Below are 111,473 nucleotides of genomic sequence, written 5' to 3'. Positions count from 1 at the left end.
GGGTGCGATCAAGGGCTGCCCGACATCCCCAGCTGCAGGTCCACCACCTTCCAGCGCAGGCCCTGCGGCTCCAGCACGACCTTCATCGGCGGCTGGCCGGGGCCGCGATCGACATCGATCACGAAGCGGTCCAGCGCTTCGAAATGATGCTCGGCATGCTTCAGCGGTCGCGCCGGCTCGGTCGGGCCGAAGGCATCGCCGCCCTGCAGTTCATTGCGGCCGCGCTTCCACAGCACGTGGCCCTGCAGCATCGCGCCGATACCGGTCGGGGTCACCATGGTGTCCACCGCGGCACCGCCTAGCTGGTCGCCCAACCCATACAGCAGGGCACCGAAGGGACTGGCCGCCACATCCGGGCCGGCCTGGCGCACCAGGTAGTCGTTGAGCTGCGCCCGCAGGCTGCTGCGCACGCGCGGGAAATCCACATAGCGCTCCAGGCGTGCGGTGTCGCGCTGTTCAATGGCCTGGGACAGCCCGCGCACGGTCATGTAGGGGCCACCGAACCACCAGGCGGCCAAGGCCAGGACCAGCAGCACAACGAGTACAGTGAGTTTCTTCATGCCGCACAGACTGCCGCAACCGCAGCGGCATGGGGTGAAGACTCAATGACTGGGTGATCCGCGCCCATCACCGAAGGCGTTCACCAGCTGCTGGCGTTCGGCTGCGGTCAGTGTCTCAAGCCGCGTCGCCAGCACTTCGTCCAGGCTGACGGTGCGGGTGGTGCCGAGGATGCCGCTGGCCACGCCGGGATGGCCCAGGGCGTAGGCAAACGCGGTCTGGGCGGGGCGCTGGCTGCGGATGGTAGCGATGGCGTGGCGCATCCGGCGTGCACTGTGCATCAGTGCGCGGCTGCTTGGCTTGAGCCAGGCTCTGGCCAGGTACCAGGCGTCGGCCGGGCGCGGCAGGCGGGCGCGTGACGGCAGCAGATGGCCCTGCGCCAGCACGGTGCCGGCGAGCACGCCGATGCCCGCCGCGTGCAACTGGTCTATCAGCGGTTCACGGTCCTGCTGCAGGGCGTTGTAGTCCAGAAGCACCACATCGAACAGCATGGGATGGTCGATCATCCAGCACAGGGTCGACGCCGTGTGCGTATTGATGCCGGTGTGCCGGATCAGCCCGCGTTCGCGCAGCCGCTGCAGTGCGGCCAGCAGGTCATCGTTGATGTCGTGCTGGCTGGCACCGTGCAGCTGGTAGATATCGAGGTAATCCAGGCCGAGGTTGCGCAGCGAGGCTTCGCAGCTGGCGGTGATGGCGGCGGGCGAGAAATTGCGCTGCTCGGCGCCGCTGATGCCGGCCTGGCCGGTCAGCGTGCCGCCCTTGCTGGAGATCACCAGCGACTCGCGCGGGTATCGCTTCAGCAACGGGCGCAGGATGCGGCCCAGCCGCGGCTCGGCGTGGAAACCGGAGTAGTTGTGACCGGTGTCCAACAGGTTGACGCCCTGTGCCAGTGCATGCTCGACCACGTGCGCGGCCGACTGTTCCGGGAACCGGCGATGCCCCCAGAAGCCGGAACAGCCCAGGCCCACCGGCGAAACCGCCAGCCCGGTGCGGCCCAGCGTGCGGCGTTGGTGCGCCAACGGCATCAGAATTCCAGGTCCAGCGCCGCGCACAGATAGTCGACGAACGGGCCCAGCGCTGCCAGATCCCTGCCGAGCGTGGAAAGCAGGCGAGGGCCGGTCATGGTGGCGTCGTCCAGCGAGCGCCACATCACCCAGTTGCGATGCTTGAGGTCGTCGATGAACTCGAAATCGGCCGGGAAGCCGCGCGGAGGCCGCACCAGTTTTTCGCTCTCCTCGAAGTCGAAGCGCTTGCGCAGCGCGGGAGCATGCGCGGCCGCCTTCCAGCTGCCCGGGTTGTCGAGGATGAAATGGCGCACGCGGCGCTGGGTCTCCGGTTCTGGATGCCACAGGCCGGCACCGACGAAGCTCTCGCCGGGCTGCAGGTGCACGTAGAACGAAGGCGCGGCCACTTCGCGGCGGCGCTCATGGAACAGGCGCGCACCCTGCCAGGTCTTGTACGGCGATTTGTCGTTGGAGAAGCGCGCGTCGCGGTGGATGCGGAACAGCGAGCCACCGACGCCACGGGTATCGGCGCGGAAGTGGTCGCTGACCTCGGCCAGCGCCGGCTGCAGGTCACCCAGCAGGCGCAGGAACGGCTGCCGCACGTGTTCTTCATACTGCTGGCGGTGATCGTTGAACCATGCCTTTTCGTTATGCCGCGCCAGGCTGCGCAGGAACTTGAAGCTGGCGTCCGAGAAATAGGTACTCACAAGGTCTCCTGCAGCTGCTGGCCCCAGTCGCGCAGCGATTGCAGCAGGGCCTGGCGCCGCGCATCGTCGGGCGCTTCGGCGGCCAGTGCATCGAGCTGCTGCTGGTACTGGGGCAGATTGAGTTCGCCCAGGCCGCCGTCTCCGAGCAGGCGCTGGCGGCGGTAATCCTGCCAGCGCTGGCGTTCAGGCGGCGCGAGGCTGTCGGGATGATTGCGCGCGCGGTAGCGGAACAGCAGTTCGGGCAGGCGCGGGTCGCGGAAGCGGCCTTCCAGCGCGGCCAGCTGTTCCGGCGCTGTGGTGCGGGCCAGCGCCAGCAGCGGCTTGTCGCCATTGCCGAGGAAGCCGTCGTACAGCGAGGCATCGACGTCGGCCACGGTGGCCGCACGGGGCTGGTTGTAGACTTGGCGCGCCTTCTCGGCCAGCTGCGGGGCGAACGCGCGCAGGCGCTCGACCTTGGCCTCGATCGCGGCCACGTCCAGGCCGAGTCGCGCGTGGTCATCGGCGCGCAGGTGGTTCCAGGCGATCAGTGCTGGCACCTTGTTCAGATGCACTTCCTTCAGTGGCACCCGCGCCGCGCCTTCGGGCAGTTCGCTGGCGCGCATGTACAGGCGCTGTGCGATCACCTCGGCCGGCAGTGCCAGCAGGTCGTCGATGTCGCCATCCAGGTCGAACACGATCACGCGGTTGCTGATGGTGGGATGCACGGCCAAGGGCAGCACCGGCGCCGCGCACAGGCGACTGGCGGGGTAGCGCATGGAAATGTGCAGCACGGGTTTCATCGCGGTCACGTCCAGCAGGCTGCCGACGAAGCGCTTGTCGCGCAGCTTCAGCGCGTACTCCCACAGCCGCGGCTGCGACTGCTTGAACAGGCGTGCCATGCCGATGGTGGCGCGCACGTCGGACAGCGCTTCGTGCGCGTCGCCTTCGCGCACGTTGTTGGCCTCGGCCAGGTGCTCGAGCTTGAACGAGGTGGCGCCGTCCTCGCGCAGCGGCCACTGGATGCCGTCCGGACGCATCGCGCGCATGAGTCGCAGCATGTCCAGCAGGTCCCAGCGCGAATTGCCGTTGCGCCACTCGCGTTCGTAGGGGTCATGGAAGTTACGGAACAGGCCGTAGCGGACGAATTCATCGTCGAAGCGCAGGGTGTTGTAGCCCAATGCGCAGGTGCCGGGACGCGACAGCTGCTCGTTGATGCGGTCGAAGGCTTCGGCCTCGCTGATGCCCTCGGCCAGGGCCTGCTGCGGGGTGATGCCGGTGACCAGGGTGGCCATCGGCGAGGGCAGCAGGTCGTCGGCCGGGCGCACGAAGAAACTGACCGGGGTATCGATCTCGTTGAGGTCGGCGTCGGTACGGATGGCGGCGTACTGGGAGATGCGCGTGCGTCGCGGGTCCTGGCCGAAGGTTTCCAGATCGTAGAACAGGAAGCTGTCAGCCATCAGTGCGCGCCCTCCAGGATCGGCAGCTGCGCGTGGATCTGCGCTTCCAGTGCCGTCCAGTCGATGTTGTCCAGTGAGTGGTGACCTGCAGTGGCCGCCGCCAGCATCTCGCGCTGCAGTTCGGTGCGGCGCAGCGCCTCGGCGTAGGGCGTGTGCAGGAAAGTGACCATCGTGTAATGCGGTACGAAGCGGGTCGGCCAGCGCCGCTGCAGTTCCTGCTCCAGGTCGCGCTGCAGAAGGAACGCAGGATCGGCCACGCGGTCGCGCATCTCCAGGTAGTTCTCCAGCGCCATCTGCTGGATGGCACGTGCATTCGGCTTGCGCTCGGCTTCGAAGGCTTCGAACGCGCCTTCCAGGTCGTCCGCTTCCATCAGATGACGGGCCAGAGACACGCAATCCTCGAATGCGCAGTTCATGCCCTGGCCGTGGAACGGCACCATCGCATGCGCAGCATCGCCGATCAGTACGGCGCGGCCCTGCTGATGCCATCGGTCCAGGGTGAGCGTGCCGAGCAGGCCCGGCGGGTGTTGTTCCCAGTCCGCGCGCAGGTTCGGGATCAACGGCAAGGTGTCGGCGAACTCCCGCGCGAACAGCGCCTCGGCCTGTACGCCGGTGTTGACCGTGGCGAAGCTGGGCTCGCCCTGGTTGGGCAGGAACAGGGTGACGGTGAAGGTGCCTTCGTGGTTGGGCAGGGCGATGCACATGTAGTGGCCGCGCGGCCAGATGTGCAGTGCGTTGCGCTCGATGCGGAAGTTGCCATCTGCGGCCGGCGGGATCTCCAGCTCCTTGTAGGAGTGGTCGAGGAAGGCGATGTCCTCGCCCAGCGGCGCACGGCGGTTCATCGCCGCGCGCAGCGCCGAGCCGGCGCCGTCCGCACCGATCAGGGTGTCGAAGCGGATGTCGTGCGGGCTGTCGTCGCGATCATCGATGAAGCGCGCGTAGCCGGCATCGAAATCGACGGTGTGCAGGCGGCGATGGAAGTGCACGGTGGCGCCGGCCTGTTCGGCCAGTTCCAGCAGCGTGGTGTTCAGGTCGCTGCGGTGGATCGACCAGATCACTTCGCTGTCATCACGGCCATAGCGCTGCAGCTGCGGTTCGCCTTCGCGCGGGTGCACCATGCGGCCGCGCATCATCACCGCGCGCGCCATCACCTCGTCTTCCACGCCGGCCTGGCGCAGCGCATTGCGCCCACGCTCGGCCAGCGCCAGGTTGATCGAGCGGCCGCTCTCGTAGTCGGCCACGCGCGGATCGCCGCGGCGCTCGTACAGGGTGATGCGCCAGCCCTGGCGTGACAGCAGGATGGCCAGCAGGGACCCGGCAAGGCCGGCACCGATAATGCTCAACGAGCGGGAAGCGTGTGCGATCAACGAACTGTCCAGCAGTAGGGGAAGGGACCGGCTTAGAGGCCGGCCCAGGCTTCCACTTCCTCGACGAAGTGGTGCACGTCCAGGTAGCGGTTGTAGAGCGGGGTGGGCGAAATACGGATCACGTCGGGTTCGCGCCAATCGCCGAGCACGCCGATGCCGCGCAGGTGTTCGAACAGTGCGCGGCCACGTTCGCGGCCCCCGATCACGCGCAGCGACAACTGGCAGCCGCGACGCTGCGGGTCGGCCGGGGTGATGATGTCCAGCACCTGCGGCAGGCGCGCGCGTACGAGTGCTTCGAGCATGCCGGTGAGTGCCAGCGATTTGCTGCGCAGCGCCTCCATGCCGGCACGCTCGAACAGCTCCAGCGAGGCACGCAGCGGTGCCAGGCCGAGGATCGGCGGGTTGCTCAGCTGCCAGCCTTCGGCGCCGATGGCCGGGGTGAACTGTGGTGCCATCTGGAAGCGGGTGGACTCTTCATGGCCCCACCAGCCGGCGAAACGCGGAAGGCTGGTGTCACGATGGTGGCGCTCGTGCACGAAGGCGCCGGCAACCGCGCCAGGGCCGCTGTTGAGGTACTTGTAGTGGCACCACACGGCGAAGTCGGGTGCGATGTCATGCAGGCGCAGCGGCAGGTTGCCGACCGAGTGCGCCAGGTCGAAGCCGATGCGTGCGCCCTGCAGGCGGGCAGCACGGGTGATCGCATCGAGGTCGAAAGCCTGGCCGGTGCGGTACTGCACGCCCGGCCACAGCACCAACGCCAGGCGCGGGCCGTGTTCGGCAATGGCGTGCTCGATCGCGGCCAGTGAGATCGTGCCGTTGGCTTCGTCCGGCTGCACTTCCACCAGGCACTCGGCCGGGTCGAAACCATGGAAGCGGATCTGTGCTTCCACCGCATGACGGTCGGTCGGGAATGCACCGGCCTCCATCAGGATCACCGGGCGCTCGGCCGTTGGCCGGTAGAAGCTGACCATCATCAGGTGCAGGTTCACGCTCAGCGTGTTCATCGCCACCACTTCGCTGGGCAATGCTCCGACCACGCGGGCCAGCTGCGCGCTCACCAGACGGTGGTAGGACAGCCACTGCGTCGGGCCGGTGAAGTGGCCTTCCACGGCCAGCTCGCCCCACTGCTTCATCACTTCCTGCACGGCCGCCTGTGCGCCACGCGGCTGCAGCCCCAGCGAGTTGCCGACGAAGTAGGTCTGCTCGCCGCCACCATGGCGCGGAATCAGGAATTCATTGCGCAGCGGGCGCAGCGGATCGGCGGCGTCCAGGGCGATGGCGTGGGTGCGGCTGAGCAGGTCGGACATGGTCGGGCAACAGGCTGCAACGGGACCGCCAGTGTAGCGCTTGGCGGCGTGCCTGCCGCCGAACCTGTAGAGCCGAGCATGGGCTCGGCTCTACAGGGGCAGGTGCTCAGCCCGCCGCAGGCACCGGCAGCGGATCCACGTGCCCGCACTGGCTGCAGGTACGCAGCTCCAGGCTGGCGTGGTAACGCGCGAACACCTTGGGCAGATCGGTTTCGATGTTCTGCAGCGGGAAGTACTCTTCGTGCAGCTTGTGGTTGCAGTGTTCGCAATGCCAGATCACACCGTCCATCTCATGCGGCAGGCGCTTGCGCTCGACCACCAGGCCGATGCCACCGGGCGGACGCCGCGGCGAGTGCGGCACCTTTGCCGGCAGCAGGAAGATCTCGCCGGCGCGGATCGGAATGTCGCGCACCGCGCCGTCTTCCTGCACCTTCAGCACCATCTCGCCTTCGAGCTGGTAGAACCACTCCGGGCCTTCGTCGTAGTGGAAGTCGGTACGCGAGTTCGGCCCGCCCACCACCATCACGATGAAGTCGCCGTTGTCGATCATCTTGTTGCCCACCGGTGGCTTCAGCAGGTGGCGGTTTTCTTCGATCCAGGCGTGCAGGTTGATCGGCGAAGCGAGCATGGTGGTCATCCGTAAGGGATCAGTCGCGCTTGCCCTTGCGCGGAATGTAGGACAGGGCCTTTTCATACGCCGGCTGCAGCTCTTCCTGCGAACCGACGTCAATGCCCATCTCGCGCACGCGTCCGTCCTTCAGGCTGTAGACCCAGCCATGCACCATCAGCTTCTGGCCGCGGGCCCAGGCGTCCTGCACGATGGTCGAGCGGCACAGGTTGGCAACCTGCTCGATCACGTTCAGTTCGCACAGGCGAGCGTGCTTGAGCTCATCGGTCTCGATCGCATCGAGGATGCCGGTGTGCTTCTGCATCACGTCGCCCACATGGCGCAGCCAGTTGTCGGCCAGGCCGACGCGGGTGTTGTGCAGGCAGGCATGCACACCGCCGCAGCCGTAGTGGCCGACGATCAGGATGTGCTTCACCTTCAGCTGGTCCACCGCGTACTGCACCACGCTCAGGCAGTTCAGGTCGGTGTGGGCGACCACGTTGGCGACGTTGCGGTGCACGAACACTTCACCCGGGGCCATGCCGATGATCTGGTTGGCCGGCACGCGCGAATCGGAGCAGCCGATCCACAGGTATTCCGGGTGCTGCTGCTTGGCCAGCTGGTGGAAGAACTCGGGGTCTTCCTTCTCGATGCGGTCGGCCCAGTCGCGGTTGTTCTGCAGCAGCTTGTGGATGTCTTTCATGTACGGGTCCCTGGCGTCGGGTGGGGGCGCGCCGCAGCCATCCGGCTGCGTCGTCGCGGGAATCTGGGGCGTTCAGTCGCTGCGGGCGGCCTGTTCGCGGTGCCAGCGCATCCACTGCGCCAACTCGGTGGAAGAGGGGGTGCCGAGCTGTTCCAGTTCGGCGATCACGGCGCGCTGGTTGGCGTCGGGATGGTTCTGGCTCAGCTTGAGCTTGAGCTGCACCTGCTCGACCTGGAAGCGGAAGCCGACGATGGCGCGCAGCTCCGGGCCGTGTTCGGCACGCGTGGCATCGAACTGCCAGGCCTGGCCGACACTGGCTTCGAAACGGTCGCTGATCGTACCGACCAGTTCGGCCAGCGCATCAGTGTCGTCGAAGGTCTGCAGCTGGCCACGCAGTTCGGCGGCGGCGTAGTTCCAGGTCGGCACCCGCGCCGCAGGTTCCTTGTCCGGGTACCAGCTGGCCGAGACATAGCCGTGCGGGCCGTCGACCAGCACCTTGGCCGCGCCGCTGTGGCGCGACTGCGGGTTGGCGCGGGCCCAGTGGCCGCGCAGTTCGATCTGTTCGCCGTCACGCCGGTACAGTACCGGCATCCGGGTCAGCTCCGGCAGGCCATCGCTGCCGGGGGTGAGCACGGTGACGAATGGATCGCGCGCCAGCAGGCGGTCCAGCCAGAGCAGGTCGGTCTCGGCGAAGGCGCGCGGGGTGAACATGCTGGGTTCAGGCGCGCCCGCCCAGCGACTGGATCATGCGGCCACGCAGGCCCTCGTCGCTGTCGGCCTGCGGCGGCTGCACTTCGTGCAGGCTGAAGCCGCGCACCAGCGCGTCTTCTTCGTCCAGGCCGTCGTACTCGACGAACTCGGCGTCGAACAGCTGCGAACGGGCGGTGTCTTCGCTGTCATAGCTCAGCGTGTTGCCATCGCTGTCGAGCACTTCGGCGGTGCCGGCCGGGCGCACGCGCAGGCGCGCCCAGATCAGGGTGTTGCCGAGGCTGGCCAGCCACCAGCTGTCGCGCGAGGCGGTGATGTCATTCATGGATGTGTTACCAGAGCGAGGCCAGCCAGAGCAGGGCGGCCATGCCCAGTCCGGCCAGCAAGGTCAGCAGCGATACCCAGGCCGGCGTCGCCAGCCCGGACAGCGAGCGGTCCGGCTGATTGCGATAGTCGCGGCGCAGCAACCAGGCCAGGGCATCGGGCTTGAGGAAGGCGCCGCTGCCGAAGCGCTCGGCGAGCGCCGGATGGCGGTCGCGCACATGCACCAGGGTCAGCGGCCAGAAGATCACGAAGGCACTGAACCCGGCCACTGCAACGCCGACGAAACAGAGGGCGAAGAACAGGGTCATGGGGCAGTACCTCCGTGGTCGTGTGGGGCTTAGAAGTCCGCGCTGCCGGGGGCGCGCGGGTAGGGGATCGCATCGCGGATGTTGGACAGCCCGCAGACGTAGACCACCAGGCGCTCGAAGCCCAGGCCGAAGCCGGCGTGCGGCACCGAACCATAGCGGCGGAAATCGCGGTACCAGCTGTAGTGCTCGCGATCCAGGCCGAACTGGGCCATGCGCGCATCCAGCACGTCCAGGCGCTCTTCGCGCTGGCTGCCGCCGATGATCTCGCCGATGCCCGGGGCCAGCACGTCCATCGCGGCGACGGTCTTGCCGTCGTCGTTCAGGCGCATGTAGAAGGCCTTGATGTGCTCCGGATAGTTGGTCACCACCACCGGGCGGCCGACGTGTTCCTCGGTCAGCCAGCGCTCGTGCTCGGTCTGCAGGTCCAGGCCCCATTCGACCGGGAAGTCGAACTTCCTGCCGGACTTCTGCAGCAGGGTGACCGCATCGGTGTAGTCGATGCGCTCGAACGGCGCGTTGATGAAGTCTTCCAGCTTGGTGATCGCGTTCTTGTCCACGCGCTCGGCGATGAAGGCCAGGTCGTCGCTGCGCTCGTTCAGCACCGCGCGGAACAGGTACTTCAGGAACTCTTCGGCCAGGCGTGCGTCTTCAGCCAGGTCGGCGAAGGCGATTTCCGGCTCGATCATCCAGAATTCCGCCAGGTGGCGGGTGGTGTGGCTGTTCTCGGCGCGGAAGGTCGGGCCGAAGGTGTAGACCTTGCTCAGCGCCAGGCAGTAGGCCTCGACGTTCAGCTGGCCGGACACGGTCAGGAAGGTTTCCTTGCCGAAGAAGTCGCGGCTGAAATCGATCGCGCCCTTCTCGTCACGCGGCAGATTCACCATGTCCAGGGTGGACACGCGGAACATCTGGCCGGCGCCTTCGGCGTCGGAGGTGGTGATGATCGGGGTGCTGATCCAGTTGAAGCCGTTCTCGTGGAAGAAACGGTGCACGGCCTGGGCCAGGCAGTTGCGGATGCGGGTGACCGCGCCGAACAGGTTGGTGCGCGGGCGCAGGTGTGCCACTTCGCGCAGGAACTCAGGCGACATCGGCTTGGGCTGGATCGGGTAGGTGAGCGGGTCTTCGACCCAGCCGACCACTTCCAGTGCGCTGGCCTGGATCTCGAACGACTGGCCCTTGCCCTGCGACTTCACCAGGGTGCCGGTGGCAATGACCGAGCAGCCGCTGGTCAGGCGCTTGATCTCGTCGAAGTTGGCCAAGCTGTCGCCGGCCACGACCTGGATCGGGGCGAAGCAGGAGCCGTCGCTCACATTCACGAAAGCCAGATTCGCTGAACCGCGCACCGTGCGCACCCATCCGCGTACCGTGACTTCGCCGCCTTCCGGGATCTTCCCGGCAAGCGCATGTTCAACGCTGACCACCGTCATGACTTGAATCCTCTGCTGATCGACTCGATCTGTGAACACGGGAGTTTACCGGTTGCAGCGTTCTGCTTGCGAGGCATTTTTCGCGGCAACGGCTCCTTATAATGTCCCCGTACCTCTGGAGTAGCCCCATGGCCGTCAGCCTGACCCCCATTGCCTTCGAGCGCGTGCAGCGCTTCGTCGCCCAGACCCCCGGCGCGCTGGGCCTGCGTTTCGGCGTGACCAAGACCGGTTGCTCCGGCTGGGGTCACATCACCGACCTGGCCCGCGACGAGCGCGAGGGCGATACCGTGTTCGACCAGGACGGCGTGAAGATCTACGTCGACGCCAAGAGCCTGGCGCTGGTGGACGGCACCGTGATCGACTTCGGCAAGCACGGCCTGAGCGAGACGTTCACGTTCAGCAACCCGAACGCCACCGCCGAGTGTGGCTGCGGTGAAAGCTTCACCACCGACGCCGACAAGGCCTGACGGCCGGCCGCCGGGCATGGCCCTGCGCTGCCAAGGCGTGCTCTGGTAGGTGCCGACCTTGGCCGGCACGCTGGGCTCGGCAGGGACCCCACGGATGGAACGACCGCTTTTCACCTATCACCCCAACGCCTACGCCCTCTCCTTCGACGAGGTCGAAGGAATCTGTGACTGCTGCGGTCAGGCGCGGATGCTTCGTTACCGGGGGCCGTTCTACACGCACCTGCGGCCGGAGTATCTGTGCCCGTGGTGTATTGCCGACGGCAGGGCGGCGGCCAGTTGCGAGGGTGAATTCACCGGCTGGAGCGATATTGAAGGGGTTTCGCCGGATCCGGCCGACCCGCCGCCGACCATCGCCCGTGAGCTGCTGCTGGAGATCTGCGAGCGCACCCCGGGCTATTCGTCCTGGCAGCAATCGGTCTGGTTGAGCCATTGCGAACGGCCCTGCGCCTTCCTCGGCTTCGCCGGCAGCGAAGACCTGCTGCCCATCCTCGACCAGGTCCGGCCCGATGTGGCGGCGGTCAATCCACGCGACGCCGACTGGGTGCTGGCGCACCTGAGCCGGGACGGGATGATGGTCGGCTGCCTGTTCCAGTGCCTGGAATGCGGCCAGCATCGCCTTCACGTCGACCTGGGATAGCTCCCGGCGGAGTCATGGATCGCCCGGGGCCCGGTAGCAGCCAACCTTGGTTGGCACCGGGTGCTCCCCCCGGTTCAGGTTGCCTCGTGGCCCGCTGGTTGCCCGGCCACCCCATCTGCGCCATAATGCGCGGCTTCCTGCCTACCCGGCGGGAACCCTTGCCCCACCGCGGTCTCAACGGCGGGGGGCTGTCCGGCCGCGAGGCCACATCCGAAAGGTAGAAAAAACATGAGTCGTCATTACGAAATCGTGTTCATGGTCCACCCGGACCAGAGCGAGCAGGTCCCGGCCATGATCGAGCGCTACAAGTCGCTGGTCGAGAACGGCAACGGCACCATCCACCGTCTGGAAGACTGGGGTCGCCGCCAGCTGGCGTACCCGATCCAGAACCTGGTGAAGGCCCACTACGTGCTGATGAACATCGAAGCCGACCAGGCCGTTCTGAACGAACTGACCGAGAGCTTCCGCTTCAACGACGCCGTGCTGCGCAACCTGGTCATCAAGCGTGACGAGGCTGACACCGAGCAGTCGCTGATCATGAAGAGCAAGGACGAGAAGGGTGACAAGCCGGAGCGCGGTGAGCGCCGTCGTCGTGACGACGAAGAAGGCGAGTCCACCACCACCGCTGACAACGAAGCCGGCGACGACGCCGCTTCTGCCGCCTAAGGAGCCTTCCCATGTCCAAGTTCTTCCGTCGCCGCAAGTTCTGCAAGTTCACGGCTGAAGGTGTGAAGGAGATCGACTACAAGGATCTCAACACCCTGCGCCAGTACCTGACCGAGAACGGCAAGATCGTGCCGAGCCGCGTCACCGGTACCAAGTCGAAGTACCAGCGCCAGCTGGCGACCGCCGTCAAGCGCGCTCGCTTCCTGGCCCTGATCCCGTACACCGACAACCACGACGTCTGATGCCCGGCGGGGCGGCCCGGTGCCGCCCCCGCTGTGCCAGCTATTCGGACAGCCTTTGTTGCGGGGCATCGCCTCGCTAACGAATAACTCATCTGGAGCAATACCATGCAGCTGATCCTCCTGCAGAAAGTCACCAACCTCGGCAACCTGGGCGACCTGGTCGACGTGAAGCCGGGCTACGGCCGTAACTTCCTCGTGCCGCAGGGCAAGGCCGTGCCGGCCACCGAGAGCAACAAGGCCGAGTTCGAAGCCAAGCGCGCCGAGTACGAAGCCAAGGCCCAGGCCATCCACGCCGAAGCTGACGCCCGCAAGGCCAAGCTGGACGGCGCGAGCGTGACCATCCCGGCCAACGCTTCGACCGAAGGCAAGCTGTACGGCTCGGTCGGCGCCCGCGAAATCGCCGATGCCTTCACCGCTGCCGGCCTGCCGGTCAGCAAGAGCGAAGTCATCCTGGGCGAAGGCGCCTTCCGCAACATCGGCGAGTACGACGTGCTGATCCACCTGCACGCCGACGTCGAGACCACCGTCAAGGTTGTCGTCGTCGCCGAAGCCTGATCCCACGCCGCAAGGCCTGGCATCACCGCAGAACGGGCGCCCGCAAGGGTGCCCGTTTTGTTTTATGGCTCCGTTTCGTGGTGTCGGGCCACCTCTGGCCGACGGGGTGGGGCTGGACAATGTTCCACGCCCATTCGTAGAACACGGCCACATCGGTATACTCAGGGCGTCACACCCGTTCCACGGGCATCGATCCCAACAGGATCAATGGCTTGGAGGGTAAACGCAGGCCGCTTGCCGGCCCCAGTCCGGAACCCCTATGCGTCTTTCCACGATCAAGCTGTCCGGCTTCAAGTCGTTCGTCGATCCGACCACCCTGCACCTGCCGACCAACATGACCGGCGTGGTGGGGCCCAATGGTTGCGGCAAGTCGAACATCATCGACGCCGTGCGCTGGGTCATGGGCGAGAGCTCGGCCAGCCGCCTGCGTGGCGACTCGCTGACCGACGTGATCTTCTCCGGGTCCAACGCGCGCAAGCCGGTCTCGCAGGCCACGGTCGAGCTGATCTTCGACAACTCCGACCACACGATCTCGGGCGAGTACGCCTCGTTCAACGAAATCTCGGTCAAGCGCACGGTCAGCCGCGACGGCACCAGCAATTACTACCTCAACGGCACCAAGTGCCGCCGCCGCGACATCACCGATCTGTTCCTCGGCACCGGCCTGGGCCCGCGCAGCTACTCGATCATCGAGCAGGGCATGATCAGCCAGATCATCGAGGCACGCCCGGAAGACCTGCGCGTCTACCTGGAAGAGGCGGCCGGCATCTCCAAATACAAGGAGCGCCGCAAGGAAACCGAGACCCGCATCCGCCACACCCGCGAGAACCTGGACCGGCTGGGCGACCTGCGCGACGAGATCAGCAAGCAGCTGGAGCACCTCAAGCGCCAGGCCAAGCAGGCCGAGCAGTACCAGGCGCTGCAGGAAGAGCGCCGGGTCAAGGATGCCGAATGGAAGGCGCTGGAATTCCGTGGCCTCGACGGGCGCCTGTCGAAGCTGCGCGAAGGGCTGTCGCAGGAAGAAACCAGGTTGCAACAGCTGATCGCTGACCAGCGTGATGCCGAGGCCCGCATCGAGACCTCGCGGGTACGCCGCGAAGAGGCCGCCGATGCGCTCAACACCGCGCAGGCGGCGGTCTACCAGGTCGGCAGCACGCTGGCGCGCCTGGAACAGCAGATCCAGCACCAGCGCGAGCTGTCGCAGCGCCTGCACAAGGCGCGCGATGAAACCCAGCAGGCGCTGGCTGAACTGGGCCAGCACATCAGCGGCGACGAGGCCAAACTGAGGGTGCTGCGCGAGGCGGTGGAGGCCGCCACTCCGCAGCTGGAAGCACTGCAGGAAGAAAACGAGATCAAGCAGGAAAGCCTGCGTGAGGCTGAAGAGCGGCTGGCCAGCTGGCAGCAGCGCTGGGAACAGCACACCTCGCAGAGTTCGGAAGCCTCGCGCGCCGGCGATGTCGAGCGCACGCGCGTGGACTACCTGGACAAGCAGATCCTCGACGCCGACCGGCGTCGCGAGGCCCTGGCCGCCGAACGCGCCGGCCTGGACGTGGATGCGCTGGAAGAAGCCTTCGAGCAGCTGCACCTGCAGCACGACACGCAGAAGACCGCGCTGGATGAATTGAGCGAAGACGTCGAGCTGCGCAAGCAGGGCGTGGCGGCCGTGCAGGAGCAGCAGCGGAATGGCCAGAACGAACTGGCCGAACTGCGCAAGCAGGTCAACGGCCTGCGTGGCCGCCTGGCCTCGCTGGAAACCCTGCAGCAGGCCGCGCTGGGCCAGGAGCAGGGCGCTGCCGTGGCCTGGCTGAAGGCGCGTGGGCTGGACTCGGCGGCACGTGTCGGCGAACGCCTGGATGTCGATGCCGGTTGGGAAAACGCGGTGGAAAGCGCGCTGGGCCAGTTGATCGAAGGCGTGCTGGTCGATGACCCGGCCAGCCTGGTCGACGCGCTGGGCGAACTGGGCGAGGGCCACATTGCACTGGTCGCCAACGATGGCGCGGACCTGAAGGTCGCGCCGACCTCGCTGGCTGCACGCGTGCGTGGCCCGGCAGCGATCCGGCGCCTGCTGGCGCACCTGCACGGTGCCAGGGATCTGGCCGAAGCCAAGGCGCTGCAGGCCAGCCTTCCGGAAGGCGATTCGATCATCACCCAAAGTGGCGAGCGCCTGGGTCAGGGCTGGCTGCGCGTATCGCGTTCCGGTGCGGCCCAGCAGGGCGCGCTGCTGCGCGAACGTGAGATCAACGAACTGCGTGAGCAGATCGAGCAGCTGCAGGACCGCGAGGCCGAGCTGGAGGAACAGCTGGCAGGCTTCCGTGAGCAGTTGCAGGCCGCCGAACAGCAGCGCGAAGACGCGCAGCGTGCGCTGTACCAGGCCCATCGCGCGGTCTCTGAACTGGCCGGCCAGCTGCAGGGCCAGCAGGGCAAGGTGGAGGCCGCGCGCACGCGCATCGACCGCATCGAAGGTGAGCTGAAGCAGCTGCAGGACACGCTGGAAGCCAACAACGAGCAGGCGCGTGAGGCGCGCTCGCGGTTGGAGAACGCGGTCAGCAGCATGGGCGACCTGGAATCGACCCGGCAGCGGCTGGAGGGCGAGCGCCGCCAGCTGACCGAGGCCCGCGACCTGGCGCGCGACGCTGCACGTGCGGTGCGCGAGCGGTCGCACTCGCTGGCCCTGACCCTGGAATCGCAGCGGGCGCAGCTGGCCTCACTGAGCCAGGCACTGGAGCGCATGGGTACCCAGCGCGGGCAGTTGGATTCGCGCCTGGGCGAACTGCATTCGCAGCTGGATGAAGGTGATTCGCCGGTCGAAGCGCTGCAGGCCGAACATCAGAATGCACTGGAAGAGCGCGTGCGCGCCGATCGCGTGCTGACCGAGGCGCGCACGTTGCTGGACGGCATCGATGCCGAACTGCGCAACTACGAACAGACCCGCCACCAGCGCGACGAACAGGCGCTGGCCCAGCGCGAACGCATTTCGCAGCGCAAGCTGGACCAGCAGGCGCTGGTGCTCAGCGCGGAGACCCTGCAGGGGGCGGTGGAGAAGGCCGGTTTCGTACTGCAGGACGTGCTCAATGCGCTGCCCGAGGATGCCCGCCTGGGCGACTGGGAGCAGGCCGTGCACCAGATCGATGGCCGCATGCGCCGGCTGGAGCCGGTCAATCTGGCCGCCATCCACGAGTACGGTGAGGCGTCGCAGCGCTCGGACTACCTGGATTCGCAGCACACCGACCTGACCACGGCGCTGGAAACCCTGGAAGATGCGATCCGCAAGATCGACCGCGAGACCCGTGGCCGCTTCAAGGACACCTTCGACCGCGTCAACGCCGGCGTGCAGGCGCTGTACCCGCGCCTGTTCGGCGGTGGCCACGCCTACCTGGAGCTGACCGGTGAAGACCTGCTCGACACCGGTGTGACCATCATGGCGCGCCCGCCGGGCAAGCGCGTGTCCAGCATCTCGCTGCTGTCCGGCGGCGAAAAGGCGATGACTGCGGTGGCGCTGGTGTTCGCCATCTTCCAGCTGAATCCAGCACCGTTCTGCCTGCTGGACGAGGTGGATGCGCCGCTGGACGAAGCCAACGTCGGCCGCCTGGCCAACATGGTCAAGGAAATGAGCGAGAAGGTGCAGTTCCTGTTCGTCAGCCACAACAAGGCGACGATGGAGGCCGCGCACCAGCTGTCGGGCGTGACCATGCGCGAGCCGGGCGTCAGCCGCCTGGTCAGCGTGGACCTGGAAGAAGCCGCGCGATTGGCGGGCGCGGCCTGACGTGCCATCCTAGTTACCTGAATGAACTAGCCGGAGAACCTATCGAATGTCCGACACGGCACTGTTGCGCATCGGCATCCTGGCCGCCGGCCTGCTGTTGATCGCCGCGATCTTCCTGTTTGGCCGTCCGAAGAAGAAGCCCCAGGGCCGCCGCGTGGAAAGCGCGGAACCGAACAGCGGCGAGCGCCGCGAGCCGGTGCTGGGCGAAGACGGCGTCACCGTGGCCGATGGCCGCGTCGAACCGGGCATGGGCACGGAAGGTGAGCAGGCCGAACTCGGCCTGGGCGAAACCGATCCGGGCGCCAGCGACCTCGGCAAGCGCGCCACCCAGGACTTCGACAAGATCGTCTCGCTGTTCGTGGCCGCTCGGGCCGGCGAACAGCTGCGTGGCGAAGACATCGTGGTGGCGGCCGAAAAGACCGGCCTGGTGTTCGGCCACATGAACGTGTTCCACCGCCTGGTGGAAGGCCACCCCGAGCGCGGCCCGATCTTCTCGATGGCCAGCATCATGAAGCCGGGCAGCTTCGACATGGCCAACATCCGTGCCATGGAGACCCCGGCCATCGCCTTCTTCCTGACCCTGCCGGCGCCGCTGACCGCGCTGGATGCCTGGGAGAAAATGCTGCCGACCGTGCAGCGCATGGCCGAGCTGCTGGATGGCGTTGTGCTGGATGACAGCCGCAACGCCCTGGGGCGCCAGCGCATCGCGCACATCCGTGACGAGCTGCGCGCCTATGACCGTCAGCACCAGGCTCCGCCGTTGACCAAGACCCCGCGCTGGTAAGCGCCATGGCGTGCCGACCAACGGTCGGCACCCACCCCGACCAACGGTTGGCACCCACAACAGTAGATCCGCGCCATGCGTGGATGGGGCGAACCAGGGTTCGCCCCCACCAACAGGGTCAGGCCGGTACGCCGGCCACCTTCGCGAACGCATTGCGGAACGCGGCCATCTCCTCTTCGGTGCCGACGGTCACGCGCACGCGCTGTGGCCAGATCGGCCAGCTTCGCCCGATCACCACGCCGTTGTCGGCCATTGCCTTGGCGAACGCGCTGCCATCGCGCCGGACGTCGACCACGAAGCAGTTCGCTTCCGACCGCACGCAGCTGAAACCACGCTTGCCCAGCCACGCGATGGTGGCCTGCCGCACCTTGGCATTCTGCAGGCGGCGCTGAGGAATCAACTGCGGATCGCGCAGGCTGGCCAGTGCAGCGGCCAGTGCCGGCACGGGCAGCGGGTTGTCGCCCAGGCTGGCCAGTTCGCGCAGGCGGTCGGGATGCGCGGCCGCCACGCCCAGTCGCAGGCCGGCCATGCCATAAAGCTTGGAGAACGTGCGCAACACGATCAGGTCGTCGCGCTGCGCCACCTGCGCAATCAGGCTCGGCTGCTCGCTGTACTGCAGGTAGGCCTCGTCCAGCAGCACGCGGGTGGAGGCGGGCTTGTGGGCCAGCAGCCAGGCAAGCTCATCCGGTGGGCTGATCGAGCCGGTCGGGTTGTTCGGGTTGCACACATACAGCAGTCCGGTCGGGCGTGCATGCGCGGCGGCAACCATTGCACGCAGGTCATGTGCGCCGTCGTCGCGCAGCGGCACTTTCTGCACGTGCGCACCGTGTGCGGCGGCGACCTCGCCCAGCGTCTCGAAGGTCGGGTCGGCGACTACCAGTCCCGCCAGCGGGCCGGTCCATAGCACGGCGGCACGGTTCAGCGGTTCGCTGGAACCCGGATACAACCGCACGTGATCAGCCGGAATGCGTGCCTGTTCGATGAAGGCGTCGCGCACCTGTCCGGCCAGTGCGAAACGGTAGCGGCCGCAACCGGCGATGCTGTCGCGTGCCGCCTGCTGGGCTGCGGGCGAGGGACCGTAGGGGCATTCGTTGAAATTCAGCAGCACCGCACCTTCGGCGGGGGCGGGGGCGGGGGCGGCGGCTGTCGCGGGTTGGGCATGGCCGAGCTGCGGCAGCCCGCTGCCGGCGACGGCGAGGCCAGCACCGGCCAGTTGCAGGAAGCGTCGACGGGAAGCGGGCGGGGGCACGGGCAGGATTCCGAAGGGCAGACCGTCGCACGCTAGCGCCGGTGAGGGTGGGCGGCAAGCTGCATTTGCAGCGTCGAGCCGTGCTCGACTACAGACGTGCCAACCAAGGTTGGCACCTACCGGAGCGGGGAGAAGGTTGGCACCTACCGGAACGAGGGAGACGGTTGGCACCTGCCAGAGCGGAGGGGGGGGCAGTCGAGCATGGCTCGACGCTACAGAAGCGGGGCCGTTACCGGGCCTGACGGCCGGGCGCGGTAGAATTCCCGGCCATCCCAGAACCACCGGATCCCGATGAGCCCCAGCCCAGCCGAACGCGCCGAAGACCTCCGCCGGCAGATCGCCCAGGCCAACCGCGCCTACCACGAGCTGGACGCGCCGGAGATCCCTGACGTCGACTACGACCGGATGGTGCGCGAGCTGGAAGCGCTGGAGCGCGAGCACCCGGAACTGGCCCGTGCCGACAGCCCGACCCAGCAGGTCGGTGCGCGGCCCTCCGGCCGTTTCCCGGAGGTGCGCCACGCGGTACCGATGTTGTCGCTGTCCAATGCCTTCAGCGATGAAGAAGTGGCCGATTTCGTGCGCCGCATCGATGAGCGCCTGGGTCGTCGCAGCCTGCGGTTCTCGGCCGAGCCGAAGATGGACGGCCTGGCGATCAGCCTGCGCTACGAAGAGGGTCATTTCGTGCTCGGCGCGACCCGTGGCGATGGCAGTACCGGCGAGGACGTGACCGCCAACCTGCGCGAGATCGGTGACATTCCCAAGCGCCTGCACGGCAAGGACTGGCCGGATGTGCTGGAGGTACGCGGCGAGGTCTACATGGCGCGCGCCGATTTCGAGGCCTACAACGAACGTGCACGCCAGCACGGTGGCAAGGTGCTGGCCAATCCGCGCAACGCCGCGGCCGGCTCGCTGCGCCAGCTCGATCCGAAGATCAGTGCGCAGCGCAGGCTGAGTTTCTTCGCCTACGGCACCGGCGAAGTGCAGGGCGGCGAACTGCCGGACACCCATTCGGGCACCCTGGCCCAGCTCGGTACCTGGGGCTTCCCGGTCAGTGAGCTGTGCAAGGTGGTGGACGGCACCGACGGCCTGCTCGGCTACTACCGCGACATCGGTGAGCGCCGCGATGGCCTGCCGTTCGATATCGATGGCGTGGTCTACAAGCTCGATGACCGTGCGGGTCAGCAGGCGATGGGCTTCGTTTCGCGCGCGCCGCGCTGGGCCATCGCGCACAAGTTCCCGGCGCAGGAACAGAGCACTACCGTAGAGGCCATCGAGATCCAGATCGGCCGCACTGGTGCGGCCACGCCGGTCGCGCGCCTGGCGCCGGTGGCGGTGGCCGGCGTGATCGTGTCCAACGCCACGCTGCACAACGCCGACCAGATCGCACGCCTAGATGTGCGCGTCGGCGACAGCGTGATCGTGCGCCGTGCTGGCGATGTCATTCCCGAAGTGGTCAGCGTCATCCTCGACCGCCGCCCGCAGGGCACGGCGCCGTGGCAGATGCCGACGCGCTGCCCGGTCTGTGGCTCGGAGATCGTGCGTGAGGAGGGGGCAGCGGCGTGGCGTTGTTCGGGCGAACTGTCCTGCCCGGCGCAGCGCAAGGAAGCCATCGCCCATTTCGCCTCGCGCCGCGCGATGGACATCGATGGCCTGGGTGACAAGTACATCGAAACCCTGGTCGACGCCGGCATCGTCAAGAGCGTGGCCGACCTGTACCGCCTCAGCCGTGACCAGCTGCTGCACCTGAAACTGGTACTGGACGCCGAGGATCCGTCAGCACTGGCCGCTGCGCTGAAGCTGCACCTGCCCGCCGAGGGCAGTGGTGCGGTGCTCAATGCGGTGCTGAAGCTGGACGGCAACGATCCGGGCTGGCGTGCGCGGGCGCTGGTGCAGCCGGCCAGCTTCGAATGGAACACGAAGAAGATCGCCACCAAGTGGGCCGACAACCTGATCGCGGCGATCGACGCCAGTCGTGATGCCACGCTGGAGCGCCTGCTGTTCGCGCTCGGCATTGAGCATGTGGGCGAAAGCACGGCCAAGGCGCTGGCGCAGTGGTTCGGTGACCTGGAGCTGATCCGCCATCTGCCGTGGCCGTTGTTCAAGCGTGTGCCGGACATCGGTGGCGAAGTGGCGCGCTCGCTCGGCCATTTCTTCGAGCAGCAGGGCAACCAGCAGGCCATCGATGACCTGTTGCAGGTTGGCCAGGTGCGCATCAGCGATGTGCACGCGCCCAGTGCCAAGCTGCGCGAGGGCCTGGATCTGGCGCAGCTGTTGGTCGAGTCGGAGATCCCCGGCATTACCCGCCTGCGCGCGGAAAAGCTGGTGGCTGCGCTGCCTGGCGCGCAGGCGGTGCTCGACGCCGAGCATGGCCAGTTCGTCAACGCCGGCCTACCGGACGACACTGCGCGCGGTCTAGCGGAGTGGCTGGACGCCGAAGGCCATGGCGCGATGCTGTTGGCCGCCGAGAAGGCGATGCAGCAGATCCTGGCCAAGGCGCCGGCGCTGGCCGAGATCGTGGCTGGCCCGCTGGACGGGCAGACCGTGGTACTGACCGGCACCCTGGCGCAGCTCACCCGCGATGCCGCCAAGGAGCGCCTGGAGGCGCTGGGCGCCAAGGTCTCCGGCAGCGTCTCGAAGAAGACCAGCTTTGTGGTGGCCGGTACCGAGGCAGGCTCCAAGCTGGACAAGGCACAGTCGCTGGGCGTGCCGGTGTGGGACGAAGACCGCCTGCTGGCCTATCTTGCCGAACACGAATGATGACCCCGCCGGGTGCCCCTGCGCCCGGCATGAAACACAAAGGAACACCGATGCAGACCGCCCCGCTGGATTTCCGCCTGGCTACCCGAGCTGACGAAGAGCTGCTGATCGCGTTGATGCGCGAGTTCTACGCCGAAGACAGGATCGACTTCGATGACGCGCGCGTGCGTCGCGGTGTGGATGCGCTGCTGGCTGACCCGCGCAATGGCGAAGTGCTGCTGTGGCTGGACGAGGCGGGCGAGGTGGTCGGCTACGCAGTGATCGCGATGGGTTTCAGCCTGGAGCAGGGCGGCCACTTCATGCTGCTGGACGAGCTGTACCTGAGCCATCGCGCGCGCGGTCGTGGCCGCGGCAAGCAGGCGCTGGCCATCTGCGAACAGCGCGCTCGCGGGCGTGGCGTCAGCCGCCTGCGCCTGGAAGTGAACCACCACAACGAACTGGCCCGGCGCCTGTACCTGGCCAGCGGCTACATCGATGACACCCGCGATCTGCTGACTCTGCCGCTGGACCACCCGCGCCCGGAGGGCATCCTGTGAGCGAGGCCCTGCTGCGCATGCTGCAGCAGCGCGCCGCGCTCAATGCGCTGGTGCGCCGCTTCTTCGCCGAGCGCGACGTGCTGGAGGTGGAGACGCCGATCCTGTCGGTGGCCGGCAACACCGAGCCGAACATCGACAGCTTCCATACCGATTTCACCGGCCATGTCGATGCCGGCGGACGCCGCCGCTGGCTGCGCACCTCGCCGGAGTATCCGCTCAAGCGCCTGCTGGCGGCGGGCGTGGGTGACTGCTACGAACTGGGCCGGGTGTTCCGCAATGGCGAGGCGGGCGGCCGCCACAATCCGGAATTCACCATGCTGGAGTGGTACCGGGTCGGTTGGGACCACCATCGCCTGGTGCAGGAAACCGCCGAGCTGGTTGGCCAGGCGCTGGCCCTGGTCGGGCGCAGTGCGACGCTGCGTGTGCTCAGCTACCGCGAGCTGTTCCAGCAGTACGTGGGCGTGGATCCGTTCGATGCCGATGAGGCTGCGCTGCGTGCCGCGCTGGGCGAGGTGCACATCGACCCGGTCGGGCTGACCCGCGATGACTGGCTGGATCTGCTGATGACCCATCGCATCCAGCCGCACTTCGATGACACAGTGATGACCGTGGTCCATGACTGGCCCGCCAGCCAGGCCGCACTGGCACGCATCCGCGCAGGTACGCCGCCGCTGGCGGAGCGTTTCGAGCTGTACCTGGGTGCAGTGGAACTGGCCAACGGCTATCACGAACTGAACGACGCCCACGAGCAGCGTGCGCGTTTCCAGCGCGACCTGCAGCGCCGCCATGAGCGCGGCCAGGTGCAGCCGGCACTGGACGAAGCATTGCTGGCCGCATTGCCCGCGATGCCTGCCTGCGCCGGCGTGGCGGTGGGTGTCGATCGGTTGCTGATGGCGATGAACCGCACGCCGCGTATCGCCGATGTGCTGGCCTACGACTTCGCCCACGCGTGAGCGCGGTGCGCACGTTCCTGAACATCGAAGACTGAACGGAATTCCGCGTTTCTGCGCTTGCTTCGGTAAGCGGGATGATGCTCTTATCACGGCAGATGCCGGACACTGGCACGCAGTTCATCCATTCCTGCTGGGGAAGGCTTTGGTCAAGTGGTTTGCGGTTGTCGCTGCACCGGTGTACTCCATCGCGCTCTGGGGTGCCTGGCTGCCGTCATCGGCGTCGGCCCAGCAGGCGGGCTATGACGGCGAAGTGGTGACCTGCGAATCGCGCGACATGGGCTGGGTGCATTGCGATATCGACGTCAGCAATGGCATCGACCTTGTGCGCCAGCTGTCCAGCAACAGCTGCATCCGAGGCAGTGAGTGGGGCACCGACCGCAGTGGCGTGTGGGTCACCCTGGGCTGCCGGGCCGAGTTCCGTGCGCGTCGAGCGCAAGGTGCAGCGCCTGCGGCAACGGAAGGCAAGCGCCTGGTCCGCCGTGTGGTGCGCTGCGAATCCAATGGCCGCCCGCAGAGTTGCCCGGTGCGCCTGGACGGTGCGCCGGTGCGCCTGCTGCGCCAGCTCTCGGTGCTGCCGTGCCGCGAAGGGCAGGGCTGGGGCTACAAGCGCAATGAAGTCTGGACCAGCCGTGGTTGCCAGGGCGATTTCGAAGTGGCGGACGAGGACGGCCGTTTTGTCGACGTGCCACGCCGCCTGACCTGCGAGTCGAAGTCGAAGAAGCGCCGCTTCTGTGGCGCGAGCATTTCGGTCGGCGCCGTCGTCACCGAACAGTTGTCCAGCACCCCGTGCGAGGAAGGCAACACCTGGGGCTGGAACCGCAACGGGATCTGGGTGGACGGCGGCTGCCGCGCCGAATTCTCGGTGAATTGAGCCGGGGCAGGCTCCAACCGCGCGGGGCGTGGCCCTACAATGGGGCCATGAACACTGCCTCCGACATCGACTACGCCCGTTACGACCACATCCGCCCGATCCTCTGGACCGGCGATGCCCTGCAACTGCTGGACCAGCGCAAGCTGCCGTTCGTGGTCGAGCACGTGGTCTGCCATGACAGTGACGAGGTTGCCGCCGCCATCCACGCGCTGACCGTGCGTGGCGCGCCGGCCATCGGCATTGCTGCGGCCTGGGGCGTGGTGCTGGCCGCACGTGACGTGCAGGCCGCTGATGGCGCGCATGCGCTGCAGCAGCTGGAGCCGGCGCTGCAGCGCTTGAACGCGTCGCGCCCGACCGCTGTCAACCTGGCCTGGGCGCTGGCGCGCATGCGCCGCTGCCTGAACGCCGCTGGCGCCGACTGGAAGGCCGCGCTGGAAGCGGAGGCGCAGGCCATCGCCGAGGAAGACCTGGCGGCCAACCGCCACATGGGCGCGCTGGGCGCCGGCCTGATCGAGGCCGGCAGCGGCGTGCTGACCCATTGCAACACCGGCTCGCTGGCCACCGCCGGCTTCGGTACCGCGTTGGGCGTGATCCGTGCCGGCATGGCCCAGCACCGCATTGCCCGCGTGTTCGCCGGCGAGACCCGGCCGTGGCTGCAGGGCGCGCGCCTGACGGTGTGGGAGCTGCAGCAGGATGGCATCGACGCCACCCTGATTGCCGATTCGGCCGCCTCACACCTGATGAAGACCGGTGCGGTGCAGTGGGTGATCGTGGGTGCCGACCGTATCTGTGCCAACGGCGATACCGCCAACAAGATCGGTACCTACCAGCTGGCCATTGCCGCCCGCCATCACGGGGTCAAGTTCATGGTGGTGGCGCCGTCCTCGACCGTGGACATGGAAACCGTGGACGGCAGCCAGATCGAGATCGAGCAGCGTGACCCGGGCGAGCTGTATGGCGTGGGCGGGACCCGCACCGTGGCCGAAGGCATTGCCGCCTGGAACCCGGTGTTCGACGTCACTCCGGGCGAGCTGATCGATGCCATCGTGACCGAGCGCGGGGTGATCCTGAACCCGACCGCCGACAACATGCGCGCCGCCTTCGGCGGCTGAGGCGGGCAGGGTCGCGGATGTCTGTAGAGCCGAGCCCACGCTCGGCTCAGCCAGCAAATCCGCCGCAGCCGAGCATGGGCTCGGCGCTACAGGGGCGGTATGGGGCCCTAAGTTCCTGATTTGTGCCGGTAAAATCCCCGTAAAGGGAGGCGGAAAACGGCCTGTTGTGGTAGTATCCACAGGTTGAATCGAGGTTCCGGCACGACCCCCTCCCGCAGAGGGCTGCGCCGGACTGGACCGCTACCAGACAACGGAACCCGAATGGCAGAAACCGCCAAGGAAATCATCCAGGTCAACCTGGAAGACGAGATGCGCAAGAGCTACCTCGATTACGCCATGAGCGTGATCGTGGGCCGCGCGCTCCCGGATGCGCGCGACGGCCTCAAGCCGGTGCATCGCCGCGTGCTGTTCGCGATGAACGAGTTGAACGCGCACAGCAACAAGCCCTACTTCAAGTCGGCACGTATCGTCGGTGACGTCATCGGTAAGTACCACCCGCATGGCGATCAGTCGGTGTACGACACGCTGGTGCGCCTGGCACAGCCGTTCTCGCTGCGCTACATGCTGGTCGATGGCCAGGGTAACTTCGGCTCCATCGACGGCGACTCCGCCGCAGCGATGCGATACACCGAAGCGCGCATGTCGCGCCTCGCGCATGAGCTGATGGCCGACATCGACAAGGAAACCGTCGATTTCCAGCCCAACTACGACGAAAAGGAACTGGAGCCGACGGTCATGCCGACCCGGTTCCCGAACCTGCTGGTCAATGGTTCGGCCGGTATCGCGGTGGGCATGGCGACCAACATCCCGCCGCACAATCTGAGCGAATCGATCAACGCCTGCATCGCGCTGATCGACAACCCGGAAATCGACGTCGACGGCCTGATGGAATACATCCCGGGCCCGGATTTCCCGACCGCCGGCATCATCAATGGCACCGCCGGCATCGTCGCCGGCTACCGCACCGGCCGTGGCCGCGTGCGCATCCGTGCCAAGGCCGATATCGAAGTGGCCGACAACGGCCGCGAATCGATCATCGTCACCGAGATTCCTTACCAGGTGAACAAGGCGCGTCTGATCGAGAAGATCGCCGAGCTGGTCAAGGAAAAGAAGATCGAAGGCATCAGCGAGCTGCGCGATGAGTCCGACAAGGACGGCATGCGCATCTACATCGAGATCAAGCGCGGTGAATCTGCCGAGGTTGTGCTGAACAACCTGTACCAGCAGACGCAGATGGAATCGGTGTTCGGCATCAACATGGTGGCGCTGGTCGATGGCCGCCCGCAGTTGATGAACCTCAAGCAGATGCTGGAGGCGTTCGTCCGCCACCGTCGCGAAGTGGTCACCCGCCGCACCGTGTTCGAGCTGCGCAAGGCGCGTGCCCGTGCCCACGTGCTGGAAGGCCTGACCGTCGCGCTGGCCAACATCGACGAGATGATCGAACTGATCAAGACCTCGCCGAACCCGAACGAGGCACGCGAGCGCATGCTGGCGCGCGTGTGGGAGCCGGGCCTGGTCGGTGCGATGCTGGGCGCCGCCGGTGCCGAAGCCTCGCGTCCGGAAGACCTGCCCAAGGGCGTGGGCCTGATCGAGGGCGGCTACCAGCTGACCGAGATCCAGGCCACCCAGATCCTGGAAATGCGCCTGCACCGCCTGACCGGGCTGGAGCAGGACCGCCTGACCGACGAGTACAAGCAGCTGCTGGAAGTGATCGCCGGGCTGATCCACATCCTGGAAGACCCCGACCGCCTGCTGCAGGTGATCCGCGAAGAGCTGGTCAGCGTCAAGGCCGAGTTCGGCGACGAGCGTCGTACCGAGATCCGCCACAGCGAAGAAGACCTGGACATCCTCGACCTGATCGCGCCGGAAGACGTGGTGGTCACCGTGTCGCACGCCGGTTACGTGAAGCGCCAGCCGGTGAGCGTGTACCGCGCGCAGCGCCGTGGCGGCCGTGGCCGCAGTGCGGCGGCGACCAAGGAAGAGGATTTCATCGAACAGCTGTGGCTGGTCAACACGCATGACACGCTGCTGACCTTCACCAGTTCGGGCAAGGTGTTCTGGCTGCCGGTCTACCAGCTGCCCGAAGCCGGTTCCAACGCTCGTGGCCGTCCGATCATCAACTGGATTCCGCTGGAACCGGGCGAACGCGTGCAGGCCGTGCTGCCGGTGCGCGAGTACGCCGATGGCCAGTTCGTGTTCTTCGCCACGAAGAACGGTACGGTCAAGAAGACCCCGCTGGGCGAGTTCGCCTTCCGTCTGGCCCGCGGTAAGATCGCGATCAACCTCGACGAGGGCGACGCGCTGGTTGGCGTCGGCCTGACCGACGGCGAGCGCGACATCCTGCTGTTCGCCTCCAACGGCAAGACCGTGCGCTTCGGCGAGGACAAGGTCCGCTCGATGGGCCGTACCGCGACCGGCGTGCGTGGCATCAAGATGCCGGCCGGCGAGGAAGTGGTCAGCCTGATCGTGGCCGAAAGTGCCGGTGGCATCGAGGACGAGAACGAGGACGACAACGGTGTCGAAGAAGCCGCCGCCAATGGCGATGCGGTGATCGACGGCGCTGACGACGCCAGCGTGCAGTACATCCTCACCGCCACCGAGAACGGCTATGGCAAGCGCACCCCGCTGCCGGACTACCCGCGCAAGGGCCGTGGTACGCAGGGCGTGATCGGCATCCAGACCACCGAGCGCAACGGCAAGCTGGTCGCCGCGGTGCTGATGGGCTCCAGCGACGAAGTCCTGCTGATCTCCGATGGCGGCACCCTGGTGCGTACGCGTGGCTCGGAAATCAGCCGCGTCGGCCGCAACACCCAGGGCGTCACCCTGATCCGCCTGTCCAAGGACGAGAAGCTGCAGGCGGTGGAGCGCATGGATGCCTCGATCGACGAGGACGAGGACGAGGTGGCGGCTGCCGCCCCGGCCACGACCGACGGCGCCCCGGCTGCGGCCAACAGCGAGGACGCCGCTCAGGAGTGATCCTGCCGCGAGCCTGAGGTACCCGACGACGCCGGCCCTGTGCCGGCGTCGTCGTATCCGGACGCCACACATACGCGCGCGCTTCACGCCGGCGGTGGGATAAGGGCGCATGCTGCCCCCGGAGATCGACGATGTCCGTCACGCCGCCGTCCGATCCTGCTCCTGTCCGAACCCCGCGCCATCCGCTGGTGACCGTGCTGTCGCTGTTGCTGGTCGTGCTCGGCCTGGTCATCGGCGGGCTCGGCGCATGGCTGCTCAGCCTTGGCGGCTCGGCGTACTACGCCATCGCCGGGCTCGGCCTGCTGGCCAGCGGCCTCCTGCTGTTCGGCAACCGTCGCAGCGGCGCGCTGCTGTACGCGCTGGTGTTCATCGGCACACTGCTGTGGACCTGGTGGGAGTCGGGCAGCGACTACTGGCGTTGGGTGCCGCGCCTGGGCCTCGTTACGGCCCTGGGCATCGTGGTGGCGCTGCTGGCACCGACCCTGCGCGAACCGGTGTCCAAGCGCCTGTCGCGCAGCGTGGCGGGCGTGCTGATGCTGGTGTTCGTAGCTGCCTTCGGCCTGGCCTTTGCGCCGCATGGTGAAGTGGACGGGCACCTGCCGTTCCCGGAAGGCGCGGTCAGCGCCGGACTGGAACCTACGCGCGATACCACGGGCCTGCAGCCGGCTGACCAGCCCGCCGAGGGCGACTGGCCGGCGTGGGGCCGCAGCAATGCGGCCACCCGCTATTCGCCGCTGCAGCAGATCACCCCGGCCAATGTGGCCACGCTGCAGCCGGCCTGGCAGTTCCGTACCGGCGATATGCCGAAGAAGCGCTGGGGCGCGGAAACCACGCCGCTGAAGATTGGCGATCGCCTGTACCTGTGCACCGCGCGCAACCGCCTGATCGCACTCGACGCCGCCAGCGGCAAGGAGCTGTGGCGGTTCGATCCAAAGGTGAAGGATGCTTCGATTCCCTATACCGCTGCCTGTCGCGGTGTGAGCTATTACGAGCAGCCCAGCACGCCGACCGTTGCTGATGCGGCATTGGCCGATGTCGCCGCTGATCTGGCGCTGCCGGAACCGCCGCCCAGCATCACCCGCAGTGTTGCACCGGGCAGTCGTCCGGCATGCTGGGCGCGCATCATCGAAGGCACGCTGGACGGTCGCATCATCGCGGTGGACGCGGACAGCGGCCGTCCCTGCGCGAATTTCGGTAACAACGGCCAGGTCGACATCACCCTGGGCATGGGCGAGGTGCCACCGGGTTACGTGTCGATCAACTCGCCGCCGGCCATCGTGCGCGGCGTGATCGTGACCGGTCATCAGGTGCTCGACGGACAGCGCCGCGATGCGCCCTCGGGCGTGATCCAGGCCTACGATGCCATCACCGGCAAGCTGCGCTGGGCATGGGACATGGACCAGCCCGAGCGCAGCGGCTTGCCGCCGCGCGAGCAGACCTATACGCGCGGCACACCCAACATGTGGACCACCGCCACCGGTGATGAAGCACTGGGGCTGGTCTACCTGCCGCTGGGCAATTCTGCGGGAGACTATTGGAGTGGCTCGCGCACGGAGAGCCAGAACCGCTATGCAACCTCGCTGGTGGCGATCGACGTGGCCACCGGCAAGCCGGTCTGGCATTTCCAGGCGGTGCGCAAGGATGTGTGGGACTACGACCTGGGTTCGCAGGCCAGCCTGATCGACTACCCGACGGCGGCGGGCAAGGTGCCGGCGATCCTGTTGCCGACCAAGCAGGGCGACCTCTATATCCTCGATCGCCGCAACGGCCAGCTGCTTACCGCCGCCGAAGAGCGCAAGGTGCCGGTCGGCGGCGTCGAACCCGAGCAGCGTTCACCCACCCAGCTGTTTTCGCTGTACCACACGCTGCGCCGCGAACATGACCTGACCGAGCGCGACATGTGGGGCATCACCCCGATCGACCAGCTGGTCTGCCGCATCCAGTTCCGCAAGGCGTACTACGAAGGCTTCTACACGCCGCCGAGCAGCGAGCGCCATTCCATCGAGTACCCTGGCTACAACGGCGGCTCGGACTGGGGCAGCGTGTCCATCGATACGCGCCGCGGCGTGATCGTGGCCAACTACAACGACATGCCCAACTACAACCGGCTGGTGCCACGCGCCGAGGCCGACCGGCTGGGCTGGCTGCCACGCGAGAAGATCCGGTTCGACAAGGGCGGTGCAGAAGGCGCGGGCGACCCGCAGGTGGGCACGCCGTATGGCATCCAGGTCAACGCTGGTTGGCGGCTGCCGTTCACCGGCCTGCTGTGCAAGCAGCCGCCCTATGGCGGTATCCGTGCCATCGACCTGCGTACCGGCAAGCTGCTGTGGGACCGTCCATTCGGCAGTGCGCGCGGCAACGGACCGTTCGGCATCCGTTCCGGCCTGCCGATCGAGATCGGCACGCCGAACAATGGTGGTTCGGTGATCACCGCCAGCGGCCTGATCTTCATCGCCGCCGCCACAGATGACCTGCTGCGCGCCATCGACCTGAAGACCGGCAAGGAGCTTTGGCATGCCAAGCTGCCTGCCGGCGGCCAGGCCAACCCGATGGTGTACGAGCAGGGTGGGCGCCAGTACGTGGTGATCATGGCCGGGGGCCACCATTTCATGGAAACCCCGAACGGCGATTATGTGATGGCGTTTGCGTTGCCCAGGTAACCGCAATGGGGGCGATGATCCACCCCCATTGCATGACGCTGGATCACACCGTCACCACCACCTTGCCGATCTGCTCGTTCGATTCCAGGTAACGGTGTGCCTCCTGGATCTGCGCAAACGGGAACACCTTGGCAATCTTTGGCGCCAGCGTGCCCTTGTCCAGGCCATCGACGATGAACGCCTTGGCGCGGGCCAGTGCGGCATCGTCAGAAACGATTTCCGAGTACAGATAGCCCTTCAGCGTCAGCGACTTGCCCAGCACGTTGAACAGCGGGAACGGCGTGGGTTCGCTGCTCAGCGCGCCGTACTCCAGCAGGATGCCGGCACGGGCCATCGCTTCGGTGAGCGGCACGAACTGCGGGCCACCGATCGGATCGAACACCACACGGGCACCGGCACCGCCGGTGATGCGCGCCACTTCGGTCACCAGATCCTGCTCCTGGGTGGCGATGACGTGGGCGGCACCGGCATCGAGCAAGGCTTGGCGCTTGCCCGGGCCACGGGTGACCGCGATCGGCGTGGCGCCTACTGCATTGGCGATCTGGATGGCGGCCAGGCCGACGCTGCTGCTGGCGGCGGTAATGATGACGAAATCCCCGGCGGCCAGATGAGCCTGTTCCAGCAGCGCGCCCCAGGCGGTGACGTACTGCATCCACACCGCGGCCGCCGTTTCAAAGTCCAACGCCTGTGGGTGCTTGACCACCAGTCGTGCCGGCACGTTGGCCAGCTCGCCATAGGTGCCCCAGCGCGCGATGTCCAGTGGCGGTATCACGCTGACCGCATCGCCAGCAGTGAAGCCGCTCACCGCACTGCCGACCGCTTCGATCACGCCAGCGGCCTCATAGCCCAGCCGGCTGGGGAACTGCGCTTCCTGCAGATAGGCGCCGTTGCGGAACATCACCTCGGCGCGGTTCAGGCCGATTGCCTTCACCCGGATCTGGACTTCGTCAGGGGCGGGGGCGGGAACGTCGATATCGTCGATGCGCAGCACATCGGCACTGCCATATTCGTGGATGCGGACAATCTGGCTCATGGGGGCTCCGAGGAAGGGCCGACGAGGGCGTCGGCGAAAGGGTCACGGCTACTGTGCGCGTAGTCTGCATCCAGAATAAGGGGTAATCTGGTGTTTCATTGAAGAACAATTGTTTGCAATGGACCTGATCGCTCCCCTGCGGACCTTCGCCAAGGTGGCCGAGGTCGGCTCCTTCGCCGCCGCTGCCGAGGCACTGGACCTGTCGCCGCAGCTGGTCGGCAAGCATATCCAGGCGCTGGAGCAGCACCTGGGCATGCGCCTGCTCAACCGCACCACGCGCAAGCAGAGCCTGACCGACTTCGGCCAGGCCTACCTTGCGCGGGCGCGGGTGATCCTGGAGGAAGTGGAGGGCGCCGAGCAATTGGCGGAAGTGGCGCGTGGACGGCCGATGGGGCGCCTGCGCATCAGCGCGCCGGTCACCTTCGGCGTGCACGCACTGGGCCCGGCGGTGGTGGCTTACATGCAGCAGTACCCGGATGTGCAGGTCGATCTGAATCTGTCCAACAGCTTGGTGGACATCGTCGAGGACGGCTACGACCTGGTGTTCCGTACCGGTGACCTGGCCGACAGCGGGCTGGTGGCGCGACGGCTGGGGCCGTATCCGCTCGTCCTATGTGCCTCGCCGGACTACCTGGCTTCGCGCCCGGCCATCACCCATCCCAATGACCTGAGCCGCCACGAGTGCCTGGGCTTCGCGCATTCGATCATCCGCACACGCTGGAGTTTCCGCGATGCCGATGGCAGCGTGCTGACCGTGCCGGTGTCCAGTCGCTTCATGGTCAACCAGGCCGAGCCGCTGCTGACAGCGGCCGTGGGTGGGCTGGGATTGATCCTGCAGCCCTACGAAATGCTTGCCGCTGCGCTGGCGCGTGGTGAACTGGTGGAAGTGCTGCCGGACCACGTGCCGGTATCGACGTGGATCAACCTGGTGTATCCGCGCGACCGCCAGCTGACGCCCAAGCTGCGCAGCTTCCTGGACTTCTGCGTGGCGCGTTTCACAGAGCAGACGATGGCAAGGCGATAGCGTGGCATCGATCAGCATTCCTGTGCTCCCATGCGAAGGACTCGCCCCGTGATGTCTCTCCCGTTGCCGCAGCATGCCGCCCGCGTCCTGCTGCTGGCGTCATTTTCCAGCGCCAGCGTGCTTGCGCAGCAGACGCCTGCGCAGGCGTTGGCCGAGTGGGAGGTGCAAGGGCGCGCGGATGGCCTGGCGCGACCTGATACTGAATGCCAGGATTTCCTGCAGGCAATGGGCCGGAAGCCTCCGGAACTGCAGTATGTAAGCTGCAGCCAGGATGACGTGTCCTACATCAAGCCGATGGAGGCCCACTATCGTGTTTCAGGCGCGCAAGCGGCGCAGGTCGAAGCCTATCTGCACACGGCATTCGGCCTGCCTGCATTGCGCTACGTCTGTTGTGGCTGGAGCAACGGCGCACCCTACTACTGGCGCGAAGGTCCGGATGCGGTGAGGTATCAGATCGGCATGGGGGTGGAATCGCTGCCGTACGAACGGGGCCAATGGCATAGCATCGAGGCATTCAACGTCACCGTCGAGGTGGTGCGGCAGCGTCCCTAGCGTGGATGCGGCGGGCCGATCCATCGTCTAGGATGCGCCCAGGGATACCCGCAAAGGAATTGCCATGAGGGCTGTTGGACGCCTGTTTCTCTGCAATGCGCTGGCCTGTTTGGTCCTGGTGACCGCCTCGGCATTTCCGGCAGTTGGCGCAGCATCTTCCGAGCGGGAACATCCACGCGCGCGGGATGCCATCGATGACTGGCTTGCCGCCTTCAATGCGGGCAGCCTCGAGGGGTTGCAGGCATTCGCCGACAGATATGCCAAGCAGGAGGGCAGCACGCCCAAGGACTATCTCGAGTTCCGCGAGAGCACGGGCCCGCTGAGCGTTCTGGAAACACTCGAGCGCGCGCCCAGCCAGGCGAAGGTGCTGGTGATGGGCCAGCTGAGCGAACGTGCGATGTGGGTGACGGCGGTCATGGACCCGGCCAACCCGTCGCACGTGAAGCAGTTCCAGATCGAGGGCACTGAAACGCCAGACAAATACAAGCCGGCACGGGTTGCATTGCCTGCGCTGATGGCTGATGCCGCGGCAAGGCTGGAGGCGCTGCGGGCGCAGGACGCGCTGTCGGGTGCATTGCAGGTGGCGCAGAATGGCAAGGTGCTGCTGGACTGGCGCGGTGGCGATGCCGATCGCACCGCTGGCATTCCAGTGGACGTGGATACACAGTTCCGCCTTGCGTCCTCCAACAAGATGTTCACCGCAGTGGCCGTCCTGCAGCTGGTGCAGGACGGCAAGCTCAGTCTCGATGACACGATCGGCAGTTGCCTGCCGGACTATCCGAACAAGGCCGTTGCCAACAGCGTAACCGTTCGCCAGCTGCTGTCACACACCAGTGGCCTGGGCGACTTCTTCGGCGACGATTTCGAACAGTATTCCGCGTCGTTGAAGACGCTGGATGACTACGTGCGGCACTTTGCCAAGGATGCGCCGCAATTCACGCCAGGCAACCAGGACAGCTACTCGAACTATGGCTTCATCGTGCTTGGGCGGATCATCGAGGTCGTCTCCGGGCAGTCGTACTACGCCTATGTGGAGCAACACATCCTGCGCCCGGCGGGCATGATGGGCACCGGCTTCGAACCGGAAACAGTGAACGTCCCGCAGCGTGCCGTCGCCTACACGAAGAAGGACGGGCAATGGGTCCGTGAAACGAAGTCGCTGCCCTGGCGCGGCATGTCAGCCGGTGGTGGCTACAGCGCGGTGGGCGACATGGTGAAGTTCGCCGAGGCATTGCGCAGTGGAAAGCTGGTCTCACCTGCATTGCTGCAGCAGGCCACCACGGCGCAGAACCACAAGGGCTGGTATGGATTCGGCTTCGTGGTGCAGGGCAAGGGCAGGGAGCACCAGTACGGCCACGAAGGCGGTGCGCCCGGATCGAACAGTGCCATCGTGGTGATGCCCGCACAGGGCTATGTGATCGTTGGCCTGGCCAATGTCGATCCGGATGCGATCAGCAACGTGGTCAACTACATCGCGCGAAGAGTGCCGTTGTAGCCCCGAGCGACTGTGCTGCAGCGATGTTGACGCTGGGGCAGTTGGCGGACCAGAATCGGGCCATGAGCCGATTCCTTCCCGTGGTGTGTCTGGTCGCCAGCATGGTGCTCCTGCTGCGCGGGGTGCACGTGATACTCAGGGGTGTCCCGGCGATGGCCAGCGAAGGTACCAGTGCTGCGTATGCACAAGGCTACCTGCATGGACAGGCAGCAGCCGGGTGGGTGTTGATTTCCGCTGCGGTAGCCTGTGCACTCATTGCCTGGTACCGGGCGCGCGCCAGGAAGTGAGAGACGGGCGCATCAGCGCGGCACCCGCACCATCTTCGTCATCAAGTGTTCCACCACGCCCGCCGGGTCCGCAGTGCGGCCCACATGCGTGCTCGACATCTGCACAACCGAACTGCGCTTGGCGGTAAGGAAATGGAAGCGCGCTCGCGCGGGCAGCTGCGCGATGGGGCCGGCGCTGGCGTCGCCGCGGCAGATGGCCACGATCGCATCCAGCCACGGCTGCAGCGCCTCCTGGTCCAGCGCCGGCGCGAAGGCGCGCAGGCGCGCAGGATCGATCTCGATGGCCGCCTCCAGATGACGCGCGCCAGGACAGGAGACGATCACCCCGACGTTGATGAATTCCTCGCGTTCCACCCGCGGTACCACGCGGATGACCGCGTAGTCATATGTGTGCAGCGTGGGCACGGATGGCCTCCTGCACGAACACCGCACGCACTTTCAGGCGATGCTTGAGATAGTCGATGTAGCCTTGGCGATAGGCCTGCGGACTGGCGAATGCCGGCTCGTTGACCAGCCAGCTGTCCGGCACCAGGCCGACGATGCGCTCGATCTCGGCATCGGTCAGGCGCGCGGCCAGTTCGGCATCCACCTCGGCGATGCGGCTGGCGAACGACAGCAGCACGTGGTCGCGGATCAGCACGAACGGCTTTTCGCAGGCATCGCCGGCGTTGGCCCAGTCGTGATGGAAGTACATGGCCGCACCGTGATCGATCAGGTACAGCTTTCGATGCCACACCATCAGGTTCGGATTGCGCGTGGTGCGATCGACATTGCTGGTGAGCGCATCGAACCAGACGATGCGCGAGGCCAGATCGGCATCCACCGGCATCGCCGCCGGGTCGTAGTTGATCGCACCGGGCAGGTAGTCCAGGCCCAGGTTCAGGCCCTCGCTGGCACGGATCAGCTCCTGGATTTCCGGGTCCGGTTCGGTGCGGGCGAACTCGCGGTCCAGCTCCACGAACAGGATTTCCGGAATCGGCAGGCCCAGCGTGCGCGCCATTTCGCCGGCGATCAGCTCGGCGATCAGCGCCTTCGGGCCCTGGCCTGCGCCACGGAACTTCAGCACGGCCATGCCGTCGTCGTCGGTCTCGACCACGGCCGGCAGGGAGCCACCTTCCCGCAAGGGAGTGATGTAGCGGAGGGCATGTACGGTGCGCATGGGGGCATTCTAGCGTGGTGCAGGTGCAACCCCCTGATCGGCGAGGACCGAGTTCGGCCTTCACCTGTCCCTTCCGCCTGCGATGGCAGCATCGTGCTCCAGGAACCCTTGGGTTCATGGGCGTACTGGCACTCTCGATGCAGAGGCTTCAGGCCGGGCACCTGCTCGGCTGCCAGCGACGCGCACTGCGAAGCGGAAACCTCATCCACGATGTCCTGCAGGCTACGGAGGTGCACCGATGAGCGACGAATTCACTCCCATGCTGCCGCCCTTGGACGACGCCAAGGTCGAGGAAATGATCGGCAAGGTCGTACTGGTAGGGGTGACCCGCTATGGCGGCGACGGCCAGGTAAAGGGGCTGGAGCAGTATGCCGGCACGGTGCTGCGCATCAGCGCCGACGAGGGCGTGGTGCTGGCCGACGAGAATGATGGCCACGAGCGCTACCTGCCGCCGATGCTGGACCAGTACCAGCCAGCCGAGCCCGGGGAGTACCGCATGCACACCAGTGGCATGATCGTGGTCGACCCCGACTACCTGGCCACCTGGGACCTGCACGCGCAGCAGTAGTGCCAAGCCATGCCTGGCAGGTGCCGGCAGTTCCCCGGCACCTCCCGGAGCTGCACTTTGCCCCATCCGGCCACTAGCCCTTCCGGCCCATTCACGACAACCCCTGCGGTGCTAGATTCGGGTCCATGCCCGATTCCGGGTACCCATTCACACTCCAGGGGATAAGGATGCTGATCCGTCGAACCTCTCTGGCGGCGGCCGTTGCCGTCGCCACCGTCGGCCTGCTGGCCGCTGGCCCGGCGCTTGCGGACTACGCCAAGCCGCCGGAACACCTGCTCAAGGTGCTGAAAGCACCGCCGCCGCCGGCGCCGAACGTGGCCCCGGGCGGCCAGCGCCTGCTGCTGACCACCGCGCAGACCTACCCGTCAATCAGCCGCGTCGCCCAGCCGTACCTGAAGCTGGCCGGCGTGCGCCTGGAACCGAAGAACCGCAGCCGCCATGACACCCCCGGTGGCTACGGCATTCCGGCCTGCGTGGCCGACTTCACCCTGGTCGATATCGGCAGCGGCAAGGAGACCAAGGTCAACCTGCCGCAGGGCTGCGCCACCGGCGCGCTGTGGTCGGCCGATGGCAGCCACTTCGCCTTCCAGAATGCGGTCGATACCAGCGTGCAGCTGTGGGTGGGCGATGCGGCCACCGGCCAGGTGAAGCAGGTGCCGAACGTGCAGCTGAACCCGATCTTCGGCTACACCGTGCAGTGGCTGGGCGGCAGCCAGAATCTGCTGGTGAAGCTGGTCCCGGCCAATCAGGGCCCGGCGCCGTCCAATGGCGGCGTGCCGACCGGTCCGGATGCGCAGGAGTCGCTGGGCAGCAGCGGCGAAAGCAGCACCTACGAAGCCCGCGACACGCTGACCAGCGTCCATGACGAGAAGCTGTTCGCCTATTACGGTACTTCGCAGCTGGCCGTGGTCGATACCGTCGCCAACCGCGTGCGCCCGGTCGGGCAACCGGCGCTGTTCAATGAAGTCAGCGCCGCGCCCGATGGCGTGCACGTGCTGACCGAATCGATCAAGGCACCGTATTCGCATGCGGTGACCTACCAGCGCTTCGCCAACGACGTGGCCGTGCTGGACATCGCCAGCGGCAAGTCCACGCCGATCGCCAGCCTGCCGCTGGCCGACCGCGTGCCGGTGCACGGCGTACCGGAAGGTCCGCGCGGTTTCGACTGGCGTGCCACCGATCCGGCCACCCTGGTCTATGCCGAAGCGCTGGACAAGGGCGACTGGAAGGTCAACGTGCCGCATCGCGATCGCGTGCTGATGCTGAAGGCGCCGTTCAACGGCAAGCCGGTCGAGATCACCCGCACCGCACAGCGCTTCGAAGGCTTCGCATGGACCGCCGATCCGGCCGTGGCGTTCCAGTTCGAGAACGACGAGAACCGCCACTGGATGCAGACCCGCATCGTCGATGTGGACCAGCCGAAGAAGGAAGGCCGCCTGCTGTGGGACATGTCCAGCGATGAGCTGTACGGCAACCCCGGCAACCTGGTCTTCACCCGCCTGCCGAATGGCGCGCAGGTCGTGCGCCGTGAGGGCAACCATGTGTTCCTCAGCGGCCGTGGCGCGTCGCCGCAGGGCGACCGTCCGTTCCTGGACCGCCTGGACCTGGGCACGCTGAAGAGCGAGCGCTTGTTCCGCAGCAGTGCCGATGCCTACGAACAGTTCCTCGGTTTCAGCAACACGCCGGGGCGCTACCTGACCTGGCACCAGTCGGTGATCGATCCGCCGAATGCCTTCATTCGGCAGCAGGGTGAGGCGGTGGCCGACGCGAAGGCCGGCGAGGCGCAGTTCGCGTCCACCACGACCGCGCTGACCAAGCTGGTCGACCCGACCCCGGAAGTGCGCCAGATCAAGAAGCAGCTGGTGACCTACAAGCGCGCCGACGGCGTGGACCTGTCGTTCACCCTGTACACGCCGCCGGGCTACAAGGAGGGCCAGCGCGTGCCGGCGATCCTGTATGCGTACCCGGCCGACTTCGCCAACGCCGCGCAGGCCGGCCAGGTATCCGGTTCGCAGCAGACCTTCACCCGCCTGCAGCCGTACCGCCTGATGCTGCTGGCCGGCTACGCGATCATCGACAACGCCTCGTTCCCGATCGTGGGTGACCCGAAGAACGCCTACGACACCTACCTGGAGCAGCTGGAAGCCGACGCCAAGGCGGCGGTGGACAAGGCCGTGGACATGGGCGTGGTCGACCGCAACCGCATCGGCGTGACCGGTCACAGCCATGGCGGCCTGATGACCGCCAACCTGATTGCGCACACCAAGCTGTTCAAGGCCGGTGTGGCGACCAGCGGTTCGTACAACAAGACCTTCACCCCGTTCGGCTTCCAGAACGAACGCCGCTCGGTCTGGCAGGCGCAGGACGTGTACCTGAAGGCCTCGCCGTTCTTCTATGCCGACAAGATCAAGCTGCCGCTGCTGCTGGTCCACGGCGAGGACGACGCCAACCCGGGCACCGAGCCGTTCCAGTCGCGCAAGCTCTACCAGGCCATCCGCGGCAACGGCGGCACCACCCGCCTGGTGATGCTGCCGAACGAACCGCACTGGTACACCGCATTGGAATCGAACGAGCAGCTGGTGGCGGAAATGCTGAACTGGTTCGACACCTACGTGAAGAACGCCAAGTAGCGTCGAGCCTGCTCGACCGCTTTGCAGAAGGCCGCCTTCGGGCGGCCTTCCTGCATCCTGCTGTAGAGCCGAGCCCACGCTCGGCTATCCGTTGGCCTGTAAACAGTTGCAGGTGCTATGCAATCAACTGTGGAGACTCGGTAACGACGTGTTACCGGCACATTCGCACGCCGCGCAAATGGTCTAGGCTGAACCTGATAGCTCGTTCCAGGTCGGTGCAATGAAAGCCATCCTTCTTGCTGCAACGTTGTCCTTGGTCCTGGTCTCAACTGCAGGTGCGCAGCCATTGCCCACCGAATTGGCGCAGCTGGGGATCATCGCCGGCATGCCTTACGCCAAGGCCAAGCGCCTGCTGGATGCCGCAGGCTGGCGGGCAAAACCTGCGCAGGGCGCGCCGGAGTCGCTGGACGGCTTTCCGGAAGTCGGATGCCAGAAGGATGGAAAGCAATGTGCGACGATCTTCGAAAAGGACGGTCAACAGATCGCGGTGCGGCTGGGCACTACCCTGGCAGGGCAGCCGTTCGTGCAGAGCGCTGACTGAGTACCCGCCCTCACGCCAGCGGTAGGCGGTCCTGCGCGCGCGACAGCCGGTCATGCAGGTCGCGCACATGTTCTGCCTTGGCATGCACCCGGGTGGTATCGCCGAAACTGCGTAGATAAGCGCAGGCCGCGAAGCCGGCGCTCTTCTTTTGGTACTCGGCAATCCAGGCCAGACGATCCGGGTTGTTGGCCTGTTCGGCGGACCACGCGGCCACCGGCGGGCGGATGCGATAACGCAGGCCGACGCGCCACGGCTTCGGTGTCAGCCGCGCACGGAAGCAGTGCTGCAGTCGGCACATGCGCGCGTACAAGGTGTCGGTGCCCAGTGCCTTGAAGAACGCCTGCAGCTGCTCGTCCTCGGGCGAGAAGGTGGCATGCATCGCCAGCACGCGCAGTCCCGCAGGCGTGCAGTAAGCGCGCAGATGCCAGTCGGGGTGTTGTTCGCTGAAGACTTCCACGCGCCGCAGCGCAAGCCTTTCGGCACCCCCGGCGGCGGCCAGACGCTGCCTGCGGCGCAACAGCAATGCGGCATTGACCAGAACTACCGCCGCCACGCCCAGCACCAGCCCCACCAGCCAGTGCCACAGCAGCGTGCCAGTGACGGCGCCGGCAAGCAGCACGACCGCCGCAACAATGGCCGGCATCACGCAGCCGGCTGGCGGCTGCGCATGGTCGATGTCGGCGAACAGCACGTCCGGGCTGTTGAGGCACAGTGCGCCATAGCTGTTGCGGGTGATGATGACGTCGCCGTCGCGCTGCACGATCTGCTCGCGGATCGGCACGCCCTCCACGCCGTAGTTGCTGCGCACTTCGCGGCGCGGCAGCGCCTGCCCGGCGAGGATGGCATTGAGGGCTTCGTTGGCGCGGCGGTCGGCGTGCACCTGCGCCTCTGCAGGGCCTTCGTCGGACCAGCCGAAGCGGCGCACCACCACCGGCCGGCCACGGAAGCGGGCCTGCAGGCGGGCTTCAGCCCAGTACGCGGGAACGATCATCATCGCGGGGTGCTCCATCTTCCGTGGCAGGTGCCGAATCGAGTCTGGCACAGCGCCGGAGTGCCCGCATCTGCTTGCTGCGGCGGCCGGGCCGGGGTGATAGATTGCGCGCTTCGCCTGCACTCCACCAAGGACGGAGCGATGTCCATGATCCTGCGCGGCCTGTTGGCCCTGGCCTGTGCCGGGGCAGTTGGCATGGCCACGGCGGCGGTACCGGCCGGGCCTCAGATTGTCACTGACGATGTCAGTCGCTTCTACGCGCTGTACGACAACGCAGGTGGCAAACCCAGCGTTGCGCAGTTGCGTGGATACATGGCCGAGGGTTCGGCGGGCCTGGCCGAACTGGCGAAGGCGCGCCGGGTCACCCCCGAGCGCATTGCCGAGTCCATCGCCAACCAGCCGGAACTGTATGCGCAGGGACGAAGCTGCCTGGCCGAACTGCCAGCGGTGAAACAACGCCTGACGCAGGTGTTTTCCAACCTGCAGGCGATCTACCCGCAGGCTGTGTTTCCGCCGGTGACCATCGCGGTGGGCCGTGGCCGTCCGGTCGGGCTGACCTCGAAAAGCGGGGTGATCATCGGCCTGGAAGCGCTGTGCGCAGCCGATTTCATGAATCCCAATGTGCAGGACCGCTTCGTGCACGTGATTGCGCACGAGTACGTGCACATCCAGCAGACGGGCCTGACCGACTTCGAGCCGGGCGACCCGCATGCGACGGTGCTGCGTGTTTCGCTGGGGGAGGGCATCGCCGAGTTCATCGCCGAACTGATTTCCGGCAACGTCGGCAACGGGCGCCACGCGGCCTGGACCCGTGGCCGGGAAGTGCATATCGAAAGCGCGTTCGCGCTGGATCTGGACAGCACCGATCTGTCGCCATGGCTGTACAACTACAAGCCGGGCTCGCAGGAGCCTTACGACCTCGGGTACTGGGTGGGCTACCGCATCGCCAAGGCCTATTACCTGCAGGCCAAGGACAAGCGTGATGCGGTGCGTGCGCTGATCCAGCAGGACAACCCGAAGGCGATCCTCGCTGCCAGCGGCTGGACGCCGGGCATGTGGATGCCGGCGAAAGTCACGGGTGTGGCGGCGCGTGCGGCTGCACGCTGAGCACAGGGCGGGGCGTTAGACTGCGGAAGATGATTTCAGGAGTACTCGCATGCGTGGATCTGTTGAGCTTGCCGCTGCCACCGTCGTGACGCTGGGCCTCGCGTTGGCTTCTCCGCTGGGCGCTGCAGAAGCCGTCGCAGTCAATCCGCTGCTGCAGACGCCGATCGACCAGCTGCGCCCCGACGAAATTCGTTTCATGCAGCAGCGCCTGGCCGATTGGCCGCAGCTGCAACGCTATCGTGACGCGAACGCGCGACTGCCTGCGGCAGTGCCGGGCCAGCCACGCGTAGTGTTCTTCGGTGACTCCATCACCGAGGGCTGGGGCAGGGAAGGCAGTGCCGGTTTCTTCCCCGGCAAGGGCTGGCTCAACCGCGGCATCAGTGGCCAGACCACGGCGCAGATGCTGGTGCGTTTCCCGCAGGACGTGCTGGCACTGAAGCCACAGGTGGTGGTGATCCTGGCCGGCACCAACGACATCGCCGGCAACACCGGCCCGTCCACGCAGGCGATGATCGAAGACAACCTGCACGCGATGATGGAGCTGGCCCGTGCACATGGCATCGCCGTGGTGCTGGCCTCCGTGCTGCCGGTGAGCGAGTACCCGTGGATGCCGGGCATCACGCCTGCGCCGAAGGTGCGCGCATTGAATACGGCGTTGAAGCGCTATGCCGAGGCGAAGCAGTTGGTCTATCTGGACTACTACACGCCGATGGCCAATGCGGCTGGTGGCCTCGATCCGCAGCTGGCCGAGGATGGCGTGCATCCCACGGCGAAGGGCTATGCAGTGATGGCGCCGTTGGCCGAAGCGGCGGTCAAGCGCGCGCTGCAGCAGAAGTAGCTCCCGCGGGCAGACTCGCCAGCAGCCACTCGCAGAAACTGATCACCAGCGGATCGGCGGTGCTGTCCTCATGCACCAGCCAGCTCCAGCGCGGACCACGCACGCGTGCCTCATCCAGCGGCTGCAGCAGGCCCTGCTCGCAGGCGCGTGCCGCCAGCAGCTCGCTGACCAGGGCAATCCCCAGGCCCTGGCATGCGGCATCCAGCAGCTGCCCGGGCTCGGAGAAATTCATGCCCTCACGGCGCTGGCCGACATCGGTGCCGCCCTGCACCTGCCATTGGCTCCAATCCATTTCGCGCTCGCCATGCAGGGTCAGTCGTTCGTGCACCGGTGTGGCGAGCAGGGCCGGATGGCAGGCCGGATAGAGGCGGTCCTGCAGCAGCACGCGGTGCTGGCACTGCGCCTGTGAGTCGAGGTCATCGCGTACCGCTACGTCCAGCGTCTGCGTGGTCATGTCCGGCGCTTCCTCGCTGGTCAGCAGCCACAGGTCGGCACCGGGATGCAGGCGATGGAACCCGGCCAGGCGTGGCACCAGCCAATGGCGCGCAAAGGCCGGGCTGGTGTTGACGATCAGTTGATTCGGCTTGCGGTACTGATCGAGCCGGCGGATGCCACTGGCCAGCTGCCGCAGCAGGGACTGGGTGGTTTCCAGCAGGTCGATGCCGGCGTCGGTGAGGGTGACGCTGCGGCCCTGCCGGAAGAACAACGGCTGCTGCAGCGAGGCTTCCAGGCCCCGGATCTGCTGGCTGATGGCCGACTGGGTCAGATGCAGTTCCTCGGCGGCCCTGTGGAAACTACCCAGGCGGGCGGCGGCCTCGAAACCACGCAACGCGTTCAGCGGTGGCCAATGCTTGAGCATTTCAGGTAAGTAAAACTGTTCAATTGATGGCTGAATCTATCGTTTGTTCTTATGGATGGGCAAGCGCAGCATAGCTTCCATTCCACACCGGCCCTGGAGCCCGTCATGAGCAGCCGTCGTCACTTCCTCACCCAGCTGGCGGGCGCCGCCGGTCTTGGCGGCCTGGCCGCCCTCGGTCTGGCGGGGCTGCCGGCTCGCGTATCCGCAGCGGAGCCAGCTGCGGGCCCCTGGCGCATGCCGGACGAGCACGGGCCGCAGGAACGTGTCTTTCTGGCCTTTGCCGCGCAACCGCGGGTCTGGGGCGCGCAGGCCGATGCGGTGAACACCGCCGTGGCGCGGCTGGCCCGTACCATCGCCCGCCACCAGTCGGTCAGCGTGCTGTGCCGCCCGGAGCAGCTGAAGCAGGCGCAGGACCGCTGCGGCCGCGACAACATCGAGTTCCTCGAGGTGCCGCTGGATGACATATGGGTGCGCGATTACGGCGGTTGCTTCGTCACCAACGACAGGGGCGGGCTGGGGCTGGTCGACTTCAACTTCAACGGTTGGGGAGGCAAGCAGAGCGCACGCAACGATGGCGCGGTGGCGCCCTGGCTGGCACAGGTGACCGGCGCGACGCTGCTGGAAAGCGATCTGGTGGGCGAGGGCGGTGGCATCGAAGTCGATGGCCATGGCACCGCCATCCTCACCGAAAGCTGCTGGGTGAACCGCATCCGTAATCCGGACTGGTCGCGCGCGGAGATCGAGGCCGAGCTGAAGCATCACCTGGGCCTGCGCAAGGTGATCTGGCTGCCCGGCATCGCCGGCGAGGACATCACCGACGCGCATGTGGATTTCTATGCGCGCTTCGTGCGCCCGGGTGTAGTGATTGCCAACCTGGACAATGATCCGGAGTCCTACGACTACGACCTGACCCGCGAACATCTACAGATCCTGCGCGAGGCCACCGATGCCGATGGCCGTCGCCTGCAGGTGCATACGCTGCCGCCGCCGCTGGACGGGCGCGACAACGTGCATACCCGCGACAACGACGATCTGGCGACGGGCTATATCAACTACCTGCCGATCAACGGCGCGGTGGTCGCGCCGCAGTTCGGTGACGACGCAGCCGATGGCTACTGCCGTGAACTGCTGGAGGACATGTATCCCGGCCGCGTGATCGAACAGGTGGATATTGATGCGATCGCCGGCGGCGGAGGTGGCATCCATTGCGTGACCAAGAACATGCCGAAGGTAGGGTGACGTGCCTCAGGCATCGTCCAGCTTCAACGCGGCATCGGCCGCCAGCAACGCCTCGGCGGCTGCACTGAGCGACGGCGACGGTGGTGCGACCACGCCGATCGCTTCCATCATCTTCGGCATGCCCAGGAACTGGCGCGCGCGACGGTCGTAGATGCCGGTGACCAGCAGCGCACGGGTGGCGATCTTCTGCTCGGGCCCGATCAGCACGCGCTGCTCCATGATGCCGCGCGAGCCGACCCAGCCCACCAGGCGCGTTTCCAGGGTGAAGCGCTGGAACGGCTTGAGTTCGCGGCGGAACTGGATGGTGCCGGCACCGACGATCGGCGCCCACTTCTCGCGCAGCGCCACCCGGCCCAGGCCCATGCGCAGGATCAGGTCCAGCCGGCCCAGATCGAAGATGTTCCAGTAGCGGCCGTTGGTCATGTGCAGGTTGCTGTCCAGGTCGTTGGGCAGCACACGGAACTGCAGGCGCGAGACCCCGAACGGGGCCTCCAGCTTCGGCCGGAACAGGCTGCAAAGCAGCAGATGGAGCAGGCGGAACCAGAGATTCATGGCTATGACGACTGTTATAGAACGGCCGGTACGCTAATCTATGACGACTGTCTTAGCAAGGCGATCGCCGTGAGCCCACGACCCTCTGATGCCCCGCAACGGGTGATTGATGCCGCAGCACAGATGCTGGCGCGGGTAGGCCTCAATGCCACCAGCATTCGTGAGGTGACCAAGCTGGCCGAGGCGCCGCTGGGCTCCACCTACCACCATTTTCCCGGCGGCAAGCAGGAGCTGCTGGCGCGTGCCACCCACATGGCTGGCGACAAGGTGGAAGCGCTGCTGGTGGAGCTGCTGAAGGGCGGGGCGGTGCAGGGCCTGCAGCAGTTCCTGGCAATGTGGCGCGAGCGCCTGCTGCGCTCCGGGTTCCGGGCGGGCTGCCCGGTACTGGCCGCTGCCGTGGAGGAGCCGGTGGAGGCAGTGCCGAGCCAGCCCCGTGCAGCAGCTGCTGAAGTGTTCGCACGTTGGCAGGCCCATCTGGCCGCAGCGTTCATCGCCGACGGCCACGATCCGGTCGCCGCGGGTGGGCTGGCCAATCTGGTGATTGCCAGTGTGGAAGGTGCGGTGGCGATGTGCCGCGCACTGCAGGACATCGCCCCGTTCGACCAGGTGGCCGCGCAGCTGTTGAAGGCAGTCGCGCCACCTGCACGCTAGAATCGGCCTGAACGCACGACTGCGTGCCCGGCAAGGATGTCTGCATGTTGCACCACCTTTCCCTCGGCGTCCGTGACCTCGACGCCGCAGGCCGCTTTTACGATGCCGCACTCGCCACACTGGGGTTTCGCCGGGTTTTCGAGGACGAGACCGCGATCGGCTACGGGTTGGTCGAAGATGAGGACGCGTTGTGCCTGAAGCTGCGTGATGACGCAGCAGCGCCGGGCCCCGGTTTCCACGTGGCGTTCGCTGCGGTGTCCGCAGCGGCCGTGGATGCGTTCCACGCAGCAGCCATGGCCAACGGTGGCACTGACAACGGTGCGCCCGGACTGCGCCCCGATTACGGTGACTCCTACTATGCGGCGTTCGTGGTCGACCCTGCGGGCCATCGCATCGAAGCGGTGACCAAGGCGCGGCCGGCGTGATACAGCCAGGCGTTTCGGCGCCCGCGCGCTGACCGGCCAATCGATCGCCGCAGCGGGGCATGGCTCGCACGGCGCTGGCACCGGGCGAAGTCAGTCCGGCCCAGGTTCCGGCGGCTGTAGCAGCTCGCGCGCATGGCTCAGTCCGGGGTTTTCGTTGCCGGCCAGCACTGCGCTATGATCCGCGCCGAGGCCCGGAACTTGGCCCGGCTTCAACCAACCCTGACAAGGACAAGCGCATGGATGTCGCTGCACGCAGGAACAGGACGTTGTTTCGTTGGATCATGGTGACGCTGCTGGCAGTACTGATGCCGTTTGCAGCGCTGGCGCAGCCCGCAGCCGGGCAGGCCGATGGCGCCGAAGCCGCCACTGCCGCGGAAGAGGCGCAATGCCGCGCCTGCAGTTATGAGCGTATCGGGCACAAAGTCGATATCGGCCTGGTGGCACTGGTGTCGCTGCTGGTTGTGGGCCTGCTGATCGCGGCGTCGCGGGAATGGGGCACCACGTCGCAGCGCTGGACCTGCCGCACGCTGGCTCTGTTGCTGGTGGGCATCGGCCTGGCGTTGTTGTGGTGGGCTGGTAGCGTCGTCTACCTGGGCTACAACCCGTGGCAGGAAATGGCCCCCCCCGGCGATGGTTCGCTTACCTCGACACTGCTCACTACCTCACCGAAGTGGCTGGCGGCGCTGGTGTTGATTGGTTTCGCGCCTTCCATCTGGAAGCGCAGCGAACGCCTGCCGGCCTGGCGTATCGGCTGACCCTGGAACGACGGCGCCGGGTCAGACCCGGCGCCGCCTGCGGCCATCAGTCAAAGCGCCAGCGCACGCCCGCATAGACGCCACGGCCTTCGCCTGGCGTCGAGCGCGCGACATCCTTGCCGGCGTCGTCGTAGCCCGGCGTGACCGTGGCGGCGTAGTGGCGGTTGCCGATGTTGCGCATCTCCGCCCAGGCCTGCCAGCGACCACCGGGTGCCTCGTAGCCGATGCGGCTGCCGAAGATCACGTGGCTGTCGGCCCAGTAGCTGTTGGCGTAGTCCACCGCGATGCGCGAGGCGTATTCGTTGTTCAGCGCGGCGTACAGGCCGGAGACATGATCGAAGCGCAGCTCGGCCTGGTAGCTGTGGCGCGGCAGGCCCGGCAGGCGGTTGCTGCCGAAGCGCGCATCCTGGCGGTAACGGAAATCACTGAAGGTGTACGCCTGGCGCAACGACAGGCGCCCCGGCGCGGCCTGCCACAGTGTGCTGTCCAATCCGGCTTCGATGCCACGGTGCACGGTGGGGCTGGCGTTGTTCTCTGCGATGAACAGGTTCGGTACCGGCTGCAGCTCCACGCTCAACAATTCATGGTTCACGTGGGCGTAGTAGCCGGTCAGTTCCCAGCGACCCAGCGCCGCGTCACCGCGCGCGCCCAGTTCCAGCGTGGTGGCGGTCTGGTTCTGCATCGGCACCGGCGCGCGCTGGCGGCCGGTAGACGGGCCATTGCCCGGCCCGAAGTACTGGTTCGAGCCCCAGATCATCGACCACGGGTGCGGCGCCTCCAACGAACGGCTGAGGTTGCCGAACCACTGCGTCTGCGCGCTGTGCTGCCAGGTGAAGCCCAGTCGCGGCGCGTAGTCCCAGTCGTGGTCGCGCAGGCGGCCGCCGCTGCTCGGCCAGGTCACCTGCACATCGCGACGGGTGTTGATCAGTGCCAGCCCGGTCTGCATGCGCAGGCGGTCGTTGAAGGTGAGGGTATTGCCGACGTGCAGCGTACTGTCGGTGCCGTGGTGGCGGAAGTCACGCGTGCGCGTACCGGCGGCATAGCCGTTGCTGGCAAAGCGCAGCGACTCGCGCACGTCGGCGTCCAGATCGTGGGTGACGCGCAGACCGACCGTGGTTTCGCTGTCCAGGCCGAACAGCTGGTGGCGGCGGCGGTAGTCCAACGTGGCGTTGAGGTTGGCGTAGTCCAGCTGCTGCCGGTACAGGCTCTCGTTCAAGTCCATCGGGTACGTGTGATAGACCAGCCCGGCCTGCAATGAGGAGTCCTCATCGATCTGCAGCGTGGTGACATTGCCCACCCAGGTGCTGCCCGGCTGCGGGCGGCGCGCATCAATGGCCAGGTTGGACGCATTCGCGGCGTGCGGATCGTTGCGGATCTGATCGCGGGTCAGGCGGCCGGGCGTTTCATGATTGGTTTCGCGGTAGCGCACGAAGAAACGCGTCTGCAGATCGGGGGTGATCTGCCAGCCGATGTTGGCCATCGCGCCCTTGCCGTCGCCGCGCGCATGGCGCTGATAGCCATCGAACTCGGTATCGGCGTAGGCCAGGAAGTAATCGACATCGCCATTGACGCCGCCCCAGCTGATGCCGTGCTTCTGGTAGCCACGGCTACCGGCTTCGTAGTGCAGCTGCACGCCGGCCGAATCGCGGCCGCTGCGGCTGACGTAGTCGATGACACCGCCCAGCGCCAGCGCGCCGCGCTCGAAACCATTGGCGCCGCGCAGCACTTCCACGCGTGACAGCCACAGCGGTTCCAGCAGCTCGTAGGGCGTGCCGCCCGGTCCGGTCAGCGGCAGCCCGTCGATCGAAACTGCAATACCAGACGCATGCGCACCCGGGCCACGGTTGATGCCCGAGCCCCGGATCGAGATCTTGGTGCCCTCGTTGCCCGGCGACTGCGCGCTGATGCCCGGTTGGTAGGCCAGCACATCGGCATTGCTGGACAGCCGGCTGTGGGCCTTGGCCACGTCGATGACGTTGCCGGCGCCGGGTACGCGCTTCAGTGCCTCGCGCGCCTGGGCACTGGCATCAGCGGCAGCGGTGACCTGCACGGCATCCAGCGTGGTGGCCTGCGGGGCCGCGGCGGCAGTGGAGGAAAGGCCGAGGGAAACGGCCAGGAACAGCAGTGATCGGGTGGGGCGGTACGACGAGAGCGACATGCGGGAATGCTGTAAACCACGAAAGTGGCGCGCAAGTTAACAGGTCGCGAGCGGTACGTCACCCGTCGCTCGCGTATGGCCGCCCGCAACATCCATGTAGAGCCGAGCCCATGCTCGGCTATCGCGCGCAGCGCGTGCGGGTCTCCTGCGATCGCAACGAAGAGCAGCCAAGCATGGGCTCGGCTCTACAGCAGGGTTTAGAGCGAGGGCTTCGCCAGCGCCTTGGCCTTCGCATACAGCCGATCAGCCGCTTCCCTTTCGCCCAATGCCGCATGGCACTCGGCCAGGCTGTCCCACACATTGGCCGAATCCGGATACAACTCGGCGTTGAGCGCGAACACCTTCAGTGCCTTGCTGGCACCCAGACTCTCGCGGATGGCGTAGCCATCACCATTGATCGCACGTTTCAGTTCGCCGGTGGGAACGCCATTGCTGTCGCGCAGCCAGCTACGCATCAGCGGTTTCGCATCGGCGCTGTCATCCAGCGCGTAGCCGATCAACTGTTCGGACAGCACAGCGTGAGGAAACTCCTGCGGCGCGGCCACCGCCATCGCGCTCTCCACCAGCGTGCTGGACCAGACATTGCGGGCGCTGCCGTTGGTCAGATACACGAACACCCAGTAACCGCTGGCCAACGTGCCCTTGTAGGCCAACCGCGCACGAACGCGGGTGCCGCCATCGTGGCCAACCTGGGTGTAGCCGTCGCTGCGGGTGGTGTCCCATCCCGTGGAGAAGAAATTGTTGCCGCCACCGGCCAGTTTCTGCGGCTGCCAGAGTTTTTCCAGGGTCGCCGTGCGCACCAGCTTGCCGGTCGCAAGCGCCTGCAGGAAACGGTTCATGTCGCCTACGGTGGTCTGCAGATCGGCATGGCCCCAGCCGTAGCCCGGCCAAGGGTCTTCATTGGCGGGCTGCAGTTGGCCGTCCCTGCCGATGTAAGGCACCGCCGCGCGCGTGGCTGGCACGCTGGTGACGCCCCATGAGGTGCTGGTCATCTTGAATGGCTGCAGGATGCGTTCGCGCGCGATGGCCGGGTAGGGCTTGCGATAGTGCGCTTCCAGCAACGCCGTCAGCACCAGGTAGTTGGCCTGGGTGTACTGCACGCGGCTGCCGGTGGCGAACTGCATTGGTGCCGCGCCGGCCACCTTCAGTGCAGCGGCAAGATCAGGGGCTACACCGGGGTAGCCCTTGCTCACCCAGCGGTTGTCCACGCGGTCGTAGTACTCGCCGATACCTGAGCTGTGGTTGAGGAAATCGCGCACGTGGATCGCCTGCCATGCAGTGGGCAGGTCCTGCACATAGCGACTGGCCGGCGCATCCAGATCCACCTTGCCCTGATCGACCAACTGCATCACCAGCGTGCTGGTCAGCAGCTTGGCCATCGATTGCGCGGCAAAAATGGAATCGACGGTGGCCGGTGCGTGGGAGGCCGGGTCACGCTCGCCGCTGGCGCCCTGGTACAGCACCTGTCCGTTGTGGGCGACCAGCACCGCTTGCCCGGCGATGCCGTAGCGCTTGCGGTTGGTCTGCAGTTGGGCTTCGAGCTGTGAAGAGAGGCCGACGGGGAGCCCACGCGCAGAAGCGGGTGGAGCAGCGAACAGGGCGCAGAGCAATGCAGCAGCAAAGGTGCGGTACATCGCGGTGATCCATCAGCGGTGATGGCGCATGTTGCTCAGCGGCGGTCGACGGGTCAAGCGGAGGCGGGCGCCTATGTGAATGCGTGAATTTCCAATGGCCTGTCGTAAACAGCTCTTCGCGACGGATGAGGCACCAGATATAAGAACGCCTCAGTCCAAACCGACGAGATAGCCTTGCATGGGAGGGTTAATGGAGGAGGATGAGGATTTCGCGCTCTTCATCGAGAGCTTCGGAGAGGCAACTGAACACGATCCGGTGCCAGAGACCAGCTTCTCCAAGTGGACGGGCATCTTGCCCGAATCGCTCTTGAGCTATTGGCGTCGGGATGGATGGGCGAACTATGGCAACGGACGCCTGTGGACGGTGAATCCCGAGGACTACGACGGCCTGATGCGCGCGTGGTTGGCCGGTACTCCATTTACACAGATCGATACCTACCATGTGTTTGCCAGAAGCGGGTTTGGACGCCTCTACCTGTGCGGCGAAGCATCAGGTGCGGGCTTGAACATCGATCCAGTCAGCAGTGAAGTGTTTGCTCTTCAGAACTGTTTGAGGCCGAAGTCTCTTGCACGACAGGACGGTGGCATCAAGGCCTTCTTCGCCTGTGCGGAGCTCGACGATTTTGATCTGATGGATGGGGATGAAGAACTGCTCTTCGATAGGGCTGTGAACACTTGTGGGAACTTGCTGGCGGATGAGATGTTTGGCTTTGAGCCAGCGTTGGTTTGCGGCGGAGAATTCACCATTGAGAATGTGCGCAAGCTAAAGATTCAGCCGCACCTGCACATGCTCAGGGAGTTCGCCACACCTGCGTTTCCACGCTATGCGATTGATGTTAAACCGCTGGCCCGGAAGTGATCCGATCAAGTCGAATCATGTAGAGCCGAGCCCATGCTCGGCTGCCTTCCGGTCAGGCGTCGTGACCCTGGAAGCACTGAGCCGAGCATGGCTCGGCTCTACAGGTGCCTTGCGGTAGTGCCGGCCAGTGGCCGGCACCCCTGCGATCAGCCGAGAATCCCCGGCAGATCCAGCCCCTTCTCCTTCGCGCAGTCGATCGCGATCTCATAGCCCGCATCGGCATGGCGCATCACGCCGGTCGCCGGGTCGTTCCACAACACGCGGCCAATCCGCTTCGCCGCTGCCTCGGTGCCATCGCACACGATCACCATGCCGGCATGCTGCGAGAAGCCCATGCCCACGCCACCGCCGTGGTGCAGCGACACCCAGGTCGCGCCGCTGGCGGTGTTGAGCAGGGCGTTCAACAGCGGCCAGTCGGAGACCGCATCGGAGCCGTCGGCCATCGCTTCAGTCTCGCGGTTCGGTGAAGCGACGCTGCCACTGTCCAAGTGGTCACGGCCGATCACCACCGGCGCCTTCAGTTCACCGTTGGCGACCATCTCGTTGAACGCCAGGCCGAGTCGATCACGATCACCCAGACCGACCCAGCAGATACGTGCCGGCAGGCCCTGGAACTTGATCTTCTCGGCAGCCATGTCCAGCCAGCGGTGCAGGTGCGGGTTGTCCGGAATCAGCTCCTTCACCTTGGCATCGGTCTTGGCGATGTCTTCCGGATCGCCGCTCAGCGCCGCCCAGCGGAACGGGCCGATGCCACGGCAGAACAGCGGGCGGATATACGCCGGCACGAAACCCGGGAAATCGAAGGCATTGGCTACGCCTTCTTCCAGCGCCATCTGCCGCAGGTTGTTGCCGTAGTCCACGGTCGGCACGCCCAGCGCGTGGAAGCCGAGCATGGCGCGGATGTGGTTGGCCATCGAGGCACGCGCAGCCTTTTCCACTTCCTTGGGGGCGGAGACACGTTTCTCGTCCCACTGCTCGACGGTCCAGCCCTGCGGCAGGTAGCCGTTCACCGGGTCGTGCGCGGAGGTCTGGTCGGTCAGCAGGTCCGGCTTCACGCCGCGCTTGAGCAGTTCGGCCAGCACGTCGGCAACGTTGCCGAGCAGGCCCACCGACTTCGGCGTTCCGGCCTTGCACGACGCCTCGATCAGGCGCAGCGCTTCGTCAAGATTGTCGGTCCAGGTGTCCAGATAGCCGGTGCGCAGGCGCATGTCGATGCTGCTCTTGCGGCACTCGACGGCCAGGCAGGAGGCGCCGGCCATCACGGCAGCCAGCGGCTGTGCACCGCCCATGCCGCCGAGGCCGCCGGTGAACAGCCACTTCCCGGTCAGGTCGCCACCGAAGTGCTGGCGGCCCATTTCCACGAAAGTCTCGTAGGTGCCCTGCACGATGCCCTGCGCGCCGATGTAGATCCAGCTGCCGGCGGTCATCTGGCCGTACATGGCCAGGCCCTTCCTATCCAGCTCGTTGAAGTGGTCCCAGTTGGCCCAGCGCGGTACCAGGTTGGAATTGGCGATCAGTACGCGCGGTGCATCGGCATGGGTGCGGAACACACCCACCGGCTTGCCCGACTGCACCAGGAGAGTCTGGTCGTCGTCCAGGCGCTTGAGCGTTTCGACGATGGCATCGAAGCTCTCCCAGTCACGCGCGGCGCGGCCGATGCCGCCGTACACCACCAGCTCCTGCGGCCGCTCGGCCACGTCCGGGTGCAGGTTGTTCATCAGCATGCGCAACGGCGCTTCGGTCAGCCAGCTCTTGGCGTTGAGCGTGGTGCCGGTCGGCGCGGCGATGGTGCGGGACGGGTCGTTGCGGGTCATGCGGCGCTCCGGTTCGTAGCGAATTCAAGGCAGGCATTGAGCACCTGCGCCAGGGTGTGGCGCAGTGGTGCGGCGTGGTCGGGGTCGAGCGGGGTGGGCCAGCTGTGTTCGTCCACCTGGTCCGGCAGGGGTTCGTGCATGTAGCCACGGCAGGCCAGCTCCATCTGCAGGCTGTGCACGCCGCCGGCGATGTTGCTGTAGTGGCGGGTGATCCAGCCGCCCTTGAAGCGGCCGTTGCGCACCTGGCTCATGCCACTGATCTTCAGCAGGTTTTCCACCACATCGCTCAAGGCGTTGTCGCAGGACGTGTCGGGTGCGCCGGACGGCCCGGCGGTACCGAGGTTGAACTGCGGCAGCTCGCCATCGAACAGGTGCGGAATATGCGAGCGGATCGAATGCGCGTCGTACACCACCACCGTACCGTGCTGCGCGCGCAGGCGGGTGATCTGTGCGGCCAGCGCATCGTGGTAGGGCAGGAAATACGTGTCGCGGCGCCGCGCGATCTCGGCGTCATCCGGCTCGCGGCCCGCGTGGTACAGCGGCTGGTTGTCGAAGGTGGTCAGCGGGCACAGGCCGGTGGTGTTCTGGCCCGGGTACAGCGACACACCGCTGGGATCGCGGTTGAGGTCGATCACCGAACGTGAGATCGCCGAGCGAACCGTGGTCGCGCCCATGCCGCGCACGAAGTCGTACAGCTCGTGCACCCACCAGTCGGCATCGCGGCGTGCCAGCCACGGCGAGTGGTAGTCGCCGATCAGGTCGTGCGGCAGCTCGCTGCCGGTATGCGGGAAGCTGACGATGAGGGGGGCGTCGCCCTCGTGCACCGTCAGCCATTCGGGATGGGTATTCATGCCTGTGGTTCCACGGTTGGCAGCAGGTCGGTCAGGCCCTGCGCCAGCGCACCACTGCGCACCAGATTCGTGGCGGTTACCATGTCCGGATGGAAGTAGCGGTCTTCTTCCAGCGTCGGCACCTGCGCACGCAGCGTGGCGCGCACGGTTTCCAGCGCGGCACTGGAGCGCAGCGGCGCATGGAAGTCGCAGCCCTGCGCCGCGGCCAGCAGTTCGATGCCGATCACGTTGGCCGCGTTCTCGGCCATCTGCATCAGGCGCCGCGCACCGTGTGCGGCCATCGACACGTGGTCTTCCTGGTTGGCCGAGGTCGGGATCGAATCAACGCTGGCCGGGTAGGCGCGCTGCTTGTTTTCCGAGACCAGCGCAGCGGCAGTCACCTGCGGAATCATGAAGCCGGAATTCAGGCCCGGGCGTGGGGTCAGGAACGCCGGCAGGCCGGACAGCGCCGGGTCCACCAGCATCGCCAGGCGGCGCTCGCTGATCGAGCCGATCTCGCACACCGCCATCGCCAGCATGTCGGCGGCGAAGGCCACCGGCTCGGCGTGGAAGTTGCCGCCAGACAGTGCTTCGCCGGTATCGGTGAACACCAGCGGATTGTCGGACACGCCGTTGGCTTCGATTTCCAGGGTGGTCGCGGCCTGGCGCAGGATGTCCAGCGCTGCGCCCATCACCTGCGGCTGGCAACGCAGGCAGTACGGATCCTGCACGCGTACGTCGTTGTCACGGTGCGACTCGCGGATGCCCGAGCCCTGCATCAGGGTGCGCAGCGTGGCCGCTGTGGCGATCTGGCCGCGCTGGCCACGGATGGCATGGATGCGCGGATCGAACGGGGTGTCCGAGCCCTTGGCCGCTTCCACCGACAACGCGCCGGTGACAAGTGCCGCCTGGAACACGGTTTCGATCTCGAACAGGCCGGCCAGCGCATAGGCGGTGGAGAACTGGGTGCCGTTGAGCAGCGCCAGGCCTTCCTTCGCGCCCAGTTCGATCGGCTGCAAGCCGGCACGCGCCAGTGCGTCGGTTGCGGGCAGGCGTTCGTCACCAATGAACGCTTCGCCGACGCCCAGCATCACGCTGGCCAGGTGCGAGAGCGGCGCGAGGTCGCCCGAGGCGCCGACCGAACCCTGCGCCGGTACTACCGGCAGCACGCTCTTGACCAGCATCGCTTCGAGCAGCAGCAGGGTTTCCTCGCGAATGCCCGATGCGCCTTGCGCCAGGCTGACCAGCTTCAGCGCCATCATCAACCGCACCACGCTGGCCGGCATCGGTTCGCCCACGCCAGCAGCGTGCGAGAGCACGATATTGCGCTGCAGGGTGGCCAGGTCTTCGCGCTCGATGCGCACGCTGGCCAGCTTGCCGAACCCGGTGTTGATGCCATACACCGGTGCGCCTTTGGCGACGATGGCGGCCACCGCCGCAGCGCTGGCGCGCACCACCAGCAGCGCGGCCGGGTCCAGTGCAAGCGGCGCACCGCGATAGACCTGCCGCCACTGGGCGAGAGTGACATGGCCGGGGCGAAGAACCAGGGTGTTGCTCATGTGTTGCTCCAGGAGGCAGGCAGGTCGGGCTGTCCGCGCACCACGCGCGCGTGCAGCGGGTTGAATCCAATGCGATAGACCAGGTCGGCGGGGGCGTCGATGTCCCAGATCGCCAGGTCGCAGTCCATGCCGACGGCCAGGCGGCCGATACGCTCGCCATGGCCCAGTGCGCGCGCCGCTTCACGGGTGAAGCCGGCGATGCACTCATCCACGGTCAGGCGGAACAGGGTCGCGCCCATGTTCATCGCCAGCAGCGGGCTGGTCAGCGGCGAGGTGCCGGGGTTGCTGTCGGTGGCAAGGGCCAGCGGCACGCCGGCGGCGCGCAATGCAGCGACCGGCGGCAGGGTGGTATCGCGGGTGAAATAGAACGCGCCCGGCAGCAGCACGGCCACGGTGCCGGCGGCGGCCATCGCGGCGATGCCGGCGTCATCCAGATGTTCGATATGGTCGGCCGAGAGTGCACCGAAGCTGGCGGCCAGTTCAGCACCATGCTGGTTGCTCAGCTGCTCGGCATGGATCTTCACCGCCAGCCCGTTGGCGCGGGCCGCTTCAAAGACCTGCCGCGCCTGCGCCGGCGAGAACGCGATGTTCTCGCAGAACACGTCCACCGCTTCGGCCAGGCCTTCCGCGGCGATGGCCGGAATCATCACGTCGCACACCTCGTCGGTGTACTCCTGTGCTTCGCGGCCCGGCGGAATTGCGTGCGCGCCGAGGAAGGTGGTCACCACGTTGACCCGGCATTCCTCACCCAATGCACGTGCCACCTGCAGCTGCTTGCGCTCGTCGGGCAGGGTCAGGCCGTAGCCGGATTTGATCTCGAGGGTCGTCACGCCCTCGGCGAGCATTGCCAGCAGGCGCGGCCGGCTTTCGCGGGCCAGCTGTTCCGGTGTGGCGGCACGGGTGGCGCGCACGGTGGAGACGATGCCGCCGCCGGCACGGGCGATGTCGGCATAGCTGACGCCCTGCAGGCGCTGCTCGAATTCGTTGGCGCGGTTGCCGGCGTAGACCAGGTGGGTGTGGCAGTCGATCAGGCCCGGCGATATCCAGCGGCCCTCGCCGTCAATGCGGGTGGTCGGCTTCAGGTGGGCGTCGCTGCCGGCCGGGCCGACATGGACGATGCGGCCGTCGGCGCAGGCCAGCACGCCATCGCGGATGACGCCCAGGCCCTCGCCATCGAGGGTGATCAGGTGGACGTTGGACCAGAGGGTTTCGACGTGCATGGCATCCACAACGCGGCTGTGCTTATATGTCTATACAATATAGGCGTCCATTTCGGGTTGTCCAGCCATGTCCGATTCGCGTTCCCTGCTCAGTTTCCATGCCGTCCACGCCTTGCTGGCCGAGGGCTGGGCCCGTGATGTCCGCCTGCAGGTTCAGGACGGCCGCATCACCGCGATCAGCACGGGGCAGGGCGCGCAGGACGGTGACATCCGCGTCGGCATCCTGGTGCCGGGCCTGCCCAACCTGCACAGCCACGCCTTCCAGCGCGGCATGGCCGGCCTGACCGAGATCGGCGGCGGTGACGGTGACAGCTTCTGGAGCTGGCGCGAACTGATGTACCGCTTCCTGGCCCATCTGCGCCCGGACGCGGTGCAGGCCATCGCCGCCCAGGCCTACATGGAAATGCTGGAAAGCGGCTTCACCCGCGTCGGCGAATTCCACTACCTGCACCACGATGCCGACGGCCGCGCCTATGCCAACCGCGCCGAGATGAGTGCGCGGATCGCGGCGGCGGCCGATCAGACCGGCATCGGCCTGACCCTGCTGCCGGTGTTCTATGCGCATGCCGATTTCGGCGGGGCAGCGCCGAATCCCGCTCAGCGTCGCCTGATCCACGATGTGGAGGGGTTCGCGCAGTTGCTGGACGCGGCGAAGCCGGCACTGGCCGCGCTGCCGGATGCAGTGCTCGGCATCGCGCCGCACAGCCTGCGCGCGGTCACCGGCGAGGAATTGAGTGCATTGCTGCCGCTTACCGACGGACCAGTGCACATCCATATCGCCGAGCAGGTGCGTGAAGTCGAGGCCTGCCTGGCGTGGAGCGGCCAGCGCCCGGTGCAGTGGCTGTACGACCACGCACCGGTCGATGCGCGTTGGTGCTTGGTGCACGCCACCCACATCACCGACGACGAGCGCGCCGCCATCGTGGCCAGCCAGGCGGTGGCCGGCCTGTGCCCGATCACCGAAGCCAACCTGGGCGACGGTCTGTTCCCGATGCAGGCGTTCGCGCGCGAGGGCGGACGTTTCGGTGTCGGCTCCGATTCCAACGTGCTGATCGATGCCGCCGAAGAACTGCGCCTGCTCGAATACGGCCAACGCCTGACCCTGCGTGGGCGCAATGTGCTGGCCCCGGACGCCACCCGCAGCACCGGCCGCTTCCTGTTCGAAGGCGCACTGCATGGTGGTTCGCAGGCGCTGGGCGTGGCCGCTGGCCTGCAGGTCGGTGCCAGTGCCGATCTGGTCGAACTGGACGCCGCGCACCCGGCGCTGCAGGCGCGACAGGATGACGCATGGCTTGACAGCTGGGTGTTCGCCGCACGTAATGGCGCGCTGCGATCGGTCTGGCGCCATGGCCGCCAATGCGTGGCCGAGGGCCGCCACCTGCGGCGCGAGGCGATCACCACCGCCTTCGCCGCCGCCCTGAAGGGCGTGCTGGGCTGATCGCCTCCGCCACCGGGACCCCATTACGTGAAGGCCAGCAAGTCCGCCACGCTCAACCAGCGTATCCGCAGCGATCTGGAAAGCCGCATCCTCAGCGGAGAATGGGCGCCGGGCTTCCGCATTCCGTACGAACACGAGCTGATGGAGCAGTACGGCTGCTCGCGGATGACGGTGAACAAGGTGCTGACCGCGCTGGCCGAGAGCGGCATGATCGAACGTCGCCGTCGTGCGGGTTCGTTCGTGGCGCGACAGCCGCCACACCTGGAGCAGGTGGCGCTGGAAATTCCGGACATTGCGATGGAGGTCGGTTCGCGCGGGCATCAGTACGGCTACCGGCTGCTGCAGCGCGAGATGCGCCTGGCTGAAGTGGGCAATGCCGGCGAAGTGGAACTGGCCGGCAGCGAAATGCTGTTGGCGATGCGTTGCCTGCACCTGGCCGATGGCCGCCCGCTGGCGCTGGAGCATCGCCTGATCAGCCCCGTCGGCGTGCCCGAGGTGCTGGAGGTCGATTTCAGCACCACCGCGCCGGGCAGCTGGCTGCTGCAGAACGTGTCGTGGACCCGCGCCCAGCACCGCATCAGTGCCTGGGGCGCGGATGCTGTCACCGCCAAGCTGCTCGATGTGAAGCCCGGTACCGCCTGTCTGGTGATCGAGCGCCTGACCTGGCGCGGTGAGCAGCCGATCACCCGCGTGCGCCAGGTGTTCCTCGGCGATGCCTGGGACCTGGTTGCGCGCTTCGCGCCTGGGGCGCGCTAGAGGCGTATCCACGCATGGCGTGGATCTACTGAATCCCGGTTGGGATTATCCGACGCGTGTGAATCCCTGGTAGATCCACGCCATGCGTGGATGCTGCCCCATCAATACGTGGCGCATTGGCGCCAGCGCACCGGCTCATCCACACCGGGTCGGGCATTGAGCTGGATGCGCACGTTGCGCAGGGCGGGGTAGTGCAGCACTTCCTCGCAGACCTGCGGCCACACCGCGTCCAGCTCGCCGGTGCGGTTGATCGCCAGCGTCTGCCGGGTCAACCAGACACCGCTGGCGATGCCGGGCTTGCCGGCCAAGGCACGGGACAGATCGGCCTGGAAGCGCTCCAGCGTAGCGGCATCCGGGTTGGGGTTGCTGCGCGCATCGGTTGAGGGCGCGGCCGGTGCAGGCGTAGCGGCCGGCGGCATGGTGGCGGGGGCCGGCGCCGGTTCGGGCGCCGCTTCAACCGCAGGCGCAACCGGCGCGGGGGCGACCGCCACCTCGGCAACGGGCGGGGCGTCCTGCACGTGCAGCCCTTGCAGGCTCAATCCCACCAGCAGGCCCAGCGTGACCGCGCCGAGCGCGGCAATGGCGATCCGGCGCAGGGCTTCACGGCGGGCGCTGGCGCGCACACGGGTTTCGATTTCCGCCGGTAGATAGGGTTGCAGCAGCGGCCACAGGCGCGGGCCGTCCAGCACCTCGACCGCCTGCTTCTCGGCGGCGCTGCGGCCATCGCGCTCGATGCGGCCTTCGGTCAGCAGCACGCCGCCCTTGGCCCCGGCCAGGCGCGCGGCCGCACCCAGCTCGTTCACCGCGGCGGTGCCGATGCGGTAGGCCAGGCCGTGCTTGCACGACACCAGCCAGCTGTTGGGGCCGTCACTGAGCAGGAAATCGCTGCTGGGCTCACGGGATTCCTCGCCTGGGCCATCCAGTTCGCGCAGGCCGCGCTGCTCGCGCAGCATGCGCTTGACCAGTACCGAGAATTCGCGCCAGTGCATGCCAGCCAGGGCCTGCAGGCCGAGTTGCATCTCCTTCTGCCGCCGTTTGATCCACCACAGATAGACAACGGCCAGGGAACAGGTAAACAGGGCCGACAGCAGGGCCAGGATCCAAGGGAGCATGCAGGAGGTGCGCGGAAGGGGCGAATGCGAAGGCGACAGTGTAAAGGTCGCGCCGTGCCGCTGAGTCAGGATGTTCCTGACAGGAAGCGTGATGGAACGCGCAGTTCGGAATACCGCAGGCACGAAAAACCCGCCAATCCTGAAGCCGTGAGGGGAGGGAACAAACGGCAGCCGAAGCGATTGGCGGGTTGCTCGCGATTGTCAATCAAAATTTATTGCATTGCAACAATGGCCGGTCAGGGCACGCTGCCTGGCGACTGATGGCTGCCCGGTGCAGGTGCATCAGTGCCCGAGGCGTCGCGATTCTCCAGCTTGGCCAGGCGCGCCTGCAACGCATCGATGCGAGCCTCCAGCGCAGTCACCTCGTCGGCGGTGGGTACGTGCAGGCGCTTGAGTACGCCCTGCACCTGATCGTCGAACGCCTTTTCAACCTTGTTCCAGGTGCCGGAGGCCTTCTCGCGGGCCTCGTCCAGCGAGGTTTCAACGTTGTCGCGCCAGCCCGGGCCCTGTTCGCCGTTGCGTTCACGGCGGCGGGCTTCCCAGGCTTCGCCTTCCTTCACCAGGCCGTCGAAGAAGCGGCTGCCTTCGGCCTGTGCACGGCCAAGAGCGCCCAGGCCGGCCAGCCAGACCTGCTGCGCCGAGTCACTCAGCTTGCGCGAAAAGCGCTCGGCCTGGTCACCGAACGAGGCGTCGTTGTTGCGGCGGTCATCGTTTTCGTACTGGTTCATCGCACTTCCCGTGGGAGTTGGGCCTGCCCCCGAGAGTAGCGCGCGTTGGCGTTGCACGGCCGTGATGGCCGCCGCCGGGGTTCAGCCCAGCTTTTCCTTCAGCACGCGCTGGATCTCGCCTTCGACCATGCCCTTCATCGCCGACAGCAGGAAGCCCAGCTTGGCGGTCACGCGCACGGCGCCCGGCTGCAGTTCGATCGCACCGTCCACGCCGCTGCCGGAGAAATTCAGTACGTCGGCAGTCCAGGACGACTTCAGGCCGAAGCGCTCGGACAACTTGGCGGCAACCTGTTCGATCGCGGTGCGCGCCTGTGCGTCGGGCAGGGCGTGGGCGTGGCGGACATCGATGGTGGACATGCAGGCTCCTGGCGCAGGGCGGGGATGATCAATGAGGGCGAGCATTGTGCGCATCGAGAGCCTCCGCGCCAAGCACTCATCGTGGGTTCTTCTTCGTTGGCGGCCAACCTGCTAGGCTGCGCCGCGTGCAGAACCTGCTTGTCCACTTCAGTCAGCAACAACAGCCCGACCAGCCGCTGCGGCCCGGGGTGCAACGCATCGTGCGCCAGGCCAACGGCAGTGTGCGGCTCGGCGATGCCGGCCACGGTGCCCTGCTGCTGGCGCAGTTCTGCGTGGATGATCGCGGCCTCTGGCTGCAGGTCGGCAACGGTATCCGCGGCATTCATGTGAACGGTCGCCCGGTGCGGCGCATGGCGCTGCTGCGTGCCGGCGATGCGGTGTATGTGGACGGCGTGGAAATGGTCCTGCAGGGCGAGGTCGAGAGCCTGCTGCAGGCGCCTGCGCCGAAGAACGACGACGGCTCCGATGAGCAGCAGCGCCTGCTGCGCGGTGTCGGTGGCCTGCACCATGGCCGCAGCTTCACGCTGTCGCGGTCCCGCCTGATCGGCCGCGGCGGCGACGCTGACATCGAGATCAATGAGCCGGCCTTCGCCGAACAGCACGCCCGCGTGGAAGTGCACGGCGAGCGCGTGCTGCTGCGTGACCTGGGCAGTGCCGACGGCACCCGGGTCAACGGTGTGGCCGTGCGCCACTGCTGGCTGCAGGCGGGCGACCAGGTCGTGTTCGATGGCCAGCACCGGTTCGTGCTGGAAGTGCCGCATGACCCGCGCCGGCGCCCGCTGCCGGATGAAGACGAGTCCAGCCAGGACGCCGAGCAGGCGCCGGTGCTGCCGGCCGTGCCGCGCAAGGTCCGGCGCTGGCCGTGGCTGCTGGTCAGTGCGCTGCTGCTGGCCGCGCTGCTCAGCCTGCTGCTCTGGTTCGGCGCGCGCTGATCTGAATCCGCCGGGCATGGCCCGACGCTACCCACGCGGCGTGTGCCCACCCGCTTCCGGTAGGTGCCGACCTTGGTCGGCACGCTCCTTCGGCGGGAATGACGCCTGACGGCGTACGCCGACCATGGTCGGCGACTACCGGCGCCATGCGGGTGGCCAATGGATTCCAATGAAACCAAATTTCCCTTGCGCCACAAGGCCGCAAGGCTGGTGCACTGCGGCATACTAGGGGTCTTGCCCCACAGGTGTGACATGACGCGCGCGTTCAACTTCAGTGCCGGCCCTGCAACCTTGCCGGAATCGGTCCTGCGCCAGGCGCAGGCGGAAATGCTGGACTGGCACGGTTCCGGTGCCTCCATCGTGGAAATGAGCCATCGCGGCGCGGAATTCATGTCCGTGGCTGCCGAGGCGGAAGCCGATCTGCGACGCCTGCTCGACATCCCCGACGACTATGCGGTGCTGTTCCTGTCCGGTGGTGCGACCACCCAGCAGGCGCTGATCCCGCTCAACTTCGCCGCCCCCGGCCAACGTGCCGACTACGTGGTCAGTGGCCACTGGGGCAAGACCGCGGTCAAGCAGGCCGGTGTCTACGTCGACGTCAACATCGCCGCCAGCAGCGAGGCCAACGGCTACCGCGAACTGCCGGCGCGTGCCGACTGGCAGCTGTCGCCCGATGCCGCCTACGTGCACATCACCGCCAACGAGACCATCCACGGCGTCGAGTTCCGTGATGTGCCCGACACCGGCAACGTTCCGCTGATCGCGGACTTCAGTTCGTCCATCGCCAGCGAGCCGCTGGACGTGCGCCGCTACGGCGTGATCTATGCCGGCGCGCAGAAGAACCTCGGCCCGGTCGGCATCGCGGTGATGATCATCCGCCGCGACCTGCTCGAGCGCAGTGGCCAGCCGCGCGCGGACATCTTCGATTACCGCTCGCACGTCGCCCGCGATTCGATGCTCAACACCCCGCCGACCTGGAACTGGTACCTGGCGGGCCTGGTGTTCAAGTGGATGCTGGCCGAAGGCGGCGTGACCGAGTTCGCCAAGCGCAACGCCGCCAAGGCCGCGCTGGTGTACGGCGCCATCGACGGCTCCGGCGGCTTTTACCGCAATGAGGTCGCACATGCGGCCCGTTCGCGGATGAACATCCCGTTCTTCCTGCCCGATGCCGAGCTCGATGCCCGCTTCGTCGCCGAAGCCAAGGCCGCCGGCCTGCTGGCGCTGAAGGGACACAAGGTGGTCGGGGGCATCCGTGCCTCGCTGTACAACGCCATGCCGCTGGCCGGGGCCGAGGCGCTGGTCGCCTTCATGGCTGATTTCCAGCAGCGTCACGGTTGAGCAATGAACGGCGCGCACCGTCGGGTGTGTGCCCCGCAACAAGGAACTCCGATGGCAAGCAGCAAATCCAGCAAGAAGGCGCCGAAGAAGGCCGAACCGGCCAAGGACAGCGCCTCCACCAAGGCCAAGGGCAAGAGCACGTCCAAGGCCGCGTCGAATCCGGCGCCTACCCTGGCGCCGCTGGCGCTGGCCGATGTGCGCTCGAAGATCGACCAGATCGACCGTGACATCCAGAACCTGATCGCTGAGCGCGCGCGCTTCGCCCACCAGGTCGGCAAGGCCAAGGGCAAGCTCGCCGCCGCCGTCGACTACTACCGCCCCGAGCGCGAAGCGCAGGTGCTGCGCATGGTGGTGGACCGTAACGAAGGCCCGCTCAGCGATGAACTGCTGGTGCACGTCTACCGCGAGATCATGTCGGCCTGCCTGGCCCAGCAGGAGCCGCTGAAGATCGGCTACCTCGGCCCGGAAGGCACCTTCAGCCAGCAGGCGGTGCTCAAGCACTTCGGCCGCTCCGCGCTGGGCCTGCCGATGGCCAGCATCGAGGAGGTGTTTCAGGAAGTGGAAGCGGGCAACGCCGATTTCGGCGTGGTGCCGGTGGAGAATTCGGGGCAGGGCACCATCCAGATCACTCTGGACATGTTCCTGACCTCCAACCTGAAGATCTGTGGCGAAGTGGAACTGCGCGTGCAGCAGTACCTGATGTCGCGCAGCGGCCGCCTCGAGGACATCGAGCGCATCTACGCACACCCGCAGTCGTTCATGCAGACCTCGGCGTGGCTGCGCGCCAACCTGCCGAAGGCCGAGAAGATTCCGGTATCCAGCAACGCCGAAGGCGCGCGTCGCGCGCGCAACGCCGATGATGCGGCGGCCATTGGTGGCGAGAGCGCCGGCCACGTGTACGGCCTGAAGAAGGTGGTCACCAAGCCGATCCAGAACGATGCCGACAACACCACCCGCTTCCTGGTGGTGGGTCGCAACATCTTCCCGACCTCCGGCCACGACCGCACCTCGGTGCTGGTGTTCATCCATGACAAGCCCGGTGCGCTGTTCGACGTGCTCAGCCCGTTCGCCCGCCACGGCATCAGCATGAACCGCATCGAGTCGCGGCCGTCGCACCACGGCAAGTGGGAGTACGGCTTCTTCATCGACCTGGCGGGCCACATCGACGACGCGCCGATGCAGGCTGCCCTGGCCGAACTGGAAGCGCACTCGGCGCAGATCAAGGTGCTCGGCTCCTACCCGGTGGCCGTGCCCTGAGTGCTGCTGCGGCGGCAACAGCCGCCGCTCCCTGATGCATCGCCGGCGCTGCCGGTGTTTACGGAATGATCGAACGATGAGCAACGCGCAACACTGGATTGCCCGCAAGGGCCAGCCGCTGCAGGGCAGCCTGACCATTCCCGGCGACAAGTCGGTCTCGCACCGCTCGGTGATGTTCGCCGCGCTGGCCGATGGCACCTCGCATATCGAGGGCTTCCTGGAAGGCGAAGACACCCGCGCCACGGCGCGCATCTTCAGCCAGCTCGGCGTGCGCATCGAAACCCCCAGCCCGTCGCAGCGCATCGTGCACGGCGTCGGCATCGACGGCCTGCAGGCACCCAGCGCACCGCTGGACTGCGGCAACGCCGGTACCGGCATGCGCCTGCTGGCCGGCCTGCTGGCAGGCCAGGCATTCGACTGCACGCTGATCGGCGATGAATCGTTGTCGGGCCGCCCGATGCGCCGCGTCACTGGCCCGCTGTCGCAGATGGGCGCGAAGATCGACACCCAGGATGACGGCACGCCGCCGTTGCATGTGCATGGCGGCCAGTCGCTGCACGGCATCGACTTCGCCTCGCCGGTGGCCAGCGCACAGATCAAGTCCGCAGTGCTGCTGGCCGGCCTGTACGCGCAGGGCGAAACCAGCGTGCTGGAACCGCATCCGACCCGTGACTACACCGAGCGCATGCTGTCGGCGTTCGGCGTGGACATCGAATTTTCACCGGGCAAGGCCCGCCTGCGTGGCGGCCAGCGCCTGCGCGCCACGGACATCGTGGTGCCGGCCGACTTCTCGTCTGCGGCGTTCTACCTGGTGGCCGCCAGCATCATTCCGGGTTCCGAGCTGCGCCTGAAGCAGGTCGGCCTGAACCCGCGCCGCACTGGCCTGCTGCACGCGCTGCGCCTGATGGGGGCGGACATCACCGAAGAGAATCCGGCCGAGCAGGGCGGTGAGCCGGTGGCGGACCTGGTGGTGCGCTACGCCCCGCTGAAGGGCGCGCGCATTCCGGAAGCGTTGGTGCCGGACATGATCGACGAGTTCCCGGCGCTGTTCGTGGCCGCCGCCGCCGCAGAAGGCCAGACCGTGGTGAGCGGTGCGGCCGAGCTGCGGGTGAAGGAATCCGACCGCCTTGCTGCGATGGCCACCGGCCTGCGCGCGCTGGGCATGCAGGTGGACGAAACCGAAGACGGCGCCACCCTGCATGGTGGCGTTCGCCTGGGCAGCGGCACCATCGAAAGCCACGGTGACCATCGCATCGCCATGGCGTTCGCCATCGCCGGCCAGATCAGTGACGGCGAAGTGCGCATCAACGATATCGCCAATGTCGCCACGTCCTTCCCGGATTTCGATGGCCTGGCGCGCAGCGCCGGGTTCAACCTGGCCTGATCGTCACAGCAACCTCCGGGCCACGCCCGGCGGATCGCATTGCACGGTAGAAGCCAACCTCGGTTGGCGCGCTCACCTCATCCGGTAGGTGCCAACCTCGGTTGGCACGCTTTTCCGCATAAAAGGACGGAGGCCGAAGCCTCCGTCTAAACATCACGAACCCCTCGTCCGCGATCAACGCTGCTCGGTACGGAAATCCACCGGGACCCGCACCACGCTGGCGACGGCACGGCCCTCGTGCATCGCCGGCTGGAACTTCCAGTTCTGCACGGTGTTCAGCACCGCGCGATCCAGATCACGACTGCGCTCGCCGCTGCGCGAAACGATCGCAGCATTAGCGACATTGCCGTGGGTATCTACACTCAGGCTGGCGATCACGCTGCCCTGCACGCCACTACGCAGCGCAGCGGCGGGGTAGGTGGGCATGCGGTTGCTGGCCAGCGGGCGGGCCTCACGATTGCGCGCTACCGGCGCGGCCTTCCGCGAAGCAGTAGCCGGGGCTGCCTGGCGCGCGGCAGGGGCCGCTGCATCCGTCACCGCGGCCTGCTCGGGGGCTGGAAGCATGCGCTCACCGACCGGCGCTGGCGCCACATCTTCCTGGTTGGAATGACGCAGCCAGAGCAGGGCGGCAGCAAACATCGCCACGATCAGCGCGATCCACATCCAGGGCGACGTGGGTTTGTGCTGCAGGCTGGAATCCTCCTGCAGCTGCGGCGAATGAAGGTCTTCGTGGGTGGTGGCAGTCATCGCTAACTCCTTCCGTCAATGGACGACGTGGGAAGTGTTGCGCGAGCCACGGAGGAGAAGTGTCAGCGTTGCGTCAACGCCACCGGCAGGGTTCAGTTTGCCTGCCGGGAAGTGTTCAGTTACTGGGTCTTGAAGTCGAACGGCACTTCAATGCTCCCGGGGACGGGCTGGCCGTTGCTCTGCGCGGGGGTGAAACGCCAACGGCGTACGGCGTCGGTGGCGGCACGGTCGAGGTCGCGTGAACCACTGCGCTGGATCACCGTGGCGTTGTTCGGATAGCCGGTGGCGTCTACATCCACGCGTACCACCACGGTACCGGTTTCGCCGGCGCGCAGGGCGGCGGCGGGGTACGACGGCGGCGGCGACTGACCGGCAATCGGCATCGGTTGGCTGTTGCCGGTCGTGGCCGGGGCAGCGCCCGGGGTGGCCGGGGCCGGCTCGGCGATCGGGGCGGGCGGTGGCGGGGCGGTTTCGACCAGCTTCGGCGCTTCTTCCTCGACCGGGGCCGGCTTGGCATCGGGCATGTCGCTGGAGCCGGCCGCAGCGGCCAACGGTTCCGGCAGGGGCTCGATCTGGGCGGTTTCCTGCGGGGTCTGCGCGGCCGGGTCGGCGCGGAAGAACTCCTTGTCACGGCCGGTCAGCCAGACCAGCACGAACAGCAGCACGCCCACGCCGAAGGCGATGCCGGCGATCTTCAGGGCGTTGCGCGGGATATGCACAGTAAACGACTTGGCGGACGACGAGCGGGGTGCAGACATGGACCGGACCAGTACGGAATAGCCCGATTCTGCCACGGCGGGAATGAACCGGGCGGCAGAAATCCGTATAACAAGCGATAATCCCATCCCTGATACCCACCACGACACCTGCCATGCTTGATCCAGCCCTGCTCCGCCACCAGCCCGCCGACCTCGCCGAACGCCTGCGCACCAGCCGCGGCTTCGAGCTCGACGTGTCTGCCCTGGAGTCCCTGGAGGCCGATCGCAAGCGCATCCAGGTGCGGACCCAGGAGCTGCAGAGCCTGCGCAACAGCCGTTCCAAGGCCATCGGCCAGGCCAAGGCCAAGGGCGAGGACGTTTCGGCCATCATGGCCGAGGTTGCCGCCTTCGCCGACGAGCTGAAGGCCTCGGAAGTGGCGTTGGACGAGCTGCGTGAGAAGATCGAAGCGATCTCGATGGGCATTCCGAACCTGCCGGCCGATGACGTGCCGGCCGGTGCCGACGAGAACGACAACGTCGAGCAGGCACGTTGGGGTACCCCGCGCCAGTTCGATTTCAAGGTGCTCGACCACGTCGAACTGGGCGCCCGCAACGGCTGGCTGGACGGCGAGACCGCGGCCAAGCTGTCCGGCTCGCGCTTCACCGTACTGCGCGGCCCGATCGCGCGCCTGCACCGTGCGCTGGCCCAGTTCATGGTCGACCTGCACACCGGCGAGCACGGCTACGAGGAAACCAACGTGCCGCTGCTGGTCAACGCTGATTCACTGCGTGGCACCAGCCAGCTGCCGAAGTTCGAGGACGACCTGTTCAAGACCGCCGTGGGCGACTCCACGCGTTACCTGATCCCGACCTCGGAAGTGCCGCTGACCAACATCGTGCGCGACGAGATCGTCGAGGCCGAGCGCCTGCCGCTGCGCATGACCGCCCACTCGATGTGCTTCCGTGCCGAGGCTGGCAGTGGTGGCCGCGACGTACGCGGCATGATCCGCCAGCACCAGTTCGAGAAGGTCGAGCTGGTCTCGATCTGCCGCCCGGAAGACAGCGACGCCGAACACCAGCGCATGACCCGCTGCGCCGAAGTGGTGCTGGAAAAGCTGGGCCTGCCGTACCGCAAGGTGCTGCTGTGCACCGGCGACATGGGCTTCTCGGCCATCAAGACCTACGACCTGGAAGTCTGGCTGCCGTCGCAGGAAACCTATCGCGAGATCTCCTCGTGCTCGAACTGTGGTGACTTCCAGGCCCGCCGCATGCAGGCGCGCTGGCGCAACCCGGCCACCGGCAAGCCGGAACTGGCGCACACGCTGAACGGCTCGGGCGTGGCGGTTGGCCGCGCGATGATCGCAGTGATGGAGAACTACCAGAACGCCGACGGCAGCATCACCGTGCCGGAAGCGCTGCGCCCGTACATGGGTGGGCTGGAAACCATCGCCTGATTCTCTGATCGGGTGGGTGCCATGCATGCATGGCACCGCTGTGGCTCTGGTGGGTGCCATGCTTGCATGGCACCGAATCCACGCATGGCGTGGATCTACTGGAGGATGTTGCACGCGCCCGGCATGAATTCACCGATGCCTCAGTAGATCCACGCCATGCGTGGATGAACCCCGCGATTACCGCATGGCCCGCAGCTTCTCCAGCGGCACCCATCCCGGTTCGCCGGTCTCCGGCACGCACCACGCCCAACCATTGAGCGTGCGCTGCCCACGCAGCACCTGCCCGGGATCCACATCCAGCTCCCGTGCGCAGTAATCCTCGGTGGCAAACGCGTCACCCTGCGCAGTGCGACCGATCACGGGCGCCGGCACGAAACCGGGCTGCTGCCCTTCGGCTTCGCACAGGAACCAGTCGTCCCAGCCCTCCGGGCCTTCATAGCGTTGGCCCACCACCAGCGCCTGGCCACGGCGCAGGGTGATCGGGTGCGGAAATTCGCTGCGGTGTGCAGTGGTCACGATGTAGTTCATGGCCCCAGCCTAACGTTCTGGTGAGCGCCGCGCATGGCACCGAATCCACGCACACGTGCAGTAGATCCACGCCGTGCGTGGATGGCGAGCCCTCGGGCCAGACACAGAAAAGCGGCCCCGCAAAGCGGGGCCGCCAGGGTGGGCCGGGATGGGGGAGGGGATCCCGGCCCGCGTTCAGCGCCCAGACGAGGAGAGAGGGGTGCCGAACGCTGGAACGCTTATGCAGCGGCGGCTTCAGCCGCTTCGTGCGACGGCAGGGCCGCCAACGCGCCAGCGATGGCGTCTTCACGGTGCTGCGGCGAGTAGGCGATGCCTTCGGCACGTACGAACTCGATGTCGTTGATGCCCCAGAAGGCGAACGTCTGGCGCAGGAACGGTTCCTGGAAGTCGGCCGGCGAATCGGTGTAGATGCCGCCGCGGCTGCTGACCACGATCACGCGCTTGCCGCCGGCCAGGCCGATCGGGCCGTTCTCGGTGTACTTGAAGGTGCGTCCGGCCACGGCCACGCGGTCGATCCAGGCCTTCAGCGTGGACGGGATGCTGAAGTTGTACATCGGGGCGCCGATCACCACGATGTCCGCGGCAAGGAACTGCTCGAGCACCTGTTCAGCGTCGGCGGCTTCGGCCGCGTCCGCCTTGGCCAGCGAGCTGCTGCGAAGATGCGGTACCGGATTGGCGTCAAGATCGCGATAATCGATCTGCAGCCCTTCGATCTGCTGCTTGAAGCGGGCCACCACGGCAGCGGTCAGGTGGCGGGAGACGGAGTTCTCGCCAAGCACGCTGGCGTCGAGATGCAGAAGCTTCATGGCAGTCACCTATGTTCTGGGAGGGAGGGGCGGGGTGGCCCCGCCGACGGAGAGAACGATAGGTTGTTGCAAAGGCGGGATAAAGATGGTTGAATGCCACGTATTGTTCTAGATATGGAACTCGGGCATGCATGACCTGAATGATCTGTACTACTTCGCGATGGTGGTCGACCACGGCGGATTTGCCGCCGCCGAGCGTGCGCTGGGCATCCCCAAGTCGCGCCTGAGCCGCCGCATCAGCCAGCTGGAAACCGACCTGGGCGTACGCCTGCTGCAGCGCTCCACGCGTCGTTTCGCCGTGACCGACGTTGGCACCAGCGTGCACCGCCACGCGCAGACGATGCTGGCCGAGGCGCAGGCCGCCCGCGAAGTGGTCGACCGCCTCAGTGCGGAACCGCGCGGCGTGGTGCGCGCCAGCGTGCCGGTGTCGCTGGCGCAGATGCAGCTGCCCAAGCTGCTGCCCAAGTTCCTTGAGCAGTACCCGAAGGTGCGCCTGCAGCTGAACATCAGCAACCGCCGTGTGGACATCATCAATGAAGGCTATGACGTGGCCCTGCGCGTGCGTTCGCGCCTGGACGACGACGGCAGCCTGGTGATGCGCAGCTTCGGACAGGTGCAGGAACTGCTGGTGGCCAGCCCGAAGTACCTGGACCGCGCTGGCCGCCCGAAGGACCCGGAAGAGCTGACCCAGCACGTCACCCTCAGCATCAGCGAAGACGAAGCGCGCCAGCGCTGGGAACTGCATGGGCCGGAAGGCGAAGTGCGCCGGGTCGACCTGCAGCCACGCGTGGCCGGCTTCGATTTCCCGCTACTGCAGAGCATGGTGAAGGACGGCTTCGGCATCACCATGCTGCCGGAGACTGTGTGCGCCGATGCGGTGCGTAACGGCGAACTGGAAGTGGTGCTGCCGGACTGGTCGCTGCCGCAGGGCGTGTGCCATGCCGTGTTCGCCTCGCGTCGCGGCCTGCTGCCGGCAGTGCGCGTGTTCATCGACTTCCTGGCCGAGCACCTGCCGCCGCAGCTGGAGGCCTCGCGCCTGGATTGCGGTGGCGCCTGTGAAAAGGCCAAGGAGCGGATCAAGGCCAGTGCGCTGGGCGCGTTGGCAGTGGATGCGGGCTGAGGCACCTGCCCGCAACTGCACCGCCAATCTGTGAAACGGTAGCGCCGGGCCATGCCCGGCGTTGCTGCTTTCCGGCCCCGGTCAGTTCCGGCCGAACAGCCGGACCCAGAAGCCGCGCTGCGGCGGTGCGGCCGGTGTGGGCTCGGCCATGACCGGTGCTTCCAGTACTGCCATCAGCTCCGCGCTGCGTGGCTTCTTCAGGAAGCGCGCGTAGTCCAGGTAGCTGGTCACCTTGCTCATGTGCAGCCGCTCGGGCATTGCCGGCAACGCGCCGCCCTGCAGGAGTACCCGCAATGCCTCTGGGCGGTCCAGACGGATCGCCTCGAACACGGCGGTGCCGCCGCAACCAGGCTCGATCTGGTTGGCGCGCTGTGGCGCATCCTTCAGCAGGTCGCGCAGTGCGTTCGCATCATCGCGTTCCACCGCCGCTACAAGCCGTGCCAGCGCTTCAGCCTCTTCGTATGGAAGGCTGTCGCGATAGGCCTGGTCGGCGATCTCGCGCTCGTCGCGCCCGTCTCCGCCCTGGATGCACAGGAAATCGGTGACCAGAGCGACTGGAATGCCGGACGTATCCAGCGCCCAGTAGCTGGGGTAAACGCCGTCGCCCCAGCCGCTGGTGAATACGACCAGGCCGTGCGGTGAGTCCTCGCCCCAGGGGCGGTATTCGGTGCCTTCGTCCAGGCCATCATGGTCGATCAGCGCATCCGACCACTCGCCGCCTTCGTCGCCATCGGCCCGTTCGATCAGGGCCAGCAGTGCCTGCTGGGTGTCGGTATCCATGAAGCAGCCGATGCCGGCGTCGACCGGGTAGCCGATGAAGCTGTCCTCATCCAGTCCGGTCAGGTCCTGCGTGGTCCAGCGCGCCATCTGCCAGTGCAGGGCGGTCGCGGTGAGAGCTTCGCGTGGCTTGAACCAGACCACGGCCAACGCCGGGCGGCCGCTGTGCACGATGATCTCGACCGGATGCCGCCCCAGCGGGGCGGTGTAGTCGGCCAGCGCCGGCGCCTCGGCCTGCACCAGCGGATCGCAGACCACCACGTGCCCGCTGCTGACCGGCAGGTGCCCGGCGAAGGTGCGGTGCAGGGCCACAGCGGCCAGCTGGGTGTCGTCCAGCAGGGTAGTGCGCAGGTTGGCCAGGTCGAGGTGGGCCATGGGGGCTCCGATTGCAGTGAAGGCCCCACCGTGCCGGATGCGAAGGGCGGGGGCAAGGGTGGTCTTGGGCAAATGCCCTTCACGTGCGAGAATACGCCGCTGCCCGGGCGACCGGGACCCGATTGGAGAGATGGCCGAGCGGTTTAAGGCACCGGTCTTGAAAACCGGCGAAGGGTCAAACCTTCCGTGGGTTCGAATCCCACTCTCTCCGCCAGTTGTTTCAAAGAGCCCCTGGAAACAGGGGCTTTTTCGTCTCTACGGCCCTGGCTGCCATTCATCCACCCATCCGCCCACAAGGGCAAGTGAACGGACAAACGGATGCCTTCCTTTGATCGGGACTCCGATAGGGCAGAGGAAAATCAAGAACCGTAAGCGGTTCTGATACACAGGCGCAGAGACTTGTGCCGGTCAATTTGAATGTACAAGTCACCCGCGCTAGGCTGCGCATGCCCAAGGAGGGCGATCAACGGAGTTATGGCATGAAGATTGGATTCAAGCTTTCTGTTGCTATTGCGGCCTGTGCGTTGACCTTTGGAATCAGTAGCGCCACGGCGAAAGCCCCCGGCCCTTGTACCGTCTGCGAGGTCCAGTACAGGGCGTGTGAGGCGTCAGGCACAGACGTGAGCATCTGCATCCGAAACTATACGCAATGCATGCGTGCGAACGGTTGCATTATCCCGTAAGAAAACATCGTGGGGATTTGCAGGGCCTTTACGATGCCCGCAGTCTTGCCACCATCCAGACGAAAGCCTCGGTCCAACCGGGGCTTTTTCTTTTCCGGAGACGCCATGGCGTAGAAGTGCCCTCTGATGCAGGCGGGCGGGTGCGTGCTGAAAGGGGGCGGGATGCAGTCATCCCCGACGCCCACCTCTCGGCTTGCTGTGGCACAACGGGTAACTGGAGCACGACCGGAACGCCCCATGCGGCCCATTGCGGTCCACAAACACGCCCACCTTGCACACCGGGCAGCGCTCTTCATTGATGGCCGCGCCTGAAATCGCGGTTACTTCCACTGCCCCGTCCTTCACCAGCTCATCCAGGAACGGCGAGTGCTTCCCCTGTAGGGTGAACATGGCCACCGAGCGTCGCGCACGCGTCAGCGCGACATAGAACAACCGCCGCTCTTCGCTCAGCGGATAGGTATCCCCATCCGGCATTGCCAGCGAAAGGACCGGGTCATCGGCGCGCAGGCTCGGGAAGCTGCGGTTGATCATGCCCGGCAGAATCACGTAGTCCGCCTCGCGTCCCTTCGATCGATGGACCGTGAGGAACTCTACGTCCATCGTGCTGCCGAAGGCTGTCTTCCAATCCGAAGGCATCGCGCTGCGATCTGCGCGGTAGCGCCCCAGGATAAAGACCGTCACGCGCCCGTTGCGCCCTTGTGGCACCGCCCCGGACAACAACTGCTGATGCAGCTTGGCGAGGTACTGGCGAACACCATCCTGAAGCTCCTCGCGCCGGGTCATCTGGAACGCGTGCAACACCGGGCCCATCGCCGGCGCAGCAGAGCGAACTTCTTTGGTGATCTGCACTGGATTCCGGCCGATGAAGCGGCTGGACGCATCGCAGAGCGCCTGCGGGCAGCGGAATGTCTGCTCCAGCTTCAGCACCTGGCCCTGGCCCTGGCCCATCCATTCGCGGAATCCGGTCATCACTGAAACGTCGGCGCCGGCGAAGCGATTGATCGACTGCCAGTCATCGCCCACCGCAAACAGGTAGCGGCCCGGTTGGCTGACCAGCGCACGGCAGAGGCGTGCGCGGGCGCGCGAGACATCTTGGAACTCATCGGCCATCACCAGCTCGTAGGGCGATTCGTAGCTGCCCTGTTCCAGCAGCCCGGCCGCCATGTTGAGCATGTCTTCAAAATCGATGCCGTGCTCGTCAGCCAGTGCGTTGTCCCAGGCCTGGAAAACAGGGCTGGCGATTTCCAGGAAGCGCCGATGCCGTTCCTTGAACTGGTCTTCGGGCATCTGTCGCAGGCGCGCGGCCATATCGTCCAGCGTCAGACAGTTGCTCTTGGCGTGGGCAATGAAGGTGCGCATCAAGCCGATCAGGTCTGCATCCGGCATCGGCTTGGCGCCCTGATCGGGCAACTCGCGGTCAGGGTTCGGGTCGAGTTCGACATCAGACGCGCCAAGTCGCTCCGCAAGATCCTGCAGGGCATGTCCACTGCGCAGGCCGAACGACGTCGTCTCGACCAGCGCGGTGCCGCGCGCTGCATGCTGCTGGCGCTTCCAGTGCATACCTTCAGCGTAGTGGGCGAAGTGCGCCGGCGGCTGGCCATTGGCATCCAGCGCAAAGTGCTCGTGATACAGCCCGGCGTCCGGGTAATAGAAGTCCGGACGATACTGGCGATGGGTGTCGGTCGCCGTATCGAATTCGTAGCGCCGCTCGTAGTCGTACGTCACGCCGTTGTAGAAGAGCCAGTCGGCGATCACGCACTCTTCCAGGCTCTTCACCCGCTCACCCTGCAGGGTGCGGATGTAGGGCATGCCATCGCGGTCGTAGCCGTCGGCCTCCATTTCCGCGCCGAATGGTGGCAGGTCGCGCCCGAACACTAGGCGGAACATGTCCCATTGGGTGCGGAAATGGGTCGAGCGATCCTTCAGGTCGTCCACCAGTTCGGCCAGCTTGTTGAAGCCCAGCGTGGCGTCAATGGCCCATTCCGGGATATCGGGCTTGCGCCCCGTGGCTTTGGCGATGATGGCCAGGCCGAGTGCATGGAAGGTCCGTACCTCAATCGTGATGTCGCCCATGCCTAATCGGTTGAAGGAACGCTGTGCGCGCTCTTCAAGCTCTCTGGTGGCATCCTTGTTGAAGGCGAGCATCACGATGCGTTCGGGTTCGACAAAGCCGCGGTCAATGGCATAAGCGGCCTTGGCGACCATCGTGGAGGTCTTGCCTGAGCCGGCCGCGGCCACGACCTGGACCCGGTTGTCGAAGCAGATGACGGCGCGGGCCTGTTCCTCGGTCAGCGGCTTGCTCTCGACCCGGTCCAGGAAGTCCTTGGCCAGCACCAGCTCCCGCGTCGCCATGGTCGCATTGGCGTCCCCCCATACGGCGGGCCAATCCAGCTGCCAGTCGTGCAGGGCATCCAATGCGGCACGATGGCTATGGGAGTGCAGGTCGTCGTGCACATCCTCATCGAGGAACAGCCGTTCCAGCTCGGCCGGCGACAAGGGCAGGGTGGGGCGCTCGGCCAGCAGGATATGCTGCTGTTCGTGGGTGATCCAGCGGCGGCCGGCGGTGCCCCGGTCAGTGAGGGCGTCGGCCTCGGCCAGCCACGATTGGATCTGCTCCAGAATGTCCTCGAAGAGCGCCTTGCGCCCGCGTGTGGTGCGCGCGAAGAGCACCTGCTGGACAGCACCCGCGAGGCGGGAAGCCTGGCCGTTGGGCAGGCCGTCCACGGACAGCGTTTCGCCGTCCTCGCTCTGCAGCGCAACCCTGGCCCAGAACAGGCCCGGAAGAACCCGCACACGCTGGTCATCATCGACGTGTTGGCGGTACTGCCGGCCTTCAATCAGAAGCTCGACATGCTCGCCATCCAGCCGCAGCCGCCAGTCCGGCGAGCGGGTCACACGCTGGCCCCAGCCCGAGGGGCGCCATTCCATAGACATCAAGATACTGCCTTGCGTACGTCACTGGGCGTAAAGCGCCCTTACAGCCCCATGATAAGGGGGCTTGATCAGGCGCGTGACTGTTGCCGTGCGGTCGGAGTGGGTTAGGCTGTCGCCATGCCGTAGCGGATGGCTGCGACCACTGCGTGGATGGCGCCCCGGGAAGGAATCCAATGCCTGCAGGAATGTTCTCTACATCTGGCCGCAACTGCCTTCTGGCTGTTGTACTGTCTTTGGCAGCACTGCCTGCGGCGGCGCAATCGCCCACCCCATCACTGTTCTGTGGCTTCTGGACTGAAGAGGCGGACGGAACATGGAGTGTGTCCCGGGAGGTGGACGCAGCAACGGGTGCCACGGCATCGCGCGACACCTACGAATGGACGTCAAACAGCACGCCATTCGGCACTGGCATGGCCAGCAGCTGGACCCTGAATTACTACTGGCCACAAGACGCGACGCGCCAGAAGGTTGTTCCAGAGGCCGAGGTTGTAGTGGTCATGGATTTCCGTTTTGACGCCAAGGAAATCGGCCAGGAGCCGAAGGATCCCGGACACACCTGGATACACCTGTATCGGTCGGAAGATCCGAACAAGCAGTTTTCGGTCTACTCCACCAGCCTGACGGGCAGTATGGACTGGAATCGCCTCCGAAACGGAAACCTCGGCGGAAGGGCTTTTCTGTCTTTGGATACGCTGCTGGCTTACGGTACGGGCCTGGAAAAACTGGTGTGGCAAATCCGCGGTGCGCCTAACGCTCTGGGTGTGACGGAAAGTTACGCCAAGGGCGTGCTGCCCATCGCGACGATGCGCGGCAAGCTGGCGAAGATTCTGAAGCTACGTGCTGAACTGGACCGGAAAGCGGGGAAATTCCGCAGCGAATGCAAGCTGCCGATTGAAGTTTCAGAATAGCGCTGCATAGACGCAGAGCACGGCATCGGGCCCGCGGCGGCAGCGTGCCACCGCGGGACTGCCTGCCGTCAGGCATTCACATCCACCACAATCCGCCCACGCACCTTGCCTGGGATGATCTGGTCGTAGACGTCCAGCACCTCGGCAAGCCCAATCAGCTGCACGGTGCTTTCGAGCTTCTGCGGGTCCAGGTCGGTGGCAAGCCGGTCCCACGCACGCTGGCGAACGGCCTGCGGCGCATTCACCGAATCCACGCCGGCAAGCGTCACGTTGCGGAGAATGAAGGGCAGCACCGAGCCATGCAGCTCATCACTCTGCGCCAGCCCGCACGCGGCCACTGCGCCGCGGTACTTCGTCTCGGCAAGGGCGTTGACGAGGGTAGGGCCGCCTGCCACATCGACCACGCCGGCCCAGCGCTCAGCACTCACCGGCCGCTCGCGCGGTTCTGAAAGCTGCGCGCGGTCGATGATCTCGGCGGCGCCCAGGCTGTGCAGATACTCGGCGTGTTCCGGGCGCCCGGTGGCGGCCACCACGCGATAGCCCAGCTTTGAAAGGATCGCCACCGCGATCGAGCCGACGCCACCGTTGGCCCCCGTTACCAGCACGTCGCCCCTATCGGGCGTCACGCCGGCATCTTCCAGTGCCAGCACGCACAGCATCGCGGTGTAGCCCGCGGTGCCGATGGCCATGGCGTCGCGGGTGCTCAGGTTGCCGGGAATCCTGTTGAGCCATTCGCCGCGAACACGGGCGCGCTGGGCGAGGCCGCCGTGGTGGCCCATGCTGAGATCCCAGCCATTGAGCACAACGCGGTCGCCGGGTTTGAAGTCGACGCTGCTGGAGTCCAGCACCACGCCAGCCAGGTCGATGCCAGGGATCAACGGGAACGTCCGGATCACCGGGCGCGCGCCGGTGAGGGCCAGCGCGTCCTTGTAGTTCAGCGTGGAGTACTCGACCTGCACCAGCACGTCGCCATCCATCAGGTTGGCTTCATCGAAATCGACCAGCTCCGTGGAAACGCCGTCGTTGGTCTTGCGGGTCAGCAGTGCCTTGAAACTCATGGTGCGGTCTCACGTTCAATGGATGAACCCATGCTAGGCTCGCACCACTATCGCAACAAGAACGATGATTTTCCGTAGGTACTATGGTTTTCCGGAGTATGCATGCGTAGCAAGCGTTGGGACGGCAAGAGCGGTTGCGCGGTGGAAGTCACGCTGTCGGTCATGGGCGGCGTGTGGAAGCCGATCATTCTGTTCCACCTGATGACAGGCAAGCGGCGTTTCATGGAGCTCACGCGGCGTGTGCCCAACGCTACCCAGTCCATGCTGACCAGCCAGCTGCGGGAACTGGAAGCCGACGGGGTGGTGATCCGCCACGTGTACCCGGAAGTGCCGCCGAAGGTGGAATACGAGCTTTCCGAGTTCGGGCGCACGCTGGTTCCGGTGCTGCTGGCCATGCGCGAGTGGGGTGAAACCTATCGTGGTTTCAAGCGTTCGCCCTGAGCTGATTGTCAGCCGCGCATGGAATGTGGCGCGCACCAGTGCCAGCCCCCAAAAATGGGGGCCGGCACACATCACGGCAATGCGTGACTTACGGGATGGTGCAGCCGCTGTTCCGCAGGCAACGGGCAAACGCCGGGTAGCAGACGTTCTCGCCATTGCCCGCCGCCAGACAAGCCTCGTAGGCGGTGTAGCACGGGGTACAGCGGGACTGCGCGGAGGCACTGCCGATTCCCAGGGTCAGTGCAGCAGCCGCAATAGCAACAGGCAGCTTGAATCCAATCTTCATGCTTCACTCCGTTGATAGCCCTCCATGAGCACCTCGGAGGCTAACGTGGGAAGAGGGTGTGTTCAACCCGCACCGCGTCCGGATGGGCATCCATCTTCAGCGCCCCGCCCTGGATTTACTTTGTTGGCGCGTCTGCAGTCTGAGCGGCCACCATGGCTTGTTGCATTTCCTTCAGTGACAGATAGCCATCACCATCGGTGTCCAGGCCCGTAAAGTACTTCGCGATCTCCGGCACCACGATGGCTTCCTCCTTGCTGATCCTTCCATCTTTGTTCTTGTCCATCGCGGTAAATGCGGCGTTGATTGAATCGGCCTGCTTGTTGAAACGGCCCTGCTGAAATTCTGCGTACTCGGACTTGTCGACGCGTCCATCCTTGTTGGTATCCATCGCGGTGAACGTGGAATCGATGTAGGCCTGTTTCGGGTCGGCCGGTGCGGCCTCGGCCAGTAATGGGGCAGCGCACAGGGCAATCAACAGAGCAGTTCTGGTCATGGGGTGTTTGTCCTTGTTGAGGGTCAATCAGCGGCAGGGATAGGTGTAGCCGTCGGTGCCGCGATAGGTATCGTTGCGGCGGTCGTAGTTGCCGTAGCGGTTCATGCAGTAGTCGGCGCGCTCGCGGACTTCGCGTTCGCGCTTGGCAGCAGCGGCAATCACGCCGGCCACCACCGCTGCACCCACCACGCCCACTACCACGCCGGTGGCTTTGGCGTCGTGCCGGCGCTCGCGTTCCCGCTCACGATCCCGCTCACGTTCGCGCCGCTCCCATGCATCGCGCTCCCGATCACGGTAGTCCTGGCTCCAGTGTGGGCTGTAGCGATCGCCACGCTGTGCGTGGGCGTCGCTGGAGTAGGGCATCAACACCAGTAGCTGCGCGGCAGCTACCAGCAGCAGTGCGGGCTTTCCTGTTCTAAGAAACATCGTCCAGCTCCTGTGCGGACATTCTCGGTAGCCGTAGTACACACTGCGGACATTGCGCGAACCTGCTGTCAATACAGGTAGATGCATTGGCTATTGGACCAGTGCCTCCACCGGATCGAGCCGTGCGGCACGTCGTGCCGGCAGAAATCCGAAGCCAACGCCGATCAGGCTGGAACAGGCGAAGGCGGCCAGAATCGAGTTGACGGAGAACACCAGGCTGAAGCCCGCATCGGCCAGCTCCAGAGCCGCGCCCAACGCAAGGGCCACGCCGATGCCGAGTACACCACCGAGCAGGCAGACCAGCACCGATTCGATCAGGAACTGCTGCAGGATGTCGCTGCGGCGCGCGCCCACCGCCATGCGCACGCCGATCTCGCGGGTGCGCTCGGTCACCGACACCAGCATGATGTTCATTACGCCGATCCCGCCGACCACCAATGCGATGGCTGCGATGGAGCTGATCATCATGGTCAGGATGCTGGTGGTCTGTTCGATGGATTCACGGATCTGCGCGTTGTTGCTCATGTAGAAGTCGGTGCTGCCATGACGCCGCGTCAGCAATCGTCGGATGGCCTGCTCAGCCGCTTCCATGCTGATCGCATCGGAAACGCGTACGGTGATGCTGGACACGTGGCTCTGCCCCAGCATGCGTGCCATGGCGGTGGTGTAAGGCAGCCATACCCGCAGCAGTGACGCATCGCCGGCAGCACCGGCATCTTTCTTCACCACGGCCACAATACGCACAGGCACGTTGCCCAGCAGCAGGGTCTGGCCGATGGGATTGTCCGCGGCAGCGAAGAAGCGAGCGCGGGTATTGGCGTCGATCACCACGACCTGCTGGTAGCCGCTCACACCCGGTGGGCCGAAGAATGCGCCTTCGCCCAGCTTCAGGCCATGCACGCGGAAATACTGCTCGCTGACGCCCTGCACCTGCACGCTGGCCGAACGGTTGCCGCGCAGGGCAGTGCCGCTGGTGGCAACACCGGGGGTGGCGCTGTCCACGAATGGCTGCCGGGCAAGGGCCACGCTGTCGCCGGGAGTGAGTGTTTCCACCCGCGCGGAATGGAGGTCGCCAAAGCCCGATCCGGGATAGATTTCGATGGTATTGGTACCCAACGAGGAGATGTTGGACAGGATGGCCTGCCGTGCGCCGGTACCCAGTGCCACCACCGCTACGACCGATGCAATGCCGATGATGATCCCGAGCATGGTCAGGAAGGTGCGCATGCGGTGGGCGTTCATCGCGCGCAATGCCATGCGGAAGGCTTCAGCGAAACGGTCCCGCCAGACCCGCCAGCCGCTGTTGCCCACAGGCTGGGTCACGGCTGGCGTCGCCACGCCCGCTGACAGACCAGTACCGGTTGCACGATCATCCACAATCCGCCCATCGCGGATTTCGATGATGCGCTGCGCGTGCTCGGCCACGGCCATGTCATGCGTAACCAGCACCACGGTATGGCCCTCGGCGTGCAGCTCGCCGAGGATCTTCATCACTTCTTTGCCGGAATGCGTGTCCAACGCACCTGTAGGTTCGTCGGCGAAGATCACTGCACCGCCATTCATCAGCGCACGTGCAATCGAAACGCGTTGCTGCTGGCCACCCGACAGCTCACCAGGAAGATGCTGCATGCGCTCGCCCAGGCCAAGCCGCGACAACAGCGTGGCCGCACGCGCATGGCGTGCATCGGCAGGCATGCCGGCGTAGATCGCAGGCACTTCCACATTGCTCAGTGCAGTCAGATCGGTCAGCAGGTGGTAGCGCTGGAAGATGAAGCCGAAGTGTTCGCGGCGTAGTTCGGCCAGTTCATCCGGCGACATCTGCGCGGTCTCGCGCCCGGAGATCTGATAGACACCGGCGGAAGGGCGATCCAGGCAGCCCAGGATGTTCATCAGCGTGGACTTGCCCGAACCGGACTGGCCTACGATGGCCACCAGTTCACCTGCGTGAATATCCAGGTCGATGCCGTCGAGTACCACCAATGTCTGCTCGCCTGCGGCAAACTCGCGGCGTACGCCGCGAACGCGCAGCAGCGGCTCGGTCGTGGTCGTGCTCATCTGGACTGCGTGGGTGCGCTGGTGGCTTCGGCGTCGGCCTGCGCCAGCACGACCTGTTCGCCTTCCTTCAGCCCGGTGCGTACTTCTACCTGGATCTGATCATCCAGCCCGGTAGTGACGCGCCGCGTGCTGGCGCGGCCGTCGGCACCACGTACCTGCACGCTGTAACTGCCATCGGCGGCGCGCGCACCCAATGCGGCCGAGGGAATGGTCAGTACGTTGTTGGCGCGGCCCAGCACGATGCGGACCTGCGCGGTCATGTAGCTGCGCAGGCGGCCATCGGCGTTATCCACGTCGAACTGGCCGTTGTAGTACATGGCCGTGCGGCTGCCACCCGACACTGCCGGTGCAGCAAGGCTGGAGCTGTCTTCGTTGGTGATCGATTCCGGCGCTGGCGCGATATCCCGCAACGTGCTGCTGTAGCGGCGGCCGGCATCACCAAGAATGGTGAAGAATGCTTCCTGGCCAACAGACGTGTGTACGACGTCGGCCTCGGAGATCTCGGCGTACACCGTCATCACGTCCTGGTTGCCCAGCATCACGATGGTGGGGGCGCTCTGCACCGCATTCACGGTCTGCCCCTGGCGCGCGACCACGGCCAGTACGGTTCCGTCGGTGGGGGCGGTGATGCGGGTGTACTCCAGATTGGTCTGAGCAACATCGACGTCGGTCTGTCGGCGCGCCACTTCACCGTCCAGCGCAGCGACCTGTTCACGGGTGGCATCGACCTTGGCCTTGGCAGTATCGAAGTCGGCGCGGGCCACCAGTTGCGAGGCCACCAGTTGCTGCTGCCGATGCAGTGTCAGCTCGAACTGGCGCAGGTCGGTGGCCAGCGCATCGCGGTTGGCACGCGCGGTGCGTTGTGCGGCCTGCGCGCTGAGCAATGCATTGCGTTGAGTACGCGAGTCGATGTCGGCGATGGGATCGCCGGCTTTCACTTTGTCGCCCAGCTTTACATGCAGGGTATCGATGCGTCCGGAGACCTGTGCACCCACGCTTACCAGTTGCGAGGGCTTCAGCGTGCCAGTGGCCTCCACCACCTGTTCGATGCTGCCGCGAGCGACCGGTGCAACCTGCAGGTGCGGAGGTGGTGCGGGCCGCAACCACGCGAACAGAGTCAGCGCGCAGCACAGCAGGCCGGCAGCGACGATGAGCGCACGGCGGCGCTTGCGGGGTACGGTGCTCATCGGCTCAGCAACCAGAAGAGACAGGTCATCGGGGGTCCTTGCGACAGAAGAGACACACGTCTGTCGGGGAAGACGTGGTTGGCCGTCGAGTCTCGATGCGCTGGGTTGCGCGAACCTTGCGGGGCGATCGTTGTGTCAGCGCGCGGCATGAAGAGCGAGCAGTGTCACGGCGATGAACTGCAGGGCGCTACCGAGAACCAGCAGTGCATTTCGCAGCCGGTGACCTGCGATGCGCGCAGCGCAGAGTTGAATCGCCGCGCTGGCCAACAACCAGGGGAAGGTCGAAGCATGCAGCTTCGCCATTCCTGCACCGATGGCGATCAGCAGCGTACTGGCAATCATTATCCCAGCGGCATGGCCGTCCAGGGCCCGCAGCAGCGGTGGCGTTGGGTGTGGGGTTGCCGCCCGCCATGCCGCCAGCCCATGCAGCGCAGCATGCACGGCAACGAACAGGAGCACGGCCGTCGCCACCGCTGTGCTCGCATGCCGATACGCTGAAGCCACCAGCGCAATGCCGGGCAGCAGCAGAAACAACGCGCCGAACAGCCGCATCAACACGCCAGCGCGCTCGATATCGGGGACTGTCCGCAGCCAAAGCGGCCAATGTTGCAGGCCGGGCGCGCGGACATTGTGTGGGCGGCGATTCCATGCGGCAGCCGTAAGTCCCGGCGAATTCCGCGGTGGCACAGTGCGTGCGGAAGGGGACGGTGGGGGAGCTCCCTGGGTCACATGCAGGCTTCCTGTCAGATAGGAACGCGGTGGCACGGCAGGTGCCACACCCCGATGCTGTCCAGCGAACATTGCCGCAACCTTGCCTGTCCTCGCTCCCGGCCACGTATGGACAGGCGCCGGTTACACAGGTGCATGCGATGTGTTCAGTGCTCCAGCGGTGGCGTGCTGGTCACGCCCGGATGCAATGGAAACTCGACACGGATCAATGCACCACCGCCTGGCGCATCCAGAATCGTGACGTGGCCGCCGTGGCGGTCGATCACCTGGCGCACCAGGTTCAGCCCCAGGCCCGCGCCTGTCTGCCGCGGCCGCAACCGCTGGAAGGGTTCGAAAACCCGTTCGCGCTGGTCGACCGGTATGCCGGGGCCGTCGTCCTCGACCTCCAGGCAGCTGCCTTGAACGCGCACGATGATCTGGCGTCCGCCATGTTCGGCAGCATTCAGTACCAGGTTGGAAATTACCCGCTCCACTGCGCCGGTCTCGCCGAGCACCGGGAAATGTGATTCCACCGCCACGGCTACGGTCTTGTCCGACTGGATCAGCAGCGGCGCCAGATCGGCGGCCACCCGTTTGGCCACCCGCGCCAGGTTGATGGTTTCCTTCGGCCCGTCTTCGTCCATGCGGTGCAGATCCAGCAGCTGCTCTGCCAGCGTCGCCAGCCGCGCCACTTCCACGGCCAGGCTGCACGAGGTGGCGTCGTCGGCCGCATCGACCTTTACCCTCAGAATCGCAATGGGTGTGCGCAGCTCATGCGCGGCGGCGGCGATGAAGCGGCGTTGCCGTTCGTGCCCCTCGTCCAGCCGCTCCAGTGCTTCATTCACCGCCGTCACCAACGGAGCGATCTCCACAGGCACAGCGGTTTCTGTCAGGCGGACACCGCGGCGGCTGGCGGAGATGTTGCGGGCTTCCTCGGCGATGCGCTCCACCCCGGCCAGGGCCCGTCTCACGATGATCGGTGTCAGGACGATGGTGGCCAGGCCCAGCAGCAGGAAGATCGGCAGGGTGATGATGTGTGCCGCCAGCGCCATCTGCCAGGTCAGCGTATCGGTTTCGCCATGGGCCATGATGGTCAGCTTGCCGGCCGGCCCGCTGTGCTGGCGGACCACGACGGCCAGGCCATCGCTGCGATCCCGCCCGCGCAGGTCGCCAAAGGGGATGCCATCCAGTGCGCCTACCAGCGAGGCATAGGCCGGCGGCACAGGTCCGAACGTAACGTAGTGGCCATGCTCATCCTCGGCGATGAACCATGCACCGGGAACGATCTTCAGTAGTTCGGCCAGTTCCGGTGTGTTCTGCACGTACAGTTCGCCATTGCGGTCGCGGTGCACCGCGTCGGCGGCCACCGGCGCAAAGGTCTGGATGGTGTAGTAGCCACCGCTGTCGGCACGTATCAGCACCATCAGCAGCGCGAAGAACGCCACCAGCAACGCCATTAGCTGATAGATCAGCGTTTTGACGATCAACGGACGCTTCAGCGATGGACGACGCGCCATTATTTGGCTTCCCGCATCAGATAGCCGACACCGCGGATGGCGTGTATCTCTACTCCTGCGTCGGCATCGGCCAGCTTGCGGCGAAGGCGCGAGACGTGCGAATCGAGCGTGTTGGAATGGATGCCGTCATCGAATCCATACACCGCCATTTCAATCGACTCGCGCAGCACGGTGCGACCCAGACGCCGGGCCAACGCGGCCAGTACACGTATCTCACGGCGCGGCAGCTCCAGCCGCTGCCCGCCCACGCTCGCCTCGCCCGATGCCGGGTCGAACAACAACCGGCCGATGCTCACCAGTTCCACCTGCATGCCGCTCGGCCGGCGCCCGGCAGCGCGGATGCGGGCGAACAGCTCCTCCAGTGCGAAGGGCTTGGCCAGATAGTCGTCCGCGCCCTCATCCAGGCCGGCGATGCGGTCCGGCAGCTGCCCCAGCGCGCTCAGCACGATGATCGGCACCCCGGGGTTGCGCTCACGCAACAGCGAAATCAATCCCAGGCCGTCGCCGTCGGGCAGGGTGCGGTCCAGCAACACCAGGTCGTGCGATCCGCACAGCGCCGCTTCGCGGGCCAGCGCCAGCGTGTTGGCCAGGTCCACCACGTAGCGCTCGCGCTGCAGGGCGGACTTCAGGGTAGCGGCCAGTTCGGCTTCGTCTTCGATCAGCAGGATGTGCATCGGCGGGGTTTGCGCAGGAAGGGGGCGTGGCGGGGCGGTTCGGCACGCGCCGGCACCGTATTACAGGAACATTGCGTGAACATGGCGTGCCTTCCCGATGTCCCGCAAGGCTGTAATGGACGCAGGAAAGCGGATGTCGGCGCAAGGTTCGCGCAATCCGGGCACTCCAGCCTTGGCGCCCTTCCGCTGATCCCACCCCCTGGAGTACCCATGAAGTTGTTCGTTCCGTTGTTGTTCGTGGCCGCGCTGAGTGGCTGCACCACCGCCAGGATGACCGTTACCCCCGATGGCCGACGCGGCGTCTCCATCGACTGCAGCGGCTCCAGCTCCTGGAGTGGCTGCTACGAAAAGGCCGGGCAGATGTGCCCAGGCGGCTATGTGGTCTTCAGCAAGGATGGCGACGACGGCAACGCCATCGCGGTGGGCAACAAGAACGGCTTCACCTCCACCCAGATGGCCACCCGCTCGATGCTGGTGGCCTGCTCGCACTGACACCGGGAGGGGAGGTGGGCAGCCACCTCCCCCTGTCATCATGGTTCGCAGCCCTGTGTCAGAAGCTGTAGGCCGCCTGCAGATACACCCGCCGTGGCTCGCCGGGGAAATGCCCGTTGCGTTCAATGAAGCCACTGGCCGCGTACCCCTTGTCGAACAGGTTCTTGACGTTGGCCTGGAAGTGCCACTGCCTCCACGTGGTCTTCCAGCTCACGTCGAACACGGTGTAGGCCTTGACCGTCTGCCCATCCAGGCTGAGGCGTTCGCCGACGTGATCGGCGCCAAAGCCGATGGCGGAGTTGATCGCCGGCAGGTCATAACGCGTCCACAGTCCCAGCTTGTTGCGCGGCGCATTGGCGAATCGGTCGCCGGAGGCGTTGGTGATGCCATTCGGGCCGGCGTCCTTCACCCGCGCATCGTTGTAGGCGTAGGTCAGGTTCAGCACCCAGCGCTCGGTGAGGTCGGCCAGAAGGTCCAGCTCCATGCCGGTGCTACGTACCAGGCCCAGCGCGGCCAACTGGTTCACGCCACCGATCACCTCGCCGGTGGCCTGCACGATGTTGCTGCGGTCGATCCGGTAGGCCGCCATGTTCAAGGTCACACGGTCGGCCAGCAGCGACTTCATGCCCACTTCCCACTGCTTGCTGCGCTCGGCATCGAACGGTCCGCCAGCGGCCGGGTTCTGGTTGGCGGCACTCTGCGGCACGAAACCATTGGCGATGTTGGCGTAGACATTCAGGCCCTCGCGCACGGTGAACGTGCTACCCAGCCGCCAGCTGAGATCGTTGCCATCCACGCTGCTGCCACCCATGCGGTCCTCATCCTTGAAGCCATCCCAGCGCAGTCCGGCCAGCACATGCCAGCGTGTGCCCAGTGCCAGTTCGTCCTGCAGGTAGCCGCCATAGCGCTTGCTGCGGGTGGACGTGCTGCGCCAGGGCAGGGCCGCCAGGTTGTAGTCGTGCCAGGTACTGGCGCCGTACACGGGATTGAACAGGTCGATGCCGTGCACCGGCCCGGCGCCACGCGCAAGGTCAGCGCTGTTCGCGGTCTGTGCGGTGAAGTCCGCATCCAGCCGGTATACATCGGCGCCGAACAGCACCTTGTGCTCCACCGCGCCGGTGGTCACCCGCCAGACGGCATTGCCGTTGGCAGTGAATGCGTCGTTGTCGCGGATCTGGTTGCGCAGCTGGCGGGTCATCCACTCGGCCACGCCATCGCGGTCACGATCGATCAGGCCCATCGGCTCGTGGTACATCTGGTGTTCGTTGTTGCTGAACCAGCGGGCGGCGAAGTCCAGGTCCAGCGTGTCGAGCGGCGCGAAGCGGTACTGCGCCAGCGCCACCTTGGCGCGCATGTCGAGAAAGTCGCTGGCCTCGTTGTGGTTCCAGCGGCGGTCGGTCAGGAACGTGCCTGCATCGTTGACCGGCACGCCGCGCAGACGGTTGCCGCCAAGGTTCTGGGTGATGTCGGTGAACTGCAGCACCAGTTCACCGGTCTGTCCGACGTCGAAGGCCAGCGAGGCATCGCCGATCACGCTCTCGCTGTCGGTGTTCCAGCGCACGCCCTTTTCATTGTCGGCATAGAGCCCGGCGCGATAGCGCACGCTGCCGGCGGCATTCAACGGCCCGGTACCCTCGATCGATCCGGCACGGAAGTCCTTGTCGCCCAGCTGGACCTCGATGCGGCGCTCGGCAGCGGCTTTGGGCTTGCGGGTCACGTAGTTGATGACACCGCCCGCATCACCCCCGCCATACAGCGCGCCTGCCGGTCCCTTCAGCACTTCCACGCGCTCGATGTTGAACAACTGCGGCACCGAGAATCCTGCATACGGGTCGCCGCGCAGACCGTCATACAGCACGTTCTCCTGGCGGAAGCCGCGCAGGGTCACCCCGGCATAGCTGAAATAGCTGATGCCGCTGATGCTGCGATAGAGATCGGTTACCTGACGCGCCGCCTGGTCGTCGATCAGTTCACGCGGGATGACCTGGATCGACTGTGGGACCAGCTCCAGCGGTGTATCCGTGCGGGTGCCGACCGCGGCATCGTCCACCCGGTACAGCGCCTGTGCACGTCCGCGAACCTCGACCTTGTCCAGGTCCTTGGGCGCGGCAGTAGAGGACTCGGCAGCATGGGCAAGCGGTGCCAAGGGCAGGGTCAGTGCCAGGTACAGAGTGCGTTGCAGGGGTGTGGGAAGGGGCATTGGGGAGGGGCTATGTGTCTGCAAATGAGAAAGATTAGCATTTGCAACACTTCGAAACCTATCCCCCGAATGCGCTATGGACGCGCGCCGGGGTCCGTATATGGGGTGCCCGCCAAGGCCACCAGTACCCCGGTGGCGCCGCGCACGATCAGCTGCAGCATGGCCTCGCGCGGGTCCTCGCCCTGCAGTTGGCTTGCCAGTCCTTTCTCATAGGCCGCCACCATCGACGCCAGCAGCATGGCCGCGCCCAATCGCGCTTCGGCGTCATGTCCGGGCCGGCCGACAGCGTCGGCCATCAATTGCGCCAGATCGTCAGTCAACTGCGCCTGCAGCCGTCGCGCGTGCGCGACCAGTACCGGGCTCTCCGCCACGGTGCCCCAGAAGGCGGCAGCACCGGCATTGATGCGCAGCAGTGGATGGCCCGCCTCCAGTAACTCGCGCACGAGTGACTGGAATGCCATCAGCGGGGTCATTCCGCTGCGCGCCATCATGCCCTCGCGCAGCAGCGTGCGCGCCTCCTCATCGCGATCGAACACCAGGTCTTCCTTGCTGGCGAAGTAGTTGAAGACCGTCTTGCGTGAGACGCCCGCGGCTTCGGCGATCTCGGACATGGAGACGGCCTCGAAGCCCCGCCGGATGATCAGCTCGGTGGCGACGTCGGAAATCGCTTGTCGGGTCTCGGCTTTGCGCTGCTCGCGACGGCCAGGAAGCGGGGTCATGGGTGGTTCACGTGTGAAAAGGTACACCGAGTGTAACATTTGTCCCGCCAGAGCGCCGACCCGGCGCTCACAAGGAATCTCCATGCTGTACGACGTCGTCATTGCCGGTGCTGGCCCGGTTGGCTTGTTCCTGTCCTGCGAACTGGCCCATGCCGGGTGTTCGGTGCTGGTGCTGGAACAGGCCGGGTCCGCTGATTCGCCGTTGAAGCGCCTGCCATTCGGGCTGCGCGGCCTGAACGTCCCCACGCTGGAGGCACTGGATCGGCGTGGCCTGTTGGACGCGGTCGTCGCGACTCAGGTGCTCAAGCCCGACAAGGGCGCGCCGCCGCTGGGCACCGCCCATTGGCTGGCGCAACCGCGGGCGCTGGGTGGCCACTTCGCCGGCATTCCGTTTGCGTTGGACGACGTCGACCGCACGCGCTGGAGCTGGCGCCTGCCGACGCCAGTGGGCACTCAGATGGCGGTGGAGCTGCAGGCCCTGGAAACGGTATTGGCCGAACGTGCGATTGCGCTGGGCGTGCGCATCGAACGCGGGCGTGCGGTACAGGCGGTGGATGCGCACGAGGCGCAGGTTGCCGTGCACATCGGCTCCGGCAGGGTCCACGGCCGCTGGCTGGTCGGTTGTGATGGGGCCCGCAGCACGGTACGCAAGCAATCGGGCTTCATCTTTGCTGGAACCGGGCCGGAGTTCACCGGTTACACGCTGCTGGTCGAACTGGCAGATGGGTGTGTACTCACACCGGGCCGACAGTTCACCGATCACGGGATGTGCAATTTCAACCCGCCAGGCCTGCTGGCGCTGGCCGATTTCGACGGTGGCGCGGGCCATCGCACGCCACTGGACCGGCACTCCGCGCAAGCGTTGCTGCGGCGGGTGTCTGGCCGCGAGGCAACGATCACTGCATTGCACCTGGCCACGACATGGACCGATGCTGCGCGCCAAGCGACGGCCTATCGCAGCGGCCGTGTGCTGTTGGCAGGTGATGCCGCGCACATGCATTCACCGTTGGGCGGCCAGGGGCTGAACCTTGGCATCGGCGATGCGATGAACCTCGGTTGGAAGCTGGCCGCCGTAGTGGGGGGCAAGGCTGATGAGGCGCTGCTGGACAGCTATCAGTCTGAGCGCCATCCGGTGGGCACCAAGGTGCTGGACTGGTCGCGCGCGCAGGTTGCGCTGATGCGTCCCGGGGCCGGCTCGCGCGCGCTGGCAGCGATCATGGCCGACCTGGCCGGCACCCGCGATGGGGCCACGTATCTGGCCGAGCGGATCTGGGGTGTTTCGCAGCAGCTGGAACTTGGCGGAGAGCACCCGCTGGTCGGCAGGAGCGCGCCGGACTTCCGGTTGGCCGATGGCCGCCGCCTGGGCGAACTGCTGAGAGCGGGGCAGGGGGCGCTGCTTGTTTTCGACCCGGCGTCTTCGCCGCCGCAGCATGGCCAACGCTGGCAGCCTTCCATCGCCTGCGCCGCAGATACTGGAGATGTGGCATCGGGTCTGGGGGCGGTGCTGGTGCGCCCGGATGGCGTCGTTGCCTGGACCTGCGGCATAGGAGGAGATATGCCCGGCCTTGATTCGGCGCTTGCTTCCTGGACCGGTCCGACGCGGTGATCTGCCGGCTAAAGCGCAGTCACCATCGTCTGCGAGCGACGGCTGGCCTCGGTCATCACGGAGGCCAGCTGCTTCAGTGAGTAGGGCTTGCGCAGCAGCGTGAAACCGTGGCCTGGATCGCGGGCCAGCAGTTCGCTGTAGCCACTGGTGAGAATGATCGGAAGATCGGGCAGGCGGCTGCGGATGGTGCGGGCGAGATCCAGCCCATTGGTCCCGGGCATGACCACGTCGCTGAACACCACGTGGAAACGCGCAGCGTCGCGCTCGAGCTCCGCCAGTGCCTCGTCGGCATTGCGCGCGAGTACGACGTTGTACTCAAGCTCGCGCAGCGCCCCGACTGCAAACTCGGCCACATCCACGTTGTCTTCCACCACCAGTACGCACAATCCGTGGCCATGCAGCAGCCCCTGTTGCGTGGTCGGCAGCTCGATGGTGGCGTTTTCCTGCGCCAGCGGCAGATACAACGTGAAGCGCGTACCGACACCGGCCTGGCTCTGTACGTCCACTTCGCCCTCGGACTGCTTGACGAAGCCGAACACCTGGCTGAGGCCAAGCCCGGTGCCCGCGCCCACTCCCTTGGTGGTGAAGAATGGCTCAAAGATCCGGTCCACCACGGACGGATCGATACCGGCACCGGTGTCGCTGACGCTGATCGCAGCGAAGTTGCCTTTCATCGGCGCCGCGAACCGCACGGAAGGCACCGATGTCAGCTGTTCCACATCGATCGTCACCTTGCCGTGGCCGTCAATGGCGTCGCGCGCGTTCACCGCGATGTTGATCAGTGCGGTGTCGAGCTGGGTCCGGTCCAGCAGTACCGGCAACGGGGCGTCGGGCAGGTTTACTGATACGGAGATGCGCGCACCCAGTACTGTGGTGATGATGTCTGAAAGCGCGCGCACGCTCTCGCAAAGGTCGAACACCTGCGGCGACAGGCTCTGTCTACGCGAGAACGCCAGAAGCTGGGCGGTCAGGCGAGTGGCGCGGTCAGCGGCGGTTTCGATGGCCTGTACATAGCGCAGGCGCGCATCTCCGGCTGGCCAGGTATGCAGCAGCATGTCCACGGAGCCGGTGATGACCTGCAGCAGATTGTTGAAGTCGTGTGCAACGCCGCCGGTCAGCTGGCCGATGGCCTCCAGCTTCTGCGACTGCCGCAGCTGTTCGCGGGCGCGTACCAGTTCAAGGTGGGCCTCGCGTGCCTGCTCGGTGATGGCCGCTACCTGGCGCGTGTGCCGGTCGCGCTCGATCACCCGTTCGGTCTGCTCGCTTACGACGCAGATGATGCCGGCCACGCCTCCGCAACCGGCACGCAGCGGCGAGTAGGAGAACGTCCAGAATGTCTCGCGCAACGTGCCATCACGGTCCATCATCAACGGCATGTTCTTGAAACTGCGGCTCGTGCCGCCGAAGGCGTCGTTGACAGCATCGACGACGTCGGCCCAGACGTCCGCCCAGACGTCTTCCAATCGGCTGCCCATGGCGCCGTGGAGCTTGCCGCCCAGCATCGGCAGGTAGGCATCGTTGAAGAAGAACGCCTTGTTGTCGCGGCCCCATGCGATCCACAGCGGCTCCGGAGAATCCAGGATCATCGCCAGCAGAGCGCGAAGTTCGGGAGTAGCGTTGGCGGCGTCGGCGGAACGGGCCCAGTCGCTGTCCTGCAGCAGCCGGTAGGCGAGTTGATCGGGTGCCGAGACAGGAAGGGGGAAGGGATGCATGGCCGTGCGTGAAGAAAGGTGCCGCAGCTTAGCCGAGGTGATGTCATTGCGCTCTGCACAGGTCCTGCGCCCTGGCCGTCATCGGCCCTTCGGGCCGACGAGGTGGCTCACGGGGCGGCCTCTGACTTCACCATCATCCCTGCGCCAACAGCCTGCGTCATGGCACCGTCGTATTCCAGCCTCAGACACCCAGAAGCGAATTCACCTGCCAATCGGCAACCCGCGCATGGCTCACCGCCTGATGACTGCCGCATCCATCGCAGCGGAACAAGGCACCGCCCGGCAGCTGGACCAAGTTGTCTTCGCTGGCCGAGCGGGTTTCAGAACAGTGCCGGCAGATGACAGTGAGCGCCGTAATGCGCTCCACTCCGCCAGACAGGTCGAACACAGCTTCAAAGGCATGGATGACAGGGTGACCAGTGGCCGGCATCGGGAAAGTCGTCGCGGTGGGGAGGCGTTATCCTGCCCTTCTGATCGTGACGGGCTGGTCATCCGCATGCATCGGAACGATCAAGATGCCAGGCGGCTCAGAGATCCTTCTTCCTGCCGCTCAGGTCGATCGGCCTGTCACTGCCCTTGCGCTCGCTCGACCACACTTCCATGCCCTTGTTGCAGCGGCTCTCGCGGGCAGCCACTTCGCGCGGCAGGTCCTTCAGATGCGGTGATTCCTGGCAGGCCTGATGCATGTTGCTGTCGTCATAGGTGGCACAGGCGCTGAGCGAGGCCAGGGCAACGGCGGTGAGGGAGGCGCGAAGCAGGGGCTGCAGGGTCATGGGGAGGTCTCGGGTGGTGCCGGGCTGGCCATGGCATTCAAATCCGTGACCCCGGGCACGCACAATCCGACCAACCGCACTTGTTATTCTGTAACAGATGCGCGATAGTCCCGCGCCTGCTGGGATCAGGCGACGCAGATCATCAGCATCATGCTCAGCGCCAGCATCAGCACGAATACGCGCCGGCTCAGCGCAAGGCAGGCCAGGCAGGCGGCCAGTGCCCAGGCAGCCAGCAGCGCGCAGGCCAGCAGCCACAGCCCGATCACCATCAAGGATCCACTCGCCAGTGCGGACAGTGCGATCGCCTTGAACAGCGTCACGCCCAACACACTGCCGAGTACACCGGCCTGAAGGGCGATGGCATCGTGACGGGCAGGGGCGGGTGGGTGGTGCATGTCGGCGGCGTTCGTTCGCTGCAAGGGAGGCGCAGCCACTGTGCCCGACGGCATATCCACGCCATGTGTTTTTCGCGCACGCGATGCGAAGCCGGCGCAGGCTTCAGTCGAACTCGCCCTCGGCCGACTCCAGCCGTTGCCGGTAGGCCGCCCGATGCTGATACAGGCGCTGGCACTCGGCGGACCTGTGGATCCGGCTGGCCGGTTCGTTGGCCACGGCGTCGCACATTCTTGCGATGTGGTTGTTGGACGCCAGTTCGGTCACGAAGAACACGGCGGTGATACCGGTACCGAGCAGCACCACGTAGAGCAGGCGGCTGAGCCATCGCGTGCGCTTGCGCTCGAAGTGCTGCTGGAGGGTCAGGTCGAAGCGGATGATGCTGAGCACGATCCAGATGATCGCGACCAGGAAGCAGAGGGTGGGCAGCAGGCCACGCCAGAGCCCGGCCTCGTAGACCGATTCGTTGTAGTGGACGGCCGCGCCGGCACCGGCGATGGCGATGGCAAGTGCCCAGTTGCGGCCCAGCGAGAGCAGGTCGTCGAGCAGCTTCTCGCGGTTCCTGGTCGATCCTGCTGCCACGTGGCTTCCGTCTCCAAGTTGCGACCGGCGGCGGAGTGTCGCCGATCCTGCAGATGGTGGAGCATCGCTGCGGTGAAGAGAAGTCCGCGCGGCTCAATGTGCGATGACGCGGGCGCCGATCCAGCGCCGGTAGCGGCGGGTCCGACACTTTACGTCCGCCTGTGCCAGCAGCAGTGCCCAGGCCGGTGAGATACCTGGCGCGGTGGGGCGGTGCCGGCTCAACCGGCCCAGCTGATACTTCACTGCGGCCATGTGCGCGCTGGCCGCCAGCGGCTTGCTGCGCCAGTTGATGTTGCGCAGTGTCGGCACCGGGTCGCGGCCCTGCTGCCAGTGCTGCGGCAGATCCGGCTCGATCGCCAGCGCGGTGGCGATGCCGACCATGGCCACGCCGCTGGCCAACACCTGTTCTGCCACTTCGCGGCGGCGGATGCCGCCGGTGACCATCAGCGGCATCGTTGCCACCGTGGCGATCTCGCGTGCGAATTCGAGGAAGTACGCTTCGCGGGCCACGCTGCGTTCGTCGCGTGCGGCGCCGGTCATGGCCGGTGCTTCATAGCTGCCGCCGGACAGTTCGACCAGATCCACGCCGAGGGGCGCCAGCATCTCCACCACGGCGCGCGCGTCCTCGGGCGAGAAGCCGCCCCGCTGGAAGTCGGCGGAGTTGAGCTTCACCGCCACCACGAAGGTGGGCGCCACGGCCGCGCGCACCCCCTGCACGATCTCCAGCAGCAGGCGCGCGCGGTTGTGCAGGCTGCCGCCCCAGCGGTCATTGCGTTGGTTCGACAGCGGCGACAGGAACTGGCTGAGCAGGTAGCCGTGCGCAGCATGGATCTCCACCCCGCTGAAGCCGGCGCGCTCGGCCAGCTCGGCACTGCGGATGAAGCGCGCGATCACCGCGTCGATGTCGTCCTCGGTCATCGCCTTCGGCGGTGCGAACTGCTTGGACAGCGCGCCCATCTGCAAAGCAACGGCTGACGGCGCGAGCGCGGGTTGGCCGAGTGCGGCCGGCATCTGCCGCCCCGGGTGATTGATCTGCATCCACATCTGCGCACCCCGCGAGCGGGCAGTGTCCGCCCAGGCGGTGAAGCGGTCGAGGTGACGATCGTCTTCCAGTACCACGCCGCCCGGCCCGGTCATGGCGCGCCCATCGACCATCACGTTGCCGGTGATGATGAGCCCGGCGCCGCCGTCGGCCCAGCGCTGGTACAACTGCAGCAGCGCTTCGGAGGGGGCGTGGTCGGCATCGGCCATGTTTTCCTCCATCGCCGCCTTGGCGATGCGGTTGCGGATGACGGCACCGGAGGGTAGTGCCAGGGGCGAGAACAGCGACATCGGACAGCTCCAGGACAGGGGAATGGCGCTACGCTAACCTTCAAGTTTGATTGAAGGTCAACAGGTTCCGATGTCGAGGATTCAGGCAGATGAAGATCGGTGAGCTGGCCCGGCGCACCGGTCTGGCAGCGTCGCGCATCCGATTCTACGAAGAGGCCGGGTTGCTGGTGGTCCAGCGGCAGGCCAACGGCTACCGCGACTACCCGGAGCAGGCGGTGCTGTTGCTGGAGCTGATTACCGGTGCGCAGCGCGCCGGCTTCAGCCTGGAGGAGATACGCGCCCTGCTGCCACCGGACATGGGCCAGTGGCAGCACGACGCATTGATCACGATGCTGCAGCAGAAGGTGACCGACATCGAGGCGCTGCAGTTGCGGCTGGCACAGAGCCGGGCCCATCTGCTGGCCCTGATCGAGGACATCCAGGCACGGCCGGAGGGCATCGACTGCGCGGCCAACTCGCGGCGGGTGCTGGACCGCGTACAGCGCGGCGGGTTGGCGCGACCGACGCTGGCGGCCGGCGATACGGCGTTGCTGCGGCCGGGACGCCGCCGCCGCGTGGGCAGCGACTGACGAGCCGGCGCCGTGTTCAGTGGCTGCCGGCGGTGGCCTTGCGCTTCCTGTCCAGCATCACTGCCACGCACCACAGCAGCAGGCCGCCAATCGCAGTGGCCGCACCGACATAGCCGGTGCTGGCCGGGCTGAAGCCGGCGCTGATCGCCAAGCCGCCCAGCCACGGGCCGAGTGCATTGGCGGTATTGAAGGCGGCATGGTTGGAGGCAGCTGCCAGCGTCTGCGCTTCGCCGGCCACGTCCATCAGGCGTGTCTGCAGCACCGCGGCCAGCGCGCCCATGGTGCCGACGGTGATGATCATCGGGCCGATGGTCCACACCGATTGCGCGGCCAGCGGATACAGCAGCAGCATCACGATCGACCACAGCAGCACCACCGCGGCGGCCTTGAAGTGGAACTTGTCCACCAGCCAGCCACCGGCGATGTTGCCGATGATCGCACCGATGCCGAACACGCCCACCGCCAGCGGCATCCACGATTCGGCTACGCCGGTGACCTGCACCAGGGTCGGCGCCAGGTAGGTGAACACGCAGAACATGCCAGCGAAGCCAACGGCGCCGATTGCCAGCGCCAGCCACACCTGGGGGGTGTTGAAGGCGCGCAGTTCGCGCATCGGCGAAGTGCGCACTTCGTCCGGATCCGGCAGCAGGAAGCGCGCGATCATCGCCACGGTGGCGATGGCCAGCAGGCTGACCAGGGCAAAGGCGGTGCGCCAGCTCAGCTGCTGGCCCAGCCAGGTGGTCAGCGGATTGCCGACCAGGATCGCAATCGACAGGCCCAGCAGCACCCGCGACATCGCCTGGCCGCGCTGGCCGGCCGGGCTGATCGCCGCCGCCACCAGCATCGCCACGCCGAAGTAGGCGCCGTGTGGCAGGCCCGCGACGAAACGCGCGATCAGCATCGTGCCGTAGTTTGGTGCCAATGCGCTGGCCAGGTTGCCGACGGCATAGAAGCCCATCAGTGCCAGCAGCAGCTTACGGCGCGGGAAGCTGGCGCCGACGAAGGCGAGGATCGGGGCGCCGACCACCACGCCGATGGCGTAGGCGCTGATCAGGTGGCCGACCTGGGTTTCGGAAATCGACAGGCCGCGGCTGATCTCCAGCATCAGGCCCATGCTGGCAAATTCACTGGTGCCGATGGCGAAGCCGCCCAGGGACAGGGCAAGAATGATCAAGGTGCGCTGACGGGGCGTCAGCCGCGCAGCCAGGGAAGCGTTAGGGCTCATGCGGGGGCGCGATGGGGGCGGGGAGCCAGCCATTGTACTGCTGCACCGCAACAGCAGCAGCCACGCCGGGGGCAAATCAGTGTTTGATCGATGGGATTGCGGCACGCCGGGCACGGGCTCGGTGCTGCAGCGCGTGCGGCCCCCTGTTGCCGGACTCCTGCATGTGATGACGACACGGCGGTCGGCATGATGGGCGTGCAGGGGCTGTGGAATGCTGGAACAAGGAGGATGTCGATGCAGGAGTTCAGGCATGTGCTGGAGACGCGCGGCCGCTATCAGCTGGTAGCGGTGTCCTACGCGCCGGTGTACGCTCCGGGCGATGTGGTCGGCCATGCGGTCGTCGCCGATGATGGGGATCGTCTGACCGACCTGGTATCACTGGCCGAAGCGCGCCAACTGCTGTTGCAACGGGTGCGTGAAGAGGGCGAAGAGCCCGGGCTGGAGAACGAAAACCACCTGCGGAAGAAGGCGTCGCGCTGGCGCCGCCGCTAGGCCGTCGCGCCCTTGTGCGCATCATGGAGGATTCGGGTGTTGCCCAGTAAGAAGTATCTGCTCATCGCCATCACCACGCTGGCGACCCTGTTGCTTGGTTTCGTGTTTTCCGGCTACCTGACGTTGTTGTTCCTGGGCCTGGATACCAAGCTGTTCACCTGGAACACCTATTACCAGTACTTCAATGCGCTGGACCAGCCACAGGTCGCGCCGTTCGTGGGCAAGATCAAATGGGCTGGCTACGTGGGCTTCGGTCTGCCGCTGCTGGCCCTGCTGGTGACCGGCCTGGTGCTGCTGCTGAAGAAGGACAAGCGCTCGCTGCATGGCGACGCGCGTTTCGCCACCGGCGCCGACCTGTCCAAGCACGGCATGTTCAAGAAGACCGGGCAGAGCATCGTGGTCGGCAGCCACAGCGGAAAGCTGGTGCGGCTGGACGGCCAGCAGTTCGTGATCCTGGCCGCGCCGACCCGCTCGGGCAAGGGCGTGGGCGTGGTCATCCCCAACCTGCTGGAGTACGGCGAATCGCTGGTGGTGCTGGACATCAAGCAGGAGAACTTCGACCTGACCAGTGGCTGGCGCGCCAGCCAGGGCCAGGAGATCTACCTGTTCAATCCCTTCGCCGAAGATCGGCGCACGCACCGCTGGAACCCGCTCAGTTACGTGTCCGATGATCCGGCGTTCCGGGTTTCGGACCTGATGAGCATTGCCGCGATGCTGTATCCGGATGGGGCCGAGGACCAGAAATTCTGGGTCAGCCAAGCGCGCAACGCGTTCATGGCCTTCACCCTGTATCTGTTCGAGAACTGGGATGACGAGCGCAGCAGCGGATTCCCGGGCGGTTCGGGCACGCCCACGCTGGGCGCTGTCTACCGGTTGTCATCGGGCGACGGCACCGATCTGAAGAAGTACCTCAAGGCTTTGTCGGAGCGGTCGTTCCTCAGTGGCAACGCCCGTTCGGCGTTCGCCAACATGCTGTCCCAGGCCGACGAGACCTTCGCTTCGATCCTCGGCACCTTCAAGGAGCCGCTCAATCCCTGGATCAACCCGGTGCTGGACAAGGCCACCAGCAGCAACGACTTCCTGCTGACCGACGTGCGCAGGAAGAAGATGACCATCTACATCGGCATCCAGCCGAACAAGCTGGCCGAGAGCCGGCTGATCATCAACCTGTTCTTCAGCCAGCTGATCAACCTCAACACCAAGGAACTGCCCAAGTCCAACCCGGACCTGAAGTACCAGTGCCTGTTGCTGATGGACGAATTCACCTCGATCGGCAAGGTCGAGATCATCGCCTCGGCGGTGTCCTACATGGCCGGTTACAACATCCGCCTGCTGCCGATCATCCAGAGCATGTCCCAGCTTGATGCCACCTACGGACGGGAAGTGTCACGCACGATCATCACCAACCACGCGCTGCAGATCCTGTACGCGCCGCGCGAGCAGCAGGACGCCAACGACTACTCGGACATGCTGGGCTACACCACCATCCGCAAGAAGAACGTCACCCATGCCCGCGAGAAGACCCACAACTTCACCGAGGAGCGGCGCGCACTGATGCTGCCTCAGGAGCTGAAGGCGATGGGGCCGGACAAGGAAGTATTCCTCTACGAGGGCATACCGCATCCGGTGAAGTGCGACAAGATCCGCTATTACAAGGATCGCTATTTCACGTCGAGGCTGCTGCCGAAGGTCGACGTTCCGATGCTTAACGTCTAATTCACGTCGCTAAATTTGTGACGTGGATTCATATTCACTGAAATGAAATCGTGACCTGAGTCAAAAATTCGGCATCTGTTCATAGATTTTCAGACTTGTCTGACATGGAATTGACGCGTGGTTGTGTAACTCTGTGTTCGTCATCCAGAAGTGTGTGCTGGATGGCAAAAGTTGTAACGCAGGGTGGCCAGGAGTTTGTGCCATGGAAACAAGGATGGTTTCGACGTTGGTGAGGGTGTGCGGGTGTGTCGTCGGCAACGTCTGGCGGCCCCGCGACCTGGTTGGCAGCTTTCGGGCTGCAGGGGAGCCGGGGCAGGTGTGCTGCATGCCAGCGCGTCTCCCCGATTCCGGCGTGCGCCATGCAGCGCCGGACGACCAGGGAACCAACGCTCGGGACTGCTTTTTCGTACGTCAAAGTGAAGCCCGTATGAATCAGGCGTTTATCGCTAAAATCTCCATCGCCGCAGTCGCGGCGCTGATGGTGGCAGGGTGTGCCACCAAGTCCGCCCCCGATTTCGGTGGGCGCTGGAAGCCGGTCAATCGCTTTGCCGTGGCGACGACCGAGATCCCGCTGTACTCCAGCTACGTCTACCAGGCCTCGCCGATGGATGGCACGCTCAAAGCCATGCTCGAGCGCTGGGCCAAGGATTCCGGACGAACACTGGACTACCGCCTCAACTCGGACTTCACGCTGTATGGCGCGGTCTCGAAGATCGACACCACCAATGCACAGCAGGCCGTGATCGATCTGACTTCGGCGTATTCGGCGCAAGGCATCTCCGTCTCCATTGTTGGCAACCAGATCGTTGTGCAGAGCGCTGGCTCGACGCCCACCGCGTCGGCGCAGGGCGCTGATTCCAACAGCGGCACCTGAGTCCACCTCGAAACCATCGAACGTGCTGCTCCCCGCGCCTGTCGCAGGGGCTCCATGCCCATTGATGTTTCAGCAGTACGGAAGAATCCATGTTCCGCAAGAAGGATCCCGGCAACAGTCCCAAGGTCGAGCAGTCGGTCGCCAAGGCGGTCAGCTACGAGATCACCGTGGCCGACATGGCGCGTCGCAGCGAGCGGCGCGCGTGGTGGGTCGCCACGGGCTCGTTGCTGATGTCGCTCGCACTGGCGGGCGGCTACTACTACATGCTGCCGCTGAAAGAGAAGGTGCCGTTCCTGGTGATGGCCGACGCGTATACGGGCACCGCGACGGTCGCGCGCCTGCGTGGCACGTTCCAAGGCGAGACCATCACCGCCAACGAAGCCATCAATCGCAGCAACGTCGCCCAGTACGTGCTGGCGCGCGAATCGTACGACTCGGCGGTGATGGGCCTGCGCGACTGGGAACTGGTGTTCGTGATGTCCAACGGCCCGGTGTCGCAGTCGATGCGGCAGCGATATGCCGGCAACAACCCGCAGAACCCGTTCGTGATGTACGGCCGGGAGAAGGCCATCCGGGTCAAGATCCTCAGCATCACGCCGCTGGGCGCAGAGCCCAATGGCAGCTTCCGCGGCGCCTCGGTACGCATCCAGCGCAGCCTGCTGGACAAGCGAACTGGTGCGTCCACGTACCTTGACAACCAGCTGGTGACGATGCGCTTCGAGTACAACCAGAACCTGGCGCTGTCCGAGCAGGATCGCATCCTCAATCCGCTGGCCTTCCAGGTCACCGAGTATCGCGTCGACAACGACTACTCGCGTGGCGTTCCGGTGCCGGACGACGGCGCCATGCAGGCGCAGGCGCAGCAGGCGGCACAACAGGCAGCGCAGCAGGCGCAGGGCGTGTACGACCCGAACAATCCGGCCGCCGCCACCATGATCGACCCGGCCACCGGCCAGCCGGTCGCGGCACCGGTGCCGGCCAACGGCCAGGTCGCGGGCCAGCCGATGCCAGGTCAGCCTGTGCCGGGACAGCCCGTGCAGGGGCAAGCAATGCCGGGGCAGGCCATGCCCGGACAGCCGGCCATGAGGCCGGTGCAGAACAATTCCACCGGAACTGCTGATGGAGCAAGCAACCGATGAGTAGTCGAAAGATCAGGGGACGCGCGCTGGCGCTGCTGTCGATGTTGTCGCTGTTGTTTTCTGCAGCAGCGATGGCGCAGGCGGTGGACCACTACGAATACGAGAAGGACCGCATCTATCCGGTTCGCACCGGCCTGGGACTGACAACCCAGATCGAGCTGAGCCCGAACGAGAAGATCCTCGACTACAGCACCGGCTTCAGCAGCGGCTGGGAGCTGACGCGCCGCGAGAACGTGTTCTACCTCAAGCCGAAGAACGTCGACGTGGACACCAACATGATGGTGCGCACCGAAACCCACTCCTACATCTTCGAACTGAAGGTGGTGGCGACCGACTGGCGTCAGCTGGAGCAGGCGCGTCGTGCCGGCGTGCAGTACAAGATCGCCTTCGTCTATCCGAATGACACCGTGTTCGGCGTCGCCCAGGAAGCGGTCGAGGAAGAAGCCAAGCCGTTGCTGAGCGCTGAACTGGCCAAGGATCGCCAGTACAACTTCAACTACTCCTACTCGACCAGCAAGGCGAAGAAGATGGGCTGGCTGATCCCGGTCAACGCCTATGACGATAGCCGTTTCACCTATCTGAAGCTGCCGAACTCGCCCGAATACAAGACCGGCATCTTCCCGGCCGTGTTCGGTCGTGAAACGGAATACGGTGAAGACTTCGTGGTCAACACCACGGTTGAAGGCAACACGCTGATCGTGCACGGGACCTACCCGTACCTGGTCATCCGCCACGGCGACTTCGTCGTCGGCCTGCGAAGGAACGTGAAGAAATGAGTCAGCAGAACACCCCGGGCAACGACCCGAACCCGTCTCCCTATTCCCAGGGCGCCGCAGGCCAGGAGCCGCCGTCCAATCCTTACTTCGGCAACGCAGCCGAACAGCAGGCCGCGCCTGATCTTGATGCAGGAGCCCCGCAGCTGCGCTCGGCAGAGGAACAGCGCCTGAACCGCAAGGCGTTGCTGTTCCTGGGCGGTATCGTGCTGCTGCTGATGGCTATGGGTTTCCTGCTGTTCCGAAAGGGGCAGGACGATGCAGCCGAGCAGAAGAAACCACAGGAAGAAGCACGCGCCACCACGCCGCAGCTTCCGAGCGTTGTCGGGGCGACCGAGCCGGCGCCCCCGATCGCGGTTGCCGATCCGATCCCGATGCTGCCGCCTCCGCCGCAGCAGGAAGTGCCAATGCCGGGCTTCCCGATGGGCAACGAGGCCAAGGCGGATCATGATCGCGGACCGACGCTGATGGACCGTCGCATGGGCAGCGGCTCCGGCGTGGGCGGGGGCGAGGCGGGCGGCGCCGCCAACGGCCAGAGCGGCTCCGACTACAACCAGGCGATGATCGCGGCCATGCAGGCGGCGGCCAATCCGCAAGCGCAGCCGCAGAAGGTGCGCCGTGGACCGGATGTGGAGGATGTCTCCAGTGCCACCTACATCCGCAGTCCGGATGCACTGCTGGTGCGGGGCACGTACCTGCGCTGCGTGCTGGAAACCCGCATCATCACCGACATCGCCGGCTACACCTCCTGCCTGCTGACGGAGCCGGTGTACTCGATCAATGGCCGCAACCTGCTGCTGCCGAAGGGCTCCAAGATCTATGGCGCCTACGGTGGTGGTCCCACCGGAAAGCGCGTGGAAGTCATCTGGGATCGCATCACCACCCCGAATGGCATCGACGTGGCCATGTCCAGCCCCGGTACCGATGGTCTGGGCGGTGCGGGCCATCCCGGTCAGTACAGCGCGCATTGGGGCAGCCGTATCGCTTCGGCGCTGATGATCAGCCTGCTGGCCGACGCGTTCAAGTATGCCGCTGCAGAGCACGGTCCGGAGACCACGACCGTGGCCAACAACGGTATGACCATCCAGTCGCCCTATGAAAGCGCCACCGCACGCACCATGGAGCGCCTGGCCAACGAAGCTCTCGGCAGCAGTCGCCGTCCGCCCACCGTCACCATCAACCAGGGCACCGTGGTGAATGTCTACGTCGCCAAGGACGTCGATTTCACCAACGTGCTGCATCCCCGCCGGTAACCCAACGAACGACCATGGACGCTGAAGTGTCACCCCTCGCCCTCGTCTCCAGCGATTTCCTGCGCTATCAGTACGAAGTGCTGGGCATCGCCGAGTACATGACTTCGCCGGAAGTGACGGAAATCTGCATCAACCGTCCCGGCGAGCTGTACCTGGAAACCCGGGCCGGGTGGCAGCGGGTGGAGGTGCCGAGCCTGACCTTCGAGCGGGCCCGGCAGTTCTGCACGGCAGTGGTGAACGAGAGCAACACCGGGCAGCGCATCACCGATGCCGATCCGGTGGTCTCGCTCACGTTCCCGACCGGTCAGCGCGCCCAGTTCGTGATTCCACCGGCGTGTGACGCGGGCAAGGTGTCGATCACCATCCGCCTGCCGTCCAAGCACACCAAGTCACTCACGCAGTATCACGAAGATGGATTCTTCAACCAGATCCTGGAGAGCGACGGCAGCATCAGCGAACACGATCGCGAGCTGCTGGAGCTGCGCCATTCGCGTGAGTACGCCGAATTCTTCCGGCGTGCGGTGATGTACCGCAAGAACATCGTGGTATCGGGTGCGACGGGTAGCGGCAAGACCACCTTCATGAAAGCGTTGGTGAATCATATCCCGGACAGTGAACGCCTGGTCACGATCGAGGACGCGCGCGAACTATTTCTGACCCAACCAAACGTGGTGCATCTGCTGTACTCCAAGGGGGGGCAGAGCGCAAGCAATGTCACCGCCAAGAGCTGCATGGAAGCGTGCCTGCGCATGAAGCCCGAACGCATCATCCTGGCCGAGCTGCGCGGTGACGAGGCGTTCTACTTCATCCGCAACTGCGCATCGGGCCATCCGGGGTCGATCACGAGTTGCCATGCCGGCAGCCCGGAGCAGACCTGGGACCAGCTGGCGCTGATGGTCAAGGCCTCCAGCGAAGGCTCTGGGCTTGAGTTCAACGTGATCAAGCGACTGCTGATGATGACCATCGATATCGTCGTCCACATCAAGGCACATGCCGGTTCCCGCTACATCACCGGTATCGATTTCAACCCTGGGCGCGCCCAGGGGCAGGAGGGCTGAAGGATGCTGCCAGGACTGGAAATGATGGCGTGCCCGGAGATGGCCGTGTCGATGGACGTGATGCAGCACGTCATCAATGTCGAATCGTCGCGCAATCCCTACGCGATCGGCGTGGTTGGAGGAGCGCTGGTGCGCCAGCCCAAGGCGCTGGACGAGGCGTTGGCCACAGTGCGCATGCTGGAAGAGAAGGGCTACAACTTCTCCATCGGCCTGGCCCAGGTCAACCGCTACAACCTAGGCAAGTACGGGCTGGATTCGTACGAGAAAGCGTTCCAGCAGTGCCCGAACCTGCAGGCCGGATCCCGCATCCTCGCCGAGTGCTACAAGCGCTCGGGTGGCGATTGGGGAAAATCGTTCAGCTGCTACTACTCGGGCAATTTCGAAACCGGCTTCCGTCACGGCTATGTGCAGAAGGTCTACGACTCGATCCGCCGTGGGCAGCAGGTCGCCAGCAATGGCGTTGCGCCGATCGACGTGGTGAGCCGTGGCGAGCGCCGCAGCGTGAAGATCGAGCATCACCCGCAGCTGGCGTCGCCGGCACAGGCGCGCATCGTGGCCCAATCGAACGGACCGGTGTACGTTCCTTCGGATGATCCAGCGCGTGCGTACGTGGTGTACCCGTCCACCGGTGCGATGGCGCGCGGCAGTCTGCTGAATATTGCCGATCAGGCGCTGTCCAAGGTCGTCCTGGGGTCGGTGGACCGGATGATGCAGCCCCAGCAGGCAGGTCAGCAGGGCGGGGCTGCACAGCCGCAGCAGGCGCAGTTCCCGCAGGGCATGGCCCAACGCCTGCCGTCCCAGAACAGCTTGGCAATGCCGCAACAGCTTCCTGGTACCGCGGGCGGCACCGACAATGGCCCGGTGATGCTGCGTCCGTGGAGCGAACGCAACCTACCGGTGGCGGAAAGCGCAGATTCGTACAACGCGCCGGCGCAGGGCGCGCCGGTGCAGCAGATTCCCGCAGGGGATGCGGCCTTCGTGTTCTGACGAAGTCGTGGTGCGGCCAGTCCCCCGGCTGGTCGATTCAGTTGTGTTAGTCCATCAACAAGGAAATCAATCCATGAAGCGATCCAATCTCGACCTCGTCCAGGCCCAGCGCACGCTGAAGACCCTGCTGATGGCAACGATCTTCGTCGGCGCATTGTTCGCCCCGCAGGTGTTCGCCACCAACGGCGCCACCAACTACGGCGGTACCGACGGCAAAGTCTGCGGCTTCTTCTCCAACATCAATGGCCTGCTGAACATGGCCTCGATTGCCGTCGTCACCATCGCGGTCATCTTCGCCGGCTATCAGATTGCCTTCGCGCACAAGCGCATCAGCGAGGTCTCGCCGATCCTGATCGGTGGCGTCCTGATCGGTGCCGCCGGCCAGATCGCCCGCATGCTGCTGGGTGACGAGTACGGCACCTGCGAAGGCAAGACCGCCATGCTGATCCAGCAGGCAGTGCTCTACTACAGTGCATAAGAACGTCGTCTTCCGCGGTTGCACTCGCCCGGCAATGTTCCTGGGCGTTCCCTACCTGCCATTCTTCATGGTGGCAGGTGGGTTGCTGCTGCTGAGCGTCTACACCAATTTCTGGTTCCTGCTCACCATTCCGGTAGCAATCTTCATCATGCGGCAGATGGCCAAACGTGACGAGATGATCTTCCGTCTGATGGGCCTGCGCCTGATGTTCAAGCTGCGGGTGCGCAACGTGCAGCAGCACGACGGCATGTGGGTATTCAACCCGAATCATTACCGCAACAAGCCGGCCCGAATGGATTGAGGTCCGGAATGGCCTGGCGGTCGCGTGCTGCCCGCCAGGCCACCTCGAAGTTCCCTGGCAGCAACTCTTTGGAAGCAGTCGTATGTTCAGCCCAGATACCTCCATCAGTGAGTTCATTCCCCTGTCGACGCATGTCGCCCCGAACGTGGTCAAGACTACGGGCGGTGACTACCTGTTGACCTGGTACCTGGAGGGGTTGCCGTTCGTGGGTCGCGAGGAATGGGAACTGGAACATCGGCACAACACCTTCAATCGCCTGCTGCAGACGCTGCGTGCGCCGGACTTCGTCAACGTGGCTTTCTGGGTGCACGATATTCGGCGCCGTCGCACGCTGAAAGGCAAGAGCACCTACCGGCAGCGCTTCAACCAGGACGTGTCCGATCAGTACATGGGCATGCTGTCCTCGCAGCGCATCATGCAGAACGAGCTGTACCTGACCATGATCTACCGCCCGGTGGTATCGGGTAAGCGCTTCGTGGAAAAGTCGGCGAACGTCGATCGCCTGCGTGCCGAGCAGGAACAGGCCATCGAGAAGCTGATGGAGCTGGCCGGCAACGTCGAGGCCGTGATCCGTGATTACGCGCCGTATCGCCTGGGCATGTACGAGGCAAAGAATGGCGTGGTGTTCTCCGAGACGCTGGAGTTGTTCGGATACCTGATCAACCGCATCGACGAGCCGGTGCCGGTGCTGCCGGCGCCGATCAAGGATTACCTGCCGGTCAGCCGGCACATGTTCTCGGCCAAGACCGGCGACTTTGTCATCAACACCCCGAATGGCGCCAACCACTTCGGTGCCATCCTCAACATCAAGGAGTATGCCGAGGGCACCTACCCGGGCATTCTCAACGGCCTGAAGTACCTGGACTACGAGTATGTCATCACCCATTCGTTCAGCCCGATGGGGCGCCAGGACGCGCTGAAGGTGCTCGACCGCACCAAGGGCATGATGATCTCCTCCGGCGACAAGGCGGTCAGCCAGATCGTCGAGCTGGACCAGGCCATGGATCAGTTGTCGTCCGGCAACTTCGTGCTGGGCGAGTACCACTTCATCATGGCGGTGTACGGCGACACGCAGGCCAAGCTCTCGCAGAACGTCGCCTCGACCCGGGCCGAGCTGTCCAACGCCGGATTCGTGTCGACCAAGGAAGACCTGGCGGTTACCTCGTCCTTCTATTCGCAGCTGCCGGGCAACTGGCGCTACCGTACGCGCCTGGCCAATGTCAGCTCGCTGAATTTCCTGGGCCTGTCACCGCTGCACAACTTTGCTACCGGCAAGCAGCACAACAACCCCTGGGGCGACTGCGTCACCACGCTGCAGACCACCAACGGCCAGCCGTATTACTTCAACTTCCATGCGACCCATCCGTCGGAGAATTCGCTGGGCGAGAAGGCGATCGCCAACACCATGGTGATCGGTAAGTCCGGTACCGGTAAGACCGCGCTGATCAACTTCCTGCTCAGCCAGGTGCAGAAGTACGAGCCGTCGCCGACCATTTTCTTCTTCGACAAGGATCGTGGTGCGGAGATCTTTGTGCGTGCCTGCGGCGGCAACTACCTGGCCCTGGAGAACGGTGCGCCGACTGGCTTCAACCCGTTCCAGTGCGAGAACAACGAGTCGAACGTGCAGTTCCTGGCCGACCTGATCAAGGTGCTGGCCGGCAAGCGCGAGTACAGTGCCCGTGAGGAAGAGGACATCTACCGCGCAGTGGAGAGCATGCTCGATACGCCGATGCACCTGCGCAACATGACCAACTTCCAGAAGAGCCTGCCCAACATGGGCGATGACGGTCTCTACGCGCGCATGCGCCGCTGGACCTCGGGCAATTCGCTGGGCTGGGTGTTCGACAACCCGGTCGATACCGTTGACCTGAGCAAGGCCAACATCATCGGGTTCGATTACACCGACATCATCGACAACCCTGAAGTGCGCGTGCCGGTCATCAATTACCTGCTGCACCGCCTGGAGTCGCTGATCGACGGCCGTCCGCTGATCTACGTGATGGACGAGTTCTGGAAGATCCTGGACGGCGAGGGTGGCCTGAAGGAGTTCGCGAAGAACAAGCAGAAGACCATCCGTAAGCAGAACGGCCTGGGCATCTTCGCCACGCAGAGCCCGGAAGATGCGCTGAAGAGCGACATCTCCGCGGCCCTGATCGAACAGACCGCCACGCTGATTCTGCTGCCGAACCCGAACGCCAGCAAGAGCGACTACATGGATGGCCTGAAGCTGACCGAGGCCGAGTTCAAGGTGGTTACCGCGCTGGACGAGCGCTCGCGCTGCTTCCTGGTCAAGCAGGGTCATGCCTCGAGCGTCTGCCAGCTCAACCTGCGCGGCATGGACGACATCCTGTCGGTGATCTCGGCCTCGACCGACAACATCGACATCATGCATCGCGTGCTGCAGACGGCAGCGGTCCGCAACCGTGTGACGGTGGACGAGTTGACCCCGGATCAGTGGCTGGACGCGTTCTACAAGAATCGAAAGGGCTCCGGCAAGCGGGCCGAACAGGATCAGGAGGAGACGGCATGAACCTGCCCACTCAAACGAACAAGGAAACTGCCATGACGACCGAAACCCAACGCAAGCCCATTCGCCGGCGTCGCATGGCGCCCCTGATGGCAGCCGTACTGACGCTGGGCCTGACCGTGAGCACGGGCACCAGCCCGGCGCAGGCGATGACCGTCTATGACCCGTTCAACTGGGTCATGAACTTCCTGCAGGAGATGAAGGCCGGCAAGGAGTACTTCGAGACGGCTGCGCGCTGGAGCCAGACGGCCGAACAGTACACCAAGACCATCGACAACTGGCTGTCCAAGCTGCAGAACTGGACCCAGATCATTGCTTCGCCGCTGATGCCGCCGACGCCCACGCTGACGAAGATTCCCGAAAACTGGAACGTGGCAGAAAAGTGCGGTGGCGATTCCATGATCAGCATGAGCGGCCTGATGGCAGTGCTGAACATGAGCCCGGGCGGCGATATCGGCGCGCAGCAGCGAGCGATCTGCTCGTACATCCAGGTGCTTGAGAACAAGAAGTACAACGAGACCGTCGAGGTCGTGCAGATGTCCATGCCGGCGATGGAGCAGATGCTGCAGCAGCTGCGCCGGATCCGCAACGCGTTCAAGAACGAAGGCGCGCTGCAGGAGGATATCTCCAACAATACGGCAACCGCGGTCGAACTCGATAAGGCGTTCAAGAAGTGGGAAACCACCGTCAAGGTCTACGATCAGCAGATTCTTGCCCTTCAGGGGCGGCAGAAGAACCTGGCCGAGCGTGCGTTGCGTGGCGAGCGCAATCCGATTGGCAGCGTCATCAAGGCCGGCGCGCTGAAGGCCGCGCTTTCGAAGTGAATCACGTGCGCAACGCACTCCAGCAGGGCCCCGATGCGGGGCGGGTGATGTGATGAGTCAGGGAATGATGCACGGTATGGTGTTCAATGATCTGTTGCACGGCACGTTGTTCGCCTCGGTGGGCGACTTCGTCTTCTTCCGGCTGATCCTGGATTATCTGCGCGACGAGATCACCAACTTCGGCAACGGCATCCTGAGCCGGATGATGACCTGGGTCGGCACGATGGCGTTGGTGCTGATGACGCTGTGGGTGCTCATCCAGGGCTTCCGCATCGTGACCGGACGGAGCCGTGACTCGATGGCTGCGCTGATGACGAACATGGCGCGCGCCGCCCTGATCGTCACCGTCGCAACGTCGATGGCGATGTTCGGAACCAAGCTGCAGAACTTCCTGACCGGCGATGTGCAGGACCAGATCACCTACATCGTGACCGGCAAGAAGTCGACCGCCGAGGAGCTGATCGACAAGAACCTGGGCTACATGCAGCTGGCACTCACGTCGGTAAGCGTGCTGGATGTGGCCGGCGACGTGGCTCTGGATAGTGCCAAGACCCGCGCGATGTGGTTCATCGGCCTGGGAACGGGCGGTCCCGCCGTGACCGCAGGCGCGATGTTGCTGCTCTACCAGATTGCGCTGGCGCTGTTCATCGGATTCGGACCATTGTTCATCCTGTGTCTGCTGTTCGAGCAGACAAAGTCGCTGTTCCAACGATGGTTGTTCTATGGCATCGGCACCATGTTCTCGATGGCGGTGCTGGCTGCGATGACCGGCATTGCCATGGAAATGGTGGCGCGCGTGGCGGCTTCGTT

The 111,473-nt window shown here is 65.8% G+C and carries 106 protein-coding genes and 1 tRNA gene; 55 read left to right on the top strand and 52 right to left on the bottom strand.

The genetic code is table 11. From position 1 onward, the window contains the following. Positions 1-8: 8 nt before the first annotated feature. From ACTJJM_RS08795 to asnS, 12 genes are all read right to left on the bottom strand, one after another. On the bottom strand, positions 9-560 hold the full coding sequence (locus ACTJJM_RS08795) for a DUF2939 domain-containing protein (protein ID WP_057503344.1): 552 nt from the start codon (positions 558-560) through the stop codon (positions 9-11). A gap of 42 nt (positions 561-602) precedes the next feature. Then, positions 603-1,583, bottom strand: a complete 981-nt coding sequence (locus ACTJJM_RS08790; RefSeq protein WP_071306106.1) for an aldo/keto reductase — start codon at positions 1,581-1,583, stop codon at positions 603-605. Further along, positions 1,583-2,269, bottom strand: coding sequence for a DUF2461 domain-containing protein (locus ACTJJM_RS08785; protein WP_099560595.1), 687 nt, complete (start codon positions 2,267-2,269; stop codon positions 1,583-1,585). Before ACTJJM_RS08785 ends, ACTJJM_RS08790 begins: the two co-directional genes overlap by 1 nt. Continuing rightward, complete coding sequence (gene sbcB / locus ACTJJM_RS08780) at positions 2,266-3,705, bottom strand: exodeoxyribonuclease I (RefSeq protein ID WP_241888042.1); 1,440 nt, start codon at positions 3,703-3,705, stop codon at positions 2,266-2,268. Before sbcB ends, ACTJJM_RS08785 begins: the two co-directional genes overlap by 4 nt. Continuing rightward, the gene (locus ACTJJM_RS08775) at positions 3,705-5,072 is read right to left on the bottom strand and encodes an FAD-dependent oxidoreductase (protein ID WP_126560829.1); all 1,368 of its coding nucleotides are present in this window, start codon (positions 5,070-5,072) and stop codon (positions 3,705-3,707) included. The genes sbcB and ACTJJM_RS08775 overlap by 1 nt, the downstream gene beginning before the upstream one ends. 32 nt (positions 5,073-5,104) lie before the next feature. Further along, positions 5,105-6,379, bottom strand: a complete 1,275-nt coding sequence (gene kynU, locus ACTJJM_RS08770) for a kynureninase (RefSeq protein WP_043398461.1) — start codon at positions 6,377-6,379, stop codon at positions 5,105-5,107. A 106-nt stretch (positions 6,380-6,485) separates the two neighbouring features. Further along, the gene (locus ACTJJM_RS08765) at positions 6,486-7,007 is read right to left on the bottom strand and encodes a 3-hydroxyanthranilate 3,4-dioxygenase (RefSeq protein WP_029379697.1); all 522 of its coding nucleotides are present in this window, start codon (positions 7,005-7,007) and stop codon (positions 6,486-6,488) included. A 19-nt stretch (positions 7,008-7,026) separates the two neighbouring features. Next, on the bottom strand, positions 7,027-7,689 hold the full coding sequence (can, locus tag ACTJJM_RS08760) for a carbonate dehydratase (RefSeq protein WP_010480460.1): 663 nt from the start codon (positions 7,687-7,689) through the stop codon (positions 7,027-7,029). Between the two features lie 72 nt (positions 7,690-7,761). After that, positions 7,762-8,400: an FMN-binding negative transcriptional regulator gene (locus ACTJJM_RS08755; protein WP_043398467.1), complete on the bottom strand. Its 639-nt coding sequence runs from the start codon at positions 8,398-8,400 to the stop codon at positions 7,762-7,764. 7 nt (positions 8,401-8,407) lie between these two features. Continuing rightward, positions 8,408-8,722 carry a hypothetical protein gene (locus ACTJJM_RS08750; RefSeq protein WP_006453002.1) on the bottom strand — a complete coding sequence of 105 codons (315 nt, stop codon included), beginning with the start codon at positions 8,720-8,722 and terminating at the stop codon, positions 8,408-8,410. 7 nt (positions 8,723-8,729) lie between these two features. Further along, the gene (locus tag ACTJJM_RS08745) at positions 8,730-9,029 is read right to left on the bottom strand and encodes a hypothetical protein (RefSeq protein ID WP_010480464.1); all 300 of its coding nucleotides are present in this window, start codon (positions 9,027-9,029) and stop codon (positions 8,730-8,732) included. 29 nt (positions 9,030-9,058) lie between these two features. Continuing rightward, on the bottom strand, positions 9,059-10,453 hold the full coding sequence (gene asnS, locus ACTJJM_RS08740) for an asparagine--tRNA ligase (RefSeq protein WP_049455468.1): 1,395 nt from the start codon (positions 10,451-10,453) through the stop codon (positions 9,059-9,061). 128 nt (positions 10,454-10,581) lie between these two features. On the opposite strand from asnS, the gene ACTJJM_RS08735 reads away from it, so the two are divergent. From ACTJJM_RS08735 to zipA, 7 genes are all read left to right on the top strand, one after another. After that, entirely contained in the window at positions 10,582-10,920 is a 339-nt protein-coding gene (locus ACTJJM_RS08735; protein ID WP_006376495.1) for a HesB/IscA family protein, read from the top strand. 94 nt (positions 10,921-11,014) lie between these two features. Continuing rightward, positions 11,015-11,557: a CbrC family protein gene (locus ACTJJM_RS08730; RefSeq protein ID WP_049455467.1), complete on the top strand. Its 543-nt coding sequence runs from the start codon at positions 11,015-11,017 to the stop codon at positions 11,555-11,557. Positions 11,558-11,785: 228 nt separating this feature from the next. Then, positions 11,786-12,223, top strand: a complete 438-nt coding sequence (gene rpsF, locus ACTJJM_RS08725; protein WP_006452997.1) for a 30S ribosomal protein S6 — start codon at positions 11,786-11,788, stop codon at positions 12,221-12,223. 11 nt (positions 12,224-12,234) lie between these two features. After that, positions 12,235-12,465: a 30S ribosomal protein S18 gene (rpsR, locus tag ACTJJM_RS08720; RefSeq protein ID WP_002804494.1), complete on the top strand. Its 231-nt coding sequence runs from the start codon at positions 12,235-12,237 to the stop codon at positions 12,463-12,465. Positions 12,466-12,570: 105 nt separating this feature from the next. Continuing rightward, complete coding sequence (rplI, locus tag ACTJJM_RS08715; protein ID WP_043398478.1) at positions 12,571-13,020, top strand: 50S ribosomal protein L9; 450 nt, start codon at positions 12,571-12,573, stop codon at positions 13,018-13,020. A 259-nt stretch (positions 13,021-13,279) separates the two neighbouring features. Next, on the top strand, positions 13,280-16,783 hold the full coding sequence (gene smc, locus ACTJJM_RS08710) for a chromosome segregation protein SMC (protein WP_227199668.1): 3,504 nt from the start codon (positions 13,280-13,282) through the stop codon (positions 16,781-16,783). 46 nt (positions 16,784-16,829) lie between these two features. Next, entirely contained in the window at positions 16,830-17,567 is a 738-nt protein-coding gene (gene zipA / locus ACTJJM_RS08705) for a cell division protein ZipA (protein WP_010480476.1), read from the top strand. A gap of 118 nt (positions 17,568-17,685) precedes the next feature. On the opposite strand, the gene ACTJJM_RS08700 is transcribed toward zipA, so the two are convergent. Further along, positions 17,686-18,816 carry a pyridoxal phosphate-dependent aminotransferase gene (locus ACTJJM_RS08700; RefSeq protein ID WP_049455464.1) on the bottom strand — a complete coding sequence of 377 codons (1,131 nt, stop codon included), beginning with the start codon at positions 18,814-18,816 and terminating at the stop codon, positions 17,686-17,688. A 291-nt stretch (positions 18,817-19,107) separates the two neighbouring features. Between ACTJJM_RS08700 and ligA the strand changes: the two genes are divergently transcribed. The 7 genes from ligA (at position 19,108) to ACTJJM_RS08665 (ending at position 30,681) form a co-directional block, all read left to right on the top strand. Beyond that, a complete protein-coding gene (gene ligA, locus ACTJJM_RS08695; protein ID WP_043398485.1) occupies positions 19,108-21,573 on the top strand; it encodes an NAD-dependent DNA ligase LigA in 2,466 nt (821 codons plus the stop codon). 50 nt (positions 21,574-21,623) lie between these two features. Continuing rightward, complete coding sequence (locus ACTJJM_RS08690; RefSeq protein ID WP_010480482.1) at positions 21,624-22,109, top strand: GNAT family N-acetyltransferase; 486 nt, start codon at positions 21,624-21,626, stop codon at positions 22,107-22,109. A gap of 17 nt (positions 22,110-22,126) precedes the next feature. Beyond that, positions 22,127-23,062: an EF-P lysine aminoacylase EpmA gene (gene epmA, locus ACTJJM_RS08685; protein ID WP_049455487.1), complete on the top strand. Its 936-nt coding sequence runs from the start codon at positions 22,127-22,129 to the stop codon at positions 23,060-23,062. Positions 23,063-23,204: 142 nt separating this feature from the next. After that, positions 23,205-23,933, top strand: coding sequence for a DUF3011 domain-containing protein (locus ACTJJM_RS08680; RefSeq protein ID WP_010480486.1), 729 nt, complete (start codon positions 23,205-23,207; stop codon positions 23,931-23,933). 47 nt (positions 23,934-23,980) lie between these two features. Continuing rightward, on the top strand, positions 23,981-25,045 hold the full coding sequence (mtnA, locus tag ACTJJM_RS08675) for an S-methyl-5-thioribose-1-phosphate isomerase (protein WP_010480489.1): 1,065 nt from the start codon (positions 23,981-23,983) through the stop codon (positions 25,043-25,045). Positions 25,046-25,306: 261 nt separating this feature from the next. Continuing rightward, entirely contained in the window at positions 25,307-28,021 is a 2,715-nt protein-coding gene (gene gyrA / locus ACTJJM_RS08670) for a DNA gyrase subunit A (protein WP_043398499.1), read from the top strand. A 131-nt stretch (positions 28,022-28,152) separates the two neighbouring features. Then, complete coding sequence (locus ACTJJM_RS08665) at positions 28,153-30,681, top strand: membrane-bound PQQ-dependent dehydrogenase, glucose/quinate/shikimate family (RefSeq protein WP_010480493.1); 2,529 nt, start codon at positions 28,153-28,155, stop codon at positions 30,679-30,681. Positions 30,682-30,724: 43 nt separating this feature from the next. On the opposite strand, the gene ACTJJM_RS08660 is transcribed toward ACTJJM_RS08665, so the two are convergent. Beyond that, complete coding sequence (locus ACTJJM_RS08660) at positions 30,725-31,714, bottom strand: zinc-dependent alcohol dehydrogenase family protein (RefSeq protein ID WP_049455462.1); 990 nt, start codon at positions 31,712-31,714, stop codon at positions 30,725-30,727. Between the two features lie 118 nt (positions 31,715-31,832). Between ACTJJM_RS08660 and ACTJJM_RS08655 the strand changes: the two genes are divergently transcribed. The 4 genes from ACTJJM_RS08655 (at position 31,833) to ACTJJM_RS08640 (ending at position 35,072) form a co-directional block, all read left to right on the top strand. Next, a complete protein-coding gene (locus ACTJJM_RS08655) occupies positions 31,833-32,738 on the top strand; it encodes a LysR family transcriptional regulator (RefSeq protein WP_057503330.1) in 906 nt (301 codons plus the stop codon). 51 nt (positions 32,739-32,789) lie between these two features. Then, on the top strand, positions 32,790-33,290 hold the full coding sequence (locus ACTJJM_RS08650) for a DUF4952 domain-containing protein (protein ID WP_049455460.1): 501 nt from the start codon (positions 32,790-32,792) through the stop codon (positions 33,288-33,290). Between the two features lie 64 nt (positions 33,291-33,354). After that, complete coding sequence (locus ACTJJM_RS08645) at positions 33,355-34,785, top strand: serine hydrolase domain-containing protein (RefSeq protein ID WP_440865398.1); 1,431 nt, start codon at positions 33,355-33,357, stop codon at positions 34,783-34,785. A gap of 62 nt (positions 34,786-34,847) precedes the next feature. Beyond that, complete coding sequence (locus ACTJJM_RS08640; RefSeq protein ID WP_138984362.1) at positions 34,848-35,072, top strand: hypothetical protein; 225 nt, start codon at positions 34,848-34,850, stop codon at positions 35,070-35,072. Positions 35,073-35,084: 12 nt separating this feature from the next. On the opposite strand, the gene ACTJJM_RS08635 is transcribed toward ACTJJM_RS08640, so the two are convergent. Both ACTJJM_RS08635 and ACTJJM_RS08630 read right to left on the bottom strand, forming a co-directional pair. Continuing rightward, a complete protein-coding gene (locus ACTJJM_RS08635) occupies positions 35,085-35,477 on the bottom strand; it encodes a DUF3037 domain-containing protein (RefSeq protein ID WP_019337307.1) in 393 nt (130 codons plus the stop codon). After that, on the bottom strand, positions 35,455-36,231 hold the full coding sequence (locus ACTJJM_RS08630) for a HipA family kinase (RefSeq protein ID WP_126560890.1): 777 nt from the start codon (positions 36,229-36,231) through the stop codon (positions 35,455-35,457). Before ACTJJM_RS08630 ends, ACTJJM_RS08635 begins: the two co-directional genes overlap by 23 nt. 238 nt (positions 36,232-36,469) lie before the next feature. Between ACTJJM_RS08630 and ACTJJM_RS08625 the strand changes: the two genes are divergently transcribed. The 3 genes from ACTJJM_RS08625 (at position 36,470) to ACTJJM_RS08615 (ending at position 39,970) form a co-directional block, all read left to right on the top strand. Continuing rightward, positions 36,470-36,799 carry a hypothetical protein gene (locus tag ACTJJM_RS08625; protein WP_010480503.1) on the top strand — a complete coding sequence of 110 codons (330 nt, stop codon included), beginning with the start codon at positions 36,470-36,472 and terminating at the stop codon, positions 36,797-36,799. Between the two features lie 167 nt (positions 36,800-36,966). Next, a complete protein-coding gene (locus ACTJJM_RS08620; protein ID WP_241875134.1) occupies positions 36,967-39,429 on the top strand; it encodes a S9 family peptidase in 2,463 nt (820 codons plus the stop codon). Between the two features lie 220 nt (positions 39,430-39,649). Next, positions 39,650-39,970 carry a hypothetical protein gene (locus ACTJJM_RS08615; RefSeq protein ID WP_043398514.1) on the top strand — a complete coding sequence of 107 codons (321 nt, stop codon included), beginning with the start codon at positions 39,650-39,652 and terminating at the stop codon, positions 39,968-39,970. A 10-nt stretch (positions 39,971-39,980) separates the two neighbouring features. Here ACTJJM_RS08615 and ACTJJM_RS08610 read toward each other — a convergent pair whose 3' ends face one another. Then, positions 39,981-40,964, bottom strand: a complete 984-nt coding sequence (locus ACTJJM_RS08610; protein WP_329762932.1) for a hypothetical protein — start codon at positions 40,962-40,964, stop codon at positions 39,981-39,983. Positions 40,965-41,102: 138 nt separating this feature from the next. Here ACTJJM_RS08610 and ACTJJM_RS08605 point away from each other — a divergent pair, with 138 nt between their 5' ends. Further along, positions 41,103-42,068 carry a DUF2268 domain-containing putative Zn-dependent protease gene (locus ACTJJM_RS08605; RefSeq protein ID WP_235651886.1) on the top strand — a complete coding sequence of 322 codons (966 nt, stop codon included), beginning with the start codon at positions 41,103-41,105 and terminating at the stop codon, positions 42,066-42,068. Positions 42,069-42,117: 49 nt separating this feature from the next. After that, positions 42,118-42,906 carry an SGNH/GDSL hydrolase family protein gene (locus ACTJJM_RS08600; protein ID WP_010480510.1) on the top strand — a complete coding sequence of 263 codons (789 nt, stop codon included), beginning with the start codon at positions 42,118-42,120 and terminating at the stop codon, positions 42,904-42,906. Here ACTJJM_RS08600 and ACTJJM_RS08595 read toward each other — a convergent pair. Beyond that, positions 42,881-43,765 (bottom strand): LysR family transcriptional regulator, encoded by an 885-nt coding sequence (locus ACTJJM_RS08595; RefSeq protein ID WP_191863307.1) that lies wholly within the window; start codon positions 43,763-43,765, stop codon positions 42,881-42,883. The genes ACTJJM_RS08600 and ACTJJM_RS08595 overlap by 26 nt on opposite strands. 105 nt (positions 43,766-43,870) lie before the next feature. Between ACTJJM_RS08595 and ACTJJM_RS08590 the strand changes: the two genes are divergently transcribed. Continuing rightward, the gene (locus ACTJJM_RS08590; RefSeq protein ID WP_100446155.1) at positions 43,871-45,004 is read left to right on the top strand and encodes an agmatine deiminase family protein; all 1,134 of its coding nucleotides are present in this window, start codon (positions 43,871-43,873) and stop codon (positions 45,002-45,004) included. Positions 45,005-45,010: 6 nt separating this feature from the next. Here ACTJJM_RS08590 and ACTJJM_RS08585 read toward each other — a convergent pair whose 3' ends face one another. Further along, positions 45,011-45,556, bottom strand: a complete 546-nt coding sequence (locus ACTJJM_RS08585; protein WP_010480517.1) for a thioesterase family protein — start codon at positions 45,554-45,556, stop codon at positions 45,011-45,013. Positions 45,557-45,625: 69 nt separating this feature from the next. Here ACTJJM_RS08585 and ACTJJM_RS08580 point away from each other — a divergent pair, with 69 nt between their 5' ends. The 3 genes from ACTJJM_RS08580 to ACTJJM_RS08570 all read left to right on the top strand — a co-directional run bounded on the left by ACTJJM_RS08580 (position 45,626) and on the right by ACTJJM_RS08570 (position 47,387). Beyond that, entirely contained in the window at positions 45,626-46,207 is a 582-nt protein-coding gene (locus ACTJJM_RS08580) for a TetR/AcrR family transcriptional regulator (RefSeq protein ID WP_049455452.1), read from the top strand. 44 nt (positions 46,208-46,251) lie between these two features. Further along, positions 46,252-46,632: a VOC family protein gene (locus tag ACTJJM_RS08575; protein ID WP_049455451.1), complete on the top strand. Its 381-nt coding sequence runs from the start codon at positions 46,252-46,254 to the stop codon at positions 46,630-46,632. 266 nt (positions 46,633-46,898) lie between these two features. Continuing rightward, a complete protein-coding gene (locus ACTJJM_RS08570) occupies positions 46,899-47,387 on the top strand; it encodes a hypothetical protein (protein ID WP_239682790.1) in 489 nt (162 codons plus the stop codon). A 46-nt stretch (positions 47,388-47,433) separates the two neighbouring features. Here ACTJJM_RS08570 and ACTJJM_RS08565 read toward each other — a convergent pair whose 3' ends face one another. Together ACTJJM_RS08565 and ACTJJM_RS08560 are read right to left on the bottom strand one after the other, a co-directional pair. Then, positions 47,434-49,545 (bottom strand): TonB-dependent receptor domain-containing protein, encoded by a 2,112-nt coding sequence (locus ACTJJM_RS08565; RefSeq protein ID WP_049455449.1) that lies wholly within the window; start codon positions 49,543-49,545, stop codon positions 47,434-47,436. 197 nt (positions 49,546-49,742) lie between these two features. Beyond that, positions 49,743-51,179: a serine hydrolase gene (locus tag ACTJJM_RS08560; protein ID WP_049455448.1), complete on the bottom strand. Its 1,437-nt coding sequence runs from the start codon at positions 51,177-51,179 to the stop codon at positions 49,743-49,745. Positions 51,180-51,369: 190 nt separating this feature from the next. Here ACTJJM_RS08560 and ACTJJM_RS08555 point away from each other — a divergent pair, with 190 nt between their 5' ends. Further along, entirely contained in the window at positions 51,370-52,038 is a 669-nt protein-coding gene (locus ACTJJM_RS08555) for a GAD-like domain-containing protein (protein ID WP_049455447.1), read from the top strand. A gap of 146 nt (positions 52,039-52,184) precedes the next feature. On the opposite strand, the gene hutU is transcribed toward ACTJJM_RS08555, so the two are convergent. Genes hutU through hutI form a run of 4 tightly spaced genes read right to left on the bottom strand, consistent with a single transcriptional unit; the run spans position 52,185 to position 57,461 of the window. Next, the gene (hutU, locus tag ACTJJM_RS08550) at positions 52,185-53,852 is read right to left on the bottom strand and encodes a urocanate hydratase (protein ID WP_010480532.1); all 1,668 of its coding nucleotides are present in this window, start codon (positions 53,850-53,852) and stop codon (positions 52,185-52,187) included. Continuing rightward, the gene (gene hutG, locus ACTJJM_RS08545; RefSeq protein WP_049455446.1) at positions 53,849-54,703 is read right to left on the bottom strand and encodes an N-formylglutamate deformylase; all 855 of its coding nucleotides are present in this window, start codon (positions 54,701-54,703) and stop codon (positions 53,849-53,851) included. The genes hutU and hutG overlap by 4 nt, the downstream gene beginning before the upstream one ends. Further along, complete coding sequence (hutH, locus tag ACTJJM_RS08540; protein WP_049455445.1) at positions 54,700-56,241, bottom strand: histidine ammonia-lyase; 1,542 nt, start codon at positions 56,239-56,241, stop codon at positions 54,700-54,702. Before hutH ends, hutG begins: the two co-directional genes overlap by 4 nt. Further along, the gene (gene hutI, locus ACTJJM_RS08535; RefSeq protein ID WP_049455486.1) at positions 56,238-57,461 is read right to left on the bottom strand and encodes an imidazolonepropionase; all 1,224 of its coding nucleotides are present in this window, start codon (positions 57,459-57,461) and stop codon (positions 56,238-56,240) included. The genes hutH and hutI overlap by 4 nt, the downstream gene beginning before the upstream one ends. Positions 57,462-57,528: 67 nt before the next feature. Here hutI and ACTJJM_RS08530 point away from each other — a divergent pair, with 67 nt between their 5' ends. After that, positions 57,529-58,899: a formimidoylglutamate deiminase gene (locus tag ACTJJM_RS08530; protein ID WP_049455444.1), complete on the top strand. Its 1,371-nt coding sequence runs from the start codon at positions 57,529-57,531 to the stop codon at positions 58,897-58,899. A 27-nt stretch (positions 58,900-58,926) separates the two neighbouring features. Next, positions 58,927-59,655 carry a histidine utilization repressor gene (hutC, locus tag ACTJJM_RS08525; protein ID WP_049455443.1) on the top strand — a complete coding sequence of 243 codons (729 nt, stop codon included), beginning with the start codon at positions 58,927-58,929 and terminating at the stop codon, positions 59,653-59,655. Positions 59,656-59,756: 101 nt separating this feature from the next. Here hutC and ACTJJM_RS08520 read toward each other — a convergent pair whose 3' ends face one another. The 3 genes from ACTJJM_RS08520 to ACTJJM_RS08510 all read right to left on the bottom strand — a co-directional run bounded on the left by ACTJJM_RS08520 (position 59,757) and on the right by ACTJJM_RS08510 (position 61,852). Beyond that, positions 59,757-60,767 carry a restriction endonuclease gene (locus ACTJJM_RS08520; RefSeq protein WP_049455442.1) on the bottom strand — a complete coding sequence of 337 codons (1,011 nt, stop codon included), beginning with the start codon at positions 60,765-60,767 and terminating at the stop codon, positions 59,757-59,759. 236 nt (positions 60,768-61,003) lie between these two features. Beyond that, positions 61,004-61,495, bottom strand: a complete 492-nt coding sequence (locus ACTJJM_RS08515; protein ID WP_049455441.1) for a phasin family protein — start codon at positions 61,493-61,495, stop codon at positions 61,004-61,006. A gap of 81 nt (positions 61,496-61,576) precedes the next feature. Beyond that, positions 61,577-61,852: a polyhydroxyalkanoic acid system family protein gene (locus ACTJJM_RS08510; protein WP_049455440.1), complete on the bottom strand. Its 276-nt coding sequence runs from the start codon at positions 61,850-61,852 to the stop codon at positions 61,577-61,579. Positions 61,853-61,977: 125 nt separating this feature from the next. Between ACTJJM_RS08510 and ACTJJM_RS08505 the strand changes: the two genes are divergently transcribed. The 4 genes from ACTJJM_RS08505 (at position 61,978) to aroA (ending at position 66,763) form a co-directional block, all read left to right on the top strand. Further along, the gene (locus ACTJJM_RS08505; RefSeq protein WP_010480552.1) at positions 61,978-62,784 is read left to right on the top strand and encodes an FHA domain-containing protein; all 807 of its coding nucleotides are present in this window, start codon (positions 61,978-61,980) and stop codon (positions 62,782-62,784) included. A gap of 252 nt (positions 62,785-63,036) precedes the next feature. Continuing rightward, positions 63,037-64,122, top strand: a complete 1,086-nt coding sequence (serC, locus tag ACTJJM_RS08500) for a 3-phosphoserine/phosphohydroxythreonine transaminase (RefSeq protein ID WP_241874278.1) — start codon at positions 63,037-63,039, stop codon at positions 64,120-64,122. A gap of 51 nt (positions 64,123-64,173) precedes the next feature. Continuing rightward, entirely contained in the window at positions 64,174-65,379 is a 1,206-nt protein-coding gene (gene pheA / locus ACTJJM_RS08495) for a prephenate dehydratase (RefSeq protein ID WP_019337283.1), read from the top strand. 76 nt (positions 65,380-65,455) lie between these two features. Next, a complete protein-coding gene (gene aroA / locus ACTJJM_RS08490; RefSeq protein WP_053443256.1) occupies positions 65,456-66,763 on the top strand; it encodes a 3-phosphoshikimate 1-carboxyvinyltransferase in 1,308 nt (435 codons plus the stop codon). Between the two features lie 174 nt (positions 66,764-66,937). On the opposite strand, the gene ACTJJM_RS08485 is transcribed toward aroA, so the two are convergent. Both ACTJJM_RS08485 and ACTJJM_RS08480 read right to left on the bottom strand, forming a co-directional pair. Continuing rightward, positions 66,938-67,510 carry an energy transducer TonB gene (locus tag ACTJJM_RS08485; RefSeq protein ID WP_049482538.1) on the bottom strand — a complete coding sequence of 191 codons (573 nt, stop codon included), beginning with the start codon at positions 67,508-67,510 and terminating at the stop codon, positions 66,938-66,940. Positions 67,511-67,629: 119 nt separating this feature from the next. Further along, positions 67,630-68,268, bottom strand: a complete 639-nt coding sequence (locus ACTJJM_RS08480) for an energy transducer TonB (protein ID WP_224328289.1) — start codon at positions 68,266-68,268, stop codon at positions 67,630-67,632. A 113-nt stretch (positions 68,269-68,381) separates the two neighbouring features. Between ACTJJM_RS08480 and serS the strand changes: the two genes are divergently transcribed. Beyond that, a complete protein-coding gene (gene serS / locus ACTJJM_RS08475) occupies positions 68,382-69,662 on the top strand; it encodes a serine--tRNA ligase (protein ID WP_010480564.1) in 1,281 nt (426 codons plus the stop codon). Between the two features lie 177 nt (positions 69,663-69,839). On the opposite strand, the gene ACTJJM_RS08470 is transcribed toward serS, so the two are convergent. Continuing rightward, positions 69,840-70,190 (bottom strand): ligand-binding protein SH3, encoded by a 351-nt coding sequence (locus tag ACTJJM_RS08470; protein ID WP_171954494.1) that lies wholly within the window; start codon positions 70,188-70,190, stop codon positions 69,840-69,842. A gap of 218 nt (positions 70,191-70,408) precedes the next feature. Beyond that, entirely contained in the window at positions 70,409-70,996 is a 588-nt protein-coding gene (locus tag ACTJJM_RS08465) for an FMN-dependent NADH-azoreductase (protein WP_010480565.1), read from the bottom strand. 127 nt (positions 70,997-71,123) lie between these two features. On the opposite strand from ACTJJM_RS08465, the gene ACTJJM_RS08460 reads away from it, so the two are divergent. Further along, entirely contained in the window at positions 71,124-72,116 is a 993-nt protein-coding gene (locus ACTJJM_RS08460; RefSeq protein WP_005410175.1) for a LysR family transcriptional regulator, read from the top strand. Between the two features lie 81 nt (positions 72,117-72,197). Here the strand turns inward: ACTJJM_RS08460 and ACTJJM_RS08455 are convergent, their stop codons facing one another. Continuing rightward, entirely contained in the window at positions 72,198-73,268 is a 1,071-nt protein-coding gene (locus ACTJJM_RS08455; RefSeq protein WP_171954493.1) for a DUF4241 domain-containing protein, read from the bottom strand. Between the two features lie 124 nt (positions 73,269-73,392). Here ACTJJM_RS08455 and ACTJJM_RS08450 point away from each other — a divergent pair. Then, a tRNA-Ser gene (locus tag ACTJJM_RS08450) sits at positions 73,393-73,482 on the top strand. A 637-nt stretch (positions 73,483-74,119) separates the two neighbouring features. Here ACTJJM_RS08450 and ACTJJM_RS08445 read toward each other — a convergent pair. Then, positions 74,120-76,879, bottom strand: coding sequence for a UvrD-helicase domain-containing protein (locus ACTJJM_RS08445; protein ID WP_241874283.1), 2,760 nt, complete (start codon positions 76,877-76,879; stop codon positions 74,120-74,122). A 179-nt stretch (positions 76,880-77,058) separates the two neighbouring features. On the opposite strand from ACTJJM_RS08445, the gene ACTJJM_RS08440 reads away from it, so the two are divergent. Further along, the gene (locus ACTJJM_RS08440; protein ID WP_224328287.1) at positions 77,059-77,793 is read left to right on the top strand and encodes a hypothetical protein; all 735 of its coding nucleotides are present in this window, start codon (positions 77,059-77,061) and stop codon (positions 77,791-77,793) included. Positions 77,794-77,861: 68 nt separating this feature from the next. Here ACTJJM_RS08440 and acuI read toward each other — a convergent pair whose 3' ends face one another. Further along, entirely contained in the window at positions 77,862-78,851 is a 990-nt protein-coding gene (gene acuI, locus ACTJJM_RS08435; RefSeq protein ID WP_109813642.1) for an acrylyl-CoA reductase (NADPH), read from the bottom strand. A 102-nt stretch (positions 78,852-78,953) separates the two neighbouring features. Between acuI and ACTJJM_RS08430 the strand changes: the two genes are divergently transcribed. Continuing rightward, positions 78,954-79,292, top strand: a complete 339-nt coding sequence (locus tag ACTJJM_RS08430) for a winged helix-turn-helix transcriptional regulator (RefSeq protein ID WP_049412996.1) — start codon at positions 78,954-78,956, stop codon at positions 79,290-79,292. An 88-nt stretch (positions 79,293-79,380) separates the two neighbouring features. Here the strand turns inward: ACTJJM_RS08430 and ACTJJM_RS08425 are convergent, their stop codons facing one another. The 8 genes from ACTJJM_RS08425 to ACTJJM_RS08390 form a co-directional block, all read right to left on the bottom strand. Then, positions 79,381-79,578, bottom strand: a complete 198-nt coding sequence (locus ACTJJM_RS08425) for a hypothetical protein (RefSeq protein WP_049455411.1) — start codon at positions 79,576-79,578, stop codon at positions 79,381-79,383. A 115-nt stretch (positions 79,579-79,693) separates the two neighbouring features. Beyond that, a complete protein-coding gene (locus ACTJJM_RS08420) occupies positions 79,694-80,071 on the bottom strand; it encodes an EF-hand domain-containing protein (protein WP_049412998.1) in 378 nt (125 codons plus the stop codon). Positions 80,072-80,098: 27 nt separating this feature from the next. Next, positions 80,099-80,497, bottom strand: coding sequence for a hypothetical protein (locus ACTJJM_RS08415; RefSeq protein ID WP_049412999.1), 399 nt, complete (start codon positions 80,495-80,497; stop codon positions 80,099-80,101). Positions 80,498-80,587: 90 nt separating this feature from the next. Next, on the bottom strand, positions 80,588-82,552 hold the full coding sequence (locus ACTJJM_RS08410; RefSeq protein ID WP_049455409.1) for a MacB family efflux pump subunit: 1,965 nt from the start codon (positions 82,550-82,552) through the stop codon (positions 80,588-80,590). After that, entirely contained in the window at positions 82,549-83,739 is a 1,191-nt protein-coding gene (locus ACTJJM_RS08405) for an efflux RND transporter periplasmic adaptor subunit (protein ID WP_019338182.1), read from the bottom strand. The genes ACTJJM_RS08410 and ACTJJM_RS08405 overlap by 4 nt, the downstream gene beginning before the upstream one ends. Positions 83,740-83,874: 135 nt before the next feature. Next, positions 83,875-84,291: a hypothetical protein gene (locus ACTJJM_RS08400; protein ID WP_049455408.1), complete on the bottom strand. Its 417-nt coding sequence runs from the start codon at positions 84,289-84,291 to the stop codon at positions 83,875-83,877. A 323-nt stretch (positions 84,292-84,614) separates the two neighbouring features. Further along, a complete protein-coding gene (locus ACTJJM_RS08395; RefSeq protein ID WP_010484812.1) occupies positions 84,615-85,964 on the bottom strand; it encodes a sensor histidine kinase in 1,350 nt (449 codons plus the stop codon). After that, positions 85,964-86,638: a response regulator gene (locus ACTJJM_RS08390; RefSeq protein ID WP_049413006.1), complete on the bottom strand. Its 675-nt coding sequence runs from the start codon at positions 86,636-86,638 to the stop codon at positions 85,964-85,966. The genes ACTJJM_RS08395 and ACTJJM_RS08390 overlap by 1 nt, the downstream gene beginning before the upstream one ends. Positions 86,639-86,848: 210 nt before the next feature. On the opposite strand from ACTJJM_RS08390, the gene ACTJJM_RS08385 reads away from it, so the two are divergent. Next, the gene (locus ACTJJM_RS08385; RefSeq protein WP_010484816.1) at positions 86,849-87,130 is read left to right on the top strand and encodes a hypothetical protein; all 282 of its coding nucleotides are present in this window, start codon (positions 86,849-86,851) and stop codon (positions 87,128-87,130) included. Positions 87,131-87,188: 58 nt separating this feature from the next. Here ACTJJM_RS08385 and ACTJJM_RS08380 read toward each other — a convergent pair whose 3' ends face one another. Together ACTJJM_RS08380 and ACTJJM_RS08375 are read right to left on the bottom strand one after the other, a co-directional pair. Then, positions 87,189-89,330, bottom strand: a complete 2,142-nt coding sequence (locus ACTJJM_RS08380) for a TonB-dependent siderophore receptor (protein ID WP_224328286.1) — start codon at positions 89,328-89,330, stop codon at positions 87,189-87,191. A gap of 74 nt (positions 89,331-89,404) precedes the next feature. Then, the gene (locus ACTJJM_RS08375) at positions 89,405-90,049 is read right to left on the bottom strand and encodes a TetR/AcrR family transcriptional regulator (RefSeq protein ID WP_100446096.1); all 645 of its coding nucleotides are present in this window, start codon (positions 90,047-90,049) and stop codon (positions 89,405-89,407) included. Positions 90,050-90,131: 82 nt separating this feature from the next. On the opposite strand from ACTJJM_RS08375, the gene ACTJJM_RS08370 reads away from it, so the two are divergent. Then, on the top strand, positions 90,132-91,655 hold the full coding sequence (locus tag ACTJJM_RS08370) for an FAD-dependent monooxygenase (protein ID WP_241874281.1): 1,524 nt from the start codon (positions 90,132-90,134) through the stop codon (positions 91,653-91,655). An 8-nt stretch (positions 91,656-91,663) separates the two neighbouring features. On the opposite strand, the gene ACTJJM_RS08365 is transcribed toward ACTJJM_RS08370, so the two are convergent. The 6 genes from ACTJJM_RS08365 to ACTJJM_RS08340 form a co-directional block, all read right to left on the bottom strand. Next, complete coding sequence (locus tag ACTJJM_RS08365) at positions 91,664-93,367, bottom strand: hybrid sensor histidine kinase/response regulator (RefSeq protein WP_010484824.1); 1,704 nt, start codon at positions 93,365-93,367, stop codon at positions 91,664-91,666. Positions 93,368-93,548: 181 nt separating this feature from the next. Then, the gene (locus ACTJJM_RS08360; protein ID WP_005410137.1) at positions 93,549-93,797 is read right to left on the bottom strand and encodes a hypothetical protein; all 249 of its coding nucleotides are present in this window, start codon (positions 93,795-93,797) and stop codon (positions 93,549-93,551) included. Between the two features lie 97 nt (positions 93,798-93,894). Continuing rightward, the gene (locus ACTJJM_RS08355) at positions 93,895-94,140 is read right to left on the bottom strand and encodes a hypothetical protein (RefSeq protein WP_010484828.1); all 246 of its coding nucleotides are present in this window, start codon (positions 94,138-94,140) and stop codon (positions 93,895-93,897) included. Positions 94,141-94,265: 125 nt separating this feature from the next. Further along, positions 94,266-94,535 carry a hypothetical protein gene (locus tag ACTJJM_RS08350; RefSeq protein WP_010484830.1) on the bottom strand — a complete coding sequence of 90 codons (270 nt, stop codon included), beginning with the start codon at positions 94,533-94,535 and terminating at the stop codon, positions 94,266-94,268. A gap of 103 nt (positions 94,536-94,638) precedes the next feature. Then, positions 94,639-95,115 (bottom strand): hypothetical protein, encoded by a 477-nt coding sequence (locus ACTJJM_RS08345; RefSeq protein ID WP_010484832.1) that lies wholly within the window; start codon positions 95,113-95,115, stop codon positions 94,639-94,641. 93 nt (positions 95,116-95,208) lie between these two features. Then, a complete protein-coding gene (locus ACTJJM_RS08340; protein WP_049413021.1) occupies positions 95,209-96,447 on the bottom strand; it encodes an NADH:flavin oxidoreductase/NADH oxidase family protein in 1,239 nt (412 codons plus the stop codon). Positions 96,448-96,536: 89 nt separating this feature from the next. Between ACTJJM_RS08340 and ACTJJM_RS08335 the strand changes: the two genes are divergently transcribed. Continuing rightward, complete coding sequence (locus ACTJJM_RS08335; RefSeq protein ID WP_049455405.1) at positions 96,537-97,016, top strand: MerR family transcriptional regulator; 480 nt, start codon at positions 96,537-96,539, stop codon at positions 97,014-97,016. A 16-nt stretch (positions 97,017-97,032) separates the two neighbouring features. On the opposite strand, the gene ACTJJM_RS08330 is transcribed toward ACTJJM_RS08335, so the two are convergent. Further along, positions 97,033-98,241: an MFS transporter gene (locus tag ACTJJM_RS08330; protein WP_049455404.1), complete on the bottom strand. Its 1,209-nt coding sequence runs from the start codon at positions 98,239-98,241 to the stop codon at positions 97,033-97,035. Between the two features lie 234 nt (positions 98,242-98,475). Here ACTJJM_RS08330 and ACTJJM_RS08325 point away from each other — a divergent pair, with 234 nt between their 5' ends. The 13 genes from ACTJJM_RS08325 to ACTJJM_RS08265 form a co-directional block, all read left to right on the top strand. Further along, positions 98,476-98,733, top strand: coding sequence for a hypothetical protein (locus ACTJJM_RS08325; protein ID WP_029379975.1), 258 nt, complete (start codon positions 98,476-98,478; stop codon positions 98,731-98,733). Positions 98,734-98,769: 36 nt separating this feature from the next. Further along, positions 98,770-100,449, top strand: coding sequence for a type IV secretory system conjugative DNA transfer family protein (locus ACTJJM_RS08320; RefSeq protein WP_010484842.1), 1,680 nt, complete (start codon positions 98,770-98,772; stop codon positions 100,447-100,449). Between the two features lie 427 nt (positions 100,450-100,876). Beyond that, positions 100,877-101,323 carry a hypothetical protein gene (locus ACTJJM_RS08315; RefSeq protein WP_010484845.1) on the top strand — a complete coding sequence of 149 codons (447 nt, stop codon included), beginning with the start codon at positions 100,877-100,879 and terminating at the stop codon, positions 101,321-101,323. A gap of 89 nt (positions 101,324-101,412) precedes the next feature. Beyond that, positions 101,413-102,462, top strand: a complete 1,050-nt coding sequence (locus ACTJJM_RS08310) for a virB8 family protein (protein ID WP_049455403.1) — start codon at positions 101,413-101,415, stop codon at positions 102,460-102,462. Continuing rightward, positions 102,459-103,238, top strand: a complete 780-nt coding sequence (locus ACTJJM_RS08305) for a TrbG/VirB9 family P-type conjugative transfer protein (protein WP_049455402.1) — start codon at positions 102,459-102,461, stop codon at positions 103,236-103,238. The genes ACTJJM_RS08310 and ACTJJM_RS08305 overlap by 4 nt, the downstream gene beginning before the upstream one ends. Further along, a complete protein-coding gene (locus ACTJJM_RS08300; RefSeq protein WP_049455401.1) occupies positions 103,235-104,488 on the top strand; it encodes a TrbI/VirB10 family protein in 1,254 nt (417 codons plus the stop codon). The genes ACTJJM_RS08305 and ACTJJM_RS08300 overlap by 4 nt, the downstream gene beginning before the upstream one ends. Before the next feature lie 14 nt (positions 104,489-104,502). Beyond that, positions 104,503-105,546: a P-type DNA transfer ATPase VirB11 gene (virB11, locus tag ACTJJM_RS08295; protein ID WP_049455400.1), complete on the top strand. Its 1,044-nt coding sequence runs from the start codon at positions 104,503-104,505 to the stop codon at positions 105,544-105,546. 3 nt (positions 105,547-105,549) lie between these two features. Then, the gene (locus ACTJJM_RS08290) at positions 105,550-106,533 is read left to right on the top strand and encodes a lytic transglycosylase domain-containing protein (RefSeq protein ID WP_049455399.1); all 984 of its coding nucleotides are present in this window, start codon (positions 105,550-105,552) and stop codon (positions 106,531-106,533) included. Between the two features lie 73 nt (positions 106,534-106,606). Further along, entirely contained in the window at positions 106,607-107,011 is a 405-nt protein-coding gene (locus ACTJJM_RS08285; protein WP_049455398.1) for a TrbC/VirB2 family protein, read from the top strand. Continuing rightward, positions 107,004-107,312, top strand: a complete 309-nt coding sequence (locus tag ACTJJM_RS08280; protein ID WP_080392955.1) for a type IV secretion system protein VirB3 — start codon at positions 107,004-107,006, stop codon at positions 107,310-107,312. Before ACTJJM_RS08285 ends, ACTJJM_RS08280 begins: the two co-directional genes overlap by 8 nt. A gap of 82 nt (positions 107,313-107,394) precedes the next feature. Beyond that, positions 107,395-109,842 carry a VirB4 family type IV secretion/conjugal transfer ATPase gene (locus ACTJJM_RS08275; RefSeq protein WP_049455396.1) on the top strand — a complete coding sequence of 816 codons (2,448 nt, stop codon included), beginning with the start codon at positions 107,395-107,397 and terminating at the stop codon, positions 109,840-109,842. Further along, a complete protein-coding gene (locus tag ACTJJM_RS08270; RefSeq protein ID WP_224328282.1) occupies positions 109,839-110,663 on the top strand; it encodes a hypothetical protein in 825 nt (274 codons plus the stop codon). The genes ACTJJM_RS08275 and ACTJJM_RS08270 overlap by 4 nt, the downstream gene beginning before the upstream one ends. Positions 110,664-110,739: 76 nt before the next feature. Next, positions 110,740-111,473: type IV secretion system protein (locus ACTJJM_RS08265; RefSeq protein WP_440865397.1), on the top strand; the 734-nt coding region annotated here is incomplete at its 3' end.

This window comes from Stenotrophomonas sp. 22692 (assembly GCF_052045015.1).
Lineage (GTDB): Bacteria > Pseudomonadota > Gammaproteobacteria > Xanthomonadales > Xanthomonadaceae > Stenotrophomonas > Stenotrophomonas geniculata.
The sequence above is the reverse complement of the archived record's forward strand: the minus strand, read 5'-3'. Positions and strand labels throughout refer to the sequence as shown.

Excerpts from the sequence above, each read along its gene's own strand:
- ACTJJM_RS08795 (WP_057503344.1), bottom strand. The coding sequence starts at position 560 with ATGAAGAAACTCACTGTACTCGTTGTGCTGCTGGTCCTGGCCTTGGCC.
- ACTJJM_RS08790 (WP_071306106.1), bottom strand. The coding sequence starts at position 1,583 with ATGCCGTTGGCGCACCAACGCCGCACGCTGGGCCGCACCGGGCTGGCG.
- sbcB (WP_241888042.1), bottom strand. The coding sequence starts at position 3,705 with ATGGCTGACAGCTTCCTGTTCTACGATCTGGAAACCTTCGGCCAGGAC.
- kynU (WP_043398461.1), bottom strand. The coding sequence starts at position 6,379 with ATGTCCGACCTGCTCAGCCGCACCCACGCCATCGCCCTGGACGCCGCC.
- ACTJJM_RS08765 (WP_029379697.1), bottom strand. The coding sequence starts at position 7,007 with ATGCTCGCTTCGCCGATCAACCTGCACGCCTGGATCGAAGAAAACCGC.
- can (WP_010480460.1), bottom strand. The coding sequence starts at position 7,689 with ATGAAAGACATCCACAAGCTGCTGCAGAACAACCGCGACTGGGCCGAC.
- ACTJJM_RS08755 (WP_043398467.1), bottom strand. The coding sequence starts at position 8,400 with ATGTTCACCCCGCGCGCCTTCGCCGAGACCGACCTGCTCTGGCTGGAC.
- ACTJJM_RS08750 (WP_006453002.1), bottom strand. The coding sequence starts at position 8,722 with ATGAATGACATCACCGCCTCGCGCGACAGCTGGTGGCTGGCCAGCCTC.
- ACTJJM_RS08745 (WP_010480464.1), bottom strand. The coding sequence starts at position 9,029 with ATGACCCTGTTCTTCGCCCTCTGTTTCGTCGGCGTTGCAGTGGCCGGG.
- asnS (WP_049455468.1), bottom strand. The coding sequence starts at position 10,453 with ATGACGGTGGTCAGCGTTGAACATGCGCTTGCCGGGAAGATCCCGGAA.
- ACTJJM_RS08735 (WP_006376495.1), top strand. The coding sequence starts at position 10,582 with ATGGCCGTCAGCCTGACCCCCATTGCCTTCGAGCGCGTGCAGCGCTTC.
- ACTJJM_RS08730 (WP_049455467.1), top strand. The coding sequence starts at position 11,015 with ATGGAACGACCGCTTTTCACCTATCACCCCAACGCCTACGCCCTCTCC.
- rpsF (WP_006452997.1), top strand. The coding sequence starts at position 11,786 with ATGAGTCGTCATTACGAAATCGTGTTCATGGTCCACCCGGACCAGAGC.
- rpsR (WP_002804494.1), top strand. The coding sequence starts at position 12,235 with ATGTCCAAGTTCTTCCGTCGCCGCAAGTTCTGCAAGTTCACGGCTGAA.
- rplI (WP_043398478.1), top strand. The coding sequence starts at position 12,571 with ATGCAGCTGATCCTCCTGCAGAAAGTCACCAACCTCGGCAACCTGGGC.
- smc (WP_227199668.1), top strand. The coding sequence starts at position 13,280 with ATGCGTCTTTCCACGATCAAGCTGTCCGGCTTCAAGTCGTTCGTCGAT.
- zipA (WP_010480476.1), top strand. The coding sequence starts at position 16,830 with ATGTCCGACACGGCACTGTTGCGCATCGGCATCCTGGCCGCCGGCCTG.
- ligA (WP_043398485.1), top strand. The coding sequence starts at position 19,108 with ATGAGCCCCAGCCCAGCCGAACGCGCCGAAGACCTCCGCCGGCAGATC.
- ACTJJM_RS08690 (WP_010480482.1), top strand. The coding sequence starts at position 21,624 with ATGCAGACCGCCCCGCTGGATTTCCGCCTGGCTACCCGAGCTGACGAA.
- epmA (WP_049455487.1), top strand. The coding sequence starts at position 22,127 with ATGCTGCAGCAGCGCGCCGCGCTCAATGCGCTGGTGCGCCGCTTCTTC.
- mtnA (WP_010480489.1), top strand. The coding sequence starts at position 23,981 with ATGAACACTGCCTCCGACATCGACTACGCCCGTTACGACCACATCCGC.
- gyrA (WP_043398499.1), top strand. The coding sequence starts at position 25,307 with ATGGCAGAAACCGCCAAGGAAATCATCCAGGTCAACCTGGAAGACGAG.
- ACTJJM_RS08665 (WP_010480493.1), top strand. The coding sequence starts at position 28,153 with ATGTCCGTCACGCCGCCGTCCGATCCTGCTCCTGTCCGAACCCCGCGC.
- ACTJJM_RS08660 (WP_049455462.1), bottom strand. The coding sequence starts at position 31,714 with ATGAGCCAGATTGTCCGCATCCACGAATATGGCAGTGCCGATGTGCTG.
- ACTJJM_RS08655 (WP_057503330.1), top strand. The coding sequence starts at position 31,833 with ATGGACCTGATCGCTCCCCTGCGGACCTTCGCCAAGGTGGCCGAGGTC.
- ACTJJM_RS08650 (WP_049455460.1), top strand. The coding sequence starts at position 32,790 with ATGTCTCTCCCGTTGCCGCAGCATGCCGCCCGCGTCCTGCTGCTGGCG.
- ACTJJM_RS08645 (WP_440865398.1), top strand. The coding sequence starts at position 33,355 with ATGAGGGCTGTTGGACGCCTGTTTCTCTGCAATGCGCTGGCCTGTTTG.
- ACTJJM_RS08640 (WP_138984362.1), top strand. The coding sequence starts at position 34,848 with ATGAGCCGATTCCTTCCCGTGGTGTGTCTGGTCGCCAGCATGGTGCTC.
- ACTJJM_RS08630 (WP_126560890.1), bottom strand. The coding sequence starts at position 36,231 with ATGCGCACCGTACATGCCCTCCGCTACATCACTCCCTTGCGGGAAGGT.
- ACTJJM_RS08625 (WP_010480503.1), top strand. The coding sequence starts at position 36,470 with ATGAGCGACGAATTCACTCCCATGCTGCCGCCCTTGGACGACGCCAAG.
- ACTJJM_RS08620 (WP_241875134.1), top strand. The coding sequence starts at position 36,967 with ATGCTGATCCGTCGAACCTCTCTGGCGGCGGCCGTTGCCGTCGCCACC.
- ACTJJM_RS08615 (WP_043398514.1), top strand. The coding sequence starts at position 39,650 with ATGAAAGCCATCCTTCTTGCTGCAACGTTGTCCTTGGTCCTGGTCTCA.
- ACTJJM_RS08610 (WP_329762932.1), bottom strand. The coding sequence starts at position 40,964 with ATGATGATCGTTCCCGCGTACTGGGCTGAAGCCCGCCTGCAGGCCCGC.
- ACTJJM_RS08605 (WP_235651886.1), top strand. The coding sequence starts at position 41,103 with ATGTCCATGATCCTGCGCGGCCTGTTGGCCCTGGCCTGTGCCGGGGCA.
- ACTJJM_RS08600 (WP_010480510.1), top strand. The coding sequence starts at position 42,118 with ATGCGTGGATCTGTTGAGCTTGCCGCTGCCACCGTCGTGACGCTGGGC.
- ACTJJM_RS08595 (WP_191863307.1), bottom strand. The coding sequence starts at position 43,765 with ATGCTCAAGCATTGGCCACCGCTGAACGCGTTGCGTGGTTTCGAGGCC.
- ACTJJM_RS08590 (WP_100446155.1), top strand. The coding sequence starts at position 43,871 with ATGAGCAGCCGTCGTCACTTCCTCACCCAGCTGGCGGGCGCCGCCGGT.
- ACTJJM_RS08585 (WP_010480517.1), bottom strand. The coding sequence starts at position 45,556 with ATGAATCTCTGGTTCCGCCTGCTCCATCTGCTGCTTTGCAGCCTGTTC.
- ACTJJM_RS08575 (WP_049455451.1), top strand. The coding sequence starts at position 46,252 with ATGTTGCACCACCTTTCCCTCGGCGTCCGTGACCTCGACGCCGCAGGC.
- ACTJJM_RS08565 (WP_049455449.1), bottom strand. The coding sequence starts at position 49,545 with ATGTCGCTCTCGTCGTACCGCCCCACCCGATCACTGCTGTTCCTGGCC.
- ACTJJM_RS08560 (WP_049455448.1), bottom strand. The coding sequence starts at position 51,179 with ATGTACCGCACCTTTGCTGCTGCATTGCTCTGCGCCCTGTTCGCTGCT.
- ACTJJM_RS08555 (WP_049455447.1), top strand. The coding sequence starts at position 51,370 with ATGGAGGAGGATGAGGATTTCGCGCTCTTCATCGAGAGCTTCGGAGAG.
- hutU (WP_010480532.1), bottom strand. The coding sequence starts at position 53,852 with ATGACCCGCAACGACCCGTCCCGCACCATCGCCGCGCCGACCGGCACC.
- hutG (WP_049455446.1), bottom strand. The coding sequence starts at position 54,703 with ATGAATACCCATCCCGAATGGCTGACGGTGCACGAGGGCGACGCCCCC.
- hutH (WP_049455445.1), bottom strand. The coding sequence starts at position 56,241 with ATGAGCAACACCCTGGTTCTTCGCCCCGGCCATGTCACTCTCGCCCAG.
- hutI (WP_049455486.1), bottom strand. The coding sequence starts at position 57,461 with ATGCACGTCGAAACCCTCTGGTCCAACGTCCACCTGATCACCCTCGAT.
- ACTJJM_RS08530 (WP_049455444.1), top strand. The coding sequence starts at position 57,529 with ATGTCCGATTCGCGTTCCCTGCTCAGTTTCCATGCCGTCCACGCCTTG.
- ACTJJM_RS08520 (WP_049455442.1), bottom strand. The coding sequence starts at position 60,767 with ATGCTCCCTTGGATCCTGGCCCTGCTGTCGGCCCTGTTTACCTGTTCC.
- ACTJJM_RS08515 (WP_049455441.1), bottom strand. The coding sequence starts at position 61,495 with ATGAACCAGTACGAAAACGATGACCGCCGCAACAACGACGCCTCGTTC.
- ACTJJM_RS08510 (WP_049455440.1), bottom strand. The coding sequence starts at position 61,852 with ATGTCCACCATCGATGTCCGCCACGCCCACGCCCTGCCCGACGCACAG.
- serC (WP_241874278.1), top strand. The coding sequence starts at position 63,037 with ATGACGCGCGCGTTCAACTTCAGTGCCGGCCCTGCAACCTTGCCGGAA.
- pheA (WP_019337283.1), top strand. The coding sequence starts at position 64,174 with ATGGCAAGCAGCAAATCCAGCAAGAAGGCGCCGAAGAAGGCCGAACCG.
- aroA (WP_053443256.1), top strand. The coding sequence starts at position 65,456 with ATGAGCAACGCGCAACACTGGATTGCCCGCAAGGGCCAGCCGCTGCAG.
- ACTJJM_RS08485 (WP_049482538.1), bottom strand. The coding sequence starts at position 67,510 with ATGACTGCCACCACCCACGAAGACCTTCATTCGCCGCAGCTGCAGGAG.
- ACTJJM_RS08480 (WP_224328289.1), bottom strand. The coding sequence starts at position 68,268 with ATGTCTGCACCCCGCTCGTCGTCCGCCAAGTCGTTTACTGTGCATATC.
- serS (WP_010480564.1), top strand. The coding sequence starts at position 68,382 with ATGCTTGATCCAGCCCTGCTCCGCCACCAGCCCGCCGACCTCGCCGAA.
- ACTJJM_RS08470 (WP_171954494.1), bottom strand. The coding sequence starts at position 70,190 with ATGAACTACATCGTGACCACTGCACACCGCAGCGAATTTCCGCACCCG.
- ACTJJM_RS08465 (WP_010480565.1), bottom strand. The coding sequence starts at position 70,996 with ATGAAGCTTCTGCATCTCGACGCCAGCGTGCTTGGCGAGAACTCCGTC.
- ACTJJM_RS08460 (WP_005410175.1), top strand. The coding sequence starts at position 71,124 with ATGCATGACCTGAATGATCTGTACTACTTCGCGATGGTGGTCGACCAC.
- ACTJJM_RS08455 (WP_171954493.1), bottom strand. The coding sequence starts at position 73,268 with ATGGCCCACCTCGACCTGGCCAACCTGCGCACTACCCTGCTGGACGAC.
- ACTJJM_RS08445 (WP_241874283.1), bottom strand. The coding sequence starts at position 76,879 with ATGGAATGGCGCCCCTCGGGCTGGGGCCAGCGTGTGACCCGCTCGCCG.
- ACTJJM_RS08440 (WP_224328287.1), top strand. The coding sequence starts at position 77,059 with ATGCCTGCAGGAATGTTCTCTACATCTGGCCGCAACTGCCTTCTGGCT.
- acuI (WP_109813642.1), bottom strand. The coding sequence starts at position 78,851 with ATGAGTTTCAAGGCACTGCTGACCCGCAAGACCAACGACGGCGTTTCC.
- ACTJJM_RS08430 (WP_049412996.1), top strand. The coding sequence starts at position 78,954 with ATGCGTAGCAAGCGTTGGGACGGCAAGAGCGGTTGCGCGGTGGAAGTC.
- ACTJJM_RS08425 (WP_049455411.1), bottom strand. The coding sequence starts at position 79,578 with ATGAAGATTGGATTCAAGCTGCCTGTTGCTATTGCGGCTGCTGCACTG.
- ACTJJM_RS08420 (WP_049412998.1), bottom strand. The coding sequence starts at position 80,071 with ATGACCAGAACTGCTCTGTTGATTGCCCTGTGCGCTGCCCCATTACTG.
- ACTJJM_RS08415 (WP_049412999.1), bottom strand. The coding sequence starts at position 80,497 with ATGTTTCTTAGAACAGGAAAGCCCGCACTGCTGCTGGTAGCTGCCGCG.
- ACTJJM_RS08410 (WP_049455409.1), bottom strand. The coding sequence starts at position 82,552 with ATGAGCACGACCACGACCGAGCCGCTGCTGCGCGTTCGCGGCGTACGC.
- ACTJJM_RS08405 (WP_019338182.1), bottom strand. The coding sequence starts at position 83,739 with ATGAGCACCGTACCCCGCAAGCGCCGCCGTGCGCTCATCGTCGCTGCC.
- ACTJJM_RS08400 (WP_049455408.1), bottom strand. The coding sequence starts at position 84,291 with ATGCGGCTGTTCGGCGCGTTGTTTCTGCTGCTGCCCGGCATTGCGCTG.
- ACTJJM_RS08395 (WP_010484812.1), bottom strand. The coding sequence starts at position 85,964 with ATGGCGCGTCGTCCATCGCTGAAGCGTCCGTTGATCGTCAAAACGCTG.
- ACTJJM_RS08390 (WP_049413006.1), bottom strand. The coding sequence starts at position 86,638 with ATGCACATCCTGCTGATCGAAGACGAAGCCGAACTGGCCGCTACCCTG.
- ACTJJM_RS08385 (WP_010484816.1), top strand. The coding sequence starts at position 86,849 with ATGAAGTTGTTCGTTCCGTTGTTGTTCGTGGCCGCGCTGAGTGGCTGC.
- ACTJJM_RS08380 (WP_224328286.1), bottom strand. The coding sequence starts at position 89,330 with ATGCCCCTTCCCACACCCCTGCAACGCACTCTGTACCTGGCACTGACC.
- ACTJJM_RS08375 (WP_100446096.1), bottom strand. The coding sequence starts at position 90,049 with ATGACCCCGCTTCCTGGCCGTCGCGAGCAGCGCAAAGCCGAGACCCGA.
- ACTJJM_RS08370 (WP_241874281.1), top strand. The coding sequence starts at position 90,132 with ATGCTGTACGACGTCGTCATTGCCGGTGCTGGCCCGGTTGGCTTGTTC.
- ACTJJM_RS08365 (WP_010484824.1), bottom strand. The coding sequence starts at position 93,367 with ATGCATCCCTTCCCCCTTCCTGTCTCGGCACCCGATCAACTCGCCTAC.
- ACTJJM_RS08360 (WP_005410137.1), bottom strand. The coding sequence starts at position 93,797 with ATGCCGGCCACTGGTCACCCTGTCATCCATGCCTTTGAAGCTGTGTTC.
- ACTJJM_RS08355 (WP_010484828.1), bottom strand. The coding sequence starts at position 94,140 with ATGACCCTGCAGCCCCTGCTTCGCGCCTCCCTCACCGCCGTTGCCCTG.
- ACTJJM_RS08350 (WP_010484830.1), bottom strand. The coding sequence starts at position 94,535 with ATGCACCACCCACCCGCCCCTGCCCGTCACGATGCCATCGCCCTTCAG.
- ACTJJM_RS08340 (WP_049413021.1), bottom strand. The coding sequence starts at position 96,447 with ATGTCGCTGTTCTCGCCCCTGGCACTACCCTCCGGTGCCGTCATCCGC.
- ACTJJM_RS08335 (WP_049455405.1), top strand. The coding sequence starts at position 96,537 with ATGAAGATCGGTGAGCTGGCCCGGCGCACCGGTCTGGCAGCGTCGCGC.
- ACTJJM_RS08330 (WP_049455404.1), bottom strand. The coding sequence starts at position 98,241 with ATGAGCCCTAACGCTTCCCTGGCTGCGCGGCTGACGCCCCGTCAGCGC.
- ACTJJM_RS08325 (WP_029379975.1), top strand. The coding sequence starts at position 98,476 with ATGCAGGAGTTCAGGCATGTGCTGGAGACGCGCGGCCGCTATCAGCTG.
- ACTJJM_RS08315 (WP_010484845.1), top strand. The coding sequence starts at position 100,877 with ATGAATCAGGCGTTTATCGCTAAAATCTCCATCGCCGCAGTCGCGGCG.
- ACTJJM_RS08310 (WP_049455403.1), top strand. The coding sequence starts at position 101,413 with ATGTTCCGCAAGAAGGATCCCGGCAACAGTCCCAAGGTCGAGCAGTCG.
- ACTJJM_RS08305 (WP_049455402.1), top strand. The coding sequence starts at position 102,459 with ATGAGTAGTCGAAAGATCAGGGGACGCGCGCTGGCGCTGCTGTCGATG.
- ACTJJM_RS08300 (WP_049455401.1), top strand. The coding sequence starts at position 103,235 with ATGAGTCAGCAGAACACCCCGGGCAACGACCCGAACCCGTCTCCCTAT.
- virB11 (WP_049455400.1), top strand. The coding sequence starts at position 104,503 with ATGGACGCTGAAGTGTCACCCCTCGCCCTCGTCTCCAGCGATTTCCTG.
- ACTJJM_RS08290 (WP_049455399.1), top strand. The coding sequence starts at position 105,550 with ATGCTGCCAGGACTGGAAATGATGGCGTGCCCGGAGATGGCCGTGTCG.
- ACTJJM_RS08285 (WP_049455398.1), top strand. The coding sequence starts at position 106,607 with ATGAAGCGATCCAATCTCGACCTCGTCCAGGCCCAGCGCACGCTGAAG.
- ACTJJM_RS08275 (WP_049455396.1), top strand. The coding sequence starts at position 107,395 with ATGTTCAGCCCAGATACCTCCATCAGTGAGTTCATTCCCCTGTCGACG.
- ACTJJM_RS08270 (WP_224328282.1), top strand. The coding sequence starts at position 109,839 with ATGAACCTGCCCACTCAAACGAACAAGGAAACTGCCATGACGACCGAA.